Source organism: Burkholderia stagnalis (assembly GCF_902830275.1).
GTDB lineage: Bacteria > Pseudomonadota > Gammaproteobacteria > Burkholderiales > Burkholderiaceae > Burkholderia > Burkholderia stagnalis.
The window spans coordinates 336,542-448,400 of the sequence record NZ_CADESW010000002.1; the positions used below are offsets into that span (position 1 = coordinate 336,542).

General features: G+C 68.2%; 107 protein-coding genes, 1 tRNA gene and 1 pseudogene (1 of these 109 only partly in view). 55 read left to right on the forward strand and 54 right to left on the reverse strand.

Annotation, left to right across the window (positions count from 1 at the left end; all coding sequences use genetic code 11):
* Positions 1-23: 23 nt before the first annotated feature.
* Both ilvD and HWY45_RS05505 read left to right on the forward strand, forming a co-directional pair.
* Positions 24-1,697: a dihydroxy-acid dehydratase gene (gene ilvD / locus HWY45_RS05500; protein ID WP_059883995.1), complete on the forward strand. Its 1,674-nt coding sequence runs from the start codon at positions 24-26 to the stop codon at positions 1,695-1,697.
* 90 nt (positions 1,698-1,787) lie between these two features.
* On the forward strand, positions 1,788-2,111 hold the full coding sequence (locus tag HWY45_RS05505; protein ID WP_059810760.1) for a c-type cytochrome: 324 nt from the start codon (positions 1,788-1,790) through the stop codon (positions 2,109-2,111).
* Positions 2,112-2,147: 36 nt separating this feature from the next.
* Here the strand turns inward: HWY45_RS05505 and HWY45_RS05510 are convergent, their stop codons facing one another.
* From HWY45_RS05510 to HWY45_RS05520, 3 genes are read right to left on the reverse strand one after another with little or no spacing between them, the layout of a single operon-like run.
* Positions 2,148-2,768, reverse strand: coding sequence for a DUF2486 family protein (locus HWY45_RS05510; protein WP_059810715.1), 621 nt, complete (start codon positions 2,766-2,768; stop codon positions 2,148-2,150).
* A 25-nt stretch (positions 2,769-2,793) separates the two neighbouring features.
* Positions 2,794-3,210: a DNA polymerase III subunit chi gene (locus HWY45_RS05515; protein WP_017333905.1), complete on the reverse strand. Its 417-nt coding sequence runs from the start codon at positions 3,208-3,210 to the stop codon at positions 2,794-2,796.
* A 34-nt stretch (positions 3,211-3,244) separates the two neighbouring features.
* Positions 3,245-4,756 (reverse strand): leucyl aminopeptidase, encoded by a 1,512-nt coding sequence (locus HWY45_RS05520; RefSeq protein WP_059564425.1) that lies wholly within the window; start codon positions 4,754-4,756, stop codon positions 3,245-3,247.
* A gap of 122 nt (positions 4,757-4,878) precedes the next feature.
* Here HWY45_RS05520 and lptF point away from each other — a divergent pair, with 122 nt between their 5' ends.
* The 3 genes from lptF to HWY45_RS05535 are packed head-to-tail and all read left to right on the forward strand — an operon-like array spanning position 4,879 to position 7,535.
* Positions 4,879-5,976: an LPS export ABC transporter permease LptF gene (lptF, locus tag HWY45_RS05525; RefSeq protein ID WP_059564424.1), complete on the forward strand. Its 1,098-nt coding sequence runs from the start codon at positions 4,879-4,881 to the stop codon at positions 5,974-5,976.
* Between the two features lie 3 nt (positions 5,977-5,979).
* Positions 5,980-7,128 carry an LPS export ABC transporter permease LptG gene (lptG, locus tag HWY45_RS05530; RefSeq protein ID WP_059564423.1) on the forward strand — a complete coding sequence of 383 codons (1,149 nt, stop codon included), beginning with the start codon at positions 5,980-5,982 and terminating at the stop codon, positions 7,126-7,128.
* A 26-nt stretch (positions 7,129-7,154) separates the two neighbouring features.
* On the forward strand, positions 7,155-7,535 hold the full coding sequence (locus HWY45_RS05535; protein WP_059884027.1) for a sirohydrochlorin chelatase: 381 nt from the start codon (positions 7,155-7,157) through the stop codon (positions 7,533-7,535).
* Positions 7,536-7,644: 109 nt separating this feature from the next.
* Here HWY45_RS05535 and cobA read toward each other — a convergent pair whose 3' ends face one another.
* The 6 genes from cobA to HWY45_RS05565 form a co-directional block, all read right to left on the reverse strand.
* Entirely contained in the window at positions 7,645-8,394 is a 750-nt protein-coding gene (cobA, locus tag HWY45_RS05540) for a uroporphyrinogen-III C-methyltransferase (protein WP_059564422.1), read from the reverse strand.
* Positions 8,395-8,465: 71 nt separating this feature from the next.
* The gene (locus tag HWY45_RS05545) at positions 8,466-9,782 is read right to left on the reverse strand and encodes a sulfate adenylyltransferase subunit 1 (RefSeq protein WP_059883996.1); all 1,317 of its coding nucleotides are present in this window, start codon (positions 9,780-9,782) and stop codon (positions 8,466-8,468) included.
* A gap of 22 nt (positions 9,783-9,804) precedes the next feature.
* On the reverse strand, positions 9,805-10,767 hold the full coding sequence (gene cysD / locus HWY45_RS05550; RefSeq protein WP_059883997.1) for a sulfate adenylyltransferase subunit CysD: 963 nt from the start codon (positions 10,765-10,767) through the stop codon (positions 9,805-9,807).
* A 72-nt stretch (positions 10,768-10,839) separates the two neighbouring features.
* Positions 10,840-11,586, reverse strand: a complete 747-nt coding sequence (locus HWY45_RS05555) for a phosphoadenylyl-sulfate reductase (RefSeq protein WP_059883998.1) — start codon at positions 11,584-11,586, stop codon at positions 10,840-10,842.
* A complete protein-coding gene (locus tag HWY45_RS05560) occupies positions 11,583-12,128 on the reverse strand; it encodes a DUF934 domain-containing protein (RefSeq protein WP_059564418.1) in 546 nt (181 codons plus the stop codon). The genes HWY45_RS05555 and HWY45_RS05560 overlap by 4 nt, the downstream gene beginning before the upstream one ends.
* 25 nt (positions 12,129-12,153) lie before the next feature.
* Positions 12,154-13,833, reverse strand: a complete 1,680-nt coding sequence (locus HWY45_RS05565) for a nitrite/sulfite reductase (RefSeq protein ID WP_059810712.1) — start codon at positions 13,831-13,833, stop codon at positions 12,154-12,156.
* 218 nt (positions 13,834-14,051) lie between these two features.
* On the opposite strand from HWY45_RS05565, the gene HWY45_RS05570 reads away from it, so the two are divergent.
* The 3 genes from HWY45_RS05570 (at position 14,052) to HWY45_RS05580 (ending at position 16,391) form a co-directional block, all read left to right on the forward strand.
* On the forward strand, positions 14,052-14,993 hold the full coding sequence (locus HWY45_RS05570; RefSeq protein ID WP_017333917.1) for a CysB family HTH-type transcriptional regulator: 942 nt from the start codon (positions 14,052-14,054) through the stop codon (positions 14,991-14,993).
* Between the two features lie 64 nt (positions 14,994-15,057).
* On the forward strand, positions 15,058-16,218 hold the full coding sequence (locus tag HWY45_RS05575) for an ABC transporter substrate-binding protein (protein ID WP_059883999.1): 1,161 nt from the start codon (positions 15,058-15,060) through the stop codon (positions 16,216-16,218).
* An 88-nt stretch (positions 16,219-16,306) separates the two neighbouring features.
* Positions 16,307-16,391: transfer RNA gene (locus tag HWY45_RS05580), tRNA-Leu, on the forward strand.
* A 116-nt stretch (positions 16,392-16,507) separates the two neighbouring features.
* On the opposite strand, the gene HWY45_RS05585 is transcribed toward HWY45_RS05580, so the two are convergent.
* The 4 genes from HWY45_RS05585 to copC form a co-directional block, all read right to left on the reverse strand.
* Positions 16,508-17,428, reverse strand: coding sequence for a LysR family transcriptional regulator (locus HWY45_RS05585; RefSeq protein WP_059884000.1), 921 nt, complete (start codon positions 17,426-17,428; stop codon positions 16,508-16,510).
* 134 nt (positions 17,429-17,562) lie between these two features.
* Positions 17,563-18,336 (reverse strand): SDR family oxidoreductase, encoded by a 774-nt coding sequence (locus HWY45_RS05590; protein WP_059559292.1) that lies wholly within the window; start codon positions 18,334-18,336, stop codon positions 17,563-17,565.
* Between the two features lie 111 nt (positions 18,337-18,447).
* Positions 18,448-18,948, reverse strand: a complete 501-nt coding sequence (locus HWY45_RS05595; RefSeq protein ID WP_059884001.1) for a DinB family protein — start codon at positions 18,946-18,948, stop codon at positions 18,448-18,450.
* Positions 18,949-19,012: 64 nt separating this feature from the next.
* Positions 19,013-19,387: a copper homeostasis periplasmic binding protein CopC gene (gene copC, locus HWY45_RS05600; protein ID WP_059884002.1), complete on the reverse strand. Its 375-nt coding sequence runs from the start codon at positions 19,385-19,387 to the stop codon at positions 19,013-19,015.
* A 124-nt stretch (positions 19,388-19,511) separates the two neighbouring features.
* Here copC and HWY45_RS05605 point away from each other — a divergent pair, with 124 nt between their 5' ends.
* Positions 19,512-20,222, forward strand: coding sequence for a pseudouridine synthase (locus HWY45_RS05605; protein ID WP_059884003.1), 711 nt, complete (start codon positions 19,512-19,514; stop codon positions 20,220-20,222).
* A 97-nt stretch (positions 20,223-20,319) separates the two neighbouring features.
* Entirely contained in the window at positions 20,320-20,508 is a 189-nt protein-coding gene (locus tag HWY45_RS05610) for a hypothetical protein (protein WP_059810706.1), read from the forward strand.
* Here HWY45_RS05610 and HWY45_RS05615 read toward each other — a convergent pair.
* Positions 20,491-21,531 carry an NAD-dependent epimerase/dehydratase family protein gene (locus HWY45_RS05615; RefSeq protein WP_059884004.1) on the reverse strand — a complete coding sequence of 347 codons (1,041 nt, stop codon included), beginning with the start codon at positions 21,529-21,531 and terminating at the stop codon, positions 20,491-20,493. The two genes, HWY45_RS05610 and HWY45_RS05615, sit on opposite strands and share 18 nt — an antisense overlap.
* A 107-nt stretch (positions 21,532-21,638) precedes the next feature.
* Between HWY45_RS05615 and HWY45_RS05620 the strand changes: the two genes are divergently transcribed.
* The 3 genes from HWY45_RS05620 to HWY45_RS05630 all read left to right on the forward strand — a co-directional run bounded on the left by HWY45_RS05620 (position 21,639) and on the right by HWY45_RS05630 (position 24,607).
* Positions 21,639-22,670: a CDP-6-deoxy-delta-3,4-glucoseen reductase gene (locus tag HWY45_RS05620; RefSeq protein ID WP_059810704.1), complete on the forward strand. Its 1,032-nt coding sequence runs from the start codon at positions 21,639-21,641 to the stop codon at positions 22,668-22,670.
* A 286-nt stretch (positions 22,671-22,956) separates the two neighbouring features.
* Positions 22,957-24,141 (forward strand): acetylornithine transaminase, encoded by a 1,185-nt coding sequence (locus HWY45_RS05625; RefSeq protein ID WP_059559316.1) that lies wholly within the window; start codon positions 22,957-22,959, stop codon positions 24,139-24,141.
* 13 nt (positions 24,142-24,154) lie between these two features.
* Positions 24,155-24,607: a GNAT family acetyltransferase gene (locus HWY45_RS05630; RefSeq protein ID WP_059559318.1), complete on the forward strand. Its 453-nt coding sequence runs from the start codon at positions 24,155-24,157 to the stop codon at positions 24,605-24,607.
* Positions 24,608-24,679: 72 nt separating this feature from the next.
* Here HWY45_RS05630 and HWY45_RS05635 read toward each other — a convergent pair whose 3' ends face one another.
* The 7 genes from HWY45_RS05635 to HWY45_RS05665 form a co-directional block, all read right to left on the reverse strand.
* Positions 24,680-25,396 carry an ABC transporter ATP-binding protein gene (locus tag HWY45_RS05635; protein WP_059559322.1) on the reverse strand — a complete coding sequence of 239 codons (717 nt, stop codon included), beginning with the start codon at positions 25,394-25,396 and terminating at the stop codon, positions 24,680-24,682.
* A complete protein-coding gene (locus HWY45_RS05640) occupies positions 25,396-26,172 on the reverse strand; it encodes an ABC transporter ATP-binding protein (RefSeq protein WP_059559325.1) in 777 nt (258 codons plus the stop codon). The genes HWY45_RS05635 and HWY45_RS05640 overlap by 1 nt, the downstream gene beginning before the upstream one ends.
* 24 nt (positions 26,173-26,196) lie before the next feature.
* On the reverse strand, positions 26,197-27,363 hold the full coding sequence (locus HWY45_RS05645) for an ABC transporter permease subunit (protein WP_059559328.1): 1,167 nt from the start codon (positions 27,361-27,363) through the stop codon (positions 26,197-26,199).
* 18 nt (positions 27,364-27,381) lie between these two features.
* Positions 27,382-28,332 carry a branched-chain amino acid ABC transporter permease gene (locus HWY45_RS05650; RefSeq protein WP_059884005.1) on the reverse strand — a complete coding sequence of 317 codons (951 nt, stop codon included), beginning with the start codon at positions 28,330-28,332 and terminating at the stop codon, positions 27,382-27,384.
* 211 nt (positions 28,333-28,543) lie between these two features.
* Entirely contained in the window at positions 28,544-29,737 is a 1,194-nt protein-coding gene (locus tag HWY45_RS05655; RefSeq protein ID WP_059884006.1) for a branched-chain amino acid ABC transporter substrate-binding protein, read from the reverse strand.
* A 269-nt stretch (positions 29,738-30,006) separates the two neighbouring features.
* The gene (gene ispH / locus HWY45_RS05660; RefSeq protein WP_059559337.1) at positions 30,007-30,987 is read right to left on the reverse strand and encodes a 4-hydroxy-3-methylbut-2-enyl diphosphate reductase; all 981 of its coding nucleotides are present in this window, start codon (positions 30,985-30,987) and stop codon (positions 30,007-30,009) included.
* Positions 30,988-30,989: 2 nt separating this feature from the next.
* Entirely contained in the window at positions 30,990-31,445 is a 456-nt protein-coding gene (locus HWY45_RS05665) for an FKBP-type peptidyl-prolyl cis-trans isomerase (protein ID WP_059559341.1), read from the reverse strand.
* Between the two features lie 135 nt (positions 31,446-31,580).
* Here HWY45_RS05665 and radC point away from each other — a divergent pair, with 135 nt between their 5' ends.
* The 4 genes from radC (at position 31,581) to nadB (ending at position 34,775) form a co-directional block, all read left to right on the forward strand.
* On the forward strand, positions 31,581-32,342 hold the full coding sequence (gene radC, locus HWY45_RS05670) for a RadC family protein (protein ID WP_059810701.1): 762 nt from the start codon (positions 31,581-31,583) through the stop codon (positions 32,340-32,342).
* Positions 32,343-32,604: 262 nt separating this feature from the next.
* The gene (rpmB, locus tag HWY45_RS05675; RefSeq protein ID WP_004186391.1) at positions 32,605-32,838 is read left to right on the forward strand and encodes a 50S ribosomal protein L28; all 234 of its coding nucleotides are present in this window, start codon (positions 32,605-32,607) and stop codon (positions 32,836-32,838) included.
* 17 nt (positions 32,839-32,855) lie between these two features.
* Positions 32,856-33,023: a 50S ribosomal protein L33 gene (rpmG, locus tag HWY45_RS05680; protein ID WP_006478046.1), complete on the forward strand. Its 168-nt coding sequence runs from the start codon at positions 32,856-32,858 to the stop codon at positions 33,021-33,023.
* A 165-nt stretch (positions 33,024-33,188) separates the two neighbouring features.
* Entirely contained in the window at positions 33,189-34,775 is a 1,587-nt protein-coding gene (gene nadB, locus HWY45_RS05685) for an L-aspartate oxidase (RefSeq protein ID WP_059884007.1), read from the forward strand.
* Positions 34,776-34,853: 78 nt separating this feature from the next.
* On the opposite strand, the gene nadC is transcribed toward nadB, so the two are convergent.
* From nadC to purN, 6 genes are all read right to left on the reverse strand, one after another.
* Positions 34,854-35,741, reverse strand: coding sequence for a carboxylating nicotinate-nucleotide diphosphorylase (gene nadC / locus HWY45_RS05690; protein ID WP_059884008.1), 888 nt, complete (start codon positions 35,739-35,741; stop codon positions 34,854-34,856).
* On the reverse strand, positions 35,738-36,874 hold the full coding sequence (gene nadA, locus HWY45_RS05695; RefSeq protein ID WP_059884028.1) for a quinolinate synthase NadA: 1,137 nt from the start codon (positions 36,872-36,874) through the stop codon (positions 35,738-35,740). Before nadA ends, nadC begins: the two co-directional genes overlap by 4 nt.
* 209 nt (positions 36,875-37,083) lie before the next feature.
* Positions 37,084-38,280 carry a DesA family fatty acid desaturase gene (locus tag HWY45_RS05700; protein WP_059559356.1) on the reverse strand — a complete coding sequence of 399 codons (1,197 nt, stop codon included), beginning with the start codon at positions 38,278-38,280 and terminating at the stop codon, positions 37,084-37,086.
* A gap of 192 nt (positions 38,281-38,472) precedes the next feature.
* The gene (locus HWY45_RS05705) at positions 38,473-39,825 is read right to left on the reverse strand and encodes a mechanosensitive ion channel family protein (protein WP_059884009.1); all 1,353 of its coding nucleotides are present in this window, start codon (positions 39,823-39,825) and stop codon (positions 38,473-38,475) included.
* Positions 39,826-39,840: 15 nt separating this feature from the next.
* Positions 39,841-41,109: an RsmB/NOP family class I SAM-dependent RNA methyltransferase gene (locus tag HWY45_RS05710; RefSeq protein ID WP_059884010.1), complete on the reverse strand. Its 1,269-nt coding sequence runs from the start codon at positions 41,107-41,109 to the stop codon at positions 39,841-39,843.
* On the reverse strand, positions 41,106-41,765 hold the full coding sequence (gene purN / locus HWY45_RS05715) for a phosphoribosylglycinamide formyltransferase (RefSeq protein ID WP_059559366.1): 660 nt from the start codon (positions 41,763-41,765) through the stop codon (positions 41,106-41,108). The genes HWY45_RS05710 and purN overlap by 4 nt, the downstream gene beginning before the upstream one ends.
* Positions 41,766-41,884: 119 nt before the next feature.
* Here purN and HWY45_RS05720 point away from each other — a divergent pair, with 119 nt between their 5' ends.
* From HWY45_RS05720 to dut, 5 genes are all read left to right on the forward strand, one after another.
* Positions 41,885-42,877, forward strand: a complete 993-nt coding sequence (locus tag HWY45_RS05720; protein WP_059559371.1) for a bifunctional riboflavin kinase/FAD synthetase — start codon at positions 41,885-41,887, stop codon at positions 42,875-42,877.
* A 101-nt stretch (positions 42,878-42,978) separates the two neighbouring features.
* Positions 42,979-45,816 (forward strand): isoleucine--tRNA ligase, encoded by a 2,838-nt coding sequence (gene ileS, locus HWY45_RS05725; RefSeq protein WP_059884011.1) that lies wholly within the window; start codon positions 42,979-42,981, stop codon positions 45,814-45,816.
* Positions 45,817-45,818: 2 nt separating this feature from the next.
* Positions 45,819-46,319, forward strand: coding sequence for a signal peptidase II (gene lspA / locus HWY45_RS05730; protein ID WP_059810697.1), 501 nt, complete (start codon positions 45,819-45,821; stop codon positions 46,317-46,319).
* A gap of 69 nt (positions 46,320-46,388) precedes the next feature.
* A complete protein-coding gene (gene coaBC, locus HWY45_RS05735; RefSeq protein ID WP_059810696.1) occupies positions 46,389-47,600 on the forward strand; it encodes a bifunctional phosphopantothenoylcysteine decarboxylase/phosphopantothenate--cysteine ligase CoaBC in 1,212 nt (403 codons plus the stop codon).
* A gap of 70 nt (positions 47,601-47,670) precedes the next feature.
* On the forward strand, positions 47,671-48,117 hold the full coding sequence (gene dut / locus HWY45_RS05740) for a dUTP diphosphatase (RefSeq protein WP_059810695.1): 447 nt from the start codon (positions 47,671-47,673) through the stop codon (positions 48,115-48,117).
* Between the two features lie 45 nt (positions 48,118-48,162).
* Here the strand turns inward: dut and HWY45_RS05745 are convergent, their stop codons facing one another.
* The 4 genes from HWY45_RS05745 to clpS form a co-directional block, all read right to left on the reverse strand.
* The gene (locus tag HWY45_RS05745; protein WP_059884012.1) at positions 48,163-48,933 is read right to left on the reverse strand and encodes a COG4705 family protein; all 771 of its coding nucleotides are present in this window, start codon (positions 48,931-48,933) and stop codon (positions 48,163-48,165) included.
* Between the two features lie 126 nt (positions 48,934-49,059).
* Positions 49,060-50,439 carry an amino acid permease gene (locus HWY45_RS05750; protein WP_059810758.1) on the reverse strand — a complete coding sequence of 460 codons (1,380 nt, stop codon included), beginning with the start codon at positions 50,437-50,439 and terminating at the stop codon, positions 49,060-49,062.
* A gap of 105 nt (positions 50,440-50,544) precedes the next feature.
* The gene (clpA, locus tag HWY45_RS05755) at positions 50,545-52,845 is read right to left on the reverse strand and encodes an ATP-dependent Clp protease ATP-binding subunit ClpA (protein ID WP_059559394.1); all 2,301 of its coding nucleotides are present in this window, start codon (positions 52,843-52,845) and stop codon (positions 50,545-50,547) included.
* Positions 52,842-53,156 carry an ATP-dependent Clp protease adapter ClpS gene (gene clpS / locus HWY45_RS05760; RefSeq protein WP_006398529.1) on the reverse strand — a complete coding sequence of 105 codons (315 nt, stop codon included), beginning with the start codon at positions 53,154-53,156 and terminating at the stop codon, positions 52,842-52,844. Before clpS ends, clpA begins: the two co-directional genes overlap by 4 nt.
* Positions 53,157-53,697: 541 nt before the next feature.
* On the opposite strand from clpS, the gene HWY45_RS05765 reads away from it, so the two are divergent.
* The gene (locus HWY45_RS05765) at positions 53,698-53,901 is read left to right on the forward strand and encodes a cold-shock protein (protein ID WP_004196460.1); all 204 of its coding nucleotides are present in this window, start codon (positions 53,698-53,700) and stop codon (positions 53,899-53,901) included.
* A gap of 194 nt (positions 53,902-54,095) precedes the next feature.
* Here the strand turns inward: HWY45_RS05765 and HWY45_RS05770 are convergent, their stop codons facing one another.
* Entirely contained in the window at positions 54,096-55,700 is a 1,605-nt protein-coding gene (locus HWY45_RS05770; RefSeq protein WP_150999015.1) for a multicopper oxidase family protein, read from the reverse strand.
* An 877-nt stretch (positions 55,701-56,577) separates the two neighbouring features.
* On the opposite strand from HWY45_RS05770, the gene HWY45_RS05775 reads away from it, so the two are divergent.
* Positions 56,578-56,802: a hypothetical protein gene (locus HWY45_RS05775; protein WP_059559403.1), complete on the forward strand. Its 225-nt coding sequence runs from the start codon at positions 56,578-56,580 to the stop codon at positions 56,800-56,802.
* Between the two features lie 84 nt (positions 56,803-56,886).
* Here HWY45_RS05775 and HWY45_RS05780 read toward each other — a convergent pair whose 3' ends face one another.
* Together HWY45_RS05780 and icd are read right to left on the reverse strand one after the other, a co-directional pair.
* Positions 56,887-59,115: an NADP-dependent isocitrate dehydrogenase gene (locus HWY45_RS05780; protein ID WP_059884014.1), complete on the reverse strand. Its 2,229-nt coding sequence runs from the start codon at positions 59,113-59,115 to the stop codon at positions 56,887-56,889.
* Positions 59,116-59,374: 259 nt separating this feature from the next.
* Complete coding sequence (icd, locus tag HWY45_RS05785; protein ID WP_059884015.1) at positions 59,375-60,631, reverse strand: NADP-dependent isocitrate dehydrogenase; 1,257 nt, start codon at positions 60,629-60,631, stop codon at positions 59,375-59,377.
* 275 nt (positions 60,632-60,906) lie between these two features.
* On the opposite strand from icd, the gene HWY45_RS05790 reads away from it, so the two are divergent.
* From HWY45_RS05790 to HWY45_RS37400, 6 genes are all read left to right on the forward strand, one after another.
* A complete protein-coding gene (locus HWY45_RS05790) occupies positions 60,907-61,485 on the forward strand; it encodes a pseudouridine synthase (RefSeq protein ID WP_059884016.1) in 579 nt (192 codons plus the stop codon).
* Between the two features lie 269 nt (positions 61,486-61,754).
* Complete coding sequence (locus HWY45_RS05795) at positions 61,755-61,979, forward strand: hypothetical protein (protein ID WP_071733224.1); 225 nt, start codon at positions 61,755-61,757, stop codon at positions 61,977-61,979.
* Positions 61,980-62,140: 161 nt separating this feature from the next.
* Positions 62,141-62,641, forward strand: a complete 501-nt coding sequence (locus tag HWY45_RS05800) for a DUF192 domain-containing protein (RefSeq protein WP_059884017.1) — start codon at positions 62,141-62,143, stop codon at positions 62,639-62,641.
* 216 nt (positions 62,642-62,857) lie between these two features.
* On the forward strand, positions 62,858-64,972 hold the full coding sequence (fusA, locus tag HWY45_RS05805) for an elongation factor G (protein ID WP_059559422.1): 2,115 nt from the start codon (positions 62,858-62,860) through the stop codon (positions 64,970-64,972).
* A gap of 142 nt (positions 64,973-65,114) precedes the next feature.
* Positions 65,115-66,125: a HoxN/HupN/NixA family nickel/cobalt transporter gene (locus HWY45_RS05810; protein WP_059884018.1), complete on the forward strand. Its 1,011-nt coding sequence runs from the start codon at positions 65,115-65,117 to the stop codon at positions 66,123-66,125.
* Positions 66,126-67,141: 1,016 nt separating this feature from the next.
* Positions 67,142-67,981, forward strand: coding sequence for a hypothetical protein (locus HWY45_RS37400; protein ID WP_208450110.1), 840 nt, complete (start codon positions 67,142-67,144; stop codon positions 67,979-67,981).
* Positions 67,982-67,986: 5 nt separating this feature from the next.
* On the opposite strand, the gene HWY45_RS05820 is transcribed toward HWY45_RS37400, so the two are convergent.
* The gene (locus HWY45_RS05820; RefSeq protein ID WP_059879631.1) at positions 67,987-68,832 is read right to left on the reverse strand and encodes an aldo/keto reductase; all 846 of its coding nucleotides are present in this window, start codon (positions 68,830-68,832) and stop codon (positions 67,987-67,989) included.
* Between the two features lie 166 nt (positions 68,833-68,998).
* Between HWY45_RS05820 and HWY45_RS05825 the strand changes: the two genes are divergently transcribed.
* A complete protein-coding gene (locus HWY45_RS05825; RefSeq protein WP_059879634.1) occupies positions 68,999-69,745 on the forward strand; it encodes a GntR family transcriptional regulator in 747 nt (248 codons plus the stop codon).
* 45 nt (positions 69,746-69,790) lie between these two features.
* On the opposite strand, the gene HWY45_RS05830 is transcribed toward HWY45_RS05825, so the two are convergent.
* Complete coding sequence (locus HWY45_RS05830; protein ID WP_059557329.1) at positions 69,791-71,200, reverse strand: CoA transferase; 1,410 nt, start codon at positions 71,198-71,200, stop codon at positions 69,791-69,793.
* Positions 71,201-71,340: 140 nt separating this feature from the next.
* On the opposite strand from HWY45_RS05830, the gene HWY45_RS05835 reads away from it, so the two are divergent.
* Complete coding sequence (locus tag HWY45_RS05835; protein WP_059879637.1) at positions 71,341-72,558, forward strand: citrate/2-methylcitrate synthase; 1,218 nt, start codon at positions 71,341-71,343, stop codon at positions 72,556-72,558.
* Here HWY45_RS05835 and HWY45_RS05840 read toward each other — a convergent pair.
* Positions 72,531-72,854: a DUF2917 domain-containing protein gene (locus HWY45_RS05840; protein WP_059879963.1), complete on the reverse strand. Its 324-nt coding sequence runs from the start codon at positions 72,852-72,854 to the stop codon at positions 72,531-72,533. The two genes, HWY45_RS05835 and HWY45_RS05840, sit on opposite strands and share 28 nt — an antisense overlap.
* 208 nt (positions 72,855-73,062) lie before the next feature.
* Here HWY45_RS05840 and mdtD point away from each other — a divergent pair, with 208 nt between their 5' ends.
* Positions 73,063-74,499 carry a multidrug transporter subunit MdtD gene (mdtD, locus tag HWY45_RS05845; RefSeq protein ID WP_059802029.1) on the forward strand — a complete coding sequence of 479 codons (1,437 nt, stop codon included), beginning with the start codon at positions 73,063-73,065 and terminating at the stop codon, positions 74,497-74,499.
* A 167-nt stretch (positions 74,500-74,666) separates the two neighbouring features.
* On the forward strand, positions 74,667-75,941 hold the full coding sequence (locus tag HWY45_RS05850; RefSeq protein WP_059557343.1) for an EAL domain-containing protein: 1,275 nt from the start codon (positions 74,667-74,669) through the stop codon (positions 75,939-75,941).
* A gap of 16 nt (positions 75,942-75,957) precedes the next feature.
* On the opposite strand, the gene HWY45_RS05855 is transcribed toward HWY45_RS05850, so the two are convergent.
* The 3 genes and pseudogenes from HWY45_RS05855 to HWY45_RS05865 all read right to left on the reverse strand — a co-directional run bounded on the left by HWY45_RS05855 (position 75,958) and on the right by HWY45_RS05865 (position 77,429).
* Positions 75,958-76,566 carry a class I SAM-dependent methyltransferase gene (locus HWY45_RS05855; protein WP_059879640.1) on the reverse strand — a complete coding sequence of 203 codons (609 nt, stop codon included), beginning with the start codon at positions 76,564-76,566 and terminating at the stop codon, positions 75,958-75,960.
* 210 nt (positions 76,567-76,776) lie between these two features.
* Positions 76,777-76,893: pseudogene (locus HWY45_RS05860) on the reverse strand (2-dehydropantoate 2-reductase N-terminal domain-containing protein); the annotation flags it as partial.
* Positions 76,894-76,901: 8 nt separating this feature from the next.
* Positions 76,902-77,429, reverse strand: a complete 528-nt coding sequence (locus tag HWY45_RS05865) for an Mpo1 family 2-hydroxy fatty acid dioxygenase (RefSeq protein WP_059879643.1) — start codon at positions 77,427-77,429, stop codon at positions 76,902-76,904.
* A gap of 83 nt (positions 77,430-77,512) precedes the next feature.
* Here HWY45_RS05865 and HWY45_RS05870 point away from each other — a divergent pair, with 83 nt between their 5' ends.
* Entirely contained in the window at positions 77,513-78,211 is a 699-nt protein-coding gene (locus HWY45_RS05870; protein ID WP_059879646.1) for a Crp/Fnr family transcriptional regulator, read from the forward strand.
* A 52-nt stretch (positions 78,212-78,263) separates the two neighbouring features.
* A complete protein-coding gene (locus HWY45_RS05875; RefSeq protein ID WP_059879649.1) occupies positions 78,264-79,337 on the forward strand; it encodes a TIGR03118 family protein in 1,074 nt (357 codons plus the stop codon).
* A gap of 135 nt (positions 79,338-79,472) precedes the next feature.
* On the opposite strand, the gene sodB is transcribed toward HWY45_RS05875, so the two are convergent.
* Positions 79,473-80,051 (reverse strand): superoxide dismutase [Fe], encoded by a 579-nt coding sequence (gene sodB / locus HWY45_RS05880; protein WP_017333980.1) that lies wholly within the window; start codon positions 80,049-80,051, stop codon positions 79,473-79,475.
* A gap of 214 nt (positions 80,052-80,265) precedes the next feature.
* A complete protein-coding gene (gene xseA, locus HWY45_RS05885) occupies positions 80,266-81,648 on the reverse strand; it encodes an exodeoxyribonuclease VII large subunit (protein ID WP_059879652.1) in 1,383 nt (460 codons plus the stop codon).
* A 461-nt stretch (positions 81,649-82,109) separates the two neighbouring features.
* Here xseA and lpxK point away from each other — a divergent pair, with 461 nt between their 5' ends.
* From lpxK to HWY45_RS05910, 5 genes are all read left to right on the forward strand, one after another.
* Entirely contained in the window at positions 82,110-83,138 is a 1,029-nt protein-coding gene (gene lpxK / locus HWY45_RS05890) for a tetraacyldisaccharide 4'-kinase (RefSeq protein ID WP_059879655.1), read from the forward strand.
* Positions 83,119-83,313 (forward strand): Trm112 family protein, encoded by a 195-nt coding sequence (locus tag HWY45_RS05895; protein ID WP_059557307.1) that lies wholly within the window; start codon positions 83,119-83,121, stop codon positions 83,311-83,313. Before lpxK ends, HWY45_RS05895 begins: the two co-directional genes overlap by 20 nt.
* 85 nt (positions 83,314-83,398) lie before the next feature.
* Positions 83,399-84,202 (forward strand): 3-deoxy-manno-octulosonate cytidylyltransferase, encoded by an 804-nt coding sequence (gene kdsB / locus HWY45_RS05900; protein WP_059879658.1) that lies wholly within the window; start codon positions 83,399-83,401, stop codon positions 84,200-84,202.
* A gap of 195 nt (positions 84,203-84,397) precedes the next feature.
* Positions 84,398-85,060: an adenylate kinase gene (gene adk, locus HWY45_RS05905; protein ID WP_026045123.1), complete on the forward strand. Its 663-nt coding sequence runs from the start codon at positions 84,398-84,400 to the stop codon at positions 85,058-85,060.
* Between the two features lie 187 nt (positions 85,061-85,247).
* Positions 85,248-86,006: an SDR family NAD(P)-dependent oxidoreductase gene (locus HWY45_RS05910; RefSeq protein WP_059879966.1), complete on the forward strand. Its 759-nt coding sequence runs from the start codon at positions 85,248-85,250 to the stop codon at positions 86,004-86,006.
* A gap of 80 nt (positions 86,007-86,086) precedes the next feature.
* On the opposite strand, the gene HWY45_RS05915 is transcribed toward HWY45_RS05910, so the two are convergent.
* Both HWY45_RS05915 and murJ read right to left on the reverse strand, forming a co-directional pair.
* A complete protein-coding gene (locus tag HWY45_RS05915) occupies positions 86,087-86,929 on the reverse strand; it encodes a SirB1 family protein (RefSeq protein ID WP_059802199.1) in 843 nt (280 codons plus the stop codon).
* A gap of 8 nt (positions 86,930-86,937) precedes the next feature.
* A complete protein-coding gene (gene murJ, locus HWY45_RS05920; RefSeq protein ID WP_059879662.1) occupies positions 86,938-88,488 on the reverse strand; it encodes a murein biosynthesis integral membrane protein MurJ in 1,551 nt (516 codons plus the stop codon).
* A 301-nt stretch (positions 88,489-88,789) separates the two neighbouring features.
* Between murJ and rpsT the strand changes: the two genes are divergently transcribed.
* Positions 88,790-89,062 carry a 30S ribosomal protein S20 gene (rpsT, locus tag HWY45_RS05925; protein ID WP_006398494.1) on the forward strand — a complete coding sequence of 91 codons (273 nt, stop codon included), beginning with the start codon at positions 88,790-88,792 and terminating at the stop codon, positions 89,060-89,062.
* 171 nt (positions 89,063-89,233) lie between these two features.
* Here rpsT and HWY45_RS05930 read toward each other — a convergent pair whose 3' ends face one another.
* Positions 89,234-89,554 (reverse strand): DUF3579 domain-containing protein, encoded by a 321-nt coding sequence (locus HWY45_RS05930; protein ID WP_059557297.1) that lies wholly within the window; start codon positions 89,552-89,554, stop codon positions 89,234-89,236.
* Positions 89,555-89,966: 412 nt separating this feature from the next.
* Between HWY45_RS05930 and argF the strand changes: the two genes are divergently transcribed.
* Positions 89,967-90,896: an ornithine carbamoyltransferase gene (argF, locus tag HWY45_RS05935; RefSeq protein WP_059557294.1), complete on the forward strand. Its 930-nt coding sequence runs from the start codon at positions 89,967-89,969 to the stop codon at positions 90,894-90,896.
* A gap of 109 nt (positions 90,897-91,005) precedes the next feature.
* On the opposite strand, the gene murB is transcribed toward argF, so the two are convergent.
* Positions 91,006-92,055, reverse strand: a complete 1,050-nt coding sequence (gene murB, locus HWY45_RS05940) for a UDP-N-acetylmuramate dehydrogenase (RefSeq protein WP_059879969.1) — start codon at positions 92,053-92,055, stop codon at positions 91,006-91,008.
* A gap of 137 nt (positions 92,056-92,192) precedes the next feature.
* On the opposite strand from murB, the gene HWY45_RS05945 reads away from it, so the two are divergent.
* Positions 92,193-92,678 carry a YajQ family cyclic di-GMP-binding protein gene (locus HWY45_RS05945; protein WP_059802043.1) on the forward strand — a complete coding sequence of 162 codons (486 nt, stop codon included), beginning with the start codon at positions 92,193-92,195 and terminating at the stop codon, positions 92,676-92,678.
* A gap of 68 nt (positions 92,679-92,746) precedes the next feature.
* Here the strand turns inward: HWY45_RS05945 and plsY are convergent, their stop codons facing one another.
* Positions 92,747-93,385: a glycerol-3-phosphate 1-O-acyltransferase PlsY gene (plsY, locus tag HWY45_RS05950; RefSeq protein WP_059802045.1), complete on the reverse strand. Its 639-nt coding sequence runs from the start codon at positions 93,383-93,385 to the stop codon at positions 92,747-92,749.
* Positions 93,386-93,494: 109 nt separating this feature from the next.
* Positions 93,495-93,986, reverse strand: a complete 492-nt coding sequence (gene ybaK, locus HWY45_RS05955; protein ID WP_059802047.1) for a Cys-tRNA(Pro) deacylase — start codon at positions 93,984-93,986, stop codon at positions 93,495-93,497.
* Positions 93,987-94,214: 228 nt separating this feature from the next.
* Between ybaK and HWY45_RS05960 the strand changes: the two genes are divergently transcribed.
* The gene (locus tag HWY45_RS05960) at positions 94,215-95,777 is read left to right on the forward strand and encodes a class I adenylate-forming enzyme family protein (protein WP_059879665.1); all 1,563 of its coding nucleotides are present in this window, start codon (positions 94,215-94,217) and stop codon (positions 95,775-95,777) included.
* Between the two features lie 145 nt (positions 95,778-95,922).
* On the opposite strand, the gene xerD is transcribed toward HWY45_RS05960, so the two are convergent.
* The 3 genes from xerD to queG form a co-directional block, all read right to left on the reverse strand.
* Entirely contained in the window at positions 95,923-96,873 is a 951-nt protein-coding gene (gene xerD / locus HWY45_RS05965) for a site-specific tyrosine recombinase XerD (RefSeq protein WP_059879668.1), read from the reverse strand.
* Positions 96,870-97,340, reverse strand: coding sequence for a methylated-DNA--[protein]-cysteine S-methyltransferase (locus HWY45_RS05970; RefSeq protein ID WP_059557281.1), 471 nt, complete (start codon positions 97,338-97,340; stop codon positions 96,870-96,872). The genes xerD and HWY45_RS05970 overlap by 4 nt, the downstream gene beginning before the upstream one ends.
* Positions 97,341-97,434: 94 nt before the next feature.
* Positions 97,435-98,670 (reverse strand): tRNA epoxyqueuosine(34) reductase QueG, encoded by a 1,236-nt coding sequence (gene queG / locus HWY45_RS05975; RefSeq protein WP_059879671.1) that lies wholly within the window; start codon positions 98,668-98,670, stop codon positions 97,435-97,437.
* A 17-nt stretch (positions 98,671-98,687) separates the two neighbouring features.
* Between queG and tsaE the strand changes: the two genes are divergently transcribed.
* Positions 98,688-99,242: a tRNA (adenosine(37)-N6)-threonylcarbamoyltransferase complex ATPase subunit type 1 TsaE gene (gene tsaE / locus HWY45_RS05980; RefSeq protein WP_059879674.1), complete on the forward strand. Its 555-nt coding sequence runs from the start codon at positions 98,688-98,690 to the stop codon at positions 99,240-99,242.
* Positions 99,224-100,762, forward strand: a complete 1,539-nt coding sequence (locus HWY45_RS05985; protein WP_059879677.1) for an N-acetylmuramoyl-L-alanine amidase — start codon at positions 99,224-99,226, stop codon at positions 100,760-100,762. The genes tsaE and HWY45_RS05985 overlap by 19 nt, the downstream gene beginning before the upstream one ends.
* 49 nt (positions 100,763-100,811) lie before the next feature.
* On the opposite strand, the gene HWY45_RS05990 is transcribed toward HWY45_RS05985, so the two are convergent.
* Positions 100,812-101,690, reverse strand: a complete 879-nt coding sequence (locus HWY45_RS05990) for an EamA family transporter (protein WP_124490286.1) — start codon at positions 101,688-101,690, stop codon at positions 100,812-100,814.
* Between the two features lie 200 nt (positions 101,691-101,890).
* Between HWY45_RS05990 and HWY45_RS05995 the strand changes: the two genes are divergently transcribed.
* Together HWY45_RS05995 and trxA are read left to right on the forward strand one after the other, a co-directional pair.
* Positions 101,891-102,772 carry a pirin family protein gene (locus HWY45_RS05995; protein WP_059879683.1) on the forward strand — a complete coding sequence of 294 codons (882 nt, stop codon included), beginning with the start codon at positions 101,891-101,893 and terminating at the stop codon, positions 102,770-102,772.
* A 56-nt stretch (positions 102,773-102,828) separates the two neighbouring features.
* Complete coding sequence (gene trxA / locus HWY45_RS06000; RefSeq protein ID WP_059879686.1) at positions 102,829-103,677, forward strand: thioredoxin; 849 nt, start codon at positions 102,829-102,831, stop codon at positions 103,675-103,677.
* A gap of 42 nt (positions 103,678-103,719) precedes the next feature.
* Here the strand turns inward: trxA and tcdA are convergent, their stop codons facing one another.
* Complete coding sequence (tcdA, locus tag HWY45_RS06005) at positions 103,720-104,574, reverse strand: tRNA cyclic N6-threonylcarbamoyladenosine(37) synthase TcdA (RefSeq protein WP_059879689.1); 855 nt, start codon at positions 104,572-104,574, stop codon at positions 103,720-103,722.
* Positions 104,575-104,702: 128 nt separating this feature from the next.
* On the opposite strand from tcdA, the gene pdxH reads away from it, so the two are divergent.
* The 3 genes from pdxH to HWY45_RS06020 all read left to right on the forward strand — a co-directional run bounded on the left by pdxH (position 104,703) and on the right by HWY45_RS06020 (position 108,011).
* The gene (gene pdxH / locus HWY45_RS06010; RefSeq protein ID WP_059879691.1) at positions 104,703-105,347 is read left to right on the forward strand and encodes a pyridoxamine 5'-phosphate oxidase; all 645 of its coding nucleotides are present in this window, start codon (positions 104,703-104,705) and stop codon (positions 105,345-105,347) included.
* A gap of 118 nt (positions 105,348-105,465) precedes the next feature.
* Complete coding sequence (locus tag HWY45_RS06015; RefSeq protein WP_059802059.1) at positions 105,466-106,686, forward strand: SAM-dependent methyltransferase; 1,221 nt, start codon at positions 105,466-105,468, stop codon at positions 106,684-106,686.
* Between the two features lie 23 nt (positions 106,687-106,709).
* Complete coding sequence (locus tag HWY45_RS06020; protein ID WP_059879696.1) at positions 106,710-108,011, forward strand: DUF72 domain-containing protein; 1,302 nt, start codon at positions 106,710-106,712, stop codon at positions 108,009-108,011.
* A 124-nt stretch (positions 108,012-108,135) separates the two neighbouring features.
* On the opposite strand, the gene msrA is transcribed toward HWY45_RS06020, so the two are convergent.
* The gene (gene msrA / locus HWY45_RS06025; protein ID WP_059879699.1) at positions 108,136-108,696 is read right to left on the reverse strand and encodes a peptide-methionine (S)-S-oxide reductase MsrA; all 561 of its coding nucleotides are present in this window, start codon (positions 108,694-108,696) and stop codon (positions 108,136-108,138) included.
* Between the two features lie 563 nt (positions 108,697-109,259).
* Here msrA and HWY45_RS06030 point away from each other — a divergent pair.
* The 3 genes from HWY45_RS06030 to HWY45_RS06040 all read left to right on the forward strand — a co-directional run.
* A complete protein-coding gene (locus tag HWY45_RS06030) occupies positions 109,260-110,666 on the forward strand; it encodes a selenium-binding protein SBP56-related protein (protein WP_059879702.1) in 1,407 nt (468 codons plus the stop codon).
* A gap of 5 nt (positions 110,667-110,671) precedes the next feature.
* On the forward strand, positions 110,672-111,328 hold the full coding sequence (locus tag HWY45_RS06035) for a hypothetical protein (protein ID WP_124480864.1): 657 nt from the start codon (positions 110,672-110,674) through the stop codon (positions 111,326-111,328).
* Between the two features lie 179 nt (positions 111,329-111,507).
* Positions 111,508-111,859, forward strand: partial view of a flavin reductase family protein gene (locus HWY45_RS06040; protein ID WP_059802068.1) — the 5' portion only. The gene runs 158 nt beyond the window's last position; the window shows 352 of its 510 coding nt (coding positions 1-352); its start codon is at positions 111,508-111,510; its stop codon lies beyond the right edge, outside the window.

A 111,859-nucleotide genomic window follows, 5' to 3' on the forward strand; every position in this document is an offset into this window, starting at 1 on the left:
GCGAAACAAGGATGGAGCCCCCCATGCCCTACAACCGCCGCTCGAAGAACGTCACGCAAGGCGTGGCCCGTTCGCCGAACCGCTCGATGTATTACGCGCTCGGCTACCAGAAGGAAGACTTCGACAAGCCGATGATCGGCATCGCCAACGGCCATTCGACGATCACGCCGTGCAACGCGGGCCTGCAGCGCCTGTCCGATGCCGCGGTCGCGGCCGTGAAGGCCGCCGACGCGAACCCGCAGATCTTCGGCACGCCGACGATCTCGGACGGCATGTCGATGGGCACCGAAGGGATGAAGTACTCGCTCGTGTCGCGCGAGGTGATCGCCGACTGCATCGAGACCTGCGTGCAGGGCCAGTGGATGGACGGCGTGGTGGTGGTCGGCGGCTGCGACAAGAACATGCCGGGCGGCATGATCGCGCTCGCCCGCCTGAACGTGCCGGGCATCTACGTGTACGGCGGCACGATCCGCCCCGGCCACTGGAAGGGCAAGGACCTGACGATCGTGTCGTCGTTCGAGGCGGTCGGCGAGTTCACCGCGGGCCGGATGTCGCAGGAGGATTTCGAAGGGGTCGAACAGAACGCGTGCCCGACGACCGGCTCGTGCGGCGGCATGTACACCGCGAACACGATGAGCTCGTCGTTCGAGGCGCTCGGCATGTCGCTGCTGTATTCGTCGACGATGGCGAACCCGGACCAGGAAAAGGTCGACTCGGCCGCCGAATCGGCGCGCGTGCTGGTCGAGGCCGTGAAGCGCGACCTGAAGCCGCGCGACATCATCACGAAGCAGTCGATCGAGAACGCGGTGTCGCTGATCATGGCGACGGGCGGCTCGACCAACGCGGTGCTGCACTATCTCGCGATCGCGCATGCGGCCGAGGTCGAGTGGAGCATCGACGACTTCGAGCGCATCCGCAAGCGCGTGCCGGTGATCTGCGACCTGAAGCCGTCGGGCCAGTACGTCGCGACCGACCTGCACCAGGCCGGCGGCATTCCGCAGGTGCTGAAGATCCTGCTCGACGCGGGCCTGCTGCACGGCGGCTGCATGACGATCACGGGCCGCACGCTCGCCGAGGAACTGAAGGACGTCGCGAGCGTGCCGCGCGCGGACCAGAAGGTGATCTACCCGATCGATCAGGCGCTGTACAAGGAAGGCCACCTCGCGATCCTGAAGGGCAACCTCGCGGAAGACGGCGCGGTGGCGAAGATCACCGGCCTGAAGAACCCGGTCATCACCGGCCCCGCGCGCGTGTTCGACGACGAGCAGAGCGCGATGGACGCGATCCTCGGCGACCGGATCAATGCGGGCGACGTGATCGTGCTGCGGTATCTCGGCCCGCAGGGCGGCCCGGGGATGCCCGAAATGCTCGCGCCGACGTCGGCGATCATCGGCAAGGGCCTCGGCGAATCGGTCGGCTTCATCACCGACGGCCGCTTCTCGGGCGGCACCTGGGGGATGGTGGTCGGCCACGTCGCGCCGGAAGCGTTCGTCGGCGGCACGATCGCGCTCGTGCAGGAAGGCGATTCGATCACCATCGACGCGCACGCGCTGCTGCTGCAGCTGAACGTCGACGACGCCGAACTGGCGCGCCGCCGCGCCGCGTGGAAACAGCCGGCGCCGCGCTACACGCGCGGCGTGCTCGCGAAGTTCGCGGCGCTCGCGCGCCCGGCGAACCAGGGCGCCGTGACCGGCTGACGCCGGGCCGGGCGCGCGAAAAACGCGCGCGCCCTTTGCTTTTATAATTTGCAGACGTCATGCCGGCTGTGCCTGCCGGCGGAGAACTGCATGAAACAGACGATTTTGCGCGCAACGATCCTGACCCTGCTGCTCGGCAGCGCGGCGGCCCACGCCGCCGACGCCGACGGCCTGGCGCTCGCGCAGCGCAAGAACTGCATGGCCTGTCATGCGGTCGGCAAGCCGCTGATGGGCCCGTCGTTCCGCGATATTGCCAGCAAGTACGCGCCGCGCAGCGACGCCGGCGACTATCTCGCCCAGACGATCGTGAAAGGCAGCGTCGGGGTATGGGGCAATGTGCCGATGCCCGCGAACACGCAACTGACGGGCGCCGAGGCGCACACGCTCGCAACCTGGGTGATGTCGCTCAGATAACGGCCGCCCCGCCAATGCCCGCAAACGGGCGCCGGCTCAGTCCGGATGCCCGGCCCCGCGGCGCGCGATCTCTTCGTCGACCGCGTCCCGCACCCACTCCATCACTTCGGTTTCGAGCGCCAACGCCACCTCGCGCGTGATCTGGCTGACGAGCCATGCCGTATGGTCGTGCAGCGCATCGCGGCAGCGCGCCTCGATCGCCTCCCGCCCCGCTCCGGTCAGGTAGCTCGTCAGACGATTGCGCAGCCGCTCGGCGATGCGCTGCGCGTCTTCCGGCGTCAGCGCGGCCGGCGCGGGCGCAGGCGCCTGATGAACAGCCGCCGATGCGGCAAGCGCTGCCGCCGCCACGGCTTCCTGCTCACCGGCGACCGGATGGTCGGCACCGCCACGTGCCGGCAGTTCGACGGCCGGCACGTGCGGCGTCGGCACCGGCTCGACGGTCACCGTTTCGGGGTCGGCTTCGACTTCAGCCGGCCGCGTGTCGGCAGCCGCCGCGTCCGCGCGCGCCGGATCGCCCGGCGCGATCACGTCGGTGAGCACCGGGATTGCCGCGTCGTCGCGCGGGGTCGCGCCCGCACGCGGGTGCGCGCGCGCCGGATTGCCCGGCACCAGCACGTCGGTCAGCGTCGGGATGGAGTTGGATTCGGCTTGCCCCACGGGGATACTCCGTCGACTGGGTTGGCTAGCTGCCCTGCTTGTGGTTGTTCAGAGCGTAACCCCGATCGCGATAGAAGCGGTAGCGCTCGCGGCCCGCCGCCAGCTCGGCCGGCTCGTTGCCGACCACCTCGAGCAGCCGCTCGAAGCGCGCGAACTGCGCCGGCACCGTCGCGCCGAGATTCAGCAGCACCTGATGATGCGGCGCCTTGTCGAGATCGGTGGTCAGCACGATCGGCGTATCGGCCGCGTGCGCGCTGTCGACCCCGCAATGCGGGATGAAATCGAGCGGCGAGAACGTCCAGAGCCGCTCGTCGAGCGCGCGCAGGCGCGCGGGCTCGGCGAGCACGACGACCGGCAGCCCAGCCTGGTAGGCCTTGCGCAGCAGCCGGCACGCGTAGGCGAGCGAATCGCCGACGTTCGTGTGGAAATCGATCCGCGTCATTGCCCGAACGCCCGCCGCGTCATCCGCCCCGCCATCACTGGCCGGCGCGGTCGATCAGGAACTGCGCGAGCAGCGGCACCGGACGCCCGGTCGCGCCCTTCGCGGCGCCGCCCTTCCACGCGGTGCCGGCGATGTCGAGGTGCGCCCACGGGTACTTCTCGGCGAAGCGCGACAGGAAGCACGCGGCCGTCACGGCGCCGGCCGGACGCCCGCCGATGTTCGCGAGATCCGCGAAGTTCGACTTCAGCTGGTCCTGGTACTCGTCGTCGAGCGGCATGCGCCATGCGGGGTCGTTCGCCTCCCGCGACGCGTCGAGCAGTTCGCCCGCCAGCGCGTCGTCCTTCGAGAACAGGCCGCTGTTGTGGCCGCCGAGCGCGATCACGCAGGCGCCCGTCAGCGTCGCGACGTCGATCACCGCGGCCGGCTTGAAGCGCTCCGCGTAAGTGAGCGCGTCGCACAGGATCAGGCGGCCCTCGGCGTCGGTGTTCAGCACCTCGATCGTCAGCCCCTTCATGCTCGTGACGATGTCGCCCGGCTTGGTCGCGTTGCCGCCCGGCATGTTCTCGCAGGTCGGCACGACCGCGACGACGTTGATCTTCAGGCCCATCTCGGCGACCGCGCGGATCGTGCCGAGCACCGAGCCCGCGCCGCACATGTCGTACTTCATCTCGTCCATGCCCTCGCCCGGCTTCAGCGAGATGCCGCCCGTGTCGAACGTGATGCCCTTGCCGACCAGCACCACCGGCGCGGCCTTCGCGGCGGCGCCCTGGTAATGCAGCACGATGAACTGCGGCGGCTCGACCGACGCGCGCGCGACCGACAGGAACGAGCCCATCTTCAGCGCCTGGATCTGCTTCAGGCCGAGCACCTCGGCCTTCAGGCCCCAGTCCTTCGCGATCTGCTTCGCGGTGTTCGCGAGGTAGGTCGGCGTGCAGACGTTGCCCGGCAGGTTGCCGAGATCGCGGGTCAGATCCATCCCGTTGGCGAGCGCGACGGCCTGCTTGACCGCGACCTTCGCGGCCTTCTCGTCGGCCGGATCGACGCTGAACACGATGCGCTTGAGCGCATGCGACGCCGGCTCCGGCTTGCTCTTCAGCTGCGTGAAGCGATAGGTCTCGTTGCGCAGCGCGAGGATCGCCGCGCGCACGCCCCAGTCGGAGCTGCGCTCGTCGACCGGCAGCTGGGCCAGCGTGAAGGTGACCTGAACGACCTTGGTCGCGAGCAGCGCGCGCCACGCGGCCGTCACCGCGTCGTTATAGGCTTTCTGGTTGAAAGCGTCCTGCTTGCCGAGGCCGACCAGCAGCACGCGCGATGCGCCGATGCCCGACACTTCGTGCAGGAACAGCGTCTTGCCGCGCTTGCCGTCCATGTCGCCGGCCTTCACGATGCGCGAGATCAGCCCCTTGGTGGCCGTGTCGATGTCGAGCGCCGCGCCCGACAGCGTCTGCGCCTCGAAGATGCCGAGCACGATGCAGTCGGACTTCCCGGTCAGGAACCCCTTCGACTCCCCTTTGCTCCAATCACAGCCTTTTATGCTAAAGTCCATCGCGCTTGTCCTCGGATAAAATCTGGGCTAAGGATGAAAGCCGCAATTATCCGCTATTTTTCCCGTGGCGGCGCGAACGCCCGCCCGCGCGAGCATCGCCTCCCGCCCTCTTCTCATCAAGAATGATCTTCGAACGCTCCCTCCAGCGCGAGCTTGCGTATACGGCTGGCGCCGTGTTCATGGTGCTGCTCACGATCATGCTCACGACGATGATGATCCGCATCGTCGGCTATGCCGCGTCCGGTGAAATCGACCCGAAGGACGTGCTCGTGCTGATCGGCCTGACCGTGATCGGCTACCTTGCCGTGATGCTCGTCGTCACGCTGTTCGTTTCGATCCTGTTCGTGCTGACCCGGTGGTACCGGGATTCCGAAATGGTGGTCTGGCTCGCGTCCGGCGTGAGCCTGACCCGCCTGATCAAGCCGATCGGCGTGTTCGCGACGCCGATCGTGCTGCTGATCGCGTTCTTCGCGTTCGTCGGCTGGCCGTGGTCGAACCAGCAGAGCAAGATGATCAAGGCGCGCTTCCAGCAGCGCGACGAGATCTCGCTGCTCGCGCCCGGCCAGTTCCGCGAATCGACGTCGAACCACCGCGTGTTCTTCATCGAGAAGATGGCGCCGGACCAGAGCAAGGTGCAGAACGTGTTCGTGACGTCGACCGAGAACGGCAAGGTCAACGTCGTCGTGTCGCAGACGGGCCACACCGAAACGATGAAGGACGGCGACCGCTTCGTCGTGCTCGAGAACGGCCGCCGCTACGACGGCACGCCCGGCCAGCCGAACTTCAAGATCATGGAGTTCGAGCGCTACGGCGTGAAGATCACGAGCAAGCCGGTGGTCAACGCGACCACCACCACCGGCATGCCGACGCCGGAACTCCTGCGCAACCCGACCCGCGAGAATCTCGCCGAATTCGCGTGGCGCGCAGGCCTGCCGCTGATCGCGATCAACCTGATGGTGCTCGGCATCCCGCTCGCATACCAGAACCCGCGCCGCAGCCGCACGATCAACCTCGTGATGGCCGTGCTGATCTATCTGACCTACTCGAACCTGCTGAACGTCGTGCAGGCGCAGATCGAGCAGGGCAAGCTGCCGTTCGGCGTCGGCCTCGTCGGCCTGCACCTGATCGTCGCGGCGCTCGTCGGCGTCATCTTCTGGCTGCGGGTGCGCAACCGCCCGCTGTTTTCACGCGCGCTGTTCAGCCGCTCGACGGGAGCATGATCGATGCGGCTCTATGAAAAGTACTTTGCGCGCCAGATCTACGTCACGTTCGTCTTCATCCTGTTCGCGTTCTCGGGCCTGTTCTTCTTCTTCGACCTGATCAGCGAGCTGAATTCGGTCGGGCACGGCAACTACAAGTTCGGCTACGCGGTGCTGCGCGTCGCGCTGCAGACGCCGTCGCGCTTCTACGAGATCATCCCGGTCGCGGCGCTGATCAGCGCGATCTACGTGTTCGCGCAGATGGCCGCGAACTCGGAATTCACGATCTTCCGCGTGTCCGGCCTCGCGACCAACCAGGCGCTGCGCTCGCTGCTGAAGATCGGCGTGCCGCTCGTGATCCTCACCTACCTGATCGGCGAATTTGTCGGCCCATATGCCGACCAGCTGTCCGAACGCGTGCGGCTGCAGGCGCTCGGCGCGTCGGTGTCGTCGAACTTCCAGTCCGGCGTGTGGGTGAAGGACACGCTCACGGCGGGCGACAACGGCGAGCCGGTCACGCGCTTCGTCAACGTCGGCAGCCTGTCGCCCGATTCGACGATCAGCAATGTGCGGATCTACGAATTCGACTCGAAATTCCAGCTGAAGAACCTGCGCATCGCGCAGACGGGCCGCTACGAGCCGCCCGGCCACTGGCTGCTGACGGGTGTCACCGAGACGGAGCTGACGCCGATCAAGCCGATCAGCGGCCAGCCCGCCGATGCGCTGAACCCCGTGTACCGGTCGCAGCAGGTCACGCTGCCGGAGTTCCGGATGCGCTCGGACCTGACGCCGCAGATCCTGTCGGTGCTGCTCGTGTCGCCGGAACGCATGTCGATCGTCAACCTGTTCCGCTACATCCAGCACCTGAAGGAAAACCAGCAGGACACGCAGCGCTACGACATCGCGTTCTGGCGCAAGCTGCTGTATCCGTTCGCGGTGTTCGTGATGCTGGTGCTGTCGCTGCCGTTCGCGTACCTGCATACGCGCGCGGGCGTGGTCGGCGTGAAGGTGTTCGGCGGCATCATGCTCGGCATGAGCTTCCAGCTGCTCAATACGCTGTTCTCGCACATCGGCACGCTGAACACGTGGCCTGCGCCGCTGACCGCGGCGCTCCCCGGCCTGCTCTACCTGGGGCTCGGCCTGTTCGCGCTCAAATGGGTCGACCGGCACTGAGCGCCGGCGCCGCGACGGAGTTCGACATGGGTACGCACGGTATCGTCCTGTTCGGCCACGGCGCCCGCGATCCGCGCTGGGCGGAGCCGTTCGAGCGGCTTGCCGCGCGGCTGCGGGCGGCTGCGCCCGCTGCGCCGGTTTCGCTCGCGTTTCTCGAACTGATGACGCCGTCGCTCGACACCGCGGTCGCCGCGCAGGTGGCGGCCGGCTGCACACGCATCACCGTGGTGCCGGTGTTCTTCGGCCAGGGCGGCCATGTCCGGCGCGACCTGCCGCAGCTCGTCGACGCGTGCCGTGCCGCGCATCCGGGCGTCGAGATCCGCTGCGCAACCGCGGTCGGCGAGGACGACGGCGTGCTCGATGCGATCGCGCGCTATTGCCTCGACCAGGCGAACGACACCGCATAGCGCGAACCGGCGCCGCATAAGACAAAAGCGCTGGCAGCAAGCTGCCAGCGCTTTTTCGTTTCGGGCCGCCTTTGACGTCGGCGATGCACCGACGCGCGCCCTGCCCCGCTCAGGCCGCGTCGCGCATCGCCCCGCCGGCCTTCGCCGGCAGCGCGCGCTCGGCGAACGCATCGCCGATCATCAGCAGGCTCGGTTCGGCCGGATCGAGCCATGCCTGCGCGTCGCCCGCCGCCATCCCGCCGAGCGTCAGCGTGAGCGTGCGCTCGCGCGCGGTACTGCACGCCTCGACGATCGCCACCGGCGTGGCGGGCGCGCGGCCCGCGTCGATCAGTTCCTGCGCGATGCCGGGCGCGCTGTCGCGGCCCATGTAGTAGACGATCGAATCGGCGCGCGCCGCTTCGCGGATCTCGTCGCTGCCCGGCGCGCGGCTGTGCGTCGCGAACGCGACGCTGCGCGCGACGCCGCGCAGCGTCAGCGAGCGCTTCAGCGTCGCCGCGCCCGCCAGCGCCGCGGTGATGCCCGGCACGATCTCGTAGTCGATGCCGGCCGCCTCGAGCGCGCGCATCTCTTCGTCCGCGCGGCCGAACAGCATCGGATCGCCGCCCTTCAGCCGCACGACGCACGCATGCTCGCGCGCCGCGTCGACGATCTGCTTGTTGATGAAATGCTGCGCGCTCGAACGCTGGCCGCAGCGTTTGCCGACCGCGATCCGGCGCGCGTTCGGCGCGTAGTCGAGCATCGCGGGCTCGACGAGCGCGTCGTGCAGCACGACGTCGGCCTCGCCGAGCAGGCGCGCGCCGCGCACCGTGATGAGGTCCGCCGCGCCCGGCCCGGCGCCGATCAGATATACCTTGCCCATATTCATCGCTTCGCTTTCCTGCGCGCGTCGGCATCGGAGCGCGCCGCCCGACAGGCGGCGCGGTGTTCCGATTACGCCGAAAACGCCCGGATCATGCCTGCGGCGACCGTGTGATGCGTCGCCTCGTCGATCAGCACGAACGCGCCCGTGCCCGGATGCGCATCGTACGTGTCGCACACGATCGGCTTCTGCAGCGTCAGCGCGACGCGGCCGATGTCGTTCATCTTCAGCTCGTGACGGTCGGTCGCGTGCGACAGCGTGTGCACGTCGAGCACCTGCTTGACCGCGCCGATCTTCGCGAACACCGTGCTGGTGGTCTGCTTCAGCAGGTACTTGCGCTGCGGCGACAGCGGCGCGTCGTCGAACCAGCACAGATCCGCCTCGAGCTTCTTCGCCGGCGCGACCGGCTCGGACGGCGCGACGAACATGTCGCCGCGCGACACGTCGACGTCTTCCGCGAGGCGGATCGTCACCGTCTGGCCGGCGAACGCCTGGCCGACCGCCGCGGTGCCGCCCGGCACCGGCGCGATGATCTCGGCGACCGTCGCGGTGCGGTTCGACGGCAGCACGACGATCTCGTCGCCGACCTTCACCTCGCCCGACTCGATGCGGCCCATGTAGCCGCGGAAATCGTCGGCCGAGCTGCCGTCCTGGCGCGCGACCCACTGCACCGGGAAGCGCAGCGCGTCATGCGCCTGCGTCTCGACCGGCAGCGACTCGAGCACGTCGAGCAGCGGCTCGCCCGCGTACCACGGCATGCGCTCGCTCGCGCCGACGATGTTGTCGCCCTTGAGCGCCGACACCGGCACGAAGCGCACGTCGGCAAGGCCAAGCTGCTTCGCGAGCGCGACGTACGCGTCGCGGATCTCGTTGAAGCGCGCCTCGCTGTAGTCGACGAGGTCCATCTTGTTGATCGCGACGATCACGTGCTGCAGGCCGAGCAGCTTGACGATCGCGCTGTGGCGCTTGGTCTGCGGCAGCAGCTGCACGACGCCGTTCTCGACCGTGATGCGCGTCGCGTCGATCAGGACGATCGCCGCGTGCGCGGTCGACGCGCCCGTCACCATGTTGCGCGTGTACTGCTCGTGGCCCGGCGTATCGGCGATGATGAACTTGCGCTTCGCGGTCGCGAAATAGCGGTACGCGACGTCGATCGTGATGCCCTGCTCGCGCTCGGCTTCCAGCCCGTCGGTCAGCAGCGCGAGGTCGAGCTCGTCGCCGACCGTGCGCTTGTTCTTCGCGCGCGACAGCGCGGACAGCTGGTCGGACAGCACGGCCTTGCTGTCGTACAGCAGGCGGCCGATCAGCGTGCTCTTGCCGTCGTCGACGCTGCCCGCGGTGATGAAGCGCAGCACGCCGAGGTCTTCGTTGTTCTCGATGATGCTCATGATATGAATGTCCTCGTGTGCTTCAGAAATAACCTTGCTTCTTGCGCGTTTCCATCGCGGCCTCGGACGCCTGGTCGTCCATCCGGGTCGCGCCGCGCTCGGTGATCTCGGTCACCGCCGTCTCGGCGATGATCTTCTCGACGTCGTCCGCGTCGCTCTCGACCGGGCACGTGCAGCTGATGTCGCCGACCGTGCGGAAGCGCACCTGCGCGAGCTCGCTCGTCTCGCCCTCGCGCATCGGCGTGAGCGGCGTGACCGGCACGAGCAGGCCGTTGCGGCGCACGATCTCGCGCTGGTGCGCGTAGTAGATCGACGGCAGCTCGAGGTTCTCGCGGGCGATGTACTGCCACACGTCGAGTTCGGTCCAGTTCGAGATCGGGAACACGCGCAGGTGTTCGCCGTTGTGCAGGCGCGCGTTGTACAGGCTCCACAGTTCCGGGCGCTGCGCCTTCGGATCCCACTGGCCGAATTCGTCGCGGAACGAGAAGATGCGCTCCTTCGCGCGGGCCTTCTCTTCGTCGCGGCGCGCGCCGCCGATCATCGCGGTGTAGCCGTGCTGCTCGATCGTCTCGAGCAGCGTGACGGCCTGCGCGGCGTTGCGCGAATCGGTCTCGCGGCGCAGCACGACGGTGCCGCGCTTGATCGAATCCTCGACGTGGCCGACCACCAGCTCGGCGCCGATCTCCTTCGCGCGGCGGTCGCGGAAGTCGATCACTTCGTCGTAGTTGTGGCCCGTGTCGATGTGCACGAGCGGGAACGGCAGCGACGTCTTGCGGTTCGCGCCGAGGCCGAACGCCTTCAGCGCGAGATGCAGCACGACGACCGAATCCTTGCCGCCCGAGAACAACAGCGCCGGCTTGCTGCACTCGGCGACGAGCTCGCGCAGGATGTGGATCGACTCGGCTTCGAGCCAGTCGAGGTGGCCCATGCGGCCGGCGTCGCCGGTGGGCGAGGCAAAGGCGGATTGCTCGAGCGTCGTGCTCATGGTTTCAGTCCTTCTCTTCTGGGTTCGTGCCGCCCGCTTTCGCGGGCGGCGCAATATTCTGTCTTGTATCGCTCAGTGCGCGGCGCTTGCGCCGGCCGTCGCGGGAATCGGCGTGATCGTGATGTGCAGGCCGCATTCCTTCGTATCGCGCGATTCCCACCACCAGCGGCCCGCGCGGCTGTCCTCGCCGGGACGGATCGCGCGCGTGCAGGGCTCGCAGCCGATGCTCGGGTAGCCGCGCGCATGCAGCGGGTTGACCGGCACGTCGAACGCCTTCAGGTACGCCCACACGTCGTCCTCGGTCCAGTCGGCGAGCGGATTGTACTTCGCGACGCCGCGCGCCTCGTCCTGCTCTTCCTCGTGCAGCTCCGCGCGCGTGACCGACTGCTCGCGGCGCTGGCCGGTGACCCACGCATCGACGTCGGCGAGCGCGCGGTTCAGCGGCTCGACCTTGCGGATGTGGCAGCACGACTTGCGCAGCTCGACGCTTTCGTAGAACGCGTTCAGGCCATGGTCGGCGACGTACTGGTCGACCGCGTCCTGCCGCGGATGGAACTGCTCGATCTCGTAGCCGTAGCGTTCGCGCACGCGGTCGATCATGCCGAGCGTCTCCGCGTGCAGGCGGCCCGTGTTCAGCGAGAAGATGCCGATCGACACGCCCTTCGACAGGATCGCGTGCGTGACGAGCATGTCCTCGGCCGCGAGGCTGCTCGCGAACTTCACGTTCGGATGGCGCGCGGCAATCTGCGCGAGCAGCGCGTCGAGCCGTTCGACCTTCGCGGCGAGCGCCGGCGTCAGGGTGGCGTGGGCGTCGCTCATGCGCTCACCTTCGCGTCGGGCGTCGCTGCGCCGCGGCGGCGGAACAGCGGCGCCGGCTCGTCGAACGCGCCCTGGTAGCGCTGCGAGAATTCGCCGAATGCGTTCAGCGCGTCGTGGATGTCCTTGTCCGCGCGCACCGCGAACGCATCGAAGCCGACCCGCGACATGTACAGCAGCTGGTCGCGCAGCACGTCGCCGATCGCGCGCAGCTCGCCCGTCCAGCCGTGGCGCTCGCGCAGCAGGCGCGCGATGCTGTAGCCGCGGCCGTCCGCGAAGCGCGGGAACTCGACGGCGATCAGCGAGATCGCGCCGAAGTCGGCCGCGAGATCGGCCGGTTCGCTGTCCGGCGCGAGCCACACGCCGAGTTCGTCCTTCGTCTTTGCGGCGACCAGCGCCGCGCGCTCGGCCTGCCACAACGCGAACGGCACCAGCACCTTGCCGGCCGGCAACGCGTCGACCGCGGGCAGCGCGCCGTCTTCCGCCGCGCGCACGACCTGCCATGCATCGTCGATCACTGCGCGGTTCTTGATAATCGAAGCCATCTGCTAATTCCTTCTACCCGGTTGGTTACGCGTTCACTGCCTGGCGCGCCGCATACACGCGCTCCTTGAACGGCGCGATGCCGATGCGATCGTACGTGTCGACGAAGCGCTCGCCGTCGATGCGCGACTCGACGAACGTGTCGATCAGCTTCGCGATCACGTCCGGCACTTCCTCCGCCGAGAACGACGGGCCGATCACGCGGCCGAGGCGCGCGCCGTCGTGGCCCGTGCCCTGCTCGCCGCCGAGCGACACCTGGTACCACTCGGCGCCGTCCTTGTCGACGCCGAGAATGCCGATGTTGCCGACGTGGTGATGGCCGCACGAGTTCATGCAACCGGAAATGTTCAGCGACAGGTCGCCGAGGTCGTACACGAAATCGAGATCGTCGAAGCGCTGCTGGATCGCCAGCGCGATCGGGATCGACTTCGCATTCGCGAGCGAGCAGAAGTCGCCGCCCGGGCACGCGATGATGTCGGTCAGCAGGCCGACGTTCGGCGTCGCGAAGCCGGCGGCCTTCGCCTTTTCCCACACCGCGAACAGGTCGCGCTTCTTCACGTTCGCGAGGATCAGGTTCTGCTCGTGCGACACGCGCAGCTCGCCGAACGAGTAGGCATCCGCCCAGTCGGCGACCTGCTCCATCTGCGCGTCGGTCGCATCGCCCGGCGCGACGCGATGGTTCTTCAGCGACAGCGTGACGGCCGCGTAGCCCGGCACCTTGTGCGGCGCGACGTTGCGCTCGACCCAGCGCGAGAACGCCTTGTTCTCGAGCAGGTGCTGCTCGTACGACGCGTCGGTGTCGGCGAGCTTCTCGTAGACCGGCGGCTGGAAGTACTGCGACACGCGGTCGACTTCCGCCTGCGTGAGCGTCGACGGGCCGTCCTTCAGGTGCTGCCACTCCTCCTCGACCTGCTGCGCGAACTTCGCCGGCGACAGCGCCTTCACGAGGATCTTGATGCGCGCCTTGTAGAGGTTGTCGCGGCGGCCGTAGCGGTTGTACACGCGCAGCACGGCTTCGCAGTAGGTCAGCAGGTGCTGCCACGGCAGGTCTTCCTTGATCACCGCGCCGATGATCGGCGTGCGGCCGAGGCCGCCGCCCGCGAGGATGCTCGCGACGATTTCGCCCTGCGCGTTCTTCTTCAGGTACACGCCGAGGTCGTGGATCTGCACGGCCGCGCGGTCGTCCTTCGAGCCGGACACCGCGATCTTGAACTTGCGCGGCAGCCACGCGAACTCGGGGTGGAACGTCGACCACTGGCGGAGGATTTCCGACCACGGGCGCGGATCGATCTCCTCGTCTTGAGCGACGCCCGCGAACTGGTCGGCCGTGATGTTGCGGATGCAGTTGCCCGACGTCTGGATGCCGTGCATCTGCACCGACGCGAGCTTCGCGAGGATCTCGGGCGTCTCCTCGAGCTTGATCCAGTTGAACTGGATGTTCGAGCGGGTCGAGAAGTGGCCGTAGCCGCGGTCGTGCTCGCGCGCGATGCGGGCCAGCATCCGCAGCTGGTCGCTGCGCAGGTTGCCGTACGGAATCGCGATGCGGTGCATGTATGCGTGACGCTGCATGTACAGGCCGTTCTGCAGGCGCAGCGGGCGGAACTCGTCTTCGCTCAACTCGCCCGACAAGCGGCGGCGCACCTGGTCGCGGTACTGCGCGACGCGCTCGTCGACGATCGTCTGGTCGTATTGGTCGTACTGATACATTCGGGGACCCCAGGGTTTTCGTGTTGACCGCGCGACGTCCTAGCCACGCCGCGCCCGAATCTCCGTTTCGCCGCCGCGCCGGGCCATCATCGGCGGCCCGGTGGATTGCTAATGACGAAAACAGATATCCATATTTGAAAAACTCCGGTGAATCGTAATAAACTCGCCTTATATTTCAAACGACTAAAAAATTCTGTTGATATGCGAAAGGGTTATAAATGAACCTGCACCAATTTCGCTTCGTGCGCGAGGCCGTCCGGCAGAATTTCAACCTCACGGAGGCTGCCAAGGCGCTGTACACGTCGCAGCCGGGGGTCTCGAAGGCCATCATCGAGCTGGAAGACGAGCTCGGCGTCGAGATCTTCACGCGGCACGGCAAGCGCGTGCGTTCGCTCACCGAACCGGGGCGGATCATCCTCGCGTCGGTCGAGCGGATCCTCCAGGAGGTCGAGAGCCTGAAAAGGGTCGGAAAGGATTACGCCGCGCAGGATCAGGGCAACCTGACGATCGCGGCGACCCACACCCAGGCCCGCTACTCGCTGCCGGCCGCGATCGCCGAATTCAAGAAGCGCTTCCCGAAGGTGCACCTGTCGATCCTGCAGGGCAGCCCGACGCAGGTCGCCGAGATGGTGATCCACGACCAGGCCGACCTCGCGATTGCGACCGAGGCGATCGCCGACTACAAGGAACTCGTGTCGCTGCCCTGCTTCCAGTGGCACCACGCGGCCGTGGTGCCCGTCGACCACCCGCTGCTCGAACGCAAGCCGCCGACCCTCGACGATCTCGCGCAGTATCCGCTGATCACCTACGACGACGCGTTCGCGGGCCGCAAGAAGATCAACCATGCGTTCGCGCTGCGCGGGCTGTCGCCGGACATCGTGCTCGAGGCGATCGACGCCGACGTGATCAAGACCTACGTCGAGCTCGGCCTCGGCGTCGGGATCATGGCCGACATCGCGTTCAACCCGGAGCGCGACCGCAACCTGCGGCTGATTCCGGTGGGCCACCTGTTCGGCAGCAACGTCACGCGCGTCGCGCTCAAGCAGGGTGCGTACCTGCGCAGCTATGTGTATACGCTCGTCGAGCTGCTGTCGCCGACGCTGAACCGCAAGCTGATCGAGCAGGCGCTGAAGGGCGAAGCCGAATCGTACGAACTTTGACCGGACTGCATCACGACGGGGGCGCACATTGCCCCCCTTTTTTCCGCCCGACGGAGGTTCACGCATGCCGCTTTCCGCCCCGCTGCTGCGCCGCGCCGCCGGCGCCGTCCTCGCCCTCGCCTGCGCCGCCGCGCACGCGGACCTGAAGGTCGGCGTCGACCTGTCGACGACCGGCCCCGCGGCCGCGATCGGCATCACGAGCAAGAACGCGATCCTGATGTGGCCGAAGACGATCGCCGGGCAGAACCTGCAGGTGACGGTGCTCGACGACGCGTCCGATCCGGGCGCCGCGGTGCGCAACATCCGCAAGCTGGTCGCGGAAGACCGCGTGGACGTCGTGATCGGGCCGAACATCACGCCGGCCGCGCTCGCGGCGCTCGACGCCGTCGCGGATGCGCAGACGCCGATGATCACGCTGGTGGGTTCCGGCGCGATCGTCGAGCCGCAGGAAGGCGCGCGCACCTGGGCGTTCAAGATGGCGCAAAGCGACCGCGCGATGGCCGACGTGATGACCCGCACCATGTCGAACCGCGGCGTGAAGACGGTCGGCTTCATCGGCTTCGCGGACAGCTACGGCGACAGCTGGCTGAACGAATTCACGCGCTTCGCCGAGCTGCGCAAGATCCGCGTGGTCGCGGCGGAGCGCTTCAACCGCACCGACGCGAGCGTCACCGGCCAAGCGCTGAAGCTGATCGCGGCGAAACCCGACGCGATCCTGGTCGCCGGGTCCGGCACGCCGGCCGTGCTGCCGCAGCGCACGCTGATCGAGCGCGGCTACAAGGGCCCGATCTACCAGACGCACGGGATCGCGACGCCGGAGTTCATCAAGCTCGGCGGCAAGGACGTGGACGGGACGCTGTTCCCGACCCAGCCCGTCGTCGTTGCGCGCACGCTGCCGGCCGACCACCCGGCCCGCCGCGCCGCGCTCGCGTTCGTCGACGCGTACGAGGCGAAATACGGCGCCGGCACGGTCACGCAGTTCGCGGGCGATGCGGCAGGCGTGTACCCACGCCTCGCCGACGCGGTCGGCCGCGCGCTGAAGGCGGCGCAGCCGGGCACCCCCGCGTTCCGCGCGGCGCTGCGGCGCGAGCTCGAACGCGCGCACGAGCTGGTGGTGCCGAACGGCGTCGTCAATACGAGCGACCAGGATCACGTCGGGCTCGACCAGCGCGCGAGCGTGATGGGGATCGTCCGGCACGGCGCGTTCGCCTATCTCGGCCAGTGAACGACCGCAACGCGGCTTGCCCGGTGCCGCGATTTCAGCGATAATCCGCGTTTTCGCCGCGCACAACCGCATGCGCGGGCCCGAACAAGCCCAGGTGGTGAAATTGGTAGACGCAGGGGACTCAAAATCCCCCGCCGCAAGGCGTGCCGGTTCGATTCCGGCCCTGGGCACCAGATTTCGGCGTCATACGCCAACCGTAGTCGAAACCCGCGAACGCTCACCGCTTCGCGGGTTTTTTGTTTCCGGCGCGCGCTGCAACGCACCGAACGAGCGGTTCGGCCGCGCGCGCTCAGCGCTCGCCCCCACCCTCCCGCAGCGCCCCGCCCATCAGCTCCGCGAACCACTCGATGAACGCATTGAGCCTGCGCGACCGGTGCCGGCGATGCGGATACACGGCCGACACGTCCATCGGCGCGGCCCGATAGCCCGGCATCACGTCGACCAGCGCGCCGCTGTCGAGCAGGTGCTGGACGTCGAACCGCGGAATCTGGATCAGCCCAATCCCCGCGAGGCAGCTGGCGATGTAGGTCTCCGCGTTGTTGACGATCACGCGGCTCGGCAGCGCCAGCTCGCGCGTGACGCCGCCGGCGCAGACTTCCCACGGCAGCTCGCGGCCGCTCGCCGGCGACGCGTAGCCGACCGCCCAGTGCCCGTGCGCCAGCGCGTCCGGATGCGCGGGCACGCCGCATTCACGCAGGTAGTCGGGGCTCGCGCAGTTGACCAGCTCGAATTGCCCGAGCGGCCGCACGACGAGGCTGCTGTCGGCGAGCCGTCCGACCCGGATCGCGCAGTCGACGCCCTCCTGCACGAGGTCGATCGAGCGGTCGGTCGAGCCGAGGAACAGTTGCAGCTTCGGGTGACGGCGGAACAGCGACTGCAGCGCGGGCGCGATCACGCGGCGCGCGATCCGGCTCGGCACGTCGACGTTGAGCCGGCCGATCACGTCGCGGTCGCGGCTGCGGAACAGCCGATCGAGTTCGTCGGCTTCCGCGAGCAGGCGCCGGCCGCGCTCGAGCAGCAGCGCGCCGTCGGCGCTCAGCTGCACCTGCCGCGTCGTGCGATGCAGCAGCCGCGTGCCGAGCCCCGTCTCGAGCTGCTGCACGGCCGCCGACACGGTCGCACGCGGCACGTCGAGCGCATGCGCGGCCTTGATGAAGCTGCCCATCTCGGCAACCTGAAGGAAGATTCTGACCTGATCCAGCTTGTCCATCGGCGAAGAGGCGGGTTCGTTCGGGCGGCGGGCGCCGGAAATGAAACAGGCGAGCGGCCGTGATGCCCGCGCGCCTGCCCATTGTCCACGCAAACCGGCCAGTGCGGTACGCGCCCGGCAGCCTGGCTCGGCGCCTATTTCGTCGTATAGCCGCCGTTGATCAGGATCGTCTGGCCCGTGATCCACCAGCCGTCGGTCACGAGGTGGCGGATGAACGGCACGACGTCCTCGATGTCGGTGAGCCCCGTCTTGCTGAACGGCGACAGCGCCGCCGCGCTCTTGTGATACGCGACCGCATCGGCGCCTTCGGCCGGATAGAAGAACGGCGTATCCATCGGGCCCGGCCCGACGGCCGTCACCGAGATCCCGCGCGCGCCGTATTCCTTCGCGGCCGCGCGCGTGAAGTGCTCGACCGGCGCCTTCGCGCCCTCGTAGGCCGCATAGAACGGCGTGAACGCGCCGAGCAGCGACGTCACGAGCGTGACGAGCTTGCCGTGATCCTCGAGATGCCGCCCCGCCTCCTTGATGAAGAAGAACGCGGACTTGCTGTTGACCGCGAACATCTCGTCGTACTCGGCCTCGGTGATCTCGGCGATCGGCTTCTTCAGCACCTTGCCGACGGTGTTGATCGCGATGTCGATCCTGCCGAAGCGCTGCTTGACCGCGTCGAACAGCCGCTCGAGCGCGGCGGCCGTCGTCAGGTCCGCCTGGAACGTCGCGGCATCGGCGCCCGCCGCACGCACCGCGGCCGCCGTCTCCTCGGCCTGCGCCAGCGTCGCCGCGCTGTTGTAGTGGATCGCCACCGCCTTCGCGCCGTGGCTCGCCAGGTCACGCGCGATCAGGCCGCCGAGGTTCTTCGCGCCGCCTGCGATCAGGACGACCTTGTCTGCGAGTGCATGAGTGGCCACGGTTGACTCCTTTCTCGTTGAACGAAGTCCTGAGTGTAGGCACGGATGGGGCGCCGGTCAGCCGGCCGCGGCTGGATGGATTGTCCAGGAAATCGATCCAATCCGGCGCCGTCAGCGCGCGTGCCGTGCGGCGTCGATTTTGCCGAGCAGCCACTGCATCCCCGCCAGATGCTGCTGGTCGTGGCTGCTCAGGTAATGGACGAGCCCGCGCACCGTCAGCGCGCCATAGCCGTCGAATTCGCCGGTGCGCGCCCACTGGTCCGGCGTGAGCACCGACACGCGCTCGAGCGTGCGGCGCCGCGCGTCGCGAAACGCGGCGAGCACGTCCGGCGCGTGCGCGTCGTCGTAGCGCCGTTCGAGCGCGAGCGCATCGCTGTCGACCGACACGAGCCGCGGGCGATCCTCATCGAGCATCCGGCGCAAGCGCACGTGATATCCGTCGATCTCGATGTCCCGCACATGACAGAGCTGCCCGAGCGGAGAAAAACGCTCGCTCGGAATGCCCTCCCAGTCGCCGGGCGTCCAGCGTGCGTAACCGTCGGGCACCGCCGCGAAGTGGGCTTCGAGCAGACGCGGAAAATCGGCAAGGGCGTCGAGGGTCACCGGGTTCATGCGAGGGTCTCCGGGTCGGTCGCGGGGAAGATGGCCGCGGGCCGCAGCCCGCCTGCCGCGGCGATTACTTCACGCTGAAGCGGTAGCTGCCCTGCGTGCGGTGCCCGTCCGCCGCGACGGCCACCCACTTGACGGAATAGGCGCCCGCTCCGAGCGCCGGCAGCGGCACCGTCATCCGCTTGCGGTTCGCGGCGTCGACGCTCGCCTTGCCGTCCGACACCGTCTTGCCCGCACCGTCGACGACGACGATCGAGCTGAAGGCCGGCTCGAGCGGCTCGGTGAAATCGAGCGTGACGGCGGCCGGCGCGGCGCTCAGCGCGGCGTTGGCGGCGGGATCGGTGTTCGCCGGCCGCGCATGCGCGAACGCGGCCGTCGACACGGTCGCGGCGAGTACGACGGCGGCCGCGCGGCGGCCGAGGGAGAGCAGATCGAAGGTCATGTCCTGTCCGTAAGAGATGAGCGGATGCCGCGGGCAGGCGCGCCGCCCGCGGCGTTCCGGCAGCTTACCAGCGCGCGCGCCGGCATGCCGGCGACGGGCCGGCGCTTGATAGAATGCGCGCGCTATGGATCTCGAAAGCATTCTCTTCACCCAGGGCTTCGGCTCGCGCCGCCAGTGCCGCGGCCTGATCGAGGCCGGCCGGGTCGGCGCCGCCGGCGCGCCCTGCACGGACCCCGACGCCGCGTTCGACACCGACGGCCTCGTCTTCACGGTCGACGGCGCGGCATGGCCGTTCCATGCACGCGCGTATCTCGCGCTGAACAAGCCGGCCGGCTACGAGTGCTCGCGCGATCCGCAGCATCACGCGAGCGTGTTCAGCCTGTTGCCGCCGCCGCTCGTCGCGCGCGGCGTGCAGTGCGTCGGCCGCCTCGACCAGGACACCACCGGCCTGCTGCTGCTGTCCGACGACGGCCAGTTCGTGCATGCTTACACGTCGCCGAAGCGCAAGGTGCCGAAGACCTACGTCGCGACCGTGCGCCATCCGCTCGACGACGCGCAGCTGAACGCGCTGCGCGCGGGCGTGCAGCTGCACGGCGAGCCGAAGCCGATCGCGGCGGTCGCCGCCGAGGCCCGCGACACGCACGCGCTCGCACTCACCGTGCTCGAAGGCAAATATCATCAGGTCAAACGAATGGTCGCCGCCGCGAGCAACCGCGTCGAAGCGCTGCACCGCGAGCGCATCGGCGGCTTCACGCTGCCCGCGACGCTCACGCCGGGCGCATGGCAATGGCTGAGCGAAACCGAGCTGGCCGCGTTGCGCGGCATCGCACCGTAAAAACCCTGTAAGGGAAAATCAGCACGACCGTTCGATGGTCTCCCCTCGCTATACTCGAATTACAAGCTGTTACGAACAGCGATGCAGGGGAGACATCATGCAAATCACTCAACCGTTCGAATTGTCGTACGTGATACTTGCCTTTGCCGCGGTCGGCGCGATCGGGATCGGCGGGCTGCTGGCGGCCATGCACCGCAAGCACAAATACCATCCGAACCTGATCGGTGCGCTGATCGGCGCGCTGCTGTGCTTCCTGCTGATCGAGGCGTTACCCGCGCTGACCTGACCCGCCGCCGGGCGCGAGCGTTTGAAGGAAATCGTCTACGGTCGGATAGCGCAAGGTCACGCACAATTCGCGCTTGAGCCGGGCATTGGACAGCCGCCGCGACTCGCGCATGAACGACAGCAGCGTCGGCTCGAGCAGGCGCTCGGCGTCGGCGCGGCTCACGCGCGGCGGCGGCGCCAGGCCGAACGCGTGCGCGACCCGGTCGAAATACTCCCCCATCCGCAGTTCGCTATCGTCTGACGCGTGCACCGCGCGCGACGGCTTGCCGCGCGCGGCCGCGCGCAGCAGGATCGCCGCGAGGTCGTCGGCGTGGATGTGGTTCGTGTAGACGTCGTCTTCCGGCACGAGCGCCGGCGTGCCGCGCTCGAGGCGCGCGAGCGGCAGCCGGTTGGCCGCGTAGATGCCGGGGATCCGCACGATGCGCGCCGACAGCACGCCGCGCGCGGTCGCGGCGCGCAGTTGCCGCTCCGCCGACACCCGGCGAAACGCGCGCGGATTGGCCGGGCGCAGCGGGTGCGTCTCGTCGATGCGCGCGCCGCCGCAGTCGCCGTAAACGCCGGTCGTGCTCGCATAGACGAGCGTGGGCGCGCGAAGCCCCTCGGGTACAATACGCGCTGCCCGGAAACGCGAGCCGGCCGGCCGTGCCGCGGCACGCTCGCGCCGCAGTCTGCCGTAGGCGGGCGCCGGCTGAGCCGACGCTCGCCGCGTGGTCGCGGCCAGTGCCGCGACGAGCGCACGCGTGCGGCGGTCTTCGGCGCCGTCGGCTTGCGGCGGGGCGAGATGCAGGACCGCGCGCGGCGCCAGGCCCGCAAGGCGCCGCAGCGTGGACGGGTGGTCGAGGTCGCCGACGATCGGCGTCGCGCCGGCTGCGCGCAATGCTTCGCGCCGTGCCGGATGGCTCGTCAGCGCGACGATCCGCAGGTCGGCGCGGCGTGCGCGCCATTGCGCGACGCAGCGCAGGCCGACGTCGCCACAGCCGACGATCAGCACGCGCGGCCGGCGCAGGATTCGTGTCGCGATCATGATGTTTGCGAAATATCAGTATCCACCGTTGCGCGACGCGCAACGGCTTGCATTGTAGCTGCCGTGCGCAACCTGCACGGTCCCCACATTTTGTTCTAGTTGGTTCTATGGCATTCAACGTCACTCTCAAGCAAAGCGGCCGGCAATTCCAGGTCGAGTCGGACGAAACCGTGCTGGCGGCAGCACTGCGCCAGAACATCCATCTGCCGTACGGCTGCAAGAACGGCGCCTGCGGCTCGTGCAAGGGTCACATCGCATCGGGCCAGATCGAGCAGGGGCCGCATGCCGCGTCGGCGCTGTCGAACGACGAGCGCACCCGCGGCCTCGCGCTGCTGTGCTGCGCGAAGGCGCAGTGCGATCTCGAGATCGACGTGCGCGAGATCGCCGGCGTCGACGGCGTGCAGGTCAAGAAGCTGCCGTGCCGGGTCGCCGCGCTCGAGCGCAAGGCCGACGACGTGGTCGTGCTGAAGCTGCAGCTGCCGGCGAACGAGCGCCTGCAATATCTCGCGGGCCAGTACATCGAATTCATCCTGAAGGACGGCTCGCGCCGCAGCTACTCGATGGCGAGCGCGCCGCACGAGGAAGGCCCGATCGAGCTGCACATCCGCCACATGCCCGGCGGCAAGTTCACCGACCACGTGTTCGGCGCGATGAAGGAGCGCGACATCCTGCGCTTCGAAGGCCCGCTCGGCACGTTCTTCCTGCGCGAGGATTCGGACAAGCCGATCGTGCTGCTCGCGTCGGGCACCGGCTTCGCGCCGATCAAGGCGATCATCGAGCACGTGAAGCACTCCGGCATCACGCGCCCGATGACGCTCTACTGGGGCGCGCGCCGCAGGAAGGACATCTACCTCGAGGCGCTCGCCGCCGAGTGGGCGAACGAGATCCCGAACTTCAAGTTCGTGCCGGTGCTGTCCGAGCCGGACGATGCCGACGCGTGGGACGGCCGCACCGGCTTCGTCCATCGCGCGGTGATCGAGGATCTGCCCGACCTGTCCGCATACCAGGTCTATGCATGCGGCGCGCCGGTGATGGTCGAATCCGCGCAGCGCGACTTCACGCAGCATCACGGCCTGCCCGCGGACGAGTTCTACGCCGACTCGTTCACGAGCGCCGCCGATCTCGCGCACCCGGTCTGAGCCCGGACGGCCCGCCCGCGCCCCGCGCACCGCCGCGACACATTTGTTGCATCGCGGCGGTTTACAGTGGGACGCGGGATGCCGTATGCTTGCGCACATGAACCGCTTCCTGTCCGCTCTCCGACGTCGCCGCTCGCCGCTCCGCCCGGATGCCGCCGGCTCGTCACGGACTCGCGCGTAACCCTCACCCCGTTACGCACAAGCTGTTCGAACCACCCAGCCACGGCATCACCCGTGGCTTTTTTCTTGCCTGTTTCCCTTTCAACCTCCGCTGGAGTCTGCTGCCATGCCGCTGAACGATTTTCCGATCGACTCGCTGATGTACATCACGAACCGCCCCGACATCGTGTTCACGCACGGCAAGGGGTCGTGGCTCTACGATCACACCGGCAAGCGCTATCTGGATTTCATCCAGGGCTGGGCGGTCAACAGCCTCGGGCACTGCAACGACGGCGTGGTCGAAGCGCTGAAGACGCAGGCCGAGAAGCTGCTGAACCCTTCGCCGGCGTTCTACAACGAACCGATGGCGAAGCTCGCGGGCCTGCTCACGCAGCACAGCGTGTTCGACAAGGTGTTCTTCACGAACAGCGGCGCCGAGGCGAACGAAGGCGCGATCAAGCTCGCGCGCAAGTGGGGCCGCAAGTTCCGCAACGGCGCGTACGAGATCATCACGTTCGACCACAGCTTCCACGGCCGCACGCTCGCGACGATGTCGGCAAGCGGCAAGCCGGGCTGGGACACGATCTACGCGCCGCAGGTACCGGGCTTCCCGAAGGCCGAGCTGAACAACATCGAGTCGGTCGAGAAGCTGATCGGCGAGAAGACCGTCGCGGTGATGCTCGAGCCGATCCAGGGCGAAGGCGGCGTGATTCCGGCCACGCGCGAATTCATGCGCGCGCTGCGCGCGCTGACGAAGCAGCACGACCTGCTGCTGATCGTCGACGAAGTGCAGAGCGGCTGCGGCCGCGCGGGCACGCTGTTCGCGTACGAGCTGGCCGACATCGCGCCGGACATCATGACGCTCGGCAAGGGCATCGGCAGCGGCGTGCCGCTCGCGGCGCTGCTGTCGACGGCGGATGTCGCGGTGTTCGAGGCCGGCGACCAGGGCGGCACCTACAACGGCAACCCGCTGATGACGGCGGCCGGCTATTCGGTGATTTCGCAGCTCGTCGCGCCGGGCTTCCTGGAAGGCGTGCGCGCGCGCGGCGAATACCTGAAGCGCAAGCTGCTCGAGCTGTCGGAAGAGCGCGGCTTCGAAGGCGAGCGCGGCGAGGGCCTGCTGCGCGCGCTGCTGCTCGGCAAGGACATCGGCCCGCAGATCGTCGAGAAGGCGCGCGACATGCAGCCGGACGGCCTGCTGCTGAACGCGGCGCGCCCGAACCTGCTGCGCTTCATGCCCGCGCTGAACGTCACGACCGACGAAATCGACCAGATGATGGCGATGCTGCGGTCGATTCTCGACACGCTCTGACGCGATCCGCGCGATGGATGCCGCCGCCGATGACGTCGCGATCCGTCCTTTCGATCGCGCCGATACCGATGACGTGCTCGCGCTGTGGCGCGACGCGTTTCCCGAGTATGGCGATACGAGCGCGCCGCACCGCGATCCACTGCGCTCGATCGAACAGAAGTGCGCGACGCAGCCTGAACTCTTCTTCGTTGCGACGCTGCACGGGCGCGTGGTCGGCACGGTGATGGCCGGCTACGACGGCCATCGCGGCTGGCTGTACTCGCTCGGCGTCGGCCGCGGCGTGCGGCGGGCCGGCGTGGGCCGCGCGCTCGTCGCGCACGCGGAAGCGGCGCTCGGCGCGCTCGGCTGCCTGAAGGTGAACCTGCAGGTACTCGCCGACAACGCGCAGGCATGCCGCTTCTACGAGACGATCGGCTATCGCGTCGAGGAACTCGTGTCGTTCGGCAAGCGGCTCTACGCCGCCTGATCGCGCACGCGCCATGAAAAAAGCCGCATGCCCTCGCGGACATGCGGCTTTTTCACATCCCGACCAATCGGCTTACTCGCCCAGATACGCGGCCCGCACCTTCGGATCGTCGAGCATCTGCTTCGCATCGCCTTCCATCGTGACCGTGCCCGAGTCCATCACGTAGCCGCGATCGGCCGCCTGCAGCGCGAGCCGTGCGTTCTGCTCGACCAGCAGCACCGTGATGCCCTCCTTCGAGATCGTCCGCACGACTTCGAAGATCTTCTCGACCATGATCGGCGACAGGCCCATCGACGGCTCGTCCAGCAGCAGCAGCTTCGGCTTGGAGAGGATCGCCCGCGCCATCGCCAGCATCTGCTGCTCGCCGCCCGACAGCGTGCCCGCAAGCTGCGTCGCACGCTCCTTCAGGCGCGGGAAGAAGCCGAACATCCGCTCGACGTCCTTCTTGATCTGCTCCTTGTCGTTGCGCAGGTACGCGCCCATCTGCATGTTCTCGACGATCGACATCCGCGCGAAGATCCCGCGGCCTTCCGGCACCATCGCGAGGCCGCGCTTCAGCAACTCGTGCGACGGCACGCCCTTGATCGATTTGCCGTCGTACTCGATGTCGCCCGCCGAATACGGCTTCAAGCCCGTGATCGCCTTCATCGTCGTGGTCTTGCCCGCGCCGTTCGCGCCGATCAGCGTCACCAGCTCGCCCTGGCGGACTTCCATGTCAACGCCCTTCACGGCCTGGATCCCGCCGTAGTTGACCTGCAAGCCCTTGATTTTCAACATTGCCGCTGCCATCAGTGCACCCCTGCGCCGAGATATGCCTCAATCACCTTCGGATTCTTCTGCACGTCCTGCGGCAGACCCTCGGCGATCACCTTGCCGTAATCGAGCACCGTCATCCGGTTGCACAATCCCATCACGAGCTTCACGTCATGCTCGATCAGCAGGATCGTGCGGCCGTCCGCGCGGATCTTGTCGAGCAGGCGCGTCAGTTCCACTTTCTCCGTCGCGTTCATCCCCGCCGCCGGCTCGTCCAGCGCGAGCAGCTTCGGATCGGTCGCCAGTGCGCGCGCGATCTCCAGGCGGCGCTGGTGGCCGTACGACAGGTTGCGCGACGTGTAGTCCGCGTACTGCAGCACGCCGACGTATTCGAGCAGCTCGATCGCGCGCTCCTTGATCTCGCGTTCTTCCTGGCGTTCCGCCGGCGTCTGGAACACCGCGCCCAGCAGGCCGTGCTTGGTCCGCACGTGGCGGCCCACCATCACGTTCTCCAGCGCGGTCATCCCGCCGAACAGGCGGATGTTCTGGAACGTGCGCGCGATGCCCGTCTTCGCCACCTGGTGCACCGCGGTCGGCTTGTATTCCGTGCCGTCCAGCTTGAACTCGCCGGAATCCGGCGTGTAGAGGCCCGTGATCACGTTGAAGAACGTCGTCTTGCCGGCGCCGTTCGGGCCGATCAGGCCGTAGATCTCGCCTTCCTTGATCTCGAGGCCGACGTCGGACAACGCCTGCAGGCCGCCGAAGCGTTTGTTCACGCCTTTGACGGACAGTCGGATTTGTTTGTCGCTCATGTTCTCTTGCTCCTCGTCCGTCCGTTACGCGCGCGCCGACTTGGCGCTGCGCTTCGCCAGTTTCGCGATCTTGTCCTCATGCTTCGGCGCCGGCCACAGGCCTTCCGAGCGGTACAGCATGATGATCACCATCGCGAGGCCGTACAGCGCCTGGCGGATCACTTCCGTATCGACGATGTCATGACCGAAGATCGCATGCTGCAGCGGGCTCATCGTCGAACGCAGGAATTCCGGGAAGATCGCGAGCAGCACCGCGCCGAGGATCACGCCCGGGATGTGGCCCATGCCGCCCAGCACCACGCAGGCCAGCACCACGATCGATTCCCAGAACGTGAACGATTCCGGCGACACGAAGCCCTGGAACGAACCGAACATCGCGCCCGACAGGCCGCCGAACGACGCGCCCATCGCGAACGCGAGCAGCTTCACGTTGCGGGTGTTGATGCCCATCGCCTTGGCGGCGATCTCGTCCTCGCGGATTGCCGCCCATGCGCGGCCGATGCGCGAGTGCTGCAGGCGCGTACACGTCCAGATCACCAGCAGCGCGCACAGCACGAACAGGTAGTAGTACATGTACACCGACGGCAGCTGGATGCCGAACAGCGAGTGCGTCTGCGACAGGTTGAAGCCCGCGACCTGCACCGGGTCGATCCCCGTGATCCCCTTTGGGCCGTTGGTGATGTTCACCGGACGGTCGAGGTTGTTCATGAAGATCCGCACGATTTCACCGAAGCCGAGCGTGACGATCGCGAGGTAGTCGCCGCGCAGGCGCAGCGTCGGCGCGCCGAGCAGGATCCCGAAGATCGCGGCGATCGCCATCGCGATCGGCACGATGATCAGGAACGGGATGTGCAGGCCGCCGGGCGCGAGCTGCGCGATCCACTCGAACTGCGTCGCCAGGTGCGGCGAGCTCAGCAGTGCCGCGGTATAGGCGCCCACCGCATAGAACGCGATGTAGCCGAGGTCGAGCAGGCCGGCGAAGCCGACCACCACGTTCAGGCCCAGCGCGAGCATCACGTAGAGCATCGCGAAGTCGAGCACGCGGACCCAGTAGTTGCCGCCCGCAGCGCCGATGATGATCGGCGCGGCAATCACGAACGCCGCGGTGAGAATGCCGATGGTGACGGTCTTCGCGGTGTTGCGTTCTTCGACGAGCGTCGTCGAGGTTTCAATCGGTTGAATGGATGTCATGTTCTTGCTCCCCTTCCGTTACGCGCGATCCGCGACCCGTTCGCCCAGCAGGCCCGACGGACGGAACACCAGCACGATGATCAGCACGATGAATGCGAACACGTCCTGGTAGTTGCTGCCGAACACGCCACCCGTCAGATTGCCGATGTAGCCTGCGCCGAGCTGCTCGATCAGGCCGAGCACGATGCCGCCGACCATGGCGCCCGCGAGGTTGCCGATCCCGCCCAGCACCGCGGCCGTGAATGCCTTCATGCCCGGGATGAAGCCCATGTAGAAGTGCACGTTGCCGTATTCCGACGCGATCATCACGCCGGCCAGCGCGGCGAGCGCCGAGCCGATCATGAAGGTCGCCGAGATCACGAAGTTCGGGTTCACGCCCATCAGGCTCGCGGTGTTCGGGCTTTCCGCGATCGCGCGCATCGCGCGGCCGAGCTTGGTCTTGTGCACGAGCAGCAGCAGGCCGCCCATCACGAAGAACGCGACGGCGATGATCACGATTTCGGTCAGCGAGATCACGGCGCCCGGCGTCGTGTCGGTGGCCTTGATCACGTTGATCGGGTCGGTCGGCAGAAGCTGCGGGAACGGCAGCGGGTTGCGCGACCAGATGATCATCGCGGCGGTCTGCAGCAGGATCGATACGCCGATCGCAGTGATCAGCGGCGCGAGGCGCGGCGCGCGGCGCAGCGGCCGGTACGCGACCCGTTCGATCGTGTAGCCGACGATCGCGCAGACGATCGCGGCGATACCCAGGCCAATCGTCAGCGTCGCGACGTTGCCCAGCGCGGGGAAGTGGTTCTGCAGCACGGTGATCGCCGACAGCGCGACCATCGCGCCGATCATCAGCACGTCGCCGTGCGCGAAGTTGATGATGCCGAGAATGCCGTACACCATCGTGTAGCCCAACGCGATGATGGCGTAGACACTGCCGAGCACCAGCCCGTTGAGGATCTGCTGGACGAAGATATCCATTTAAAGCTCCTTGGCCCGTGCTGCCGGATGAAGCTGCGCCTCGCGGGTAAGCGGGGAATCACGTCATCTCGACGACACTGCGGGTACTAAAAAAGACCGGTAAGGGTTGATCGTCCCGGCGTGCGCCGCCCGGCCTGTACGGCCGGACCTGCCGCCGGAGCGGATACAGAAACGGCACCGCACTGTTCCGGTGCCGTCACGAGTCCCGTCGCTACATCTTCACGACATCGAGGACGGTTTTCCTGGCCTCCTTGAAGTCGTAGAGCGTAATCGCCCCCTCTTTCAGATCGCCGTTCGGCGCGAATGCGATGTGACCGATTACCCCGCGGTAATCGGTCGACGGCATCGCAGCCAGCACCTTGGACGCGTCGATCGAGTTGGCGCGCTTCATTGCGTCGACGATCACGTAGACGGCGTCGTACGTGAACGGCGCGTAAATCTGCACCGGCGTGTGGAAGCGGTCTTCGTACTTCTTCACGAAATCCGCCCCGTTCTCCATCCGCGACAGGGCGAGCCCCGCCTCCGAACAGATCAGGTTCCGCACCGCGTTGCCCGCGAGCTCGACCACCTTGTCGGTGCACACACCGTCGCCGCCAAGGATTTTTGCTCCGATACCGAGCGCCATCGCCTGCTTCGCAAACGGGCCGCCGGTTGCGTCCATGCCGCCGTACATGATGACGTCGGGATGGTCGCGCTTGATCTTCGTCAGGATCGCCTTGAAATCCGTCGCACGGTCGCTGGTCGCTACGCGCGCGACGATCTGTCCGCCCGCCGCCGTGACGGTCTTCGCGAATTCATTGGCAAGGCCCTTGCCGTATACGGTCGCGTCGTCGACGACCGCGAAGCGCTTCGCGTGGAGCGCATGCAGCGCGTAGTTGGCGAGCGCAGGGCCTTGCTGCGCATCCGTCGCCACCACGCGATAGGTGGTCTTGAACCCCTGCTTCGTATAGTCGGGGTTGGTCGAGGACGGCGAAATCTGCACGATGCCTGCGTCGCTGTAGATTTTCGACGCCGGGATCGACACCCCCGAATTGAGGTGCCCCACCACGGCCACGACCCGATCGCCGACCAACTTCCGCGCGACTTGCGTGCCGACCTTCGGATCCGCCGCGTCGTCCTCGGCGACCAGTTCCAGCCGCACCGGATGCGCGTCGATCGTCAGGCCATGCGCGTTGATTTCCTCGACTGCCAAACGTGCCCCGTTCTCATTGTCCTTGCCCAGATGGGCGATGCTGCCCGTCAATGGGGCCGCATGGCCGATCTTGACGACGCGCACGTCGCTGGCCGGCGGTGCCGCGGACGCCGCAGCCTCCTTGCCCGCCCCGTCGTCGCTCTTTTTGCTGCAGGCGGCAAGCATTGCAACCGCTGCGGCGACGGACACGGCGTAAGCCAACTTCACATGCATTAAATAGGTCTCCCGCGCCTTGCCAAAACCAGGTTCCACGACCGTTCGGGCATGAAAACGGGCGCATTGTAACTCCATTTATAGGACGCCAATATTCCTGATTTGATGGGGTTTTCCTGCATTGCAACCAATTTTGAGACAGGGCTTTGGCGACGCGGAGCAACCCGGTTGCGCCCGACGCGGAAATGCCGGTTGCGATTGCTTTCGCGAAGGACAAAAAAAAGCGCGCCCAACGGGCGCGCTTCGGTAACGCAATGATTTTGAAAGGATCAGGCGGCGGGCGGCAGGTTCAGGCCGCGCGGCAGCGGGAACGACACGTTCTCCTCGATGCCTTCGAGCGCGCGCACGTTGCGTACGCCGAGTTCGCGCAGGCGCGCGATGACCGCTTGTGCGAGCACCTCGGGCGCGGACGCGCCGGCCGTCACGCCGATGCGATGCTTGCCGGCCACCCACGCGGGATCGATCTGCTCGGGCGCGTCGACCATGTACGCGGCGACGCCGCGCTTCTCGGCCACTTCGCGCAGCCGGCTCGAATTGGAGCTGTTCGGGCTGCCGACGACGATCACGACGTCGCACTGCGGCGCCATGAACTTCACCGCATCCTGGCGGTTCTGCGTCGCATAGCAGATGTCCTGCTTCTTCGGTTCGCGGATCTTCGGGTACTTCGCCTTCAGCGCGGCGATGATCTCGGCCGCATCGTCGACGGACAGCGTCGTCTGCGTGACGAGCGCGATGCGCTCCGGATCGGCCAGCTCGAGCTTCTGCACGTCCTCGACGCTCTCGACGAGATGCATGCCGCGCTCGACCTGCCCCATCGTGCCTTCGACTTCCGGGTGCCCCTTGTGCCCGATCATGACGATGTCGACGCCGTCCTGGCGCATTTTCGCCACTTCGACGTGCACCTTCGTGACGAGCGGACACGTCGCGTCGTAGATGCGCAGCCCGCGCACGCCGGCCTCGTCGCGCACCGCCTTCGACACGCCGTGCGCGCTGAAGATCACGGTGTTGCCGGACGGCACTTCCTCGAGCTCCTCGACGAAGATCGCGCCTTTCTTCTTCAAGTCCTCGACCACGTACTTGTTGTGGACGATCTCGTGGCGCACGTAGATCGGCGCGCCATGCATCGCGATCGCCCGCTCCACGATCTCGATCGCGCGATCGACGCCCGCGCAGAAGCCGCGCGGCTGGGCCAGCAGGATTTCGGCGTCGGCGGCGACGGTCTGCCCGGACAGCGTATCGGTGGTGCTCATGATTACAGAATCCCGATGATTTTCACTTCGAACGTGAGCGCCTGGCCCGCGAGCGGATGGTTGAAGTCGAACAGCGCCGAGGTTTCGCCGACTTCCTTCAGCACCCCTGCATATCGACCGCCGTCCGGCGCGTTGAATTCGATCAGGTCGCCCGGCGTGAAGTCGTCGCCGACCATCCCGTTCTCGCGCAGCGTCTTGAGCGTCACGCGCTGCAGCATCTCCGGGTTTCGGGGACCGAACGCCTGCTCGGGCGCTAGCTGATAAGTCGAATGGTCGCCCACCCGCAGCCCGACGAGAATCTGTTCCAGCGAGGGCGCCAGTTGCCCTGCGCCGAGCAGCAGCGTCGCGGGCTTGTCGGAAAAGGTGTTGACGATATCGGCGCCGTCGGCCAGTGCCAGCCGGTAGTGCAGCGTGACGTGCGAACCGGGCTTCACTTCGGAAAGATCGATGAGGCTCATGAATGACTCGTTCAATGGCGCCTGACACGGCCGCGAGGCCCGGCGCAAAACCGATATTGTAAGTCACCTGCGCGCGCAAGGCTGAAACTGCGACGACGGCGCGCAGGCCGGCGCGCCGACAACGGAGAACCGACGATGCAGCAACCCCTTCCGCCCGCACCCGAATGCCGCGCCGCCGGCGGCGACGCACCGCGCGCGGTCCGGCCGCGCAAGCGCCGCCCCCGGCGCGCGCAGTGCGCCAACCTGCCGCGCGAGCGGCTGCTCGATCGCGGGCCCGGCGCGCTGACCGACGACGAACTGATCGCGCTGCTGCTCTGCACCGGCGTGCCCGGCCTCAACGTGTTCGACAACGCGCAGGCGCTGCTCGACCAGTTCGGCGGCTCGCTGCGCGGGCTGCTCGACGCGACGCCGGCCGATTTCCGCGGCCGCCGCGGCATCGGCGACGCGCGCATCGCGCTGCTCTCCGCGGTGGCCGAGATCGGGCGGCGCGCGCTCGCGGAAAAGGCCCGCGAACGGCTGGTGATCGAATCGCCCGGCGCGGTCGAGGATTTCCTGCGCATCAAGATCGGCACGCGCCCGCACGAAGTGTTCGTCACGCTGTACCTCGACGCGCGCAATGGCGTGGTGGATATCGAGGAAAGCGCGCGCGGCTCGCTGACGCGGATGGCCGTCTACCCGCGCGAGATCGTGCGCCGCGCGCTGCTGCTGAACGCCGCCGCACTGGTCGTCGCGCACAACCACCCGTCCGGCGCGGTGCGGCCGAGCGCGGAAGACCGGCGGCTGACCCGCGTGCTGCACGACGCGCTCGCGCTCGTCGACGTGCGGCTGCTGGATCACGTCGTCGTCGGCGTGAGCGATACGTTCTCGTTCGCGCGCGCAGGGTGGCTGTCGATGTAGAATGTCGGGCTGCGGGCCGGCCGGTGCCGGTTCCCGCGGACGGCGCACCGTCGTCACAACGACGGGATGAAATTGCGTTTGATTTTTCTGAACTTTTTCTGCTAGAATCGCCGTCTGTCTTTTTTCCAACCAGTTCTAGCCATCGAAGGGCCTTGTCTGCAAGGGCTTGGGCGTTCGGAGTGCAGCTATGGATCACGTGGCTGCTCGATGAGAACCTTCACCGGCGATCGAACCCCGAATTTAGCGTATTAGGAGTGCTCTCATGGCACGCGTATGCCAAGTAACTGGGAAAGCGCCGATGAGCGGCAACAACGTTTCCCACGCCAACAACAAGACGAAGCGTCGCTTCCTGCCGAACCTGCAAAACCGCCGGTTCTGGGTGGAAAGCGAAAACCGCTGGGTGCGCCTGCGCGTCTCGAACGCCGGCCTGCGCCTGATCGACAAGAACGGCATCGATTCCGTGCTCGCTGACCTGCGCGCACGCGGCGAAGCCTAAGCCCAAGGAGCACAATCATGGCAAAAGGCGCACGCGACAAGATCAAGCTTGAGTCGACCGCTGGCACGGGTCACTTCTACACGACCACGAAGAACAAGCGCAACATGCCGGAAAAGATGGCGATCAAGAAGTTCGATCCCGTCGTCCGCAAGCATGTGGAATACAAAGAAACCAAGATCAAGTAATCTCCTGGTTTCTGCCAGCCTGACGATGACCGAAAAGCCCCGCAATCGCGGGGCTTTTTGTTTTGCGCGCACGCTGGAGCCCGACGCGGTATGCTCTCCCCTTTCCGCACGCGGCTGCGCTGCCGGAAGTGACAAGATCAAAAGTGCAATGATGGAGATGCAGCAATGAATTTCGACGTGGCGATCGTCGGCAGCGGCCTGGCAGGCCTGTCGGTCGCGCTCAATCTGGCCAGCATGCGACGTGTCGCGCTGATCGCGAAACGGTCGTTGATGGAGGGCGCGAGCGATAACGCGCAAGGCGGCATCGCCGCCGTGCTCGATTCCGCGGACAGCATCGAGAACCATGTCGACGACACGCTGGTTGCCGGCGGCGGCCTGTGCGACGAAGGCGCGACGCGCTACATCGTCGAGCACGGCCGCGAAGCGATCGAGTGGCTGATTTCGCAGGGCGTGCCGTTCACGAAGGACGATGCGGCCGAGCTCGGCTTCCACCTGACCCGCGAAGGCGGCCACAGCCACCGCCGCATCATCCACGCGGCCGACGCCACCGGCCATGCGGTGCTCGCGACGCTGTCCGAGCGTGCGCGGCAGCATCCGAACATCACGTTCTTCGAAAACCATCACGCGATCGACCTGATCACGTCGGAGCGGCTCGGCCTGCCCGGCCGCCGCTGCCACGGCCTGTATGCGCTCGACGTCGACAACGATCGCACGATCACGATCGAGGCGCCGCACACGGTGCTCGCCACCGGCGGCGCGGGCAAGGTCTACCTGTACACGACCAACCCCGACACCGCGACCGGCGACGGCATCGCGATGGCCTGGCGCGCGGGCTGCCGGGTCGCGAACATGGAGTTCATCCAGTTCCACCCGACCTGCCTGTTCCACCCGTATGCGAAGTCGTTCCTGATCTCCGAGGCCGTGCGCGGCGAAGGCGGCCTGCTGAAGCTGCCGGACGGCACCCGCTTCATGCCGGCGCACGACCCGCGCGCGGAGCTGGCGCCGCGCGACATCGTCGCGCGCGCGATCGACTTCGAGATCAAGAAGCGCGGGATCGACTGCGTGTATCTCGACATCAGCCACCAGCCCGAAGCGTTCCTGCGCGAGCATTTCCCGACTATCCACGCGCGCTGCCTCGAATTCGGCATCGACATCGCGAAGCAGCCGATTCCGGTCGTGCCGGCCGCGCACTACACCTGCGGCGGCGTCGTCACCGACCTCGCGGGCCGTACCGACCTCGCGGGCCTGTACGCAGTCGGCGAAACGTCCTGCACGGGGCTGCACGGCGCGAACCGGCTCGCCAGCAATTCGCTGCTCGAATGTCTGGTGATCGGCCGCGCGGCGGCCGACGCGATCGAAACGGCCGGCTTCGCAGCGGAAGCGACCGGCCCGCTGCCCGCATGGGACGAGAGCCGCGTGTCCGACGCGGACGAGGAAGTGGTCGTCGCGCACAACTGGGACGAGCTGCGGCGCCTGATGTGGAATTACGTCGGCATCGTGCGCACCGACAAGCGCCTCGAGCGCGCGAAGCACCGGTTGTCGCTGCTGCGCGACGAGATCCACGAGTATTACGCGAACTTCCGCGTGAGCCGCGACCTGCTCGAACTGCGCAATCTCGTCGATGTCGCGACGCTGATCGTCAAGAGCGCGCAATCGCGCCGCGAAAGCCGCGGGCTGCATTACAGCCGCGACTGGCCGCACACACTGCCGAAGGCACTGCCGAGCGTGCTGACGCCGAAAGCGCGCCGCTGACGCCTGCCCTGCCTCCCAAAACAAAAGCCGTTGGCGCTTGCGCGCCAACGGCTTTTTCGTCTGCGGCGTGCGCCGCGCTCAGTCGACGATGCGCATCGAGTAATCGGTCGCGCGCACGTCCTTCGTCAGCGCGCCGATCGAGATGCGGTCGACGCCCGTTTCGGCAATCGCGCGCACCGTGTCGAAATTGACGCCGCCCGACACTTCGAGCACCGCCTTGCCGGCCGCCACGCGCACCGCGTCACGCATCATGTCGAGCGTGAAGTTGTCGAGCAGCACCGACTGCGCACCATGCGCGAGCGCCGTGTCGAGCTGCGCAAGGGTCTCGACCTCGACCTGCACCGGCACGCCCGCGTTCAGCGCGAAGGCCGCATCGAGCGCCTCGCCGACGCCGCCCGCCGCCGCGATGTGGTTTTCCTTGATCAGGATTCCGTCGTACAGCGCGAGCCGCTGATTCGCGCCGCCGCCGACCCGCACCGCGTACTTCTGCGCGAGCCGCAGGCCTGGCAGCGTCTTGCGCGTATCGAGAATCTTCGCGCGGGTGCCTTCGATGCGCTCGACATAGCGCCGCGTGGCCGTCGCGACGCCCGACAGCAATTGCAGGAAATTGAGCCCGTTGCGCTCCGCGGTCAGCAGCGCGCGCGCCGGGCCTTCGAGTTCGCAGACGGTCGAATCGGCCGTCATGCGGTCGCCTTCGCGGTAGTGCCAGTGCACGTCGATCGCCGGATCGATCCGGCGCATCACCGCGTCGAACCACGGCACGCCGGCGAGCACGGCCTCTTCGCGCACGATGATGCGTGCACGGCGGCGCTCGCCGGCCGGTACCAGCCGCCCGGTCTGGTCGCCAGTGCCGACATCTTCGGCCAGCGCGTCGGCGACGTTGCGCGCGAGCGCGTCATCGAACGCGGCGCCGTATTGCGCGCGAATCGTTTCGTAAAGCGGAGAGACTGCGACTGCGTCGGTCATGCTGCCCCCACGTTCGCGAACAGTTGCTGGTCGCGCTGCAGGTCGCCGCTCGCCTGCACACGCTTCTTGTGGGCCGCGGCGAAATCGAGCATGCGGTCGATCGGAAGGCGCGCGCGCGCGCCGATGGCCGGGTCGACGAAGATCTCGTTGTGGCCGCGCTCGAGCACGTCGGCGAGATTCGCGAGGCCGTTCATCGCCATCCACGGGCAATGCGCGCAGCTCTTGCAGGTCGCGCTGTTGCCGGCGGTCGGCGCCGCGATGAAGGTCTTGCCGGGCGCGGCGAGCTGCATCTTGTGCAGGATGCCGAGATCGGTCGCGACGATGAAGCGCGTCGCATCGAGCTTCACCGCGGCATCGATCAGCTGCGTCGTCGAACCGACGACGTCGGCCTGCGCGACGACGCTTTCCGGCGACTCCGGATGAACGAGCACCTTCGCATCCGGATACTCGGCGCGCAGCAGGTCCAGCTCGATGCCCTTGAATTCGTCGTGCACGAGGCACGAACCCTGCCACAGCAGCATGTCCGCGCCGGTTTTCTTCTGGATATAGCTGCCGAGATGGCGATCCGGCGCCCAGATGATCTTCTCGCCGCGCGCATGCAGGTCGGCGACGATCTCGAGCCCGATCGACGACGTGACCATCCAGTCCGCGCGCGCCTTCACGGCGGCGCTGGTGTTCGCGTAGACGACGACGGTGCGATCCGGGTGCGCATCGCAGAACGCGGAGAATTCATCGACCGGGCAGCCGAGGTCGAGCGAGCAGGTCGCATCGAGATCGGGCATCAGGATCCGCTTGCCGGGGCTCAGGATCTTCGCGGTTTCGCCCATGAAGCGCACGCCGGCGACGACGAGCGTCTGTGCATCGTGGTCGCGGCCGAACCGGGCCATCTCGAGCGAATCGGCGACACATCCGCCGGTTTCGTCGGCGAGTTCCTGCAATTCGGCGTCCACGTAATAGTGCGCGACCAGCACGGCCTTCTCGCGCGCGAGCAGCGCCTTGATCCGCGCCTTCAGTGCGGCGCGCTCCTCGGTAGAGGGCGTCTCGGGCACTTTCGCCCATGCCTGCCCGATGCCGCAGGCCGTGCCTGCCGCGACCGGTCGGTCGTACTCGACGGGCTTGATCGTCGATTGCATCTCCATCTCTCCTATGTCGATCGGAGTATGCGCTTCAGCGCCTACTTCGATCCCATGCAACGCTCGACCAGAGTCGAGCGTGTGCGCGCGTGCTCCGGTTCCGTGCAAAGTCCAGCCTTGCCGATCGCCGCCACCAAACGGCCGGCCCAAAAGAAAAAACCCCGCCAGCGCGGGGTTTGTGACGTCCTGAGATTCTAATCGATTTCGAATCAGGCGTAGCGGCGCAGGCGCGTCGCAAATTCCTGCAACGCCTTGATCCCGCTTTGTTCTGCGCGGTGGCACCAATCCTGCAATTGGGCCAGCAGCTGTTCGCGCGATGCGGTCGAGCGATCCCAGATCGCAGCCAGTTCCTGGCGCAGCTGGAAGTACGTCTGCAGCTTCTGGCTGTTCGCGAAGATTTCCGGCAGCAGCTTCTTCTTCTGCTCGTCGAGGCCGTCCTCGTCCTTGTGGAACCACTTGCGCGCGCCGCGCATCAGTTGGTACTTGTCGCTCGAACCGAGCTCCTTGAGGCGCGCGAGCTCCTGGCGATACGCACGCTTGACGGCCTTGCCGTAGCGCGCCATCACTTCGTAGCGGTTCGACAGCACGGCCTGCAGCGTTTCCTGGTCGAGCACCGTCTTCGGCTTGTTCAGGCGCGGCGTGGGCGCGACCTTCTTCACCTTCGCGAGACCGAACGCCGACATGATGCGGATGTACATCCAGCCGATGTCGAATTCGTACCATTTGTTCGACAGCTTCGCCGACGTCGCGAACGTGTGGTGGTTGTTGTGCAGCTCCTCGCCGCCGATCACGATGCCCCACGGGAACAGGTTCGTGCTCGCATCGGCCGAGTTGAAGTTGCGATAGCCCCAGAAGTGGCCGAAACCGTTGACGACGCCGGCCGCCCAGAACGGGATCCAGACCATCTGCACGGCCCACACGGTCAGGCCGACCACGCCGAACAGCGCGATGTCGATCACCATCATCAGGCTGACGCCGAGGATCGGGTATTTCGAATAGATGTTGCGTTCGATCCAGTCGTTCGGCGTGCCGTGCCCGAACTTGCGCATCGTTTCCTCGTTCTTCGCTTCCGCGCGGTACAGCTCGGCGCCCTCGAGGAACACCTTCCAGATGCCACGCGTCTGCGGGCTGTGCGGATCTTCCTCGGTCTCGCACTTCGCATGGTGCTTGCGGTGGATCGCGGCCCACTGGCCGGTCAGCATGCCGGTCGTCATCCACAGCCAGAGCCGGAAGAAATGGCTGGCGATGGGGTGCAGCTCCAGCGCGCGGTGCGCCTGGCAGCGGTGCAGGTAGACCGTCACGCCGATGATCGTGACGTGCGTGACGGCGAGCGCGAACAGCACGATCTGCCACCACGAAAAGCGCAGGAGCCCGTGGGAAAGAAAGTCGAGCAGGGAATTCAGCAAGGCAGTTACCTGTGGTGTAAGCGACGTCGGCCACGCACCGGCGTCAGAAAGATGAAAGCATACCGCGGAATAGACCGGGATTTTACTTCAACCGTTCCAAGTCTTTGTAAAAAATGACTATTTCTTGCCTTGAAGCAACGCCGGCAGTCCACCGGCGGACTGCGCCGGCCGGACGATCCGGATCTGGCCGGTCTACATGACCGCGCGCTCGGGCGGGCTGCCGATGTCGGCTTCGCGCCCGACTGCAAAACCGTCCGGCAGGCCGACGACGCGCACTTCCCGCTGCGGGAACGGAATCGACACGCCGTGCTCGGAAAACAGCCGCCAGATGTTGCGGTTCACCGCCGAGCGCACGCCCGACGTGCCTGTCGCGGAATCCTCGATCCAGAAGCCGAGCTCGAGGTCGATGCCGTCCGCGCCGAAGCTCACGAGGTACGGCGTCGGCGCCGGCTCCGCAAGCACGCGGGGCACGCCCTTCGCGGCATCGGCGAGCAGCGCGAGCGCGTGCTCGACGTCGCTCGTGTACGCGACCTGCACCGCGACCTTCGCATAGCCGCGCGTCAGGTACGACGACTGGTTCTGCACGACGTCGGTGATCAGCTTCTCGTTCGGGATCAGCGTTTCGTTGCCGTCGAGACCGCGCACGACCGTGTAGCGCGTGCGGATCTGCGTGACGACGCCCTGCAGCCCGCCGACGTTGATCGCGTCGCCGAGCCGAAGCGAGCGGTCGAGCAGGATGATGAAGCCCGACACGTAGTTGCTCGCGATCTTCTGCAGCCCGAAGCCGAGCCCGACGCCCACCGCGCCGCCGAACACGCCGAGCACGGTCACGTCGATGCCGACCAGCGACAGGCCGATCAGCACCGCGGCGAACACCAGCAGCGCGCGGCCGACCCGCGACAGCACGACCTTCAGGTTCGCGTCGAGCGTGGTCGCGCGCTTCAGGCGCTCCTCGAGCACCGAGCCGAGCCACATCGCGACCATCAGCGTCACGCAGACCCACAGCGCGCCGGAGATCACGGACAGCAGCGTCAGGTGCGCGTTCGCGACGCGGAACTGCACGCTGTCGAGCCACGCGAGCACGTCGCGCTGGATGCCGAGCACGGTCAGCACCATCGCGGCCCACACGACCACCGACACGAGCCTCTCGACGACCGACAGCCACGCATGCGTGTGGCCGTCGCGCGCAAACACGCGCCGCGCAAAAAAGAACAGCACGTAGATGAGCCCGATGCCGAGCAGCGGCACGAGCGCGAGCGACAGCAGCGACGTCGACATGAACGGCTCGAACGCGAGCTGCGCGCCCCATACGAACACGCCGCCGAACAGCGGGAACAGCGCGCGCTTCAGGCTCTGCGCGCCGGCGCCGGGCGTGCGCCCGGCCGCACGGCGGCGGGCGTCGATGCGGTCGTGCACGAAGCGCGCGGCGAGCCACGCGAAACACAGCGCGCCGACCAGCACCGCCGCCTGCCAGATCATCACCGGCTGGTTGAAGTCCTGGATCACCGACGCGAGGCGGCGCGACAGCAGGCGGTTCTGCATCATCCGTCGAACCCGCCGTTACTGCGGCTGCGCGCGCCGCTCGAGCACCGCGGCGAAGAAGCCGTCGGTCGCATGGCGGTGCGGCCACAGCGACAGGTAGTCGCCCGTCTCGAGCGCGATGCGCTGGTCGGCCAGCACCTTCTGCGCCGGCACGAGCACGAAGTCCGGGTGATCGGCGAGGAACTGGCCGACGATCGCCTCGTTCTCCGCGTCGAGCACGCTGCAGGTCGCGTACACGAGCCGCCCGCCCTTCTTCACGAGCCGCGCCGCGCTCGCGAGGATCGACGCCTGCTTCGGCGTGAGCTCGTCGATCGACGTGCGCGACTGGCGCCACTTCAGGTCCGGATTGCGGCGCAGCGTGCCGAGGCCGCTGCACGGCGCATCGACCAGCACGCGGTCGATCTTGCCGGCGAGCCGCTTGATCTTCGCGTCGTGCTCGCTGTCGATCAGCACCGGGTTCACGTTCGACAGCCCGCTGCGCGCGAGGCGCGGCTTCAGCTTCGCGAGGCGCTTTTCCGACACGTCGAACGCGTACAGGCGCCCGGTCGAGCGCATCATCGCGCCGAGCGCGAGCGTCTTGCCGCCCGCGCCCGCGCAGAAATCGACGACCATCTCGCCGCGGCGCGGCGCGACGAGCGAGCACAGCAGCTGGCTGCCCTCGTCCTGCACCTCGATCAGGCCTTCCTCGAACAGCTTGAGCTTGGTCAGCGCGGGCTTGCCGACGACCCGCACGCCGTACGGCGCGAACGGCGTCGCGCCGGCGTCGATGCCGTTCGCGCGCAGCGCGTCGACCACCTGGTCGCGGGTCGCCTTCTGCGCATTCGCGCGCAGGTCGAGCGGCGCCGGATAGTTGAGCGCCGCGGCGAGCTGCGCGAGCTCCTCCGCGTCGAAGCGCGTCGCGAGCGCCTGCTGGATCCACTCCGGCAGGTTCGTGCGGATCCGCACCGGCAGGCTCGCCGGGTCGATCTTCGACACGTGCTCGAGCCACGCGGCCTCGGCGTCGGACAGGAACGGCTTCAGCGCATTGCGGCCGACCGTCTGCATCAGGCCGAGCAGCGTGAGCCGCCGCGCCGGGCTGCCCGAGCCGCTCTCGGCGAGGTGCGCAAACTCCATCTTGCGGCGCAGCACCGCGAACACCGCCTCGGCGATCACGCCGCGCTCCGCGTGCCCGAGCTTCGGGTGGGCCCGGAAGAACCGGCTCGTCGTCGCATCGGCCGGGCCGGCGAACTTCAGGACCTCGGCGAGCAAGGTTTCGGTCTGGCCGATCAGGAATCCATGCAGCTTCATACACCCTCGCTCGTGTTGGGTTGTTCGTCCGAGAAAATCCAGCGCGCCTCCTCCGGCGCGACCACCGCGCGGCCGGCGTCGAGGCGCAGGCGCCCGTCGACGAACCAGCGCACCGCGCGCGGATACAGCACGTGCTCGAGCGCCAGCACGCGCTGCGCGAGCGCGGCCGCGTCGTCGCCCGCGCGCACGGGCACCGCGCCCTGCGCGACGATCGCGCCGCTGTCGAGTTCGGGGATGACGAAGTGCACGGTCGCGCCGTGCAGCGCGCAGCCTGCGTCGAGCGCCGCCTGGTGCGTATGGATGCCCTTGAAGCTCGGCAGCAGCGACGGGTGGATGTTCAGCATCCGCCCCTCGTATCGTCTGACGAATGCCGGCGTGAGAATCCGCATGAAGCCGGCGAGGATCACGAGATCGGGCGCGAAGCGGTCGATCTCGTCGGCCAGCGCCGCGTCGAAGCTGTCGCGGCCGTCGAACGACCGGTGGTCGACCACGGCGGTCGCAATTCCGTGCGACGCCGCGAAAGCAAGGCCGGCCGCATCCGGCCGGTTGGCGATCACGGCGGCAACCTGGGCCGGCCACCGTTCCTGCGCGCACGCGCGGACGATGGCTTCCATGTTGCTGCCGCGACCGGAAATCAAGATGACGAGTTTTTTCATCCGCGAATTTTACCATTCGGCCTCGCGTTTCCCGCCGGCTGAGCCGCCTGCCCGCCCGAACGTTTATAATCTTCTGCTTTGCGGCATCCATCCGCCCATTCCCCGACGCTGCAGCTATCGTGAAAGTCTTCCGCGGCCTGCCCAACGCCGAAAGCCGCGCCCCGTGCGCGCTGACGATCGGCAACTTCGACGGTGTCCATCGCGGCCACCAGGCCCTGCTCGCGCGCGTGCGCGCGGCGGCGGACGCGCGCGGCCTGCCCGTCTGCGTGATGACCTTCGAGCCGCACCCGCGGGAATTCTTCAATCCGGCCGGCGCGCCGCCGCGCATCGCGATGCTGCGCGACAAGCTCGAGGCGCTGCGCGAGCACGGCGTCGACCGGGTCGTGGTCGAGCACTTCAACCATACGTTCGCGAGCCAGTCGCCTGAGACGTTCGTCGAGCGCACGCTCGTCAATGGGCTGCACACGCGCTGGATGATGGTCGGCGACGATTTCTGCTACGGCGCGAAGCGCGCCGGCACGTTCGATACGCTGAAGGCGGCCGGCGAGCAGTACGGCTTCGAGGTCGAGCAGATGGGCACGGTCGCCGGCAGCGACGGCACGCGCATCTCGAGCTCCGGCGTGCGCGCCGCGCTCGCGGCGGGCGATCTCGCCGCGGCCGCGCAGGCGCTCGGCCACGGCTACGCGATCAGCGGCCACGTCACGCACGGCCTGAAGCTCGGCCGCGACCTCGGTTTCCCCACGCTGAACCTGCCGATCGCGCACAAGCGGCCGGCGCTGATGGGCATCTTCGTCGTCCAGGTGCACGGCCTCGCCGACACCCCGCTGCCCGGCGTCGCGAGCCTCGGCCTGCGCCCGACCGTCGTCGATTCGGGCCGCGTGCTGCTCGAAGTCCACCTGCTCGACTGGCACGGCGACGCATACGGCAAGCTGGTGCGCGTCGAGTTCCTGCAGAAGCTGCGCGACGAGGCGAAGTTCGACGATCTCGAAGCGCTGTCGCGCGCGATCGCGCAGGACGTCGCGAACGCCCGCGCGTATTTCGCCGCGCGCGACCACGCGCCCGGCAGCCGCACGACCGGCTTCTCGACGTCGGCCACCGACCGAATTAGCTGACCCCGCCGGCGGCGCGATGCGCCGCACCCCGGCGCCGCCGATGCGCGCGCTCACCCGATTCACGACGCCCGAGCGTCTCCCGATTTGATAGCGATCTCATCATGAGCAACAAGAAAGCCGATTCGAAACCGCAGGCCAAGTATCCGGTCAACCTGCTCGACACGCCGTTCCCGATGCGCGGCGACCTGCCGAAGCGCGAGCCGCAGTGGGTCAAGGAATGGGAAGCGCGCGGCATCTACGAGAAGATCCGCGCGGCCAGCCAGGGCCGGCCGAAGTTCATCCTGCACGACGGCCCGCCGTATGCGAACGGCGACATCCACCTCGGCCACGCGGTGAACAAGATCCTGAAGGACATCGTCGTCAAGTCGCGCAACATGGCCGGCTTCGACGCGCCGTACGTGCCGGGCTGGGATTGCCACGGGATGCCGATCGAGATCCAGATCGAGAAGCAGTTCGGCAAGTCGCTGCCGGCGGCCGAAGTGATGACCAAGGCGCGCGCGTACGCGACCGAGCAGATCGAGAAGCAGAAAGGCGGCTTCAAGCGGCTCGGCGTGCTCGGCGATTGGGCCAACCCGTACAAGACGATGAACTTCGTCAACGAGGCGGAGGAAATCCGCGCGCTCGGCAAGATCATCGAGAAGGGCTACGTGTATCGCGGCCTGAAGCCGGTGAACTGGTGCTTCGACTGCGGCTCGGCGCTCGCCGAGGCGGAAGTCGAATACAAGGACCGCACCGACCCGACGATCGACGTGATGTTCCCGTTCGCGGAGCCGGAAAAGACCGCGCAGGCGTTCGGCCTGGCCGCGCTGCCGCGCCCCGAGGGCGGCATCGTGATCTGGACCACCACGCCGTGGACGATCCCGGCGAACCAGGCGCTCAACCTGCATCCGGAGATCGTCTACGCGCTCGTCGACACCGAGCGCGGCCTGCTGATCATCGCGGAAGAGCGCGTCGCCGCGTGCATGGAAGAGTTCAAGCTGACCGGCCGCGTCGTCGCGACGACACTCGGCGAGAAGCTCGTCAACCTGCGCTTCCACCACCCGCTCGCCGCGGCCCACCCCGGCTACAAGCGCACGTCGCCCGTCTATCTCGGCGACTACGTGACGACCGACACCGGCACCGGCGTCGTGCACTCGTCGCCCGCCTACGGCGTCGAGGATTTCATGTCGTGCAAGGCGCACGGCATGACCGACGCGGACTTCATCAACCCCGTGCTGGGCGACGGCCGCTACAGCGAATCGCTGCCGCTGTTCGGCGGCCTGACGATCTGGGACGCGAACCCGAAGATCGTCGAGGCGCTGAACGCGGCCGGCACGCTGCTGCGCAACGAGAAGTACACGCACAGCTACATGCACTGCTGGCGCCACAAGACGCCGATCATCTATCGCGCGACGTCGCAGTGGTTCGCGGGCATGGACGTGACGCCGCGCGACGGCGGCGCGACGCTGCGCGAAACCGCGCTCGCGGGCGTGGACGCAACGGCGTTCTACCCGTCGTGGGGCAAGCAGCGCCTGCACAGCATGATCGAGAACCGTCCTGACTGGACGCTGTCGCGCCAGCGCCAGTGGGGCGTGCCGATGGCGTTCTTCGTGCACAAGGAAACCGGCGAGCTGCATCCGCGCACGCTCGAGCTGCTGGAAGAAGTCGCGAAGCGCGTCGAGCAGTCGGGCATCGAGGCGTGGCAGTCGCTCGATCCGCGCGAGCTGATCGGCGACGACGCGAACCTGTACGAGAAGAACCGCGACACGCTCGACGTGTGGTTCGACTCGGGCACGACGCACTGGCATGTGCTGCGCGGCTCGCACAAGGATCAGCTGCAGTTCCCGGCCGACCTGTACCTCGAAGGCTCGGACCAGCACCGCGGCTGGTTCCACTCGTCGCTGCTGACCGCGTCGATGCTCGACGGCCGCGCGCCGTACAAGGGCCTGCTCACGCACGGCTTCACGGTCGACGGCGAAGGCCGCAAGATGAGCAAGTCGCTCGGCAACGGCATCGATCCGCACGAAGTCGCGAACCGTCTCGGCGCGGAAATCATCCGCCTGTGGATCGCGTCGACCGACTACTCGGGCGAGCTCGCGATCTCCGAGGAAATCCTGAAGCGCGTGACGGAAGGCTATCGCCGCATCCGCAACACGCTGCGCTTCCTGCTCGCGAACCTGTCCGACTTCGACTACGCGCAGCATGCGCTGCCGGTCGGCGAGTGGCTCGAGATCGACCGTTACGCGGTCGCCTTCTCCACGCAGCTGCAGACCGAACTGCTCGCGCACTACGAGAAGTACGAATTCCACCCGGTCGTCGCGAAGCTGCAGACGTACTGCTCGGAAGATCTCGGCGGCTTCTACCTCGACGTGCTGAAGGACCGCCTGTACACGAGCGCGCCGGATTCGACCGCGCGCCGTTCCGCGCAGACGGCGCTCTATCACCTGACGCAGGGCCTGCTGCGCGTGCTCGCGCCGTTCCTGTCGTTCACCGCCGAGGAAGCATGGAAGGTGTTCCAGCCGGCGAGCGACACGATCTTCACGGAAACGTACTACGCGTATCCGGAAGTCGCCGACGCCGGCGCGCTGGTCGCCAAGTGGACGCTGCTGCGCGACGTGCGCGGCAACGTGACGAAGGCGCTCGAGGAAGCCCGCACCGCGAACCGCATCGGCTCGTCGCTGCAGGCGGAAGTGACGGTGCACGCGAGCGGCGCGCGCTACGACGCGCTCGCGAGCCTCGCCGACGATCTCAAGTTCGTGCTGATCACGTCGGCCGCGACGGTCGTCAAGGTCGACGACGAAGCGCAGGAAGGCGTCGACGTGGCCGCCTCGAAGTACCAGAAGTGCGAGCGCTGCTGGCACTACCGCGAGGACGTCGGCGCGCATGCCGATCACCCGACGCTGTGCGGCCGCTGCTTCTCGAACCTGTTTGAAAACGGCGAAACCCGGAGCGCGGCGTAACCATGGCGAAAACCCTGTCGAAATCGACCGGCGGCGCACTGGCGCCGTGGCTCGGCATTTCGCTGATCGTCATCCTGTTCGATCAGCTGACGAAGATCGCGATCCTGAAGACCTTCGCATACGGCGCGCAGCATGCGCTGACGTCGTTCTTCAATCTCGTGCTGGTCTACAACCAGGGCGCGGCGTTCGGCTTTCTCGCGACCGCCGGCGGCTGGCAGCGCTGGGCGTTCACCGCGCTCGGCATCGGCGCGACGCTCGTGATCTGCTACCTGCTGAAGCGCCACGGCCAGCAGCGCCTGTTCAGCCTGTCGCTCGCGCTGATCCTCGGCGGCGCGCTCGGCAACGTGATCGACCGTCTCGTCTACGGCCACGTGATCGACTTCCTCGACTTCCACGTCGGCGCCTGGCATTTCCCGGCGTTCAACCTTGCCGATTCGGCGATCACGGTCGGCGCGGTGCTGCTGATCTACGACGAGCTGCGTCGCGTGCGCGGCGCGCGCTAAGCGCGCATACTCTGCGTCGACGGCCGGCCGCGCGCCGGCCGTCCTGATCGATCCCTTCGGAGGCCCGCGTTGGCACACGCAGAACTCGCAGGAAAACATCTCGTCCTCGGCCTGACGGGCGGCATCGCCTGCTACAAGATCGCCGAGCTCACCCGCCTGCTCACCAAGGCCGGCGCGACCGTGCAGGTCGCGATGACGGAAGCCGCGACCCAGTTCATCACGCCCGTCACGATGCAGGCGCTGTCCGGCCGGCCCGTCTACACGAGCCAGTGGGACGCGCGCATCGACAACAACATGGCGCACATCGACCTGTCGCGCGAAGCCGACGCGATCGTCATCGCGCCCGCGTCGACCGACTTCCTCGCGAAGCTCGCGCACGGGTTCGCGGACGACCTGCTGTCGACGCTGTGCGTCGCCCGCGATTGCCCGCTGCTCGTCGTGCCCGCGATGAACCGCCAGATGTGGCAGAACCCGGCCACGCAGCGCAACGTCGCGCAGCTGCGCGCCGACGGCGTGTCGGTGCTCGGCCCCGACTCCGGCGCGCAGGCGTGCGGCGAGATCGGCGACGGCCGCATGCTCGAGCCGGAAGCGATCTACGAGGCGATCGTCGCGCACTTCCAGCCGAAGCGGCTCGCTCACCGGCGCGTGCTGATCACGGCCGGCCCGACGTTCGAGCCGCTCGACCCCGTGCGCGGGCTGACCAACCGCTCGAGCGGCAAGATGGGCTTCGCGCTCGCGCGCGCGGCGCAGCAGGCCGGCGCGGAGGTGCACCTGATCGCCGGCCCGGTCGGCCTCGCGACGCCGTGGGGCGTCTACCGCGAGGACGTGCAGACCGCGCAGCAAATGTACGACGCGGTCATGAACGCGGTGCCCGACGCCGACATCTTCATCGCGGTAGCCGCGGTGGCCGACTGGCGCGCGGCGCAGCCGGCCGAGCACAAGATGAAGAAGACCGCCGACCGCAAGATGCCCGAGCTGACGTTCGTCGAGAACCCGGACATCCTCGCGACGGTCGCGGCCCTCCCCGATCCGCCGTTCTGTGTCGGCTTCGCGGCGGAAAGCGGCGATCTCGACGTGCACGGCGACGAGAAGCGCAAGCGCAAGAACGTGCCGCTGCTCGTCGGCAACCTCGGCCCGCAGACGTTCGGCCGCGACGACAACGAAGTCGCGCTGTTCGACGCGGCCGGCATCACGTGCCTGCCGCGCGCGCCGAAGGACGCACTCGCGCACGTGCTCGTCGACGAAATCGCGAAGCGCCTGCCCGACAACAGCCTGATCTGACCGCCTCATCCGACGCACGCGCGGCGGCCTGTGTGCCGCCGCGCCTTTTTCCCAGCGATTCGACGACCGAATGAAACTCGACCTGAAGATTCTCGACGCGCGCATGCGCGATTACCTGCCCGCCTACGCGACGACCGGCAGCGCGGGCCTCGACCTGCGTGCGTGCCTCGATGCGCCGCTCACGCTGAAGCCGGGCGAGACCGCGCTCGTGCCGACCGGCCTCGCGATCCATCTCGCCGACCCGGGCTACGCGGCGCTGATCCTGCCGCGCTCGGGCCTCGGCCACAAGCACGGCATCGTGCTCGGCAACCTGGTCGGCCTGATCGACTCCGACTACCAGGGCCAGTTGATGATCTCGACGTGGAACCGCGGCCAGACGGAGTTCGTGCTGAACCCGTTCGAACGCCTCGCGCAGCTCGTGATCGTGCCGGTCGTGCAGGCGCAGTTCAACATCGTCGACGACTTCGCCGAAAGCGATCGCGGCGCGGGCGGCTTCGGCAGCACGGGCCGTCACTGAACGACGCAAGGGGCCTCGCGGCCCCTTTCTTTTTTCCGCTCGCCGTCACTCCCCGACGGGCTGCGCGATACGCGCGGGCGACAGGTCGCGCCGCCGCGCCTGTGTGACGCTCGCGTAGATCACCAGCGCGACCAGCACGCCCAGCAGCACGGCCGACGAACCGATCGTGCCGAGCGCGAGGCCGCCCTTCGCGACCGGCTTCGTCAGTAGGTCGCCGACCGTCGCGCCGAACGGGCGCGTGAGCACGAACGCGGCCCAGAACAGGAACACGCCCGAGATTCGCGTGAAATAGTGCGCCAGCACGATCGCCACGAGCAGGCCACCGATCAGCAGCGCGCCGCCCGCGAAACCGAGGCCCGAACTGTCTGCGAGGAAATCGCCGAGCGCGGTGCCAAGCGTGTTCGAGAACAGGATCGCGATCCAGTACAGCAGCTCGACCTTGCGCGTCCGGATTTCGTCCACCGACAGCGATTCGCCCGTCAGGCGCCAGATCGCGAAGATGCCGAGCAGGACCGCGACGAGAATCGACGAGCCGGCCGCGTAGCCGAGGCCGAGCGTGCGGTCCATGAAATCGGACATCGTCGTGCCGGCCGTGCTCGTCGCGACGATCACCGCCCAGTAGATGGCCGGGCGATAGCCCGTGGTCCTGAGCTGCGCGCCGAGCGTGACGAGAAAGAAGCCGAACAGCAGGATCGAGCTGGCCGCGTAGCCGACGTTCAGCGTCATCGACAGCAGGTCGCCGCCGGTTTCGCCGAGCGTGGTCGCGCAGATCTTCATGATCCAGAACGCGAGCGTGATTTCGGGAAGTTTGTTCATTCGCACCCCTTTGCGGAAAGGCAGCGAGGCGGCGCGCCGCCTCGCAGATGGGATCGAATGTAGTCGTCGCCGGCTTAACGGAACCTTAGCAAACGTGAAAGACGGCGCGGTGGGGCGGCTGCCCCGTCAACGCGCGTGCTGGTGCCGATAGTGCAGCGCGTACGCGACCATCAGCAGCACGCCGAACGCGACGCCGACCACCATCGTCATCCGGAATTCGCGCGTGAATGCGGTCGTGAGCAGGATCGCCGCGACGAGCCCCGCGCCGAGCAGGCTGCCGAACGGGTGCCCCCACATGCGAAACGCGAGCGCGGGGCCGCGATACCGCGCACGGAAGCGCAGGTGCGTGACGAAGATCATCAGCCAGGTGAACAGCGCGCCGAACATCGCGATCGCCATCATCACGGTGAACGCCGTGTCGGGCGCCAGCGCAACCAGCACGGCCGCGACCGCGACGCCGCTCGTCGAGATCCACAGCGCCGCGCGCGGCACGCCGTTCGCGCCGAGCCGGCCGAACACGGCCGGCGCGAGCCGCGCGCGCGACAGGCTGAACATCATCCGCGTCGTCACGTAGAGCTGGCTGTTCATCGCGGACAGCGCCGCGATCAGCAGCACGAAGTTGATCACGCCCGCCGCATACGGCACGTGCGTCGCGGCCATCACCTTCACGAACGGGCTCTCGTCGGTGCCGGCCTGGGTCCACGGCACGATCGCGAGCATCAACGACAGCGTCAGCAGATAGAACAGCACGAGGCGGAACACCGTCGAGCGGAATGCGCGCGTGACCGCGTGCTGCGGATCGCGCGCTTCGCCCGCCGCGATCGCGACGGCCTCGATGCTCATGTAGCTGAAGATCGCGACGATCACCGCGACCCACGTTCCCCACGGCCCCTTCGGCAGGAAGCCCCCGTGCGCGGTGTAGTTCGCGAAGCCGATTCCGGACGCGGCCGGCGCCGACCAGACGAGATACGCGCCGAGCACGATGAACACGACGATCGCCGCGATCTTCAGCAGCGAGAACGCGTATTCGACCGAGCCGTACAACGTGACGCTCGCGAGGTTCACGGCGATCAGCAGCGCGGAGAAGCCGATCACCCAGTACCAGCCGGGCACCGCCGGAAACCAGTACTTCATGAACACGGCGATCGCGCTGATCTCGGTGCCGATCGCGAACACCACTGCGAACCAGTACGCGTAGCGCACGAGGAAGCCCGCCAGCGGGCCGACGTAATGCTCCGCATACGCGCCGAACGAACCGGCCGTCGGGTGCGCGACGGTCATTTCCGCGAGCGCCCCCATCAGCAGCAGCGCGATCAGCGCACCGATCGCATACGAAACGAGCACGCTCGGGCCCGCGAGCCCGATCGCGAACCCGCTGCCGAGAAACAGCCCCGTGCCGATCGCGCCGCCGATCGCGATCATCGCCATCTGCCCCGACGACAGCGCGTGGCGCAACCCTTGCTCGCGCTCGACGATGCTGTCGAACGACCGTTGTTGTTGTGTCACAGCCTTGCCACTCCCCTGCACCACCATTGCGCGCCGCCGGCGCCGGATAAAACGAAACGGCGCGGAAAACTTCCCGCGCCGTTCGCATGAACCGCCGATTATCGCTTATTCGACTTCGACCGCCTCTTCGTTCGGCTTGTGCGGCGGATTCGCCAGCTTGTCGAACGACAGCTGCACCTTGTCGTTTTCGTCCACGTCGACCGTCACGTGACCGCCGTTCACCAGCTTGCCGAACAGCAATTCGTCGGCCAGCGCGCGACGGATCGTGTCCTGGATCAGCCGCTGCATCGGCCGCGCGCCCATCAGCGGGTCGAAGCCGTGCTTCGCGAGATGCTTGCGCAGCGCGTCGGTGAAGAGCGCGTCGACCTTCTTCTCGTGCAGCTGTTCCTCGAGCTGGATCAGGAACTTGTCGACCACGCGCATGATGATTTCCTCATCGAGCGAGCGGAAGCTGATGATCGAGTCGAGACGGTTGCGGAACTCCGGCGTGAACAGGCGCTTGATGTCGACCATTTCGTCGCCGGTTTCGCGGCGCGTGGTGAAACCGATCGTCGCCTTCTGCATCGACTCGGCGCCCGCGTTCGTCGTCATGATGATGATGACGTTGCGGAAATCCGCCTTGCGGCCGTTGTTGTCCGTCAGCGTGCCGTGGTCCATCACCTGCAGCAGCACGTTGAAGATGTCCGGATGCGCCTTCTCGATCTCGTCGAGCAGCAGCACGCAGTGCGGCTTCTTCGTGACGGCTTCGGTCAGCAGGCCGCCCTGGTCGAACCCGACATAGCCCGGCGGCGCGCCGATCAGGCGGCTCACCGCGTGACGCTCCATGTATTCCGACATGTCGAAGCGAATCAGCTCGATGCCCAGCGTGAACGCGAGCTGGCGCGCCACTTCGGTCTTGCCGACGCCCGTCGGGCCGGAGAACAGGAACGCGCCGATCGGCTTGTCCATCTTGCCGAGGCCCGCGCGCGCCATCTTGATCGATGCCGCGAGCGCGTCGATCGCCGGATCCTGGCCGAACACGACGCTCTTCAGGTCGCGATCGAGCGTCTGCAGCTTGCTGCGGTCGTCCTGCGACACGCTCTGCGCCGGCACCCGCGCGATCTTCGAGATGATTTCCTCGATCTCGCTCTTGCCGATCGTCTTCTTCTGCTTCGACTTCGGCAGGATGCGCTGCGCGGCGCCCGCTTCGTCGATCACGTCGATCGCCTTGTCCGGCAGGTGACGGTCGGTGATGAAGCGTGCCGACAGCTCCGCCGCGGCCGACAGCGCGCCCGACGAATACTTGACGCCGTGATGCTCCTCGAAGCGCGACTTCAGGCCGCGCAGGATCGCGACCGTCTGCTCGACGGTCGGCTCGGTCACGTCGACCTTCTGGAAGCGCCGCGACAACGCCGCATCCTTTTCGAAGATGCCGCGATATTCGGTGAACGTCGTCGCGCCAATGCACTTGAGCGTGCCCGACGACAGCGCCGGCTTCAGCAGGTTCGACGCATCGAGCGTGCCGCCCGACGCCGCGCCGGCGCCGATCAGCGTGTGGATCTCGTCGATGAACAGGATCGCGTGCGGGCGCTCCTTCAGTTCCTTCAGCACCGTCTTCAGACGCTGCTCGAAATCGCCGCGATACTTGGTGCCCGCCAGCAGCGCGCCCATGTCGAGCGAATAGACCTGCGCGTTCGCGAGGATGTCCGGCACCTCGCCGCGCGTGATGCGGTAGGCGAGGCCTTCCGCGATCGCGGTCTTGCCGACGCCGGCCTCGCCGACGAGCAGCGGATTGTTCTTGCGGCGGCGGCACAGCACCTGCACGACGCGCTCGACCTCGGACTCGCGCCCGATCAGCGGATCGATGCGGCCGTCCTTCGCCATCTGGTTCAGGTTCTGCGTGAACTGCGCGAGCGGGGTTTCCTTCTGCGCATTCGCGTCCTCGCTCTCGGCGTTCGCGTCGCTCGCCTTCGCGGCCTCGCCGCTGTTGGTCTTCGCGATGCCGTGCGAGATGAAGTTGACGACGTCGAGGCGCGTCACGCCCTGCTGCTGCAGGTAGTAGACCGCGTGGGAATCCTTTTCGCCGAAGATCGCGACCAGCACGTTCGCGCCGGTCACTTCCTTCTTGCCGTTCGACGTCGACTGGACGTGCATGATCGCGCGCTGGATCACGCGCTGGAAACCGAGCGTCGGCTGCGTGTCGACGTCGTCGGTGCCCGGAACGGTAGGCGTGTTGTCGTGGATGAAATTGCGCAGGTTCTGGCGCAGGTCCTCGATGTTCGCCGCGCAAGCGCGCAACACCTCGGCCGCCGTCGGATTATCCAGCAGGGCCAGCAGCAGATGCTCGACTGTTATGAACTCATGGCGCGCCTGGCGTGCTTCCATGAACGCCATGTGCAGGCTGACTTCCAATTCCTGGGCAATCATGCTTCCTCCATCACGCACTGCAGCGGATGCCCGGCCTGCCGCGCATGGGTAACGACTTGCTCAACCTTGGTCGACGCGATGTCCCGCGTGTAGACCCCACAAACCCCTCGCCCTTCGCGATGGACCTTCAGCATGATCTGCGTGGCCGTCTCGCGATCCTTCTTGAAATACTCCTGCACGACCATCACGACGAATTCCATCGGCGTGAAGTCGTCGTTGAGCAGCACCACCTTGTACATCGAAGGCGGCTTCAGCTTCTGCTGCTTGCGTTCCAGGACGGTACTGTCCTGCTTGTCCGGGATAATCGCCATACACCCATTCTAAACAACTCGGACAGGCCCGCAATCCTGCCATTACCCGACCGACCGGCCGGCGCCCTCCCCGGAACCCCGGAAACTCGCATGTGCTCTCGCGCCATACGAAAGCCGGCTGCGGTGCCGGCTTTCACGCGTGGCGCGGGACACGTTCCGTCACGGAGAATCGCACCGCGACGTCGCGTCCGCACCAGTATCCCACAAGCCGGGACGGCTCGAACGCGTGTCACTCGAGCCTGGTATATGAGCCGATTATGCGACTTTTCAAGTCCGCGCGCTTGCCGCGTTGCGATTCGGCAAAGCCGGAAAAACCCTGAAAATGGGTTCTTTACAACGTCCCCCTATACGTCTAAAAATTCACTTGACACTCCAATAAAGAGCGCCAACAATCAAGCTGGCACTTTTTTAGATTTGCCTGAACGGCGAAGCATGAAAGGCCGAGGTGAGCTTGTGAGGGGGGAACGGCTGCATTTTCCGGTCGTTTAGCTTTTCGAGCGTGCTCGTGGTAAGTAGCGACTGTGTGACAGGGGAAGTAGGTATGGCAACTGGTATTGTCAAATGGTTCAATGACGCGAAGGGCTTCGGTTTCATCACCCCCGACGAGGGCGGTGAGGATCTGTTCGCACACTTCTCGGCCATCAACATGCAGGGCTTCAAGACCCTGAAGGAAGGCCAGAAGGTCAGCTTCGAGGTCGTTCAAGGACCGAAAGGCAAGCAGGCTTCGAATATCCAAGCTGCCTGAGGGCAATGGATTTCGAATGAGGAAACCCGGCTAAATGCCGGGTTTTCTTTTTTGCAGTCGGCAAACGATCTTTCGATCGGCCGCTTCGATTGGCCGCTTCTTTCGTCCAATCGCAATACATGGCCGCAGATTGTATTGGCGAGCGTGCAGATCGGCATCGCACGCCCGCATGCCGCCGAATCGCGGATGGCGCGTCACACGACTTTCAGCGTGCCCATCATGCCGAGATCCTCGTGCTCGAGGATGTGGCAATGAAACATGCGTTCGCCGCGCGTGTCCTGCGTGGTGACGAACGTGACGGTTTCCCCGCTGCGGACGTTCACGGTATCGCGCCATGCGCGGAACGGCTCCGGCGTGCGCGTGCCGTTCGACGCGCGCTCGATCACCTGGAACTGCGTGCCGTGCAGGTGGAACGGGTGATCCATGTCGGTCTCGTTGCGGATCGTCCAGCGCTCGACGTCGCCCGCGCGGCTCGTCAGCGTCGCACGGTGCGGCGCGTAGGTGTCGCCGTTGATCGTAAAGCGCATGCCCGCGGGCCGGCCGTGCGCCGGTGCCGCCATCATCGCGTCCATGTCCATTTCCTCGCCGAACGCGACCGTCTTGTCCGCGACCGGCTTGCCGAGCGCGGGCACCGCGCGCAACGTCGCGGGCACCGGGCGCGCGGCGGCCGGCGCAAAGGCGACATCGGCGAGCGGCAGCGCCGGGTCCGGCGGCAGGCTGCCGTGTCCGTCGTCCGACATCGCCATCTTGCGCCGGTCGTACTCGGCCGCGACCAGCACCGCGCGCGAGGCGCGGTCGCCCGCGCGCATCAGCAGCTCCGCACGCTCGCCCGGCGCGAGCAGCAGCGACGTGACGCGGCGCGGCACCTCGAGCAGCCCGCCGTCGGTGCCGGCGTGCTCGAACGCGCGGCCGTCGTCGAACGCGAGCCGCAGATAGCGCGCACTGCACGCATTCCACACACGCCAGCGCTCGTCGCCGGCCACGTCGATGCGCGGCCTGCGCGCACCGTTGACCAGCACGAACTGGCCTTCGCGGCCGTTCATCCAGTCCATCATGTCGTTCGGCGGAATCGTGCCGTCGCGCGCGAGCTTCAGGTCGGACACGAACAGGTTGCGCTCCGGCCAGCTGGCCAGCGGATCGTCCGCTGCGCGCACGACGAACGGCCCCGCGAGCCCGCGGAACACCTGCTCGGCCGTCATCATGTGCGGATGCGGGTGGTACCAGTAGGTGCCCGCGCTGCCCTTCGGCAATGTGAAGCGATAGACGTGCGACGCGCCCGGCGCAACCGGGTCGGACGGGTTGCCGTCCTGGTCCGGCGGCACCGGCAGGCCGTGCCAGTGAATCGTCGACGGCTGCGGCAGCCGGTTCACGAACCGGATCTCGACCGTGTCGCCCTCGCGGACATCGATCAGCGGCCCGACGACCGGCCCCTGCGCACCGTCGCCGAACTGCCAGAACGTCGTCGGTCGCGCACCGCGCAGCAGCGGTCGCGCGACCGGCTGCGCGACGAGCGTCGCGCGGAACGTCCCGGGCTCGCGGCTTTCGTTCGCGAGCATGCGCAGCGGTGCGAGCGGCGCGCCGGCCGGCAGCGCGTCGGCGGCCGCGAGCGGCGCCGGACGCGCGGCCGATGCGTGCTTCCCGTGCTGTCCATGGGACATGCCGGCCATGCCGGGCATGTCGTCCATCTGCTCCATGCCGGCCATGCCCGCGTGGCCCGCGTGCTGCGCCCATGCGCTGCGCGCGACCAGCGACGCGACGGCAACGCCGACGGCGCGCGACAGGAAGGTTCTGCGTATCATCAATCGTTCCTCGTTCTTGACGGTTTTTGTCCGGAAGGCCCTGCGGAGCGGGATTGCCGGTGGGCGGCGGGCCATGCCGGGCGGATGCGCCGCTCGCCTGGCTGGCGGCGGATAAGCGCGCATCCGCGCGCGCATCGCAGGCCGGCGTCACCCGGCTAGCGCCGACCGGATGATCAGGCGGCGCGCGGCGTCTTTCGATCGCACGCTTCTTCGAATAGAGCGACGACTCGAGGTCGGCGGCCCCCGCTGGTCGGGCGAACGCGCTCGAACACAGTCGAACGCATTGGCAGCGTAACCCGCAACATCATAACCGGACGTCTGTCCCGTAAATCGGTGGCTGCAGCCGGGCGGCCAAACGTCGCATGCGTGCCCAGGATCGATGCGAAGGTCCGCCCGCCTCCCCGTGCGGACCATTCGCCGTCGATCCGGCGACCGCTTCCCGCCCCGAACGACGAAAATCGCCGCATCCGCCGCGATCACACAGCACGTCCGTTGGCCGAACGCGCGTCGGCTTTCCGCTACCCGGTCAACCCAATCTCAAAAATTTCACGATGTGGAACAAGTCCCTGCCTTCTGAAAATTCGTGGTGCAGGGCACAAATTTTCTGTTTCGCGATGCCGAAAATCGTTCCGCAATACAAAACGACAGAAATAATCGATTGTTTTTAAAAGAGAATTTTTGTTTCGAGCAGCGCATCCAGGTGCACCATCCGACTGGGTCGCGGACGTAGACTTTGTTCCATGCACTGGCGACACGCAGCGAGGTTCGAAACGCACCGGCGACGAACCCGACGCAGCAGCCGCCAGACCAGAGCCTGCCGGACCGGCGGGCGGCGCCAGGAAATCGAATCGCGTGTAATCGGAAAGGGAGAACGGAAATGAAAGGATTTCGCTTTGGTTCAGCGCTCGGGTCGTTCTACATCCTGCCGGGCAACGGCGGCTGGGAAGCGACGTTCGGCAACGCACTGCTCGGCGCGTTCTCGAGCCCCGAGCATGCCGCGGACCACATCTCCCGCGGCGACTGCCCGCAACTGTCCGAACTGGACACGGCAACCCTCGAGGTGCCGCACGAAATCGCCGAATGGGAAATCGTCCACGTGTGAATGACGGCCCTGCAACGAAAAACGCCCCGCGCGTGCGGGGCGTTTTTCTTTTCGGGCGGCCGTGATGCCGTGCCGCGCGCGTCGTCAGGCGACGGCGTCGACGATGCCGTTCAGCGTCGCGCTCGGGCGCATCGCCTGGCTCGTCAGCTCGACGTTCGGGCGATAGTAGCCGCCGATGGCCACCGGCTTGCCCTGCGCCGCGCCCAGTTCCTCGAGGATGCGCGCCTCGCTGTCGCCCAGCGCCTTCGCGATGCCGGCGAACTGCGCCTGCAGCGCCGCGTCGTCGGTCTGGGCGGCGAGTGCCTGCGCCCAGTACAGGCACAGGTAGAAGTGGCTGCCACGGTTGTCGAGGCCACCGACCTTGCGCGCCGGCGACTTGTTCTCGTCGAGGAACTTGCCGGTCGCCTGGTCGAGCGTCTTCGCGAGCACGACCGCCTTCGGGTTCTGGTACGCGTGGCCGAGGTGCTCGAGCGACGCCGCGAGCGCGAGGAATTCGCCGAGCGAATCCCAGCGCAGGAAGCCCTCTTCGACGAACTGCTGCACGTGCTTCGGCGCGGAGCCGCCTGCGCCCGTCTCGAACATCCCGCCGCCCGCCATCAGCGGCACGATCGACAGCATCTTCGCGCTGGTGCCGAGTTCCATGATCGGGAACAGGTCGGTCAGGTAGTCACGCAGCACGTTGCCCGTCACCGAAATCGTGTCCTGGCCCGCGCGGATGCGCTCGAGCGAGAAACGAGTCGCGTCGACCGGCGTCATGATGCGGATGTCGAGGCCGTTCGTGTCGTGATCCTTCAGGTAGCGCTCGACCTTTGCAATCACCTGCGCGTCGTGCGCACGGGCCGGATCGAGCCAGAACACGGCCGGTGCGCCGGTCGCGCGCGCGCGGTTCACCGCGAGCTTGACCCAGTCCTGCACCGGTGCGTCCTTGGTCTGGCACATGCGCCAGATGTCGCCCGCCTCGACCGTGTGCTCGAGCAGCACGTTGCCCGCTTCGTCGGTGACGCGCACGACGCCGTCCGCCGGAATCTGGAACGTCTTGTCGTGCGAACCGTATTCTTCGGCCGCCTGCGCCATCAGGCCGACGTTCGGCACGCTGCCCATCGTGACCGGGTCGAATGCGCCGTGCTGCTTGCAATCCTCGATCACGGCCTGGTAGACGCCCGCGTAGCAGCGGTCCGGAATCACGGCCTTTGCGTCGTACAGCTCGCCGTCCGGGCCCCACATGCAGCCCGACTCGCGGATCATCGCCGGCATCGATGCGTCGACGATCACGTCGCTCGGCACGTGCAGGTTCGTGATGCCCTTGTCCGAGTTGACCATCGCGAGGCGCGGGCGCACCGCGTATTCGGCCTTGATGTCGGCCTCGATCGCTTCACGCGTGTCGGCCGGCAGATCCTTCAGGCGCGCGTACAGGTCGCCGATGCCGTTGTTCGGGTTGAAGCCGGCCTGCGCGAGCACGTCCGCGTGCTTCGCGAGCGCGTCGCGGTAGAACACCGACACGAAATGGCCGAACAGGATCGGATCGGAGACCTTCATCATGGTCGCCTTCAGGTGCACCGAGAACAGCACGCCCTGCGCCTTCGCATCGGCGATCTGCGCTTCGATGAAGCTGCGCAGCGCGTTCTTGCTCATCACCGACGCGTCGATGATCTCGCCCGCCTTGACGGCCGTCTTTTCCTTCAGCACCTTCTTCGCGCCGTCGGTCGTCGTCAGCTCGATCTTCACGCTGCCGGCATCGGCGATCAGCGCCGACTTCTCGCTGCCGTAGAAGTCGCCTTCGCTCATGTGCGCGACGTGCGCCTTCGACGTGGCCTGCCATGCGCCCATCTTGTGCGGGTGCTTGCGTGCGTAGTTCTTGACCGACAGCGGCGCGCGGCGATCGGAGTTGCCTTCGCGCAGCACGGGGTTCACCGCGCTGCCCTTGATCTTGTCGTAGCGGGCCTTGACGGCCTTCTCTTCGTCGGTCGACGGCTCTTCCGGGTAGGCCGGCAGTGCGTAGCCCTGCGCCTGAAGTTCGGCGATCGCGGCCTTCAGCTGCGGCACCGATGCGCTGATGTTCGGCAGCTTGATGATGTTCGCTTCCGGCTTCAGCGTGAGCTGGCCCAGCTCGGCCAGATCGTCAGAACCCTTCTGCGCGGGCGGCAGGACGTCCGCGAACGCGGCGATGATGCGGCCGGCGAGCGAGATGTCGCGCGTCTCGACGGCGACGCCGGACGAGCGCGTGAAGGCCTTGACGATCGGCAGCAGCGAATAGGTCGCGAGCGCGGGCGCTTCGTCGGTGAGGGTGTAGATGATCTTGGGCGAAGTGGACATGGTCGATGCGTTGCTACGTGAATATTGGAACTGAAGATCGCCGGCGGTAACCGGCGGAGGGGTGACCGGATCGGTCGCGAATGGGCGCCGCGGCGGCTCAGCCGGGCGGCGGTGTTGCGAGGGCCGTCATGTTCTACCTTGCAGGGCATGCGGGCCGCATGCCGGACCGCCCTGCCAAACCTGCCATTCACAAGACGCCCCGGCGCCGGCAGTGGGCGCCGGGGCGGCCGGACCTGCGCCGGCCCGCCCCGCAAGGGGCTTACATGTTCTCGATCAGCACTTCACCGAAGCCCGAGCACGACACCTGCGTCGCGCCTTCCATCAGGCGCGCGAAGTCGTACGTGACGCGCTTCTGCAGGATCGACTTCTCCATCGCGGCGATGATCGTGTCCGCCGCTTCCGTCCAGCCGAGATGGCGCAGCATCATTTCCGCCGACAGGATCTCGGAACCCGGGTTCACGTAATCCTTGCCGGCGTACTTCGGCGCGGTGCCGTGGGTCGCCTCGAACATCGCGACCGAATCCGACAGGTTCGCGCCCGGCGCGATGCCGATGCCGCCGACCTGCGCAGCCAGCGCGTCGGAGATGTAGTCGCCGTTCAGGTTCAGCGTCGCGATCACGTCGTATTCGGCCGGGCGCAGCAGGATCTGCTGCAGGAACGCATCGGCGATCGAATCCTTGATGACGATCTCGTTGCCCGTCTTCGGGTTCTTCACGCGCATCCACGGGCCGCCGTCGATCAGCTCGCCGCCGAACTCCTTCTGCGCGAGCGCGTAGCCGGCGTCACGGAACAGGCCTTCCGTGAACTTCATGATGTTGCCCTTGTGCACCAGCGTGACCGACTTGCGGTCGTTGTCGATCGCATACTGGATCGCCTTGCGCACGAGACGCTCGGTGCCTTCGGTCGACACGGGCTTCACGCCGATCCCCGAGGTTTCCGGGAAGCGGATCTTCTTCACGCCCATCTCGTCCTGCAGGAACTGGATGACCTTCTTCGCCTGCTCGGAGCCCGCCGCCCATTCGATGCCCGCGTAGATGTCTTCCGAGTTCTCGCGGAAGATCACCATGTCGATCTTTTGCGGCTCGCGCACCGGCGACGGCACGCCCTTGAAGTACTGCACCGGGCGCAGGCACACGTAGAGGTCGAGTTCCTGGCGCAGCGCGACGTTCAGCGAGCGGATCCCGCCGCCGACCGGGGTCGTCAGCGGCCCCTTGATCGACACGACGTATTCCTTCAGCACCTGCAGCGTCTCGTCCGGCAGCCACACGTCGGGGCCGTAGACCTTGGTCGCCTTCTCGCCCGCGTAGATCTCCATCCAGTGGATCTTGCGCTTGCCCTTGTACGCCCGCTCGACCGCCGCATCGACGACCTTGATCATGACCGGGGTGATATCGAAGCCCGTACCGTCGCCTTCGATATAGGGAATGATCGGCTGCTCGGATACGTTGAGCGAGAAATCCTTGTTGACGGTGATCTTGTCACCGCCCTCCGGAACCTTGATGTGCTGATACGGCATGATCGACTCCAGTGACGTGGCTGAGCAGGTAATTCTGGTCGAAGCTGCGCGCGCACGGGAACGCGGTGACGCCACTCCCGTGAGGGCTACAGCGAGCCGCTATTCTAGCGCCCCAATCGGGGGCGGCGGCGCGAACCGCGGCGCTGCGTATCAAGTCTCCCCTTATGTCTTATATAAGACAGATGACTTGCCGTTCCGTATTATGCATTAAGATTCCGCCATTTGCCATAGACCGTCCGGTGCGCCCCCGGCCCGACGGGCACGCCCCAGCCGCCATGACCCTGATCGCCCTCAACAAGCCGTTCGGTACGATTTGCCAGTTTTCCGCGCACGAGTCGCGGCCGTCGCTCGGCGACTGGGTAAAAACGCCCGGCGTCTATGCGGCCGGCCGGCTCGACGCGGACAGCGAGGGGCTGCTGCTGCTCACCGACGACGGCGCGTTGCAGGCGCGCATCGCCGAGCCGCGCCACAAGCTCGTGAAGCGCTACTGGGCGCAGGTCGACGGCGCGCCGGGCCCCGCCGACCTGAAGGCGCTCGCGCGCGGCGTCGATCTCGGCGACTACGTGACGCGCCCGTGCCGCGCCGAATTCATCGAGCCGCCGCACGCGCTGTGGCCGCGCACCCCGCCGATCCGCTACCGCGCGGCGATCCCGACCACCTGGATCGAACTCGCGATCACCGAAGGCAAGAACCGCCAGGTGCGCCGGATGACCGCGGCGGTCGGCTTCCCGACCTTGCGCCTCGTCCGCGTCGGCATCGGTGCGCTGGACATATTCGCGCTCGGCATTGCGCCCGGAGAAACAATCGAGTTGCCGCCGCGTGCGCCCTGGGACGGTTTCGCGCGCATCGAATGACATTTGCGTGATGCGTGAATTTTTTCGTCAACCACCTGCGAAGATCGCGCGTTAAACCACGCAGATGCCATCCTGAGCTATCCGGCATTGGCGCCAGAATCGCGTTTGCGTCACGAAAGCGACGTTTTTCTCGAATACGATTCGGCGCCCGCAGCGCAATGAGAAATTTCTCGAAGCGTCTGTCAACCGAAAGGTGGATGGCACCGTTAGACGTCATGACTCCTATGCCGGGTCATTTGGTTAATTAACTAAAAGCTGAGGAACACAACATGAACAAACTGATCGCCGCTCTGGTCGCTGGCCTCTTCGCAACGGCAGCTTTCGCACAAGCTTCGGCACCGGCAGCTGCTCCGGCAGCTCCGGCAGCAGAAAAGGCAGAAGCTGCTTCGGCACCGGCGAAGAAGGCTGCTAAGAAGCACCACGCAAAGAAGCACCACGCTTCGAAGAAGGCTGCTGCTAGCGCCGCTGAAGCACCGGCTGCTGCTTCGAACTAAGCAGGCAAGCTGTAAAAATAACGCAGTCAAGAACACGTAGTTGCCGTTCTTACGGCGTTGAAAGGCAGGTCACCGCAAGGCGATCTGCCTTTTTCTTTTTTGTGCCCGCCGGTGCGCTTCGCGTACCATGCGGGTCTTGCTTTTCCGAAAGGAGCCCTGCTGTGCGATTCTCCCTGCGCTCGTCGTTCGGCCGCCTTGCGCGCGCCGCCATGTTTCCCGTCGCGTTCGCCGTCGCCGCGCTCGGCATGCAAGCCGCGCTCGCGCAGATGCCGCCCGGCGCCAAGCAGCCGAGCGAGTTCCCGCACGTCAAGCTGCGCGCAGGCATGTACGTGATCGACGCGGCCGTCGCCGCCAACGACGCCGATCGCGAACAGGGGCTGATGTACCGCTCGCAGCTCGCGCCGAACGAAGGGATGCTGTTCGTGTTCAACGAGAACGCCGTGCACTGCTTCTGGATGAAGAACACGCTGATCCCGCTGTCGATCGCGTTCATCCGCGCGGACGGCACGGTCACCGACATCGACGAGATGCAGGCCGAGACGACCAGCAACCACTGCCCGCGCAACAACGGCGTCTATGCGCTCGAGATGTCCAAGGGCTGGTTCGCGGCGAAGGGCATCAAGCCCGGCATGAAGATCGAAGGGCTGCCGAAGCCGCAGTGACGGCACCCGCCGCGGCGCGACGCCGCGCGTGCCCACCGGCCGGCCGCCTCGCGCGCCGGCTTTTTTTTCGTCCGCCGGCCGCGCGCGGACCTTGAATGCGCGCCGGTGGTCCGCATCTGCAAAAGCCACATACAAGCGCTATGCTTTAAATCTCGCTTGATCCACCCCGGGCCGGCGCAGCCGGCCGGATTTTGACCCGAACCACTGGAGGTTCACGTGCCCCGCAAAACCCCCATCGAGCGCTATCGCAATATCGGGATCAGCGCTCACATCGATGCCGGCAAAACCACGACTACCGAACGCATCCTGTTCTATACCGGCGTGAGCCACAAGATCGGCGAAGTGCACGACGGTGCGGCCACGATGGACTGGATGGAGCAGGAGCAGGAGCGCGGCATCACGATCACGTCGGCCGCGACGACCGCATTCTGGAAGGGCATGGCCGGCAATTATCCGGAACACCGGATCAACATCATCGACACCCCCGGGCACGTCGACTTCACGATCGAGGTCGAACGCTCGATGCGCGTGCTCGACGGCGCGTGCATGGTGTACGACTCGGTCGGCGGCGTGCAGCCGCAGTCCGAAACCGTGTGGCGCCAGGCGAACAAGTACAAGGTGCCGCGCATCGCGTTCGTCAACAAAATGGACCGCGTCGGCGCCGACTTCTTCCGCGTGCAGCGGCAGATCGGCGATCGCCTGAAGGGCGTCGCCGTGCCGATCCAGATTCCGATCGGCGCGGAGGATCATTTCCAGGGCGTCGTCGATCTCGTCAAGATGAAGGCGATCCTCTGGGACGACGAAAGCCAGGGCGTGAAGTTCACGTACGAGGACATCCCCGCGAACCTGGTCGAGCTCGCGCACGAATGGCGCGAGAAGATGGTCGAGGCCGCGGCCGAAGCCAGCGAGGAACTGCTCGAGAAGTATCTGCACGACCATGAATCGCTGACCGAGGACGAGATCAAGGCCGCGCTGCGCAAGCGCACGATCGCCAACGAGATCGTGCCGATGCTGTGCGGCAGCGCGTTCAAGAACAAGGGCGTGCAGGCGATGCTCGACGCGGTGATCGACTACCTGCCGTCGCCCGTCGACGTGCCCGCGATCCTCGGCCACACGCTCGACGACCAGCAAGCGGAACGTCATCCGAGCGACGACGAGCCGTTCTCCGCGCTCGCGTTCAAGATCATGACCGACCCGTTCGTCGGCCAGCTGATCTTCTTCCGCGTGTATTCGGGCGTCGTCGAATCGGGCAACACGGTGCTGAACCCGACCAAGGACAAGAAGGAACGGCTCGGCCGGATCCTGCAGATGCACGCGAACGAGCGCAAGGAAATCAAGGAAGTGCGCGCGGGCGACATCGCGGCCGCGGTCGGCCTGAAGGAAGCGACGACGGGCGACACGCTGTGCGATCCGGCCAAGCCGATCATCCTCGAGAAGATGGAGTTCCCGGAGCCCGTGATCTCGCAGGCGGTCGAGCCGAAGACCAAGGCCGACCAGGAGAAGATGGGCCTCGCGCTGAACCGCCTCGCGCAGGAAGATCCGTCGTTCCGCGTGCAGACCGACGAAGAGTCCGGCCAGACGATCATTTCGGGGATGGGCGAGCTCCACCTCGAAATCCTGGTCGACCGGATGAAGCGCGAGTTCGGCGTCGAGGCGACGGTCGGCAAGCCGCAGGTCGCGTATCGCGAAACGGTGCGCACGAAGGCAGAGGACGTCGAGGGCAAGTTCGTCAAGCAGTCGGGCGGCCGCGGCCAGTACGGCCACGCGGTGGTCACGCTCGAGCCGAACCCCGGCAAGGGCTACGAGTTCCTCGACGAGATCAAGGGCGGCGTGATTCCGCGCGAATTCATCCCGGCCGTCGACAAGGGCATCACCGAAACGCTGAAGAGCGGCGTGCTCGCGGGCTATCCGGTCGTCGACGTGAAGGTGCATCTGACCTTCGGCTCGTATCACGACGTCGACTCGAACGAAAACGCGTTCCGCATGGCCGGCTCGATGGCGTTCAAGGAAGCGATGCGCCGCGCGAAGCCGGTGCTGCTCGAGCCGATGATGGCGGTCGAGGTCGAGACGCCCGAGGATTTCATGGGCAACGTGATGGGCGACCTGTCGAGCCGGCGCGGCATCGTGCAGGGGATGGAGGACATTGCGGGCGGCGGCGGCAAGCTCGTGCGCGCTGAGGTGCCGCTCGCCGAGATGTTCGGCTATTCGACGTCGCTGCGTTCGGCGACGCAGGGCCGCGCGACCTACACGATGGAGTTCAAGCACTACGCCGAAACGCCGGCGAACGTGTCGGAAGCGGTGATCAACGCGAAGCGCGTCGATTCGAAGTAAGCGCCCGCCGCGCCAGCGGCATGCAGGGCCCGTCCGTTCGCGGACGGGCCTTTTTCATTGGCGCGCCGCATTTTTGACCGGATGCCGCGATGTTTTTGCCCGTGCCACAATCCACGGCAATCCCTCATATGAATTCACGCCGATGCCGCCCGCCCCTTCCCTGCGCCGCCTGCTGATGCTCTACGCGGGGCTGCTTGCCGCCAACGCGGCCGTCTGGCTGTGGGCGTTCGCGGTGCTGCGCGACCGGCCGCTGCTGCTCGGCACGGCCGCGATCGCGTACGGGCTCGGGCTGCGTCATGCAGTCGACGCGGATCACATCGCCGCGATCGACGTCGCCACGCGCAAGCTGATGCAGGACGGCCAGCGCCCGCTGACGGTCGGCCTGTTCTTCTCGCTCGGCCATTCGACGATCGTGGTCGCCGCGACGCTCGGCGTCGCGCTGACCGCGTTCGCGTTGCGCGAGCGCTTCGATGCGTTTCGCGAGGTCGGCGGCACGATCGGCACTGCGGTATCGGCCACCTTCCTGCTGGTGCTCGCCTGCGTGAACCTCGCGATCCTGCGCGACGTGTGGCGGCGCTACCGCGGCGGCCGGCCGGGCGACGCCGGCACCGCGCACACGCATCGGCGGGGCGGCGTCGTCGCGCGCCTGCTGCGGCCGCTGTTCCGGTTCGTCACGAAGAGCTGGCACATGTATCCGGTAGGCGTGCTGTTCGGCCTCGGTTTCGATACTGCAACCGAAATCGGCCTGCTCGCGATCGCCGCCGCGCAGGCGAGCCAGGGGCTGCCGCTCTACGCGATCCTGTTGTTCCCCGCGCTGTTCATGGCCGGCATGACGCTGATCGACTCGACCGACAACGTGCTGATGATCCACGCGTACGGCTGGGCGATGGACGATCCGCAGCGCAAGCTGCTCTACAACGCGAGCATTACGTTCGTGTCGGCGGCCGTCGCGCTGGCGATCGGCGGCATCGAGGCGGCCGGCCTGCTCGCCGACAAGCTCGCGCTGACGGGCCCCGTGCGCGACGCGCTCGATGCGCTCGGTGAACGGTTCGGTGCGCTCGGGTATGGCATCGTCGCGCTGTTCCTGATCTGCTGGATCGCATCGATCCTGTTCCATCGCTGGCAGCGCGCGGCCGACGCGACGGCGCGCTGAGCATCGTTCAGACGTTTCATTTCGGAAACAAAACCCCCACCCGGACGTTTCATGCGCGGTTGCGCGGCATGCGGCCGCCTTGCGCCACGGGCGTAGGCGGCCGATGGCACGGATCTCGCAGTTAAGGCCTCGCACGGCGGGCCCGCGTGCCGATCCGCGTTCGCGGCTGGCTTGAAGCAGCACCAGTCCGGACGTCATCGGCCGCCGAAACGACAACGCATCTTTGCTGGCCCCCCTGCACTACACGCATACAGCCGCGCGGCGACGAGGCATCGCGCGCATAGGGAGGCCAATGATGCATAAGACGAAACAGACGTCCCGCGCGGCGGGACGGCGCTATCGCGCAACCTTGCTGGCCGTGGCCGCGTTTGCGTGCTGCTGCTCGTATGCCGTCGCGCAGGACACGGGGGCCGTCGGGCCGGTTGCCGCGCCGGCGGGCGGCGACACTGTCCTCACCGCGCCGTTGACGGTAGCGCAGAACGCGGCGCCCGAGACGTCCGCCAGTGCGGAAGCCATGATGATGCTGGCTGACGACGCATCGTCGTGCGCCGCCAATCCGGCTGCGTGCAGCGCGCGCGTGTATGCCGGCGGTGGCGTTGGCGGCAACGGCGCCGGCGGTAGCGCCGGTGGCGGCAGCACGGGCAGCGGGAGCGGCAGCAACGGCAACAACGGAAACGGTGCCGTCGGGCCCGCGGGGGTCGGCGGAACCGCGGGCGCGACGTCCGGCGGAACGGGCGGCACGGGTCGCGGGGCCGGCAATGCTGCAGGCAGTGCGGGCGGCGACGGGGGGGCTGGTGGTGGGACTTCGGGTGGCGGCACCTCGGGTGGCGGCACCTCGGGTGGCGGCACCTCGGGCGGCGGTACCTCGGGCGGCGGTACCTCGGGCGGCGGTACCTCGGGCGGCGGTACCTCGGGCGGCGGTACCTCGGGCGGCGGTACCTCGGGTGGCGGTACCTCGGGTGGCGGCACCTCAGGTGGCGGTACCTCGGGTGGCGGGAGTTGTGGTTGCGGAGGCCATGGCGGACATGGTGGCCATGGCGGTGGGAATGGTGATGGAGGCAATGGCGGCGGTCACGGCAATGGTGGCGGCGGCGGTAACGGCGGTGGCAACGGCGGCGGTCACGGCAATGGCGGCGGCGGCGGCAACGGCGGCGGCGGCAACGGCGGTGGTGGCGGCGGCAATGGCGGTGGTCACGGCAATGGCGGTGGTCATGGCAACGGCGGCGGTCACGGCAACGGCGGTGGCGGTGGCGCCGGTGGTGGCGGCAGCGGCGGTGGCGGCGGTGGCGGCGGTGGCGGCGGCGGTGGCGGCGGTGGCGGCGGTGGCGGTGGCGGCGGTGGCGGCGGTGGCGGCGGTGGTGGTGGCGGCGGTGGCGGTGGCGGCGGCGGTGCTGGCGGTGGCGGTGCTGGCGGTGGCGGTGCTGGCGGCGGCGGTGCTGGCGGCGGCGGTGCTGGCGGCGGCGGTGCTGGCGGTGGCGGTGCTGGCGGCGGCGGTGCTGGCGGCGGCGGTGCTGGCGGCGGCGGTGCTGGCGGCGGCGGTGCTGGCGGCGGCGGTGCTGGCGGCGGCGGTGCTGGCGGTGCTGGCGGTGCTGGCGGTGCTGGCGGTACTGGCGGTACTGGCGGCAACGGCGGCCACGGCAACGGCGGTCACGGTGCGGGCGGCAATGGCAACGGTGGCCACGGCAATGGCGGCGGCAACGGCAATGGCAACGGCAGTGGCGGCGCCGGCAATGGCGGCGCCAATGGTGTCGGCAACGGCGGTGGTAACGGCAATGGCAACGGCGGTGGCCATGGCAACGGCGGCAATGGCGGCAACGGCGGCAACCGCCGCTGACCCGACACGCTGCCCGGCCTGATGCCGTCAGAGCATTTCGAGCGCGCGTTTGCTGCGCGGCGGACGGAAGTACGCGTCAAGCTGCGCGCGCTCGTCATCGCTCAACACGAAATCGAGCGCGGCGCGGTTGTCGCGTACGTGCTCGATCCGCGCCGCCTTCGGGATCGCGAACACGCCTGGCTGCGCCAGCACCCACGCGAGCGCGACGCGCATCACCGACACGCCGCGCACCCGCGCGATCTCGTCGAGCGGCGAGCGCTTCGGCAGACGCGCATGATCGACCGGGCTGTACGCCATCGCGGGCATCCGGCGCGCCGCGAGCCACGGCAGCAGGTCGAATTCCGGCCCGCGCCGCGCGATGTTGTAGAGGATCTGGTTGGTCGCGCACGCCGCGCCGTCCGCTTCGTCGACGAGTTCCACCATGTCGGCCGTATCGAAATTGCTCACGCCCCAGTGGCGAATCTTGCCGGCCCGGCGCAACGCCTCGAAGCCTTCGACCGTCTCCGCGAGCGGCACCGAGCCGCGCCAGTGCAGCAGATAGAGATCGAGGCGGTCGGTACGCAAGCGCCGGAGGCTCGCCTCGCATGCCGCGACGACGCCGCGCCGGCTCGCATGATGCGGGTACACCTTGCTGACGAGAAACACGTCGTCGCGCAGGCCGTCGAGCGCTTCGCCGACGAGCGTCTCGGTCGCGCCCTCGCCATACATCTCGGCGGTATCGATCAGCGTCATGCCGAGCGCGACGCCTTCGCGCAGCGCGGCGATCTCGTCCGCGCGCCGCGCCGGACGCTCGCCCATCTCCCAGGTCCCCTGCCCCAGCTTCGGGATCGTCTCGCCGTCGGGCAGGACGACCGTGGCGATCGTATCTGTCATGTGTTCCTCGCTGCGAATGCGTGACCGCGCGCGGCGGCAGTGGTACGGAATGCGACGCATCAGTGTAGCGATTCGGCGCGGCGCGCGACTGTCATGCGGCAAAAACCGGCTATAACGGCGCCGCATGATGACTTAGAATGGCCGCACCCTGATCGATACCCATTCCATGAAGGCAACGACGGACGACCGCTGGCAGGACCTGCGCCCCGACCCGGACAACGATACCCCGCTCTATCTGCAGCTCGCCCGCAAGCTCGGCGACGCGATTCACGAGAACCGCTGGACGGCCGGCGAGGCGCTGCCGTCCGAGCGCGTGCTGTCGGAGGCGCTCGGCGTGTCGCGCATCACCGCGCGCAAGGCGATCGCGCTCCTCGTCGAACAAGGGCTGATCCGGCGCACGCAAGGCGCGGGCAACTTCATCCAGCCGCGCTACGAGGATCCGCTGTCGCGCCTGTCGAGCTTCAGCGAAATGCTCGAACGCCGCGGTTTCAAGCCGAGTTCGCAGTGGCTCGCGCGCGAGATCCAGCCCGCGAGCCGTGATGAAGTGATCCAGCTCGGCCTGTCGCCGGCTGCGTCCGTTACACGATTGAAACGTCTGCGCCTCGCCGACGGCATCGTGATGGCCGTCGAGAACTCCACGCTGCCCGCGACGCTGCTCCCCGATCCGCAGGCGATCGGCGACTCGCTGTACAGCTACCTCGAAGCGCGCGGCACGCCGATCGTGCGCGCGCTGCAGCACTTCCGCGCGGTCAACGCAACCGACGAGATCGCGCTGCAGATGGGCATCGCGCCGCACGACGCGCTGCTGCTGATCACGCGGATCGGCTACACGGCCGACCAGCGCGCGATCGAGCTGACCGACACCTACTGCCGCAACGACTACTACGACTTCGTCGTCGAGCTGCGCAAGTAACACGCGACGACCGCGCGGGGCGCGGCAGGCGAGCCCGAACGCGCGCTACCCCTGCCCGTCCGAATCGATCCAGCACGGCGCGTCCGTGCCGAGCGGCACCGGCGGCAAAGCAAGGAACGGCGGGGTCGCCGACAGCCGTTCCGCCGGACGCACCGCATCGATGACGCCGAACGGCGACACAATCCGGTCGAACCGGTCGCGCATGTCGTCGGGCGCGATGTCGGGCGCGTGCGCGCCGTCCGGCACGAGGCCGAACGATTGCAGCCAGCGGCCGGCCTGCGCGAGCGACAGCCGCACGTGCCAGCTGCCGCCTTCGCGCGCGCGGCGCGCCAGCGCGATCATCGCGCCGAACGCCGCGAGATAGCCGGTCGCGTGGTCGAGCGCCTGGCACGGCAGGTGCCGCGGCGCGTCCGCGAGCACAGCCTGCCGCTCACGCCACGCGATCCCGCTCGCGGACTGCACGAGGCTGTCGAAGCCGCGCCGCTGCGCCCACGGCCCCGCATGCCCGTACGCGGAAATCGACACGCACACGATCCCCGGCCGCAGCGCGGCCAGCGCCTGCGGCGCGAAGCCGCGCGCCGCAAGCGCGCCGGGACGGTACGCCTGCACGAAGACATCCGCTTGCCGCACGAGCTGCCGCAGCGTGTCGACGCCCGCGGCCGTGCGCAGATCGAGCCACGCGGAGCGCTTGCCGCGCCCGTTGTCGATCACGAGCGGCGCGATGTTCGGCAGGTGCGGCCCATTGACGAGCAGCACCTGCGCGCCATGCGACGCGAGCGTGCGGCCGGCGACCGGGCCCGCGATGATGCGCGTGAGATCGAGCACGCGCACGCCCGCCAGCGGCCGGCGCGCGTCGTCGCCACCGATCGCCTGCACCGGCGCATCGCCGACGCGCTCGATCTCGAACAGCGGCAGCGCCGCCAGCGCGCGCGCCTGTTCGTGCGCCGCCCATTCGTCAGGTGTTCTGATCAGTGCCGCGCACAGGCCCGCGTCCGCGAGCTCGGCATCGAGCGTCGCGCCGTCGCGCGTGCGGATCGCCGCCGCGACCGATTCCCGCCGGTCGTCGCAGCCGAGCACCCGAAGCACGCCGCGCAGATGATGCGGAAAGTTCGCGTGCAACTGGATCCAGCGCGCATCGCGCGTCTCGTAGAAGCCCGTCACCGGATGGCGCAGCTCGGGCGGCGGCCCGCCGTCGACGCGCAGGTAGCGCTCGCTGCGAAACGCGACGAGCGCGTCGCGCACCGATACGTCGACGCGTTGCACGACGCCCGTGCGCAACCGGTGGCATTCGGCGGCGGCGAGCCCGGCCGCCGCGATCGACGCCGCGGCCAGCGTGCCGACATGGAACGCCGACGGCAGCGCCGGATCCTGCCCGTCGATCGCGACGCGCGCAAGTGCGCCGGGCTCGCCGTGCGCGAGCTGCCAGAGATGGGTCAATGCGAGTCGGGGTGTCATCGGCGCTCGCCACGAGGTGGGCACATGGAATCGAGTCTAGAATTCGCGGCAGGCGCGATCAACCTCGATCGCGCGAATCCGGCCGTGACCGCCGCCCGAAGCGGGGCTGCGCGTCATGCGGCCCGACAGGAGCGATCCGCATGACGTCTCTTAGCGCCCCCGAAGCCGCCGACGTGCTCGGCGTCAGCGTGAGCACCCTCTATGCGTACGTGAGCCGCGGCCTGCTGCACTCGCTGCCCGACGGCGCGAGCAAGCGCCGCCGCTACGACGCCGACGAGGTACGCCTGCTCGCCCGCCGACGCGCCGACGCGAAACGCGCGGGCGGCGTCGCCGAACGCTCGCTCGACTGGGGCATGCCGGTGCTCGAATCGCGCATCACGCAGATTGCCGACGGGCGCCTCCTCTATCGGGGCGCCGACGCGATCGCGCTCGCCCGCGACGCGACGCTCGAAGCGGTCGCCGCGCGGCTCTGGGGCTGCCCGCCCGCGCGGCTCGCGGCCGGCGGCGTCGATGTCGTGCAATGGCACGACTGGGCGCAGCGCTGGGCGCATGTCGCGCCGCTCGAGCGCGCGCTCGTGCTGCTGCCCGCCGCGGCCGCGGCGCAGCCGCCCATCGCGTCGCACGATCGCGGCGCGCAACTTGATACCGCCGCACGCCTGCTGCGCGTCACGGCCGCCGCGCTCGCGGGCATCACGCCCGGCCACGCGCCGCTGCACCGCCAGCTCGCCGCCGCGTGGCGGGTGCGCGGGCGCGCCGGGGCCGACCTGCTGCGCATGGCGCTCGTGCTGTGCGCGGACCACGAACTGAATCCGTCGACGTTCGCAGTGCGCTGCATCGCGTCGACCGGCAGCCCGCTGTTCGGCGCGATCGCGGGCGGGCTCGCGGCGCTGGCGGGCCCGCGCCACGGCGGCGAAACGTTCCGGGCCGGCCTGCTGCTCGACGAGGCGGCCCGCGCCGCCGATCCCGGCCGCTATCTCGCATCGCGCCTCGCGCACGACGAGCGCGAAGCCGGCGGCCGCACGGCACTCGCCGGCTTCGGCCATCCGCTGTACCCGAACGGCGACCCGCGCGCGCAGGCGCTGCTCGACGCGCTGCACGCCGCGGCGCCGGATCGCCCCGCGCTGCGCGCGGCGCGCGCGCTCGCCGCACGCGTCGAAGCCGACAGCGGGCTGAGGCCGGCGATCGACTACGCGCTCGCGGTGCTGGAACGCACGCTCGCGCTGCCGGACGGCGCCGCGTTCATGCTGTTCGCGGCCGGGCGCACGGCCGGCTGGATCGCGCATGCGCTCGAACAGTACGCCGACGGCAAGCTGATCCGGCCCCGCGCCCGCTACGTCGGCAGCGACGCGCCGGCCTGACGGCCGCGCCCGAGCCACCCGGCCAGCCGCTGTCGCAGCGCGGCGGCAAGCGACGCCGCGTGCGCATCCGGACGGCTCAGCGCGAAGCGCGCGCCGGGCGGCCCGGCGCTGAGCCAGACCCGCGCGCCGGGCGCAAGCGTCAGCACGTCGCCGGGCCGCAGCCAGTGGTCGGCCGGCTCGCCCTCGATCGTCAGCCACAGTTCGCCGTCCGTCACGCGCAGCAGGGTACGGCGCACCGGGCGCCACCGTCCGGCGGGCTCGTCGGCATCCAGCTCGTAGAGTCGCAGTTCACGCATGGCGCCCTCCCGGTCGTCGCGCTTGTCCACACCCGTCCAGTATCCAGACAGTGACAGCACACCGACAGATACGCCCGCAGACACTTCCGGCTGAACTGTACTGGCCTGTCGGGCGATGTGCATCCGGCCGCGCACCGGGCCGCTACTGCGCGGCGCGGCGGCATTCCCTACAATGGCGGCTGTCCCGCGTCCAGCCGCCCACGCCTTCATGTTCCAACGCCCGCCTGCTGCCGCCCCCGGCGAAAAAAACCTCACTGTCATGCTCTGGCTCGTCGCGACGGGCTTTTTCATGCAGACGCTCGACGCGACGATCGTCAACACCGCGCTGCCGTCGATGGCCGCGAGCCTCGGCGAATCGCCGCTGCGGATGCAGTCGGTCGTGATCGCGTATTCGCTGACGATGGCGGTGATGATTCCCGTGTCCGGCTGGCTCGCCGATACGTTCGGCACGCGGCGGGTGTTCTTCAGCGCGATCCTGGTCTTCTCGCTCGGCTCGCTGCTGTGCGCGAACGCGCACACGCTGCCGCAGCTCGTCGCGTTCCGCGTCGTGCAGGGGATCGGCGGCGCGATGCTGCTGCCGGTCGGCCGGCTCGCGGTGTTGCGCACGTTCCCGGCCGAGCGCTACCTGCCCGCGCTGTCGTTCGTCGCGATTCCGGGCCTGATCGGCCCGCTGATCGGCCCGACGCTCGGCGGCTGGCTCGTGAAGATCGCGTCGTGGCACTGGATCTTCCTGATCAACGTGCCGGTGGGCGTCGCGGGCTGCATCGCGACCTGGTATTCGATGCCCGACGCGCGCAACCCGGCGGTCGGCCGCTTCGACCTGAAGGGCTACCTGCTGCTGACGATCGGCATGGTCGCGATCTCGCTGTCGCTCGACGGGCTCGCCGATCTCGGCATGCAGCACGCGGCCGTGCTCGTGCTGCTGATCCTGAGCCTCGCGTGCTTCGTCGCGTACGGGCTGTACGCGGTGCGCGCGCCGCAGCCGATCTTCTCGCTCGAGCTGTTCCGGATCCACACGTTCAGCGTCGGCCTGCTCGGCAACCTGTTCGCGCGCATCGGCAGCGGCGCGATGCCGTACCTGATCCCGCTGCTGCTGCAGGTGAGCCTCGGCTACACGGCGTTCGAGGCGGGGCTGATGATGCTGCCCGTCGCGGCCGCCGGGATGTTCTCGAAGCGCATCATCACGCGGCTCATCATGAAGCACGGCTACCGCAACGTGCTGCTCGCGAACACGATCATGGTCGGCGTGATGATGGCGAGCCTCGCGCTGATGCGCGAGTCGATGCCCGTGTGGCTCAAGGTCGCGCAGCTCGCGCTGTTCGGCGGCTTCAACTCGATGCAGTTCACCGCGATGAACACGCTGACGCTGAAGGATCTCGGCACCGGCGGCGCGAGCAGCGGCAACAGCCTGTTCTCGCTCGTGCAGATGCTGTCGATGAGCCTCGGCGTGACGGTTGCCGGCGCGCTGCTCGCGACCTTCACCGGAATGCTGCGCACCGTGACGCCGAGCAACACGCTGCCCGCGTTCCATGCAACCTTCGTCTGCGTCGGCCTGATCACCGCCGCCTCCGCGTGGATCTTCGCGCAGCTCGCGCCGGAGATCCGCGGCGCCGCGCGCAAGACCGATCCGTCCGAGCGCGCGTGACCCGCGCCCCGCTTCGGACCGCGCCCCCGCACGCGACGCACCACGACGGTGCAGCGGCGGCCGCCGCGCGCGCCACGGCGGCGCGCCGCGCCGGTGTGGCGTTGCGCACGCTTCTTGCTCGCCTATTCTGTAGGTAAACTGGCAGCCTTCCCTCGGCCGACATCATGATGAGCATGATCGACATCGATCCCCCCGGCTTTCAGCCGCCCCGCCCCGTCGCCGGCGACGACGGCAACCGGCGCACCGTGCTGTACGGCGGCTACACCGTGTTCAGCGTGTTCCAGCCGGTGTTCTCCGTGTCGCACCGGCGCGCGATCGGCTATCACGCGTCGCTGCGCGCGCACGACGAGGAAAGCCGTCAGGTCGCGTCGCACGAAGTGTTCACGCAGGCCGCGCGGCGCGGCGACCTGCTCGAACTCGGCCGGCTCGCCGAATCGCTGCATCTCGGCAATTTCCATGCATTCGACAGCCACGACGAGTGGCTTTTCCTGAGCCTGCATCCGGCGGCGCTGATGGATACCGTCTACGGCGACGCACTGCTCGCGAACCTGAAGGCGCTCGGCCTGCCGCCGCATCGCGTGGTGCTCGAGGTGCCCGAACAGGCGGGCGGCGAGACGCCGCGCTACGCGGCGATCGTCGACGGCCTGCGCAAGGCCGGTTTCCTGATCGCGCTCGGCGGCTTCGGCGCGAAGCATTCGAACATCGACCGCGTGTGGCACCTGCATCCGGACATCGTGTCGCTCGACCGCGGCATTCTCGCGCAGGCGAGCGAGCACTCGCATCTCGAACGGGTGCTGCCGGGGCTCGTGTCGCTGCTGCACGAATCCGGCCAGCTCGTGCTGATGGGCGGCCTCGCAACCGAGCGCGACGCGCTGATCGCGCTCGAATGCGACGTCGATTTCGTGCAGGGGCAGTATTTCGCGGGCCCGAGCGTCGACCCGGTGCAGTCGCAGGCCGCGGCGGGCAGCATGGATACGCTGTCGGCCGCGCTGCGGCTGCGCGTCGCGGAACGCGAGCGCCAGCAGGCGACGCGGCTCGCGCCGTACGTCGCGGCGCTCGAGGAAGCCAGCACCAAGCTCGCCGCGGGCGGCACGCTGATCGACGCGGCCGCCACCGTGCTCGGCCTGCCCGAAACCGCGCGCTGCTTCCTGCTCGATGCGTCGGGGCGGCAGATCGGCGACAACGTGCTCGCGCGCGGCAGCGTGTCGCAACGCGCGAAGCGCTTCCGCCCGCTGCTGCATTCCGAAGGCGCGAGCTGGGAACGCCGCCCGTATTTCATCCACGCGACGCGCGCGCCGGGCCGCGTGCACCTGACGCCGCCCTATCTGTCGATCAACGAGGCGCACCTGTGCGTGACCGCGTCGATCGCCGCGCCATGCGCGGCCGGCATGCAGGTGCTGTGCGTCGACATCAACTGGGAAGCGGCCGCGCACCGCGACTGACGCGCCGCGCACCGCGTCACGCGGCCGCTTCGGCTGCCTTGCGGACGATCAGCCGGTGCACGCGCTTGCCCGACGACGCGCTGACGACTTCGTGCTCGTCGACCACCCGCACGCCGGCGCCGAGCGCGGCGCGCATCCGGGCGCTGTCGAGCGCCGTGTACAGCCGGCCGCGCTCGTCGCGCTGCGAGCCGTTGCCCGCGACCCGCCAGCTCAGGTACAGCGTGCCGCCGGGCGCGAGCAGCTCGACGAGCCGCGCGGCGGCCGCCGCCGCCTCCACATGATCCAGATGCATGACGACGGTTTCGCACAGCACGTTGCGGAACGCGCCGGACGGCACGCCGGCCAGCGCCGGCAGCACCGCCTGTTCGAACCGCAGCGCCGGGTAGCGGCGGCGCGCCTCGTCGAGCAGCGCGGCGCTCGCGTCGTAGCCGTGCACGTCGTAGCCGCACGACGCCAGCCATGCGGCGTCGCGCCCCGCGCCGCAGCCGATGTCCGCCGTCGGCCCCGGCGCGAAATACTGCTCGAGCAGCGCGTACATGTCGTCGGGCGGGCCCTCGTCGAGCCAGGTCTGCGCATATTCGGCCGCGTGGGCATCGTAGGCGTCGAGGGTCGGGCGATCCACCATGGCGCGTGCGCTCCGCAAAGGCGTCACATGACGCCATCGACATCTTAGTCCTTGCTTCGCATGCGCTGTGGCCTCGCGCGATGCCGCCGCGTGCGCGTCGCGACAGTCATCCGGCCAGCGCGGCGCGCAACGCGTCGGCGCGCCATGACGGCCGCTGCACCGCCGCCTCGGCGTCGTGCACGAGCGCGCACAGGCGGGCGTTGACCGGTGGATCGCGTCGCCGATCCGCGCGCGGCCGATCAACTGCACGGGCGCGCCGGCCGCCGCGAGCCGCCCGCCGAGATAGCAGCCGACGGCGCCCGCGCCGACCACGCAGATGCGCGGCATCGCGGCGTTCACACGTGCGCGTCGTGCGCGCCGCCGTGCACGGGCCCGGCCCGCTGCTCGACCGCGCGCCGCACGTCGCCGCGCAGCCCCGCGAAAAACGCGACCTCGGCGACCACGAACAGCGGCCCGACCATCAGCCCGACGAGATCGTCGACGAACGCCGGCTTGCGCCCCTCGAAGTAATGCCCGACGAACTGCACGATCCAGCCGACGACGAACGCGCCGATGCCGATGCCGAGCCATGGCGCGGTCGGCAGCGCGGCGAGCGTCTGCCCGGCCCACAGGCCGAGCGCGAACAACGCCGTCATCACGACGCCGAAGCGTAGGTCGAGCCGCAGGTAGAACGCGGCGAACGCAAGCGCGAGCAGCAGCGCCGGCGACAGCGCGACGCCCGCCAGCGTGCCGAGCGCGGGCCGCGACAGCAGCACCTCGACCGCGAACACGATCATCGGGATGCCGACCAGGTGGGTCGCGATGTTGCGCGCGTCGCGGTGATAGGCCGCGTACTGGGACAGATGGTCCTCGAGCGTCTTCATGCCGTCTCCTTGTCGTGGGGTTGCGCGCTATGATGCCCGTCACGCCCGAGAACCTCTGTCGGCTACCCGACATCGCGCCGCCCATGCCCGAGCCCCTCGACCGATACCTGCCGCAACTCGACGCGCACCCGTGGTTCGGCGTGCTGCCGGCGGCCCTGCGCGCGGCGCTCCTCGCGCGCGCCGCGTTGCGCCGGCTGCCGGCCGGCCACGCGCTGTTCCGCCGCGGCGGCCCGCCGTGCGGGCTGTACGCGGTGCTGGACGGTTCCCTCACGATAGGCGCGGTCGATCCGCAGGGCAAGGAGGCGCTGCTGACGGTGGCCGAGCCGGTCACGTGGTTCGGCGAGATCGCGCTGTTCGACGGCCTGCCGCGCACGCACGATGCGATCGCGCTCGACGACGCGCTGCTGCTGCACGTGCCGCAGCCGGCGCTGCTGGCGCTCCTCGACGCGACGCCGCCATACTGGCGGCAATTCGCGCTGCTGATGGCGCAGAAGCTGCGGCTCAGCTTCCTGACCGTCGAGGCGATGAGCGTGATGCCGGGCGCGCAGCGGCTCGCCGCGCGCCTGCTGATGATCGCCGAAGGCTACGGCGGGATCAGCGCCGGCCGCACGCGCATCCGGCTGTCGCAGGAGAAGCTCGCGGCGATGCTGTCGCTGACGCGGCAGACCACGAATCAGCTGCTGAAGTCGCTCGAAACCGATGGCGTCGTGCGGCTGCACGTCGGCGAGATCGAACTGATCGACGTCGCCGCGCTGCGCCGCGCGAGCGGGCTACCGGAATAAGCACGGCGGCCGGACCGTTTACTCAGCGTTCCTCTGCGTTCGGAGCGCAATCATGAGGCAGGTCCATACGGCGCTCGGCGCTGCGTTGGCGGCTGTCGTGCTGGCAGGTGTCGTCGCGTGCGGCGGTTCATCGCACGAAAGGCAATACGCAGTCAGCGCGCTGGTCTCGGACGGCGCCGTTCCCGCCGCCCACGTGGATGCCAACCTGAAGAATCCGTGGGGCATTGCGTTCAATCCGAAGGGCTTCGTCTGGGTCGCGGACAACGGCACGCAGCGTGCGACGCTCTATGACGGCAACGGCGTGCCGCAGTCGCTCGTCGTGACGATTCCGCCCGGCACGAGCGGCGACCCCAGCCCGACCGGCATCGTGTTCAACGGCACGACCGACTTCGTCGTGACCCAGGGCGCCAAATCGGGGCCCGCGGCATTCATCTTCGCGGGAGAAGGCGGGACGCTGACCGCGTGGTCGCCCGCGGTCAACCCGACAGCGGCGATCACGGTGTTCGACAGCGGCGGCGCCGCCGTCTACAAGGGGCTCGCGATGGCCGGCAACAACGGTGCGAACTTCCTGTATGCGACGGATTTCCACAACAACAGGATCGACGTGTTCAACCGGACCTTCGCGAAGGTCACGCCGGCCGGCGCGTTCCAGGATCCGTCCTTGCCGGCGGGGTTCGCGCCGTTCGGCATCCAGGCGATAGGCTCGAAGCTGTTCGTCACCTACGCGAAACAGGACGCGGCCGCGCACGACGACGTGGCCGGCGCGGGCGTCGGCCTGGTCGACGTGTTCAGCCCGTCGGGACAATTCCTCCAGCGCTTCGCCACCGGCGGGCCGCTGAATGCGCCGTGGGGCATCGCGCTGGCGCCCGCGGATTTCGGCCGCTTCAGCCATGCCGTGCTGGTCGGCAACTTCGGCGACGGCATGCTGCATGCGTTCGATGCGACTTCCGGGATGTTGCTCGGAACGCTGCAGCAAGGCGACGGCAGCGCGATCGTCGAGCCGGGGCTGTGGGGCATCGCGTTCGGCAACGGCCTCAACGATCAGCCCGCCAACACGCTGTTCTTCGCGGCCGGCCCGAACGACGAAGCGGATGGTCTGTACGGCCGCATCGACATCGGTCCGTGAGTGCGGTCGCCGGGCGCGGCTTGCGGCGCCCGTGCAATGAAAAAGCCCTCGCGATGGAGGGCTTTTGGATCGGTCACGGCGCGCGACTGGCTGCCGTTTCCGGACGTCTGTCGCGATGCGACAGCGCCGTGTGACTTACGCGAAGTTCTTCGCTGCGAAGTCCCAGTTCACGATGTTCCAGAACGCTTCGACGAACTTCGGACGTGCGTTGCGGTAGTCGATGTAGTACGCGTGTTCCCACACGTCGATCGTCAGCAGCGCCTTGTCGGCCGTCGTCAGCGGGGTGGCTGCGTTGCTCGTCGACACGATGTCGAGCGAACCGTCGGCCTTCTTCACGAGCCATGCCCAGCCCGAACCGAACGTGCCGACCGCGGCCTTCGTGAACGCTTCCTTGAACGCGTCGTACGAACCCCACTTCGCGTTGATCGCGTCGCCCAGCGCGCCCGTCGGTGCGCCGCCGCCGTTCGGCGACAGGCTGTTCCAGAAGAACGTGTGGTTCCAGATTTGCGCGGCGTTGTTGAAGATGCCGCCCGACGACTTCTTCACGATCTCTTCCAGCGACAGGTTTTCGAATTCCGTGCCGGGGATCAGGTTGTTCAGGTTCGTCACATAAGCCTGGTGATGCTTGCCGTAGTGGTACTGGATCGTTTCTTGCGAGATGGTCGGCGCAAGTGCGTCTTCAGCGTACGGGAGCGGCGGGAGCGTATGAGCCATGGCGATTCCTTCGTTGAGTATGTAGGGAGGCTGTGTTGAATGCTGCCGAGCGTCCGATTGTAGGCGAGGACGAATAACCCCGCAAACCCGTGGGCCATTTATCCGCGGTATGCGGAAAACCGGCGTTTACGCAACGTCCGGACGGACGGGCGCGACCGCGCGCGCCCGTTCCGCGGGTGGTGCATCGCCGCTGCGCGCCGCCCTGCCCGCGTGGTCAGAACGTATCGGTCAGCCGCGGCTGCACGTCCGCCAGCGACACGTCCGCCGAGCCCTCGGCGAGATGCACGGTCAGCCGGCGCTGCGGCTTCAGCGCGCTCGGCGCGCGCACCGCGCGGCCGGTCTGCGTGTCGATCAGCGCCGCATAGCCGCGCTCGAGCGTGCGCTGCGGGCTCAGCACCTCGAGCCGCGCCGCGCACGCGGCGACGCGCGCGGTGTCGCGCTCGTGCCGGCGCTGCACCGCGACCGCCAGCCGCTGCGACAGCACCGCGAGCGCGAGGCGCGCCTGTGCCGGGTCGGGCCGCGCGCGCTGCCAGCGCAGCTGCGCGAGCGCGAAGCGGGCACGCGCGTCGCGCACGGGCCGCGCGGCCGCGGACGCGAGGCGCACCGCGAGCTGCTCGACGTGCGTGCGCTGCCGCTGCAGCCGCTCGGCCGGGCTGACGAGCCGGCGCGCGAGCCAGTCGAGCTGCTGCGCGCGCAGTTCGAGCGTGCGGCGCATCCCGCGCGCGAGCGCGCCCTGCCGGTCGCCGACCTCGCGCAATAGCAGCGCGCGCTGCGGGCTGGCCAGCTCGGCCGCGCCGGTCGGCGTCGGCGCACGCAGGTCGGCCGCGAAATCCGCGATCGTGAAATCGGTTTCGTGCCCGACGCCGCTGACGACCGGCAACGCGCTCGCCGCGATCGCGCGTGCGAGCGCTTCGTCGTTGAACGACCACAGATCCTCGATCGAGCCGCCGCCGCGGCACACGAGCAGCACGTCGACCTCGCGCCGCGCATTGGCGGTCTCGACCGCCGCGACGAGCTTCTCGGCCGAGCCGGCGCCCTGCACGGGCGCCGGGTAGACGATCACCGGGATGTGCGGCGCGCGGCGCGCGAGCGTGGTCAGCACGTCGCGCAGCGCGGCGGCCTGCAGCGACGTGACGATGCCGATCGCGCGCGGATGCGCGGGCAGCGGCCGCTTGCGCTCGGGCGCGAACAGGCCTTCCGCCTCGAGCTGCGCCTTGAGCCGCAGGAACGCCTCGTAGAGCCGCCCCTGCCCGGTGCGCCGCACCGCTTCGACGTTGAGCTGCACCTCGCCGCGCGGCTCGTACATCGTGACCACGGCGCGCACCTCGATGCGGTCGCCTTCGCGCGGGGTGAATTCCGCATACTGCGCCCGGCCGCGGAACATCACGCAGCGCATCTGCGCCTGCGGGTCCTTGATCGAGAAATACCAGTGGCCGCTCGCGGCACGCGTGAAGTTCGACACTTCGCCCGCGATCCACAAGAGCGGGAACGAGCGCTCGAGCATCGTGGAAATCGCACGATTGAGCGCCGAGACGGGAATCACTTCGTCGCCGCCGCGCGTCGCGCCCGGCGAGGCAAATGAGGAGTCGGAAAGCATGGACGATCGGATGAATGCTGGCGGCGACACGATAGTCCGACATCCGCGCGGCGTCCAGCGCCCGCGCGCCGGCGCCTGGGTGCATTGCACAACGCGAAAAGTGTCCACATCTTGACAATCCTCGGCAAAAAGCCCCGCAAATCGCCCCGAAAATCCAGACAATTCGAGGCAACGCATTGATTCTTATAAATTTTTAATTCTTGCGGAATGATTCTCATCCGATTCGAAGCCCGCCGCACGGGCGTGTGCGGCAATCGGGCGACGGGTTTTTCACAGAGTTATCCACAGGCGCGTACGATCCGGCCCTGCCGGTGGCCGTGCGCCGCGGCGCTTGCCGCGCCGGCGCGCCGCGCGCTAGAGTGCCGCCTTCCGCAGACCCCGCGGCTCGCGCCGCTCCCCGGAGAATCCGCCTTGACGAACCCGTCCCACGCGACGGCGCGCCGCGCGCCGCGCCCTGCCCGATGAGCGCGCCCGGCGGCCCGCTCGCCCGTCTCGAGACGCGCCTGACGCGCGAATGGCAGCGCCGCGGCGCGCTCGCGTGGGCGCTCACGCCGCTCGCGTGCGTGTTCGGCCTGTGCGCGGCGCTGCGCCGCACGGCGTATGCGCAGGGCTGGAAGCAGCCGGTCGACGTCGGCGTGCCGGTCGTCGTGGTCGGCAACGTGACCGTCGGCGGCACCGGCAAGACGCCGACCGTGATCGCGCTCGTCGACGCGCTGCGCGCGGCGGGCTTCACGCCCGGCGTCGTGTCGCGCGGCTACGGCGCGCAGGTCCGCACGCCGACCGCCGTGACGCCGGCCTCGCGCGCCCGCGACGCCGGCGACGAACCGCTGCTGATCGCCCGCCGCACCGGCGCGCCGGTGTGGGTGTGTCCCGATCGCGTCGCGGCGGCGCAGGCGCTGCGCGCCGCGCATCCGGAAGTCGACGTGATCGTCAGCGACGACGGCCTGCAGCACTACCGCCTCGCCCGCACCGTCGAACTCGTCGTGTTCGACCACCGGCTCGGCGGCAACGGCTTCCTGCTGCCGGCCGGGCCGCTGCGCGAGCCGCTGTCGCGGCGCCGCGACGCGACGCTCGTCAACGATCCGTACAGCGGTGCGCTGCCGCCGTGGCCCGACACCTACGCGCTCGCGCTCGCGCCCGGCGCGGCCTGGCATCTCGACCAGCCCGCACTGCGCCGCCCGCTGTCGCAGTTCGCCGGCGAGCGCGTACTGGCAGCCGCCGGCATCGGCGCGCCGGAACGCTTCTTCGCGACGCTGCGCGCGGCGGGCCTCGCGCCGCAGACCCGCGCGCTGCCCGACCACTACGCGTTCGCCGACAATCCGTTCGTCGACGACGCCGTCGACGCGATCCTGATCACCGAGAAGGATGCAGTAAAATTGGGCGCTTCCTGGCGCGACGCTCGAATCTGGGTCGTCCCCGTCGAAGCCGCGCTCGATCCTCGCCTCATTGCCCTCGTTGTGGAGAAACTCCGTGGACGCTCGCCTGCTTGAAATCATCGTGTGCCCTGTTTGCAAAGGCCCGCTCCACTATGACCGCGCCGCGCAGGAGCTGATCTGCAACGCCGACAAGCTCGCCTATCCGATTCGCGACGGCATCCCCGTGATGCTGGTCGACGAGGCGCGCCAGACCGTCGAAGGCACGCCGGTCGATCCGGCCGGCCGCTGAGCCCGGCCCGGGCCCCCGGCGGCCCGGCCAGCCTGCGGGCGCCCGGCACGGGCGTCCGCCGTATCACTTACACGATTCCTGCCCGATGACTCACCCGCAGCCCTTCATCGCCGTCATTCCCGCCCGGCTCGCGTCGACACGCCTGCCGAACAAGCCGCTCGCCGATCTCGGCGGCAAGCCGATGGTGGTGCGCGTCGCCGAACGCGCGCGTGAAGCGGGCGCGCAGCAGGTGCTCGTCGCGTCCGACGCGCAGAGCGTGCTGGACGCCGCGCGCGCTCATGGCTTCGAAGCGGTGCTCACGCGCGCCGACCATCCGTCGGGCACCGACCGCCTCGCCGAAGTCGCGGCCGCGTTCGGGTGGAGCGACGATACCGTCGTCGTCAACGTGCAGGGCGACGAGCCGCTGATCGATCCGGCGCTGGTCCGCGACGTAGCGTCGCACCTCGCCGCGCATCCGGCCTGCGCGATCGCGACCGCCGCCCATTCGATCCACACGGCGGCCGACGTGTTCAATCCGAACGTCGTGAAGGTCGCGCTCGACGCGCAGGGCGTCGCGCTCTACTTCTCGCGCGCGCCGATCCCGTGGAGCCGCGATGCGTACCAGCCGCACTGGCCCGACGTCGCGGCCATGCCGGCGCCGGCGTTCCCGGTGTACCGGCACGTCGGCCTGTACGCGTACCGCGCGCGTTTCCTGCGCACCTACCCGTCGCTTGCGCAGGCCCCGATCGAGCAGGCCGAGCAGCTCGAACAGCTGCGCGCGATGTGGCATGGCGAGCGGATCGCCGTGATGATCACCGCGCACGCGCCGGAGGCCGGCATCGACACGCCCGCCGATCTCGCACGCGTGCAGGCCCTTTTTCGGCCGGATTCAAAATTACCCGTGGCATAATCAGGCGGTTGTGCGAGCGGTCCGCGATCCCCGCGAGCGCGCTTGACCCCGCCGCGGCCCTGCCGGCAGCCGCGCGTCGCTGAGGCGACGCGCCGCGTCAGACCGGTCCGCCGCATGCCGGGCAAGCCGCCGCACGTTCGGTCGCCGGCGCCTTCGAGCCTCGCCAGACGAATCTACATACTTGGAGATATCACCATGCGTTTGATCCTGTTGGGCGCGCCCGGCGCGGGAAAGGGCACCCAGGCAAACTTCATCAAGGAAAAATTCGGCATCCCGCAAATCTCGACGGGCGACATGCTGCGCGCGGCCGTGAAGGCCGGCACGCCGCTCGGCGTCGAGGCGAAGGGCTTCATGGACGCGGGCAAGCTCGTGCCGGACGAGCTGATCATCGGCCTCGTGAAGGAGCGCCTGAAGGAAGCGGACTGCGCGAACGGCTACCTGTTCGACGGTTTCCCGCGCACGATCGCGCAGGCCGACGCGATGAAGGACGCCGGCGTCGCGATCGACTACGTGCTGGAAATCGACGTGCCGTTCTCGGAAATCATCGAGCGCATGAGCGGCCGCCGCACGCATCCGGCATCGGGCCGCACGTACCACGTCAAGTTCAACCCGCCGAAGGTCGAGGGCCAGGACGACGTGACGGGCGAGCCGCTGATCCAGCGCGACGACGACAAGGAAGAGACGGTCAAGAAGCGTCTCGAAGTGTACGAAGCGCAAACCAAGCCGCTCATCACCTACTACGGCGACTGGGCGCAGCGCGGCGAGGAAAACGGCCTGAAGGCGCCGCAGTACCGGAAGATCTCCGGTCTCGGCACCGTCGACGAGATCCGCGACCGTGCGTTCGACGCGCTGAAGTAAGCACCGCGTCCCGCATCGCGAAGCCGCCTGTTTCAGGCGGCTTTTTTTTCGCGCCGGCATGGTTCGCACGATCGTCGAATTCGTGCCGGCCGGCGAACGCACCCCGTACAATCGGCCGAATCGAACCGGACCGGCCGCCTGCCCGCTCGCAGTCGCGCTGGCATGCCCTACCAGCAAGGAGACAGTCATGGAGATTCGCGGGAACGTGTTTCTGATCACGGGCGGCGCGTCGGGCCTCGGCGCCGGCACCGCGCGGCTGCTCGCGCAGGAAGGCGGCAAGGTCGTGCTCGCCGACCTGAACGAAGCGGCCGGCGAAGCGCTCGCGCAGGAACTGGGCGGCGTGTTCGTGCGCTGCGACGTGTCGCGCGAAGACGACGCGCAGGCCGCGGTCGACGCCGCGACGCGCGCCGGCTCGCTGCGCGGCCTCGTGAACTGCGCGGGCATCGCACCCGCCGCGAAGACCGTCGGCAAGGACGGCGCGCATCCGCTCGACGTGTTCGCGAAGACGATCAGCGTGAACCTCGTCGGCACCTTCAACATGATCCGTCTCGCCGCCGTCGCGATGGCCGCGAACGCGCCGAACGCGAACGGCGAGCGCGGCGTCGTGATCAGCACCGCGTCGGTCGCGGCGTTCGACGGCCAGATCGGCCAGGCTGCGTATGCGGCGTCGAAGGCCGGCGTCGCCGGCATGACGCTGCCGATCGCGCGCGACCTGTCGCGCAACGGCATCCGCGTGATGACGATCGCGCCCGGCCTGTTCGAGACGCCGATGCTGCTCGGCATGCCGAAGGACGTTCAGGACGCGCTCGGCGCGATGGTGCCGTTCCCGCCGCGGCTCGGCAAGCCGGCCGAATATGCGATGCTGGTCCGGCAGATCGTCGAGAACCCGATGCTCAACGGCGAGGTGATCCGCCTCGACGGCGCGATCCGGATGCAGCCGAAGTAAGCGCCGACCACGTATGACAAAACGCCCGCCGTGCGCGCGATGCGCAGGGCGGGCGTTTCACATGCGGGCGCGGCGCGCGCTCAGTCTTCGGCGCTGCGCTCCATCCGCTGCCGCAATTCGCTCACCTGCGACTCGACGACGGTCGCATCGTCGGCGTCCGGCCGCTCGCCGAGATACTGCTCGAGATCCTCGAGCGCGGGCCGCAGGTAGTCGAGCCGCGCATACGCGAAGCCGCGGTCGCGTATCTCGTCGAGCTGCCCCGGCAACAGGATCACGAGCCGCTGCTGCACCGCCAGCAGCCGCTGCCAGCGTTCCGTCTGAAGATAGATCGTCTTCAGGTTGCGCAGCATCCGCGCGATGATCTCGCGGCTCGTGGCCGGCTGCAGCAGCGCGCGCAACGCGCTGTCGACCGCGCCGGCCGCCCGCGCGACATACGGCTCCAGCATCTCGACCATCTCGGCCTCGGACAGCGAATGGCCATTGGTCGGATCGATGATCAGGTCGCCGTCCGACAGCGTGACGCGCAGCAGGAAGTGGCCGGGAAACGAGACGCCGCGCGCCGGCACGCCGACCTGCTCCGCGAGCTCGAGGTACAGCACCGACAGCGAGATCGGAATGCCGCGCCGCCGCTTCAGCACCATGTTCAGGTGGCTGTTGTCAGGGTCGTAGTAGTCGTTGTGATTGCACGCGAAGCCCAGTTCGCGGAAGAAGAACTCGTTCAGCGCGACGATCCGGTCCTTCAGGCCGGCGTCGTCCGGCAGCCGGCGGCGCAGGCGCGCCGCGAGCATGTCGAGCTCGGCGAGCGTGCCCTGCAGGTCGAGATCCGGGTAAGCGTCCTGTGCGAGCGACAGCGCCGCCTCGGTGACGGGCAGACTGTCGTCGTCCGCCACCAGCGTGCTGAAGTAGTCGAGAACGCGGGTCATTGCGGTCGTCACTTGGCGCGCCTTCTGAAGTAAGCGTATTTGAAGCCCATCACCCACAACATACCGAAATATAGTGCAGCGAACAGCACGAGGCAGGCCGCCATCAGCGTGATGCGCGCGAGCGGCTCGGTGCGCAGCCCGGTCCAGTCGAAGGTGAGCGCGAGCCAGTGCATCGTGCCGGCAAGCACGAGCGATGCGCCGGCGAGCTGTGCGAAGAAGCGCAGCCAGCCCGGCGACGGCTGGTAGATGCCGCGCCGGCGCAGGCCGGCGAACAGCAGCAGCGAGTTCAGGCACGCGCCGACGCCGATGCTGAGCGTAAGGCCCGCATGGCCGATCAGCGGCACGAACACGTAGTTCGACAACTGCGTGATCACGAGCACGCCGACCGCGATCTTCACCGGCGTCTTGATGTCCTGCTTCGCATAGAAGCCCGGCGCGAGAATCTTGATCAGGATGATGCCGACAAGCCCGATCCCGTAGGTCGCGAGCGCGCGCGCGACCATCGTCACGGTGTGCGCGTCGAACTTGCCGTAGTTGAACAGCGTGGCGGTGAGCGGCGTCGCGAAGAAGAACAGCGCGAGCGCGCTCGGCGCGGCCAGCAGGAACGTGACGCGCAGGCCCCAGTCGAGCAGCGCCGAATACTCGGTGGCGTCCGCGTCGACGTGCGCCTTCGACAGGCTCGGCAGCAGGATCGTGCCGAGCGCGACGCCGAGCAGCGCGGTCGGGAATTCCATCAGGCGGTCCGCGTAGTTGATCCACGACACCGCGCCCTGCCCGAGCCGCGACGCGATGTTGGTGTTGATGATCAGCGACAGCTGCGCGACCGACACCGCGAAGGTCGCCGGCACCATCTTCGCGAGCACGCGCTTCACACCGGGATGCCGCAGCGCGCGCAGCGGGTTGAGCCCGATCAGCGGCACCATGTCGATCTTCTTCAGGCCCGGCAATTGCACGATGAACTGCAGCACGCCGCCGGCGATCACCGCCCACGCGAGCGCATACACGGGCACCTTCAGGTGCGGCGCGACGAACACCGCCGCGACGATGAACGCGACGTTCAGCAGCACCGGCGCGAACGCGGGCAGCGAGAAGCTCTTGTACGTGTTCAGCACGCCGGACGCGAGCGTCGTCAGCGAAATGAACACGATGTACGGGAACATGATGCGCGTCATCGTGACGGCCAGCGGGAACGCCTGGCCGTCGGTGCGCAGCCCGGACGCAACCGCGTACACGACCCAGGTCGCGCCGGCGATGCCGGCCACCGACAGCACGGCGAGCGCCCACGCGAGCACGGTCGACATCGCGTCGACGAGCGCCTTCGTCGCGTCGTGCCCCTGCTGGTTCTTGAACTCGGCGAGGATCGGCACGAACGCCTGCGAGAACGCGCCCTCCGCGGACAGGCGGCGCAGCAGGTTCGGAATGCGGAACGCGACGTAGAACGCGTCGGTATATTGACTGGCGCCGAACGCACGGGCGATCAGCGTCTCACGGGCCAGACCGGTCACGCGCGACAGCAGCGTGAAGCCGCTGACCGTCAGCAGGGCTCGGAATAGATTCATGGGGCGCTTATTATACGGACGTTGCGCGGCCCGGCACCGCCCGACACCGAAATCGGCGCCCGCCGCACCGGCCCGCCGCCGCAACCGACGCCAAACTTGCCACGCGCTTGATTTTGTTGCTATAATCCGCCGTTTCTGAGCCTGTTGCATGCGCGGCGCCTGCCGCTTTCGTGTCTCGGTCTCGGATAAAACCAACGTTTTTTTTGCGCCCCTGGGCAATCGCTCTCAGGGGACGGATCGAAAAGCAGCGCTTGGCCGTCAGGCTCCAAGCTCTGGAAACAGGACAGGATAAGGAACCGTCATGGCTAACTCCGCACAAGCACGCAAGCGCGCCCGCCAGGCAGCGAAGGCTAACTCGCACAACTCGGCGCTGCGCTCGAAATTCCGTACCGCGATCAAGGCTGTTCGCAAGGCTGTCGACGCCGGCGACCAGGCAAAGGCTGCCGAGCTGTTCAAGGCTGCCGTGAAGACGATCGACACGATCGCCGACAAGAAGATCGTTCACAAGAACAAGGCCGCTCGCAGCAAGAGCCGCCTCGCCGCAGCCGTCAAGGGCCTGCAGGCAGCAGCGTAAATCCGGTGTGCCCGCCTCGCGCGGGCGCCCTGTTTCCTGCGATCGACGAAAAAGCCCGCATCTGCGGGCTTTTTTGTTGGGTTCGGCGGTTCGCCGGGTTGAGCCTCCATCAACGCGCGCTCGCGCGGATCGACGCACCGGCCGGGCGCAATGTGCGCCCGCGCGCGGCCGTTACTTCTTTTCGCTGTAGTCGGGCAGCTCGCACGCCTCGGTGACGACGAGATTGTTGTCCTTCGCGAAGTTCAGCACGAAATCGAAGGCCATCGGCTCGACGTCGCGCAGACGGGAATCGAGAATCACGCACTTCGTGCCGCCCAGCATCGTCGGGCGCACGTACAGCGAATACTTCAGGCGCGCATTCGGACCGCTTGCACCGGGCCCGAAACATGCCATCACGCCCGCGAGGCGCTCCGACCAATCGCTCGGGCGAAACGTTTTCCCATCTTTCGTGATGCCCTGAATGAAGTATTCGGTCGGAGGGGTTTCAGCCATGTTGTTACCCAGGTGACGGCCCGGCGATGCGCAGGCGACGGCCTGGACACGCAAACACGAAGCAGGAGGAAGCCGGGATGCCCGCGCCGGATGCCTGAAAAGAGGCCGTCCGCGCGATCCGCCCGGCACGCCGCACCGGATTTGTGCAGCGCACAGCTTGTGTCCGGCAGAGCGGGGAAATGCTTGCCTGCCGGGCTTGAGAAAACTTTGCGATTATACCGCAGCGCGCCATCGTGCGTCGTTTCGCTCACCCTTCCCGGCACCCGGACGCGGTGCGCAAGCATCGCGCCCCGGTTTTTCTGCCGGCTCGTCAAAGCACAGAAAATCCATTATGCTGCGTTGAAGTTATCCACATCCGACGGCGGCGCCGTCCGGCCCCGGCGGCCGGGTCGAACCCGCCGCATTTCGTTTCATGACCGCCAAGACCATTCGTCACTACCTGCAGTTCAAGGATTTCTCGCTGGACGACTACGAGTACGTGCTCGAACGCACGGGAATCCTGAAGCGCAAGTTCAAGAACTACGAGACCTATCATCCGCTGCACGACCGCACGCTCGCGATGATCTTCGAGAAGAGCTCGACGCGCACGCGCCTGTCGTTCGAGGCCGGGATCTTCCAGCTCGGCGGCCATGCCGTCTTCATGAGCACCCGCGACACGCAGCTCGGCCGCGGCGAGCCGGTGGAGGATTCCGCGCAGGTGATCTCGCGGATGGTCGACATCATCATGATCCGCACATTCGAACAGGAGATCATCCAGCGCTTCGCGGAAAACTCCCGCGTGCCGGTGATCAACGGCCTGACGAACGAATACCACCCGTGCCAGGTGCTCGCCGACATCTTCACGTACTACGAGCACCGCGGCCCGATCCGCGGCAAGACGGTCGCGTGGGTCGGCGACGCGAACAACATGCTGTACACGTGGATCCAGGCCGCGCAGATCCTCGGATTCAAGCTGCGCCTGTCGACGCCGCCGGGCTATGCGCTCGACATGAAGCTCGTCGCGCCGGACAGCGCGCCGTTCTACGAGGTCTTCGACGATCCGAACGAAGCCTGCAGGGGCGCCGACCTGGTGACCACCGACGTGTGGACGAGCATGGGCTTCGAGGCCGAGAACGAGGCGCGCATGCAGGCATTCGCCGACTGGTGCGTCGACGAGGAAATGATGGGCCACGCGAACCCCGATGCGCTCTTCATGCACTGCCTGCCCGCGCACCGCGGCGAGGAAGTGACGGCCGGCGTGATCGACGGCCCGCAGAGCGTCGTCTGGGATGAAGCGGAAAACCGCCTGCACGTGCAGAAGGCGCTGATGGAGTTCCTGCTGCTCGGCAAGCTGAAGCACTGACGCGCCCGCGCGCGGCAGCACGCTCGCGCCAATGAAAAAGCGCCGATCGTCGATCGGCGCTTTGCTTTTGCGCAGCCGAAATCGCCTGCGCGGGTGCGTCAGGCCCGGCCTACAGGCACACCGGCTCCGGCTCCAGCTCGACGCCGAATTTCGCGCGCACGTCGTCCTGGATCGCCCGCGCGAGCGCGATCACGTCCGCGCCCGTCGCGCCGCCGCGATTGACGAGCACGAGCGCCTGCCGCTCGTGCACGGCCGCGGCGCCGAGCGCGCGCCCTTTCCAGCCGCAGCGGTCGATCAGCCAGCCGGCCGCGAGCTTCACCTGCCCGTCCGGCTGCGGATACGACACGATGTCCGGCGCGTGCGCGCGCAGCGCGTCGAACTGCACCGCGCCGATCACCGGGTTCTTGAAGAAGCTGCCCGCATTGCCGAGCGCGAGCGGATCGGGCAGCTTCGCGCGACGGATCGCGACCACCGCGTCGAATACGTCGCGCGGCGTGGCCGCGTCCGGCGCGACGCCGCGCGCAGCGAGTTCGCGCGACACGTCCGCGTAGCCGAGCCGCGGCGTCCAGCGCTTCGGCAGCCGGAACGTCACCGACACGATCGCGAAGCGCCCGCGGCCTTCGCGCTTGAAGAAGCTGTCGCGATAACCGAACGCGCAGCGCGCGGCATCGAAGCGCTCGCTGCGGCCCGTCGCGAGCTCGACGGCGACGAGCGAATCGAAATACGCCTTCATTTCTAGCCCGTACGCGCCGATGTTCTGGATCGGCGCGGCGCCGACCGTGCCCGGGATCAGCGCGAGGTTCTCGAGCCCGGCCATGCCCTGCTCGAGCGTCCACGCGACGAATGCGTGCCAGTTCTCGCCGCCGCCCGCCTCGACGACCCACGCGTCGTCGTCCTCGCGCACGACGCGGCGCCCGGCGATCTCGTCGAGCAGCACGAGGCCCTCGAAATCGCGCGTGAACACGACGTTGCTGCCGCCGCCGAGCACCAGCAGCGGCAGGTTCGCGACGCGTGCATCGCGATGCAGCGCCTCGAACTGCCCGGCGTGCGTCACGCGCGCGGCCAGACGCGCGGATACGTCGAACCCGAACGTGTTGTGCGCGGCGAGCGGGTGGTCGGGGAGCAGCGAAAGGGTGGAATCGGCTGGAAGCATCGGCAATCGCGGTCGGGCGTGCCCGGTCGGCGCGCGGCCGGCCTTGGGCAAACGAAGGGGCATCGGTAAAATGGCGAATAGTCCGCAATTATAGCGAGTGCCCGCGCGCAAGCCGGGCGCGCGCGTTTTCCAGGGAGAATGCCATGCCATCGTTCGACGTCGTCAGCGAAGCGAACATGATCGAAGTGAAGAACGCCATCGAGCAGTCGAACAAGGAAATTTCGACGCGCTTCGATTTCAAGGGCTCCGACGCGCGCGTCGAGCAGAAGGAACGCGAGCTGACGCTGTTCGCCGACGACGATTTCAAGCTCGGCCAGGTCAAGGACGTGCTGATCGGCAAGCTGGCCAAGCGCAACGTCGACGTGCGCTTCCTCGACTACGGCAAGGTCGAGAAGATCGGCGGCGACAAGGTCAAGCAGGTCGTGACGGTCAAGAAAGGCGTGACGGGCGATCTCGCGAAGAAGATCGTGCGCCTCGTCAAGGACAGCAAGATCAAGGTGCAGGCGAGCATCCAGGGCGACGCGGTGCGCGTGGCGGGCACCAAGCGCGACGACCTGCAGAGCGTAATCGCGATGCTGCGCAAGGACGTGACCGACACCCCGCTCGACTTCAACAACTTCCGCGACTGACCGGTCGCGCGCTGCCGCCGGGCCGCCTTGCGCGCCCGGCGCGTTTCTTCAGGCCCCAGACCGTTCCGTCAGGCCTTCCCGCCGTCCTGCGCGTTGCCGTTCGCGGCCGCCTTCTTCTTGTCGCCGATCCGGCTTTCCTGCCCTGCCAGCAGCTTCGAGATGTTGCTGCGATGGCGCCACACGAGCAGCACGCTCATCGCGAGCACCGCCCACGCGACCGGGTTGTGGTGCGTGCCGAACAGGAACACGTCGAACACCGGCGCGAACACCGCCGCGACGAGCGCCGCGAGCGACGAGTAGCGGAAGAAGAACGCGATGATCAGCCAGGTCAGCGCGGTGGCGAGCCCGAGCACCGGATGCACCGCCAGCAGCACGCCGGCCGCGGTCGCGACGCCCTTGCCGCCCTGGAAGCGGAAGAACACCGGGTACAGGTGGCCGAGGAACACGGCGATCGCGACGCACGCGATCGCGACGTCGGGCAGGCCGAGGCGCCGCGCGAGCCAGACCGCGATCCAGCCCTTGAAAGCATCGCCGACGAGCGTGAGGATCGCGGCCTTCTTGTTGCCGCCGCGCAGCACGTTGGTGGCGCCGGGATTCTTCGACCCGTACGAGCGGGGATCGGCCAGGCCCATCGCGGCGCTGACGATGACGGCGAACGACACCGAACCGATCAGGTAGGCAACGAGGGTGGCGAGCAGGATCTGCATGCGGAGGACTCTTCTTTCAACGTATCGATGGACGGACGGCTGCGCGGCGGCAAGCCGAAGCGGCGCTCATTCTACCGAAGCGGCGGGGGCTGCCACGAAGGTGAAACCCTCAGTCGACGCTCGCGCACTGCACCGGCTTCGCGCCGAGCAGCGCCGTCAGCACGGCGGGCGCGAGACTGACGAGATAGCCGCGGCGGCCGCCGTTCAGGTAGATCGTCGGCAACTCGAGGATCGTCGCCTCGACGTACACCGGCATCGCCTTGCGGGTGCCGAACGGCGACGTGCCGCCGACGAGATAGCCCGAATGGCGGTTCGCGACCTCGGGCTTGCACGGCTCGACGCGCTTCGCGCCGATCTGCCGCGCCAGGTTCTTGGTCGACACCGTGCGGTCGCCGTGCATCAGGACGATCAGCGGCTTCGCCTGCTCGTCCTCCATCACGAGCGTCTTCACGACGACGTGCTCGTCGACGCCGAGCTGGCGCGCGGACTCGCCGGTGCCGCCGTGCTCGACATAATCGTACGGATGCTCGCCGAACGCGACGCCGTGGCGGCGCAGCAGCTGGGTTGCGGGCGTTTCGGACACATGTCTGGATTTGCTCATGGCGGCATTCTAATGGGGAACGGCCACCGGCACCGCCGGCGGTATACTCGCGGCCCCGCCGGCCCGTCACCCGGGCGGCAGCGCCGGCACCCCGCCATCATCATTGCGCGCGGCGCGACGCGCTATTGACCGAATGGCCGATTGTGGCGCGCGCGCCGGCGTGGCACGATCGCTCGCACGCTTTGTCCCGCCGCGCGCCGGCCGCCCGGCTCATCTTCTGGAAACACCATGACCTCGTCCCCCCGCCCTGGCGCACCGCTCGACATCGACGCCCTGCTGGCCGCGCTGCCCGGCCGCATCGCCGACGTTCCCGCGCACTGGGCCGCCCGGACGCCCGAACGCGCGGCGCTGATCGAGGACGCGCGCCGCCTGTCGTATCGCGATCTGTCGGCGGCGGTCGACGCCGCCGCCGCGCAGCTTGCCGCGTACGGCGTGCGCGGCGGCGACCGTGTGATGATCGTCGCGGAAAACTGCGTCGCGCAGGTCGTGCTGCTGTTCGCGACGGGCCGCCTCGACGCGTGGGCGCTGATGTCGAACGCGCGGCTGTCGGCCGCCGAGCTCGACGCGATCGCCGCGCATGCGCGCCCGAAGCTGATCGCGTTCGGCGACGAAGCGTCGCCCGACGCGCGCGCGCATGCGGCGCGCCACGGCGCGACGCCCGCCGCCGCGCCGGCGATCGACGTCGGCGCGTGGTCGTATCGCGTCGATGCGGGCGCGCCCGGCGAGCCGGTGGCCGCGGACGGCGCGGCGCAATGCGCGGCGCTGATCTACACGACCGGCACGACCGGCACGCCGAAGGGCGTGATGCTGTCGCATCGCAACCTGCTGTACGTCGCGGCGACGTCGAGCGCGCTGCGGCGCGTGTCGCCCGACGATGTCGTCTATACGGTGCTGCCGGTGTCGCACGTGTACGGCCTCGCGTCGGTGTGCCTCGGCAGCCTGTATGCGGGCGCGACGCTGCGGCTCGCGCCGCGCTTCTCGCCGGAGGCCGTGCGCGTCGCGCTGGCCGACGAAGGCGTGACGATCTTCCAGGGCGTGCCCGCGATGCACGCGAAGCTGCTCGAGCATCTGCACACGCACGGCCACGCATGGCGCGCGCCGCGCCTGCGCTTCGCGTATTCGGGCGGCTCGCCGCTCGATGCCGACCTGAAGGCGCGCGTCGAGCGGCTCTACGGCGTGCCGCTGCACAACGGCTACGGGATGACCGAAAGCAGCCCGACGATCGCGCAGACGCCGCTCGACGCGCCGCGCACCGATTCCTCGGTCGGCGTGCCGATCCCGGGCGTCGAGATGCGGATCGTCGGGCCGGACGGACGCGACCTGCCGCAGGGCGAGATCGGCGAGATCTGGGTGCGCGGCCCGAACGTGATGCTCGGCTACTACCGCAATCCGGACGCGACGCGCGCGGCGGTCACGCCGGACGGCTGGCTGAAGACCGGCGATCTCGCGCGGCAGGCCGCCGACGGCGCGGTGACGATCGCCGGACGCAGCAAGGAGCTGATCATCCGCTCGGGCTTCAACGTGTATCCGGTCGAGGTCGAACAGGTGCTGAACGCGCACCCGGATGTCGTGCAGGCGGCCGTCGTCGGCCGCCCGGTCGAAGGCAACGAGGAAGTGCTCGCGTTCGTCGAGCTCGTGCCGGGTGCGACGGCCACCGAAGCCGCGCTGCACGACTGGTGCGCGACGCGGCTCGCGCCGTACAAGCGCCCCGCGCACATTCGCGTGCTCGACGCGCTGCCGGCCGCGTCGACTGGCAAGGTGCTCAAGCACAAGCTGCGCGACATGGTCTGACGCGCGCCGGCCGCCGGGCCGGCCGAGCCGCCGCCTGCGCCTGCGCCTGCGCCTGCGCCTGCGCCTGCGCCTGCGTGGGCGTGGGCGTGGGCGTGGGCGTGGGCGTGGGCGTCGGCGTCGGCGTCGGCGTCGGCGTCGGCGTCGGCTAGCCGCGCGGATGGTGCTGCGCGTGCAGCGTGCGCAGGCGCTCGCGCGCGACGTGCGTATAGATCTGCGTCGTCGAGATGTCGCTGTGACCGAGCAGCATCTGCACGACGCGCAGGTCCGCGCCGTGGTTCAGCAGATGGGTCGCGAACGCATGCCGCAGCGTGTGCGGCGACAGGTGCGCGCGCACGTCGGCCTGCCGCGCATGGCGCTTGATGATGTTCCAGAACTGCTGGCGCGTCATGCCGTCGCCGCGCGCGGTGACGAACAGCGCGTCGGCCGCGCGCGCGCCGAGCAGTGCCGGCCGCGCGTCGCGCAGGTAGCGCTCGATCCAGCCGTGCGCAACTTCGCCGAACGGCACGAGCCGCTCCTTCGAGCCCTTGCCCATCACGCGCACGACGCCTTCGTTGAGCCCGACCTCGACTGTCTTCAGCGTCACGAGCTCGCTCACGCGCAGCCCGCTCGCGTACATCAGCTCGAGCATCGTGCGGTCGCGCAGGCCGAGCGGCGTGTCGACGTCGGGCGCGCCGAGCAGCGCCTCGACCTGCGCCTCCGACAGCGTCGACGGGAACCGCGCCGCCTGCTTCGCGGACGTGATGCGCAGCGTCGGGTCCGCGCTCGCGCGATGCTCGCGCACGGCCCAGCCGTAATAGCGGCGGAACACCGACAGCCGCCGGTTCGACGACGTCGCCTTGCCGTCGCTGCGCGACGCGATGTAGCCGGTCACCATCATCTCGTCGGCGCGGTCGAGCGGCGCGTCGTGCGTCGCCGCGAGCCACTGCGCAAACAGCGCCAGATCGCGACGGTACGCATCGAGCGTATTGCGCGCGAGGCCGTGCTCGAGCCACAGCGCGTCGCAGAACACGTCGATCGACGCCCGGCTCGCGAGCAGCACGGGCGACGGCGCGGCCGATTCGTCCTCGGCGTCCGGGGAAAGCAGCGGTTCGCTCATCGGTACGGCACGCCCTCGTGCGCGAGCAGCCAGCGCTTCACCCGCAGGTAGTAGCCGTCGTCGTCGTGGTTCGCGAAGCCGCCGAGGCCGCCGGACGCGACGACGCGATGGCACGGGATCACCAGCGGGAAATAGTTCGCGCCGCACGCCTGGCCGACCGCGCGCGGCGCGCTGCCGACCTGCTTCGCGACCTGTCCGTAAGTCAGCACGACGCCCGGCGGGATGGCGCAAATCGCGTCCCACACGCGGTGCTGGAACGCGGTGCCGACCTCGGCGAGCGGCAGGTCGAAACTCGCCGACGCGCGTTCGAAATAGCGTTCGATCTGCTCGACCGCGCGCTTCGCGAGCGGCGTATCCGCATCGACGTTCTTCACCGATACGGGCAAGTAGACGATCTCGCGCACCACCGACGCATCCGTTCGGACGCCGATCTTGCCGAATGGCGCATCGATCACTGCATTGAACATCGTTATCTCCTGTCGACCCGGGCGAGTGCACCCGCGCGGGGTTGCGTCGGCCCTGACGGCCGCTGTCGCATCGAACCGACACTGTACGCCGCCTTCATGCCGCACGCAGCGCCCACTCGACGTGCTCGCGCACGAGCGGCGACGGATCGTCCGCGCGCGCGCGCAGCGCGGCGACGATCGCGTCCCGCGCGCCCGGCGCGAGCCGCCCGGCCGGCGCGCGCAGCGCGTTGCCGAGCCCGACCGCGAGGTTGCGCAGCCAGCATTCGTGGCCGATGCGCCGGATCGCGCTGCCCTGCATCCGCGTATCGAACTCGTCCGCGCTCCAGCCGAACAGCTCGACGAGCGTCGCGCGATCGAGCCCGTGCCGCACGTCGAAATCGGCGACCGGCGCCGCCTGCGCGAACTTGTTCCACGGGCACACCAGTTGGCAGTCGTCGCACCCGTACACGCGATTGCCGATCAGCGGCCGCAGCGGCTCGGGGATGCTGCCTTTCAGTTCGATCGTCAGATACGAAATGCAGCGCCGCGCATCGACGTGGTACGGCGCGACGATCGCGCCGGTCGGGCACGCGCCGATGCAGCGCGTGCAGCTGCCGCAATGCGCGCCCGGGGTTTCGGGCGCCGCGTCGGGAGCGGTCTGCGCATCGGTCGGCAGCGGGATGTCGACGTAGATCTCGCCGAGGAAGAACAGCGAGCCCGCGTCACGCTGCAGCAATAGCGTGTGCTTGCCGCGCCAGCCGATGCCCGCCTTCTGCGCGAGCTCGACCTCGAGCACCGGCGCGGAATCGGTGAACACGCGGTGACCGAACGCGCCGATCTCGCCCTCGATGCGCTCGGCGAGCGTCTGCAGGCGGTTGCGCAGCACCTTGTGATAGTCGCGGCCGCGCGCATAGATCGACACGACGGCGGCCTGCGGATCGTCGAGCCGCGCCAGTTCGCGAGCGCGCCAGTCGCGCGGCGCAAGCGCGCCGGACGTGTCGTCATGCGTGTCGCCCGCGAGCGTGTCGGCCGGCAGATAGGCGAGCCGGGCCGAGATCACGCGTCGCGTACCGGCCACAAGTTCGGCCGGCCGCGCGCGTTTCATCCCATGTTTCGCCATATAATCCATTTCGCCGTGGCATCCGGCTTCCAGCCAGGCGGCGAGGCCCGCTTCGGCATCCGAGAGATCGGTATCGCTGATGCCGATCGCCCCGAAACCCAATTCGCGCCCCCACGCCCTGATGCGCGCGGCGAGCGCAGTCAACGCCGCATCGTCGAGGACGCACGGCGCCGCGCCTTCGACCTCGGTCGAATGCGTATCGGATGCGGCGAGTTCCGGTAATCGGTTCATCGCACTATTTTACGAGAATGCCAGCTCCGCACAGCCATACGCCACCTGCCGCCATGCTGCCCGCCCCGCTCGCGGAGCGCGTGATCGCGCTCGCCGACGAAGCGGCGACCGAGGCCTTCGGCGCACGCTTCGCGCAGGCGCTCGACGCGGCGCGCGCCGAACTGGCCCGCGCGCACGCGTTCGACGGCCTGCAGATCCAGCTGGTCGGCGATCTCGGCGCAGGCAAGACGTCCCTCGTGCGCGCGATCCTGCGCGGCCTCGGCCATCGCGGCCGCGTGCGCAGCCCGACCTACACGCTCGTCGAGCCGTACGCGCTCGAACGCGAAGATGGGGAACTCGAGGTCTATCACTTCGATCTGTACCGTTTCAACGATCCGGCCGAATGGTCCGACGCGGGCTTTCGCGAGTATTTCAATTCCAGCGCGATCTGCCTCGTCGAATGGCCGCAACAGGCGGGCACGCTGCTCGGCGTGCCCGATCTGGTCTTCTCGCTCGACGTGGACGGCGACGGCCGCGCCCTCACCGTCCGGGCGTACAGCGCTTCAGGAATCGCATGTCTCGAAAGATGTTGATCAAACCGTTCCGCTCGATCGAATCGGCGGCCACCGCGACGCACAACTGGCGGCGCCGGCAGATCCTGTGCGCGGGCGCGTCGACGCTGGTGCTCGGCCTCGCGGTGCCGCGGCTCGCGCACGCGACGTCGGTGCTCGGCGTGCGGGTGTGGCCCGCGCGCGATTACACGCGCGTGACGATCGAATCCGACCAGCCGCTGCAGAATACCCAGCAGCTGCTGCAGGGGCCCGACCGCCTCGTCGTCGACCTGAACGGGCTCGATCTCGACCAGGCGCTGCGCGACCTCGTGTCGAAGATCGCGCCGAACGATCCGCAGATCCACTCGGTGCGCGTCGGCCAGTACCAGCCGCACGTCGTGCGGATGGTGTTCGACCTGAAGGGCTCGGTGAAGCCGCAGGTGTTCACGCTGCCGCCTGTCGGCACCTACAAGTACCGTCTCGTGTTCGACCTGTATCCGGCCGTCGCGCCCGATCCGCTGACCGACCTGATCGCGCAGACCGAACGCAAGGAACAGCAGCTCAACGAAGCCGCGCGCGCGCAGCAGGTGCAGCCGCCGACCGCGCTGAGCGGCCCGACGCAGCCGCCGGCGGGCAACGACAACAGCGACGCGTTCTTCCAGCGCTTCGCGCAGAACTCCCCGGGCGCGACGCCGACGCCGCGCACGCCGCCGGCCGCGACGGGCGGCACGCCCGCCGCGCCGGCGAAGCCCGCGGTCAAGCCGCCGCCCGTCATCGCGCGCAAGGATGACGACGACGCCGACGACGACACCTACAAGTTCACCGCGCCGAAATCCGGCAAGGGCGGCACGGTGCGCCTGCTGACGGTCGCGATCGACCCGGGCCACGGCGGCGAGGATCCGGGCGCGATCGGCGGAAACGGCACGTACGAGAAGCACGTCGCGCTCGACATCGCGAAGAAGCTGCGCGCGAAGATCGACGCCGCGCCGAACATGCGCGCGATGATGACGCGCGACGCCGACTTCTTCGTGCCGCTCAACGTGCGCGTGCAGAAGGCGCGCCGCGTCGGCGCGGATCTCTTCGTGTCGATCCACGCGGACGCGTTCACAACGCCGTCGGCGCGCGGCTCGTCGGTGTTCGCGCTGTCGGACCACGGCGCGTCGAGCGCGGCGGCCCGCTGGCTCGCGAACAAGGAAAACGCGTCGGACCTGATCGGCGGGATCAACATCAAGACCCAGGACGCGGCCGTGAGCCGCGCGCTGTTCGACATGTCGACCACCGCGCAGATCCGCGACTCGCTGCGCTACGGCAACTACGTGCTGAAGGAAGTCGGCGGCATCAACAAGCTGCACAAGGGCTCGGTCGAGCAAGCCGGGTTCGCGGTGCTGAAGGCGCCCGACATTCCGTCGATCCTCGTCGAGACCGCATTCATCAGCAACCCGGACGAAGAGCGCCGCCTGAACGACGACAGCTACCGCGACGAGATGGCCGACGCGATCTTCCGCGGCATCAAGCGCTATTTCGCGGCGAACCCGCCGCTCGCGAAGAACCGGATGGCCTGACCGGCATTCGCATCGCGCCGCCGGCCGGGCACCGCACGGCCGGCGCGCATCACTGCGCCGCGACGCGGCGCATCAGCTTCCCGCCGAACACGTTCACCGCGAGCCCGCCCATCACGAGCGCCGCGCCGATCAGCTGCGCGCGCGTGAGGTGCTCGTCGAGCAGCAGCGCCGACGACGCGAGGCCGATGATCGGCACCAGCAGCGAGAACTGCGCGACCTGCGCGGCCGGATAGCGCGACAGCAGGCGGCTCCACAGCCCGTAGCCGAGCAGCGTCGCGACGAACGCGAGATAGACGACCGCGAAGATCGACGCGCCGGTCAGCCCGGCGAGCGCGGCCGCGATGCGCTGCGGCCCCTCGAAGCCGAGCGACAGCAGGAAGAACGGCACCGGCGGCACGAGGCTCGCCCACACGACCAGCGACACGAGGTCGGCCTGCCCGACCTTCTTCGTCACGATATTGCCGAGCGCCCACATCGCGGCCGCGCAGATCGTCAGCAGGAAGCCGGCCAGCGTCATCGCGCGGCCGCCCTGCGACGCGATCACGACGAGGCCGCCGGCGGCGATCGCCAGGCCGAGCAGGTTCTGCACGCGCAGCCGCTCGCCGAGGAACACCATCGCGAACACGAGCGTGAAGAACGCCTGCGACTGCAGCACGAGCGAGGCGAGCCCGGCCGGCATCCCGACATACATCGCGGTGAACAGGAGCACGAACTGGCCGAGCTGGATCGTCGCGCCGTACAGCACGAGCAGCCGCCACGAAATCTGCGGCCGGCGCACGAAGAACACCGCCGGCACCGCCGCGAGCGTGAAGCGCAGCGCGCCGAGCAGCATCGGCGGCATGCCGTGCAGGCCGACCTTGATCACGACGAAGTTCACGCCCCACGCGAGGATCACGACCAGTGCCAGCAGCAGATCCTTCGGGGCCATCATCTCCGTCTCCTTGTCTTGTCGTGTCGCAGCGTATGAAGGTGGCCAGTTTACCGGCCTTTGGCGCGCCTGCCGGAATCCCGCGCACGCGGCAGGGATTCGGCGCGGCCGCAAGAATCGTACCGCGCGATGCACCGCGCGCAGCCGGCCGGGCGCCAAGTACAATGACCCGCATCCCCGCCGCGTCGACAGAATCCGCCATGACCGACTCCATCCAAGCCCTGCTGAAGCCGCACGTGCGCGACATCGGCAACCTGCAGGTGCGCCGCACGCTGCCGGCGCTCGCCGCGCGCCTCGTCGGCCCGTTCATCTTCTTCGATCACATGGGGCCCGCGACGCTGCCGGCCGGCACGGGCCTCGACGTGCGCCCGCATCCGCACATCGGGCTCGCGACCGTCACCTACCTGTTCGACGGCGCGATCCTGCACCGCGACAGCCTCGGCTCGCTGCAGGAAATCGTGCCCGGCGACGTCAACTGGATGACGGCCGGGCGCGGCATCGTCCATTCGGAACGCACGCCCGACGCGCTGCGCGAGCGCGGCCACACCGTGCACGGGATCCAGACCTGGGTCGCGCTGCCGCTCGAGCACGAGACCGACGAGCCGTCGTTCGAGCACCATGAAGCCGCAACGCTGCCGAAACGGGCTGCGGACGGCGTGTCGCTGACGGTGATCGCCGGCGACGCGTTCGGCCTGCGCTCGCCCGTCACGACCTTTTCGCGCACGCTGTACGTCGCCGCCGAGTTCGCGCCCGGCGGCAGCCTCGTGCTCGATGCGTCCCATCAGGAGCGCGCGGTCTATCTGGTCGAAGGCGACCTGGCGATCGACGGCACGCCGCTCGAAACCGCGCAGATGGCCGTGCTCGTGCCGGGCGCGACCGTCGCGCTGACGAGCGGCGCCGGCGCGCGCGTGATGGTGCTCGGCGGCGACCGCCTCGAGGGCGAGCGCTTCATCGACTGGAATTTCGTCGCGAGCAGCCGCGACGCGATCGAGCGCGCGAAGGGCGCGTGGACGCGACAGGAAATGGGCAAGGTGCCCGGCGAAACCGAATGGATTCCGCTGCCCGAGCGCAAGCCGCGTTGAAAAAACCGGCCGCCGCCCCCATCCTGCCCTCATTCGAACTCAAGAGAACGAACGCCATGGACACCACGCTTGCCACTTTCGAGAAAGACGTCATCGAGGCGTCGCTGGACACGCCCGTGCTGGTCGACTTCTGGGCGCCGTGGTGCGGCCCGTGCAAGACGCTCGGCCCGCTGCTGGAAAAGCTCGAAAGCGACTACGCGGGCCGCTGGAAGCTCGTGAAGGTCAACGTCGACGAAAACCAGGAACTGGCCGCGCACTTCCAGACGCGCAGCATTCCGCACGTGATCGCGTTCGCCGACGGGCGCCCGGTCGATCAGTTCGTCGGCGTGCTGCCCGAGGGGCAGCTGCGCGCGTTCCTCGACCGGCTGCTGCCGGCGCCGGAAGAAGCCGAACATCGCGCCGCGCAGGTCGCGATGGCGGAATCGCGCTTCGACGACGCGCTCGGCCACCTCGAGGCCGCGCTCGCGCTGAACCCCGGCTTCGACGACGCGCGGCTCGACCTGATCGAGCTCCTGCTCGCGCACAACCAGGTGGACGCGGCGCGCGCCGAGACCGAACGGCTGTCGCCGCAGGTGACGCAGGGCGGCGATGCGCGCTACCAGGCGATCATGACCCGTTTCGACGCGCTCGACGCGACCGCCGACCTGCCGCCGACCGACGCGCTCGAAGCCCGCATCGCGGCGAATCCGGCCGATCTCGACGCGCGCTTCGATCTCGCGCAGAGCCTGATCGCGCGGCGCGCCTATGAAGGCGCGCTCGAGCAGTTGCTGGAAATCGTGCTGCGCGACCGCGCCTACGGCGACGACGTCGGCCGCAAGACGATGATTTCGGTGTTCGAGCTGGCGGGCGACCGCCCCGATATCGTCGCCGCGTGGCGGCGCAAGCTGAGCATGGCGCTCAACTGACCGGAACCGGGGCCGGCGCGCGGCCGCGCGCCAGCCCCGCCGTCATGCGACGGCCCGCGCCGCGATCGCCCGCAGCGCATGCGCGGCGGCCGCGAAGCCGAAGCTCGCGGTCACGCACACGCTCGAGCCGAATCCCGCGCAGTTCAGCCCCGCGACATGCGCGGCCGCGGACGGCTCCGCGCCGTCCTCGAGGTCGCAGGCGGCCGCTTCCGGATAGATCAGCGGCTCGTCCGAATACACGGCGCTGACCTTGAAGCGCGCCTTCGGCCCGCGCGGAAAGCCGTGCTGCTTGCGCAGCTGCGCGCGCACCTTCGACAGCAGCGGATCCTGGATCGTCAGCGCGAGATCGTCGATGCGGATCCGGGTCGGGTCGAGCTGGCCGCCCGCGCCGCCGACCGTGACGAGCGGCTGCCCTTTCGCGACGCACCACGCGATCAGCGCGACCTTCGTGCGCACGCTGTCGATCGCGTCGATCACATAGTCGAAGCCGCCGCCGAGCAGCGCGTCGAAATTGTCCGGCTCCGCGAAATCCTCGATCCGGTTCACGCGGCAGGCGGGATCGATCAGCGCGATCCGCTCGGCCATCGCGTCGACCTTCGGCTTGCCGTAGTTGCCGTCGAGCGCGTGGATCTGCCGGTTCGTGTTGCTTTCGGCAACGTTGTCGAGATCGACGAGCGTCAGCGTGCCGATCGCGCTGCGTGCGAGCGCCTCGGCCGTCCACGAGCCGACCCCGCCGATGCCGATCACCGCGACGTGCGCGCGCTCGAACGCGGTGAGCGCCGGCGCGCCGTACAGCCGCGCGATGCCGCCGAAGCGCCGCGCGCGATCCACGTCAAGCTGATTCGTCGGGCTCGGGGTAAGATCAGAAGTTATCGGGGCGGCGTGTGTGGAGGACATGGCAGCAAGGAAAGCGTAAGTCGTGCAGCCCCGTATTTTGCCTGATCTCCCCGCCACCACGCGCCACTGTGCACGCACGTTTCTTGCGCCTTCGCTATACTGGCCCCAGATTGAAGCGTTTGCATAACATGACGACACTCGCTGATCTCCGCATCAATTATTCGCGTGCTTCGCTCGACGAAGCCGACGCCGCCCCGAACCCCTTCGCCCAGTTCGACCGCTGGTTCAAGGAGGCGCTCGCCGCCAAGCTTCCCGAGCCGAACACGATGACGCTCGCCACCGTCGGCGAGACCGGCCGGCCATCGGCACGGATCGTGCTCATCAAGGCCGTCGACGAACGCGGGTTCGTGTTCTTCACCAATTACGAAAGCCGCAAGGGCCACGACCTCGCCGCGCATCCGTATGCCGCGCTGCTGTTCTACTGGATCGAGCTCGAACGGCAGGTGCGCATCGAAGGCCGCATCGAGAAGACGACCGACGAGGAAAGCGACCGCTATTTCGCGTCGCGGCCGCTCGGCTCGCGCATCGGCGCGTGGGCGTCGGAGCAGAGCGCGGTGATCGACAGCCGCGCGACGCTCGAAGCGCGCGAAAAGGAAATCAGTACGCGCTACGGCGACGACCCGCCGCGGCCGCCGCACTGGGGCGGCTACCGCCTCGTGCCCGAGTCGCTCGAATTCTGGCAGGGCCGCCCGTCGCGGCTGCACGACCGGCTGCTGTATACGCGCGACACCGCAGCACCGCACGGCTGGACGATTTCGCGCCTGTCGCCGTAAACGCCGCCACGCGCGCTGCCGACACGTATTTCGTATTGCAACCGGGCGCCCGCCGAACGGGCGGGCGCCGGTCAAGAAGCTTGGCTGTATTCGATTCAACGGACAACGGAGATTCCAAATGTTCTGGGAAAAGAAGCTGGCACAGTGGGCGGACGAAGTACGGGCGAAGGCGAACATTCCGGCGCGCCTCGTGTTGTGGAACGGCGATCAGCTCGATTTCGGCACGTTCGCCGCGCCGCAGGTCACGCTGAAGGTCAACAGCGCGTCGGCGCTGCCGCTGCTGCTCGAACCGAGCCTCGACAACCTCGGCGAGGCGTACGTGAAGGGCAAGATCGACATCGACGGCAAGCTGTCCGACATCATCAACATCGGCTACTCGCTCGCGCGCAGCACGGTGACGAGCGCGAGCAAGCTCGCGCGCGTGAGGCGCTACTTCAGCCACACGAAGAACACCGACAAGAAGGCAATCCAGTATCACTACGACGTGTCGAACGAGTTCTACAGGCTGTGGCTCGACGAGAACATGGTCTACTCGTGCGCGTACTTCGAGAACGGCGACGAGGATCTCGCGACCGCGCAGATCAAGAAGATCGACCACATCCTCACGAAGATCCAGCTGCAGCCGGGCCAGCGCCTGCTCGACATCGGCTGTGGCTGGGGCGCGCTGGTGCTGCGCGCGGCGAGCAAGTTCGGCGCGCAATGCCTCGGCGTGACGCTGTCGCAGAACCAGTTCGACCTCGCGACCGAGCGCGTGAAGGCGGCCGGGCTGCAGGACCAGATCGAGATCCGCCTGCAGGACTACCGCGAGATCGACGGCCAGTTCGATCGCATCACGAGCGTCGGGATGTTCGAGCACGTCGGCCGCAAGAACCTGCCGCTCTACTTCTCGCGCGTGCGCGAGCTGCTCGCCGACGACGGCATCGCGATGAACCACGGCATCACGTCGACCGATGCCGAAAGCGGCGAAACCGCGCTCGGCGGCGGCGAGTTCATCGACCGCTACGTGTTCCCGGACGGCGAGCTGCCGCACATCAGCCTCGCACTCGAGGCCGCGCAGCGCGGCGGGCTCGAAGCGATTGACGTCGAGAGCCTGCGGCGGCACTATGCGCGCACGCTCGACATCTGGACCGACAACTTCGAGGCGAAGGCCGAGGAGGCCAGAAAGCTCGTCGACGACGAAAAATTCCGCATCTGGCGCGTGTACCTCGCCGGCTGCGCGTATGCGTTCGAGCACGACGACGTGTCGATCTTCCAGATCGTGTGCCGCAAGGCCGGGCAAAGCGCGAAAACGCTGCCGTGGTCGCGGCGCTATATGTACGAACACGCGCTGCCGCGCTAGGCGGCGCTTCACGCACGGCATGCATGGATGACGGCAGGACGCGGCGCAAGGCGCCGCCAGGACGGAAACAACACGACGATTCGGACGGAACGCCCGCCGACGGACAGTTCGACCTGTTCGGCGCGGCGCCCGATGACGCACGCGCCGTTCCCGCCGCAGATGACGACACCCGTGCGAACGCCGGCAGTGACGTCGATCCGACGCCGGACGACGACGACGGCGGCGCACCGCCGACGCGATCGCATGCGCCACGCCGCCCAGCCGACGAAACCTCCCCGCCCTCCACCGGCCTGCTGTGGGACGAGCCCGCGCCGCCGCCCGCGTCGAACAAAGGCAAGCGCCGGCGCGGCGTACCGCCCGCGCCGATCGCGCCCGACGTCGCGGCCGCCGCGGCCGGGCTGCCGCCGAACGTGCGGCTCGGCACGTCGTCGTGGTACTTCCCCGGCTGGAACGGCATCGTCTACGACGGCGACTTCGCGCAAACGAAGCTGTCGCGCGAAGGGCTCCAAGCATATGGCGCGCATCCGCTGCTGAAGAGCGTGAGCCTCGACCGGTCGTTCTACGGCCCGCTGTCCGTCGCAGACTACCTTCGCTACGCGCAGCAGGTGCCGGACGATTTCCGCTTCGTCGTCAAGGCGCCCGCGTCGGTCACCGATGCGGTCCTGCGCGGCCGGCGCGGCGAGCCGTCCGGGCCGAATCCGACCTTCCTGAACGCGCAGCTCGCCACCGACGAGTTCGTCCGGCCGTGCCTCGACGGGCTCGGCGCGAAGGCCGGCGTGCTGGTGTTCCAGTTCTCGCCGCTGCCGGACACGCTGCTCGCCGACCCGGCCGCGCTGATCGACCGGCTCGGCGCGTTCTTCGCGGCGCTGCCGCCGCTGCCGCCCGAACCGGACGCGCCGCGCTATGCGATCGAGATCCGCGATGCGAGCCTGCTCACGCCACGCTTCATCCGCGCGCTCGCCGCGCACGGCGTGCGCTATTGCGTGGGCCTGCACGCGCGGATGCCCGACCCGCTCAGGCAGGCGGCCGCGCTCGCGCTGCTCGACGGCGACGCGCCGGGCCCGCTGATCGTGCGCTGGAGCCTGCACGGCGGCTTCAAATACGAACAGGCGAAAGCGAAGTACGAGCCGTTCGACCGGCTCGTCGACGAGGATCCGCACACGCGCTCGGCGCTCGCCGAGCTGGCCGCGCGCTATGCGATGGCGGGCCAGCCGGTGATCATCACGATCAACAACAAGGCGGAAGGCTCCGCACCGCTGTCGTGCATCGCGCTGGCGCGCGAGATCGCCGCCGCGTGCGCAAACTGGCGCGGCGAGGCGGCCTGACGGCGAGCGCCGGCCGGCCCCGCGGCCGTGTCGGCGTGTCGGCGTGTCGGCGTGTCGGCGTGTCGGCCGTATCGGCCATGTCGGCCATGTCGGTCGTGTCGGTCGTATCGGCCGTATCGGCCGATCAAGCGCCGCGCGACGACTTCAGCCGGTGCGCGAACTTCTTGCGGAATTTCGCGAGCTTCGGCCCGATCACGACCGAGCAATAGCCCTGGCCCGGATTGCGCGCGTAGTAGTTCTGGTGGTAATCCTCGGCCGGCCAGTAGTTGCCGTCGAGCGGCACGACCTGCGTGACGATCGGCTGCCCGAACACCTGCTCGCGCTCCAGCGCGCGGATCACGTCGAGCGCGGTGTCGCGCTGCGCGTCCGAATGCGTGAACACCACCGACCGGTACTGCGTGCCGACGTCGTTGCCCTGACGATTGAGCTGGGTCGGGTCGTGCGTCGCGAAGAAGATCTCGACGATCTCGCGATAGCCGATGCGCGCCGGGTCGAACGTCACGTTGACGACCTCCGCGTGCCCGGTGTCGCCGTCGCACACGTCGCGGTAGCCCGGGCTGCGCGTGTGGCCGCCCGCGTAGCCCGATTCGACGGCCGTCACGCCGTCGACGTCCAGAAACACCGCTTCCGTACACCAGAAGCACCCGCCTCCCAAAGTCGCGGTTTCAAGCATCTCGTTCACCATCCGTTCATACAAATAGCCGTTGAGAAGGGAGCGGGCGGGAAATGCACGCCGGCTCCCGGCGTTCGTCATGCGCGGTCCGTCCAGTATAGAAACGGGACGGGCGGCAGGTGCAGCAGTATCGCATTCGCGTTCGAATCGCGTTTGGGTTGCGTGCCTCGCGCGCGATCACGTCGCCGTGCATTCTCGACTACACTAGCCGACACCCGCCGCGAACTGGCAGCGTTCCCCGGCGGGACACTCGACGCACGCTTCATCCCGATGCACCGCCGTCCGCTGCGACAGCGCGCTGGATGCTTCAGCGGCCTCACTCGCCTCGACGGCTCGCTCGAGCCAGGGCCGGCAGCCACGCCCGCCGGCCCACCGTTGATGATTCACCCGACGCACGGCATTTGTTTCGTTTCTCGATGGAAGGACGGCGCCGCCCGCTCGCGCTCGGGCACCGCGGCTGCCGGCAGCTCCGCCCGGCCGCGGCGGCCAACCCGCCCGGTCGTCTCACATAACAAGGCTGCACGCGGCGCCCACGATCGCGCCGCGCGATGCGGCTCCCAACCGAGGGCTCTACCATGACCATGCGGCCTGATCCGACGTTTCACGCATCGCCCGAACTCGCGATGCGCGCGCCGGCCGAATCGTTCGCCTACACCCTGCTGCTCAGCCCCGACTTCTCCCGCCCCGACGCGCTCGCCGTCATCGACGTGAAGCCCGGCTCGGAGACCTACGGCCAGATCGTGCATACGGTGACGATGCCGACCACCGGCGACGAATTCCATCACTTCGGCTGGAATGCGTGCTCGTCGGCGCTGTCGCCGCTCACCGGCCACGCGTTCCTGCAGCGCCGCTACCTGATCATCCCGGGCCTGCGCTCGTCGCGCATCTACGTCATCGACACGCATCCGCACCCGACCCAGGCGCGCATCCACAAGATCATCGAACCCGACGAAGTGTTCAGCAAGACCGGCTATTCGCGGCCGCACACGGTCCATTGCGGCCCCGAAGGGATCTACGTGAGCACGCTGGGCGGCGCCGGCAAGGACGGCACGGACGGGCAGCCGGGCATCTTCATCATGGACTGCGAGACCTTCGACGTCGTCGGCCGCTGGGAGATCGACCGGGGTTCGCAGGACAAGCATTACGACTTCTGGTGGAACCTGCCGCGCGACTACATGGTGTCGAGCGAATGGGCGCTGCCGCCGCAGTTCGAGAACGGCATCGTCCCCGAGGAACTGCTCGCAAACCGGTACGGGCACCGGCTGCATTTCTGGGACCTGCGCGCGCGGCGCAACGTGCAGACCATCGACCTCGGCGCGCAGCACCAGATGGCGCTGGAGGTGCGGCCCGCGCACGATCCCGCGCGCGAATACGGCTTCCTCGGCGTCGTGATCGACACGACGAACCTCGAGGGGTCGATCTGGACCTGGTGGCGCGAAGGCGGCCGGTTCCACGTCGAGAAGACCGCGACGATCCCGGCCGAGCCCGCGCCCGCGGACCAGCTGCCGCCGCTGCTGAAGCCGTTCGGCGCGGTGCCGCCGCTCGTGACCGACATCGACCTGTCGCTCGACGACCGGTTTCTCTACGTGTCCTGCTGGGGCACCGGCGAAATGCGCCAGTACGACGTCAGCGACCCGCGCAAGCCGAAGCTGGCCGCATCGGTCCATATCGGCGGCATCGTGCGGCGCACGCCGCACGCGAACGGCAAGCGCTTCGCGGGCGGGCCGCAGATGGTCGAGATCAGCCGCGACGGCAAGCGGGTCTACTGGACCAACTCGCTGTACTCGACGTGGGACGACCAGTTCTACCCGGACGGCGTGCCGGGCGCGCAAGTGATGGCGCATGCGGGGCCCGACGGCGGCCTCGCGCTTGCGAACGACTACTGGGTGGAGTTTCCGGACGGCTACCGCGCGCACCAGATCCGGCTCGAAGGCGGTGATTGCTCGACCGATTCGTTTTGCTATCCGTCGGCCCGGCCGTGAGCGGCATGCTGCCGTCGCAGCTCGGCCTCTGGTCGGCGGTGCTCGCGAGCGGCCTCTATCACGGGTTCAATCCCGCGATGGGCTGGCCGCTCGCGGTGTCGAACGGGCTGATGGCGCGCCGCACCCGCGCGCTGGCCGCGGCGCTCGGCTATCTCGCGCTCGGCCACGCGCTGGCGGTGCTGGTAATGATGCTGCCGTTCGGCGCGCTCGCCGCGCTGGTCGCGTGGCAGACGCCGATCCGGCTCGGCGCGAGCGTGCTCGTGATCGGCTGCGGCGCGGTGCTGCTGATCCGGCCGCGCCACCCGCGCGTGCTCGCGCGGATCCCGCCGTCGCGGCTCGGCCTGTGGTCGTTCGCGGTCGCGATCGCGCACGGGGCCGGGCTGATGCTCGTGCCGATCTATCTCGGGCTGTGCGGGATCGGCCTCGATCGCGCGCACCGGGCCGCGGCGGCGCTGATCAACGCCAGCCTCGGCATGGCGCTCGCCGTGGCCGTCACGCATGCGGCCGCGATGCTCTCGGCCGGCGGCCTGATGGCGTGGCTCGTGTACCGCTACCTGGGGCTGCGATTCGTGTCGCGGAGCTGGTTCAACCTCGATACGGTGTGGGCGTCGAGCCTGATCCTGATCGGCGCGCTGTCGCTGGGGCTCGAAGCGGCCGCCTGACAAACCGGCGGCCGCTGCCGCCACCCGCGCCGCGCCGGTTCCGTCCGCGCGGCGCGATTCCGCTAAAATCGTGCCATGCGTCCCACTTCCAGACCGATCGCCTTGTCGCCCGTCATCCGCCTCGCCCGCTTCCCCCGCCGCGCGCCCGGCGCGCCCGCTTCGTTCCGCAAGGCCGCCCGATGACCCGCGCGACCCCGCCGAACTTCGATGCCGCCGCGTTCCGGCAAGCGCTCGGCCAGTTCGCGACCGGCGTGACCGTCATCACGACGCGCGCGCCGTCCGGGCAACTGGTCGGCATCACCGCCAGCTCGTTCAATTCGGTCTCGCTCGACCCGCCGCTCGTGCTGTGGAGCCTCGCGCATAAATCGGCGTCGATGCCGGTGTTCCGCGGCAACAGCCACTATGTCGTCAACGTGCTCGCGGCGTCGCAGCTCGAGCTGTGCAAGCGCTTCGCGACCTTCAAGGGCGACCGCTTCGAGGGCATCGCACACGCGGCCGGCAACTCCGGCATGCCGGTGCTCGACGGTGCGA

Bases quoted from the DNA above. Each gene is read 5' to 3' on its own strand.
- HWY45_RS05830 (WP_059557329.1), bottom strand. From the start codon at position 71,200: ATGACACCCCGACTCGCATTGACCCATCTCTGGCAGCTCGCGCACGGC.
- HWY45_RS05855 (WP_059879640.1), bottom strand. From the start codon at position 76,566: ATGGTGGATCGCCCGACCCTCGACGCCTACGATGCCCACGCGGCCGAA.
- HWY45_RS05765 (WP_004196460.1), top strand. From the start codon at position 53,698: ATGGCAACTGGTATTGTCAAATGGTTCAATGACGCGAAGGGCTTCGGT.
- HWY45_RS05570 (WP_017333917.1), top strand. From the start codon at position 14,052: ATGAACCTGCACCAATTTCGCTTCGTGCGCGAGGCCGTCCGGCAGAAT.
- HWY45_RS05825 (WP_059879634.1), top strand. From the start codon at position 68,999: ATGAAGGCAACGACGGACGACCGCTGGCAGGACCTGCGCCCCGACCCG.
- HWY45_RS05820 (WP_059879631.1), bottom strand. From the start codon at position 68,832: ATGACAGATACGATCGCCACGGTCGTCCTGCCCGACGGCGAGACGATC.
- nadC (WP_059884008.1), bottom strand. From the start codon at position 35,741: ATGACCGACGCAGTCGCAGTCTCTCCGCTTTACGAAACGATTCGCGCG.
- lptF (WP_059564424.1), top strand. From the start codon at position 4,879: ATGATCTTCGAACGCTCCCTCCAGCGCGAGCTTGCGTATACGGCTGGC.
- HWY45_RS05585 (WP_059884000.1), bottom strand. From the start codon at position 17,428: ATGGACAAGCTGGATCAGGTCAGAATCTTCCTTCAGGTTGCCGAGATG.
- HWY45_RS05595 (WP_059884001.1), bottom strand. From the start codon at position 18,948: ATGAACCCGGTGACCCTCGACGCCCTTGCCGATTTTCCGCGTCTGCTC.
- HWY45_RS06015 (WP_059802059.1), top strand. From the start codon at position 105,466: ATGTTCTGGGAAAAGAAGCTGGCACAGTGGGCGGACGAAGTACGGGCG.
- rpsT (WP_006398494.1), top strand. From the start codon at position 88,790: ATGGCTAACTCCGCACAAGCACGCAAGCGCGCCCGCCAGGCAGCGAAG.
- xerD (WP_059879668.1), bottom strand. From the start codon at position 96,873: ATGAGCGAACCGCTGCTTTCCCCGGACGCCGAGGACGAATCGGCCGCG.
- lspA (WP_059810697.1), top strand. From the start codon at position 45,819: ATGGCGAAAACCCTGTCGAAATCGACCGGCGGCGCACTGGCGCCGTGG.
- plsY (WP_059802045.1), bottom strand. From the start codon at position 93,385: ATGCAGATCCTGCTCGCCACCCTCGTTGCCTACCTGATCGGTTCGGTG.
- HWY45_RS05810 (WP_059884018.1), top strand. From the start codon at position 65,115: ATGCCGCCCGCCCCTTCCCTGCGCCGCCTGCTGATGCTCTACGCGGGG.
- nadB (WP_059884007.1), top strand. From the start codon at position 33,189: ATGAATTTCGACGTGGCGATCGTCGGCAGCGGCCTGGCAGGCCTGTCG.
- HWY45_RS05710 (WP_059884010.1), bottom strand. From the start codon at position 41,109: ATGAAGCTGCATGGATTCCTGATCGGCCAGACCGAAACCTTGCTCGCC.
- HWY45_RS05575 (WP_059883999.1), top strand. From the start codon at position 15,058: ATGCCGCTTTCCGCCCCGCTGCTGCGCCGCGCCGCCGGCGCCGTCCTC.
- murJ (WP_059879662.1), bottom strand. From the start codon at position 88,488: ATGAATCTATTCCGAGCCCTGCTGACGGTCAGCGGCTTCACGCTGCTG.
- clpS (WP_006398529.1), bottom strand. From the start codon at position 53,156: ATGGCGATTATCCCGGACAAGCAGGACAGTACCGTCCTGGAACGCAAG.
- HWY45_RS05745 (WP_059884012.1), bottom strand. From the start codon at position 48,933: ATGAACAAACTTCCCGAAATCACGCTCGCGTTCTGGATCATGAAGATC.
- HWY45_RS05620 (WP_059810704.1), top strand. From the start codon at position 21,639: ATGGCATTCAACGTCACTCTCAAGCAAAGCGGCCGGCAATTCCAGGTC.
- HWY45_RS05640 (WP_059559325.1), bottom strand. From the start codon at position 26,172: ATGAGCGACAAACAAATCCGACTGTCCGTCAAAGGCGTGAACAAACGC.
- ileS (WP_059884011.1), top strand. From the start codon at position 42,979: ATGAGCAACAAGAAAGCCGATTCGAAACCGCAGGCCAAGTATCCGGTC.
- copC (WP_059884002.1), bottom strand. From the start codon at position 19,387: ATGACCTTCGATCTGCTCTCCCTCGGCCGCCGCGCGGCCGCCGTCGTA.
- HWY45_RS05545 (WP_059883996.1), bottom strand. From the start codon at position 9,782: ATGAGCATCATCGAGAACAACGAAGACCTCGGCGTGCTGCGCTTCATC.
- adk (WP_026045123.1), top strand. From the start codon at position 84,398: ATGCGTTTGATCCTGTTGGGCGCGCCCGGCGCGGGAAAGGGCACCCAG.
- HWY45_RS05555 (WP_059883998.1), bottom strand. From the start codon at position 11,586: ATGAGCGACGCCCACGCCACCCTGACGCCGGCGCTCGCCGCGAAGGTC.
- HWY45_RS06035 (WP_124480864.1), top strand. From the start codon at position 110,672: ATGCTGCCGTCGCAGCTCGGCCTCTGGTCGGCGGTGCTCGCGAGCGGC.
- HWY45_RS05625 (WP_059559316.1), top strand. From the start codon at position 22,957: ATGCCGCTGAACGATTTTCCGATCGACTCGCTGATGTACATCACGAAC.
- HWY45_RS05775 (WP_059559403.1), top strand. From the start codon at position 56,578: ATGAAAGGATTTCGCTTTGGTTCAGCGCTCGGGTCGTTCTACATCCTG.
- HWY45_RS05610 (WP_059810706.1), top strand. From the start codon at position 20,320: ATGCAAATCACTCAACCGTTCGAATTGTCGTACGTGATACTTGCCTTT.
- HWY45_RS05990 (WP_124490286.1), bottom strand. From the start codon at position 101,690: ATGGCCCCGAAGGATCTGCTGCTGGCACTGGTCGTGATCCTCGCGTGG.
- HWY45_RS05840 (WP_059879963.1), bottom strand. From the start codon at position 72,854: ATGCGTGAACTGCGACTCTACGAGCTGGATGCCGACGAGCCCGCCGGA.
- HWY45_RS05650 (WP_059884005.1), bottom strand. From the start codon at position 28,332: ATGGATATCTTCGTCCAGCAGATCCTCAACGGGCTGGTGCTCGGCAGT.
- HWY45_RS05520 (WP_059564425.1), bottom strand. From the start codon at position 4,756: ATGGACTTTAGCATAAAAGGCTGTGATTGGAGCAAAGGGGAGTCGAAG.
- HWY45_RS05915 (WP_059802199.1), bottom strand. From the start codon at position 86,929: ATGACCCGCGTTCTCGACTACTTCAGCACGCTGGTGGCGGACGACGAC.
- HWY45_RS05910 (WP_059879966.1), top strand. From the start codon at position 85,248: ATGGAGATTCGCGGGAACGTGTTTCTGATCACGGGCGGCGCGTCGGGC.
- rpmB (WP_004186391.1), top strand. From the start codon at position 32,605: ATGGCACGCGTATGCCAAGTAACTGGGAAAGCGCCGATGAGCGGCAAC.
- HWY45_RS05615 (WP_059884004.1), bottom strand. From the start codon at position 21,531: ATGATCGCGACACGAATCCTGCGCCGGCCGCGCGTGCTGATCGTCGGC.
- nadA (WP_059884028.1), bottom strand. From the start codon at position 36,874: ATGCAATCGACGATCAAGCCCGTCGAGTACGACCGACCGGTCGCGGCA.
- cysD (WP_059883997.1), bottom strand. From the start codon at position 10,767: ATGAGCACGACGCTCGAGCAATCCGCCTTTGCCTCGCCCACCGGCGAC.
- HWY45_RS05505 (WP_059810760.1), top strand. From the start codon at position 1,788: ATGAAACAGACGATTTTGCGCGCAACGATCCTGACCCTGCTGCTCGGC.
- HWY45_RS37400 (WP_208450110.1), top strand. From the start codon at position 67,142: ATGGCGGACATGGTGGCCATGGCGGTGGGAATGGTGATGGAGGCAATG.
- pdxH (WP_059879691.1), top strand. From the start codon at position 104,703: ATGACGACACTCGCTGATCTCCGCATCAATTATTCGCGTGCTTCGCTC.
- HWY45_RS05565 (WP_059810712.1), bottom strand. From the start codon at position 13,833: ATGTATCAGTACGACCAATACGACCAGACGATCGTCGACGAGCGCGTC.
- HWY45_RS05665 (WP_059559341.1), bottom strand. From the start codon at position 31,445: ATGAGCCTCATCGATCTTTCCGAAGTGAAGCCCGGTTCGCACGTCACG.
- HWY45_RS05835 (WP_059879637.1), top strand. From the start codon at position 71,341: ATGACGTCTCTTAGCGCCCCCGAAGCCGCCGACGTGCTCGGCGTCAGC.
- HWY45_RS05655 (WP_059884006.1), bottom strand. From the start codon at position 29,737: ATGCATGTGAAGTTGGCTTACGCCGTGTCCGTCGCCGCAGCGGTTGCA.
- HWY45_RS05945 (WP_059802043.1), top strand. From the start codon at position 92,193: ATGCCATCGTTCGACGTCGTCAGCGAAGCGAACATGATCGAAGTGAAG.
- HWY45_RS05790 (WP_059884016.1), top strand. From the start codon at position 60,907: ATGACCCTGATCGCCCTCAACAAGCCGTTCGGTACGATTTGCCAGTTT.
- ispH (WP_059559337.1), bottom strand. From the start codon at position 30,987: ATGAGCACCACCGATACGCTGTCCGGGCAGACCGTCGCCGCCGACGCC.
- radC (WP_059810701.1), top strand. From the start codon at position 31,581: ATGCAGCAACCCCTTCCGCCCGCACCCGAATGCCGCGCCGCCGGCGGC.
- lptG (WP_059564423.1), top strand. From the start codon at position 5,980: ATGCGGCTCTATGAAAAGTACTTTGCGCGCCAGATCTACGTCACGTTC.
- rpmG (WP_006478046.1), top strand. From the start codon at position 32,856: ATGGCAAAAGGCGCACGCGACAAGATCAAGCTTGAGTCGACCGCTGGC.
- queG (WP_059879671.1), bottom strand. From the start codon at position 98,670: ATGAACCGATTACCGGAACTCGCCGCATCCGATACGCATTCGACCGAG.
- ilvD (WP_059883995.1), top strand. From the start codon at position 24: ATGCCCTACAACCGCCGCTCGAAGAACGTCACGCAAGGCGTGGCCCGT.
- HWY45_RS05645 (WP_059559328.1), bottom strand. From the start codon at position 27,363: ATGACATCCATTCAACCGATTGAAACCTCGACGACGCTCGTCGAAGAA.
- lpxK (WP_059879655.1), top strand. From the start codon at position 82,110: ATGAGCGCGCCCGGCGGCCCGCTCGCCCGTCTCGAGACGCGCCTGACG.
- trxA (WP_059879686.1), top strand. From the start codon at position 102,829: ATGGACACCACGCTTGCCACTTTCGAGAAAGACGTCATCGAGGCGTCG.
- kdsB (WP_059879658.1), top strand. From the start codon at position 83,399: ATGACTCACCCGCAGCCCTTCATCGCCGTCATTCCCGCCCGGCTCGCG.
- HWY45_RS05870 (WP_059879646.1), top strand. From the start codon at position 77,513: ATGCCCGAGCCCCTCGACCGATACCTGCCGCAACTCGACGCGCACCCG.
- msrA (WP_059879699.1), bottom strand. From the start codon at position 108,696: ATGGTGAACGAGATGCTTGAAACCGCGACTTTGGGAGGCGGGTGCTTC.
- argF (WP_059557294.1), top strand. From the start codon at position 89,967: ATGACCGCCAAGACCATTCGTCACTACCTGCAGTTCAAGGATTTCTCG.
- HWY45_RS05560 (WP_059564418.1), bottom strand. From the start codon at position 12,128: ATGGCTTCGATTATCAAGAACCGCGCAGTGATCGACGATGCATGGCAG.
- HWY45_RS05970 (WP_059557281.1), bottom strand. From the start codon at position 97,340: ATGTTCAATGCAGTGATCGATGCGCCATTCGGCAAGATCGGCGTCCGA.
- purN (WP_059559366.1), bottom strand. From the start codon at position 41,765: ATGAAAAAACTCGTCATCTTGATTTCCGGTCGCGGCAGCAACATGGAA.
- HWY45_RS05930 (WP_059557297.1), bottom strand. From the start codon at position 89,554: ATGGCTGAAACCCCTCCGACCGAATACTTCATTCAGGGCATCACGAAA.
- HWY45_RS05515 (WP_017333905.1), bottom strand. From the start codon at position 3,210: ATGACGCGGATCGATTTCCACACGAACGTCGGCGATTCGCTCGCCTAC.
- HWY45_RS05795 (WP_071733224.1), top strand. From the start codon at position 61,755: ATGAACAAACTGATCGCCGCTCTGGTCGCTGGCCTCTTCGCAACGGCA.
- HWY45_RS05605 (WP_059884003.1), top strand. From the start codon at position 19,512: ATGGATCTCGAAAGCATTCTCTTCACCCAGGGCTTCGGCTCGCGCCGC.
- HWY45_RS05865 (WP_059879643.1), bottom strand. From the start codon at position 77,429: ATGAAGACGCTCGAGGACCATCTGTCCCAGTACGCGGCCTATCACCGC.
- HWY45_RS05995 (WP_059879683.1), top strand. From the start codon at position 101,891: ATGACCGACTCCATCCAAGCCCTGCTGAAGCCGCACGTGCGCGACATC.
- HWY45_RS05875 (WP_059879649.1), top strand. From the start codon at position 78,264: ATGAGGCAGGTCCATACGGCGCTCGGCGCTGCGTTGGCGGCTGTCGTG.
- HWY45_RS05960 (WP_059879665.1), top strand. From the start codon at position 94,215: ATGACCTCGTCCCCCCGCCCTGGCGCACCGCTCGACATCGACGCCCTG.
- HWY45_RS05635 (WP_059559322.1), bottom strand. From the start codon at position 25,396: ATGGCAGCGGCAATGTTGAAAATCAAGGGCTTGCAGGTCAACTACGGC.
- ybaK (WP_059802047.1), bottom strand. From the start codon at position 93,986: ATGAGCAAATCCAGACATGTGTCCGAAACGCCCGCAACCCAGCTGCTG.
- HWY45_RS05770 (WP_150999015.1), bottom strand. From the start codon at position 55,700: ATGATACGCAGAACCTTCCTGTCGCGCGCCGTCGGCGTTGCCGTCGCG.
- HWY45_RS05985 (WP_059879677.1), top strand. From the start codon at position 99,224: ATGTCTCGAAAGATGTTGATCAAACCGTTCCGCTCGATCGAATCGGCG.
- mdtD (WP_059802029.1), top strand. From the start codon at position 73,063: ATGTTCCAACGCCCGCCTGCTGCCGCCCCCGGCGAAAAAAACCTCACT.
- tsaE (WP_059879674.1), top strand. From the start codon at position 98,688: ATGCCAGCTCCGCACAGCCATACGCCACCTGCCGCCATGCTGCCCGCC.
- HWY45_RS05850 (WP_059557343.1), top strand. From the start codon at position 74,667: ATGAGCATGATCGACATCGATCCCCCCGGCTTTCAGCCGCCCCGCCCC.
- dut (WP_059810695.1), top strand. From the start codon at position 47,671: ATGAAACTCGACCTGAAGATTCTCGACGCGCGCATGCGCGATTACCTG.
- tcdA (WP_059879689.1), bottom strand. From the start codon at position 104,574: ATGTCCTCCACACACGCCGCCCCGATAACTTCTGATCTTACCCCGAGC.
- HWY45_RS05535 (WP_059884027.1), top strand. From the start codon at position 7,155: ATGGGTACGCACGGTATCGTCCTGTTCGGCCACGGCGCCCGCGATCCG.
- HWY45_RS06030 (WP_059879702.1), top strand. From the start codon at position 109,260: ATGACCATGCGGCCTGATCCGACGTTTCACGCATCGCCCGAACTCGCG.
- sodB (WP_017333980.1), bottom strand. From the start codon at position 80,051: ATGGCTCATACGCTCCCGCCGCTCCCGTACGCTGAAGACGCACTTGCG.
- clpA (WP_059559394.1), bottom strand. From the start codon at position 52,845: ATGATTGCCCAGGAATTGGAAGTCAGCCTGCACATGGCGTTCATGGAA.
- xseA (WP_059879652.1), bottom strand. From the start codon at position 81,648: ATGCTTTCCGACTCCTCATTTGCCTCGCCGGGCGCGACGCGCGGCGGC.
- HWY45_RS05705 (WP_059884009.1), bottom strand. From the start codon at position 39,825: ATGATGCAGAACCGCCTGCTGTCGCGCCGCCTCGCGTCGGTGATCCAG.
- HWY45_RS05630 (WP_059559318.1), top strand. From the start codon at position 24,155: ATGGATGCCGCCGCCGATGACGTCGCGATCCGTCCTTTCGATCGCGCC.
- icd (WP_059884015.1), bottom strand. From the start codon at position 60,631: ATGCCGTATCAGCACATCAAGGTTCCGGAGGGCGGTGACAAGATCACC.
- cobA (WP_059564422.1), bottom strand. From the start codon at position 8,394: ATGGGCAAGGTATATCTGATCGGCGCCGGGCCGGGCGCGGCGGACCTC.
- HWY45_RS05780 (WP_059884014.1), bottom strand. From the start codon at position 59,115: ATGTCCACTTCGCCCAAGATCATCTACACCCTCACCGACGAAGCGCCC.
- HWY45_RS06020 (WP_059879696.1), top strand. From the start codon at position 106,710: ATGGATGACGGCAGGACGCGGCGCAAGGCGCCGCCAGGACGGAAACAA.